102 protein-coding genes, 1 other RNA gene, 2 pseudogenes and 1 riboswitch (1 of these 106 cut by a window edge) are annotated in these 111,085 nt (G+C 65.9%); of the genes and pseudogenes, 67 read left to right on the forward strand and 38 right to left on the reverse strand.

Annotation, left to right across the window (positions count from 1 at the left end):
- Together BLQ74_RS20275 and zapE are read left to right on the forward strand one after the other, a co-directional pair.
- Positions 1–752, forward strand: partial view of a tryptophan--tRNA ligase gene (locus BLQ74_RS20275; protein ID WP_090265626.1) — the 3' portion only. Its footprint begins 595 nt before the window's first position; 752 of the gene's 1,347 nt are visible here — the last part of the coding sequence; its start codon lies off the left edge, out of view; the stop codon is at positions 750–752.
- 96 nt (positions 753–848) lie between these two features.
- The gene (zapE, locus tag BLQ74_RS20280; protein ID WP_090265628.1) at positions 849–1,943 is read left to right on the forward strand and encodes a cell division protein ZapE; all 1,095 of its coding nucleotides are present in this window, start codon (positions 849–851) and stop codon (positions 1,941–1,943) included.
- Positions 1,944–2,010: 67 nt separating this feature from the next.
- Here the strand turns inward: zapE and BLQ74_RS20285 are convergent, their stop codons facing one another.
- The gene (locus BLQ74_RS20285) at positions 2,011–2,973 is read right to left on the reverse strand and encodes a hypothetical protein (RefSeq protein WP_090265629.1); all 963 of its coding nucleotides are present in this window, start codon (positions 2,971–2,973) and stop codon (positions 2,011–2,013) included.
- A gap of 90 nt (positions 2,974–3,063) precedes the next feature.
- Positions 3,064–3,963, reverse strand: coding sequence for a GlxA family transcriptional regulator (locus tag BLQ74_RS20290; RefSeq protein WP_170842833.1), 900 nt, complete (start codon positions 3,961–3,963; stop codon positions 3,064–3,066).
- 250 nt (positions 3,964–4,213) lie between these two features.
- Between BLQ74_RS20290 and BLQ74_RS20295 the strand changes: the two genes are divergently transcribed.
- A complete protein-coding gene (locus BLQ74_RS20295; RefSeq protein ID WP_170842826.1) occupies positions 4,214–5,359 on the forward strand; it encodes an acyl-CoA dehydrogenase family protein in 1,146 nt (381 codons plus the stop codon).
- Positions 5,360–5,420: 61 nt separating this feature from the next.
- Here the strand turns inward: BLQ74_RS20295 and BLQ74_RS20300 are convergent, their stop codons facing one another.
- The gene (locus tag BLQ74_RS20300; RefSeq protein ID WP_090265634.1) at positions 5,421–6,458 is read right to left on the reverse strand and encodes an NADP(H)-dependent aldo-keto reductase; all 1,038 of its coding nucleotides are present in this window, start codon (positions 6,456–6,458) and stop codon (positions 5,421–5,423) included.
- Positions 6,459–6,703: 245 nt separating this feature from the next.
- On the opposite strand from BLQ74_RS20300, the gene rplM reads away from it, so the two are divergent.
- The 7 genes from rplM (at position 6,704) to BLQ74_RS20335 (ending at position 11,511) form a co-directional block, all read left to right on the forward strand.
- The gene (gene rplM, locus BLQ74_RS20305; RefSeq protein WP_090265635.1) at positions 6,704–7,132 is read left to right on the forward strand and encodes a 50S ribosomal protein L13; all 429 of its coding nucleotides are present in this window, start codon (positions 6,704–6,706) and stop codon (positions 7,130–7,132) included.
- 14 nt (positions 7,133–7,146) lie between these two features.
- On the forward strand, positions 7,147–7,539 hold the full coding sequence (gene rpsI, locus BLQ74_RS20310) for a 30S ribosomal protein S9 (protein WP_090265637.1): 393 nt from the start codon (positions 7,147–7,149) through the stop codon (positions 7,537–7,539).
- Positions 7,540–7,804: 265 nt separating this feature from the next.
- Positions 7,805–8,395: a ubiquinol-cytochrome c reductase iron-sulfur subunit gene (gene petA / locus BLQ74_RS20315; protein WP_090265640.1), complete on the forward strand. Its 591-nt coding sequence runs from the start codon at positions 7,805–7,807 to the stop codon at positions 8,393–8,395.
- Positions 8,395–9,606, forward strand: coding sequence for a cytochrome b (locus tag BLQ74_RS20320; protein WP_090265643.1), 1,212 nt, complete (start codon positions 8,395–8,397; stop codon positions 9,604–9,606). The genes petA and BLQ74_RS20320 overlap by 1 nt, the downstream gene beginning before the upstream one ends.
- Positions 9,606–10,388, forward strand: a complete 783-nt coding sequence (locus tag BLQ74_RS20325; RefSeq protein ID WP_090265646.1) for a cytochrome c1 — start codon at positions 9,606–9,608, stop codon at positions 10,386–10,388. Before BLQ74_RS20320 ends, BLQ74_RS20325 begins: the two co-directional genes overlap by 1 nt.
- 90 nt (positions 10,389–10,478) lie before the next feature.
- A complete protein-coding gene (locus BLQ74_RS20330; protein ID WP_090265648.1) occupies positions 10,479–11,096 on the forward strand; it encodes a glutathione S-transferase N-terminal domain-containing protein in 618 nt (205 codons plus the stop codon).
- 10 nt (positions 11,097–11,106) lie between these two features.
- The gene (locus BLQ74_RS20335) at positions 11,107–11,511 is read left to right on the forward strand and encodes a ClpXP protease specificity-enhancing factor (protein WP_090265650.1); all 405 of its coding nucleotides are present in this window, start codon (positions 11,107–11,109) and stop codon (positions 11,509–11,511) included.
- Between the two features lie 46 nt (positions 11,512–11,557).
- On the opposite strand, the gene BLQ74_RS20340 is transcribed toward BLQ74_RS20335, so the two are convergent.
- Genes BLQ74_RS20340 through BLQ74_RS20355 form a run of 4 tightly spaced genes read right to left on the reverse strand, consistent with a single transcriptional unit; the run spans position 11,558 to position 14,940 of the window.
- Positions 11,558–12,136, reverse strand: coding sequence for a BON domain-containing protein (locus BLQ74_RS20340; protein WP_090265652.1), 579 nt, complete (start codon positions 12,134–12,136; stop codon positions 11,558–11,560).
- Positions 12,133–12,726, reverse strand: coding sequence for a phosphoheptose isomerase (locus BLQ74_RS20345; RefSeq protein ID WP_009617899.1), 594 nt, complete (start codon positions 12,724–12,726; stop codon positions 12,133–12,135). Before BLQ74_RS20345 ends, BLQ74_RS20340 begins: the two co-directional genes overlap by 4 nt.
- 28 nt (positions 12,727–12,754) lie before the next feature.
- Positions 12,755–13,132 (reverse strand): YraN family protein, encoded by a 378-nt coding sequence (locus tag BLQ74_RS20350; protein WP_090265654.1) that lies wholly within the window; start codon positions 13,130–13,132, stop codon positions 12,755–12,757.
- Positions 13,129–14,940: a penicillin-binding protein activator gene (locus BLQ74_RS20355; RefSeq protein WP_170842834.1), complete on the reverse strand. Its 1,812-nt coding sequence runs from the start codon at positions 14,938–14,940 to the stop codon at positions 13,129–13,131. Before BLQ74_RS20355 ends, BLQ74_RS20350 begins: the two co-directional genes overlap by 4 nt.
- Before the next feature lie 132 nt (positions 14,941–15,072).
- On the opposite strand from BLQ74_RS20355, the gene rsmI reads away from it, so the two are divergent.
- The 18 genes from rsmI to lpxC all read left to right on the forward strand — a co-directional run bounded on the left by rsmI (position 15,073) and on the right by lpxC (position 34,386).
- Positions 15,073–15,915: a 16S rRNA (cytidine(1402)-2'-O)-methyltransferase gene (gene rsmI, locus BLQ74_RS20360; RefSeq protein WP_090265658.1), complete on the forward strand. Its 843-nt coding sequence runs from the start codon at positions 15,073–15,075 to the stop codon at positions 15,913–15,915.
- Positions 15,916–15,971: 56 nt separating this feature from the next.
- Positions 15,972–16,325: RNase P RNA component class A (gene rnpB, locus BLQ74_RS20365), an RNA gene on the forward strand.
- Positions 16,326–16,630: 305 nt separating this feature from the next.
- Positions 16,631–17,086, forward strand: a complete 456-nt coding sequence (gene mraZ / locus BLQ74_RS20370; RefSeq protein ID WP_090265660.1) for a division/cell wall cluster transcriptional repressor MraZ — start codon at positions 16,631–16,633, stop codon at positions 17,084–17,086.
- An 8-nt stretch (positions 17,087–17,094) separates the two neighbouring features.
- Positions 17,095–18,036 carry a 16S rRNA (cytosine(1402)-N(4))-methyltransferase RsmH gene (gene rsmH / locus BLQ74_RS20375; RefSeq protein ID WP_090266015.1) on the forward strand — a complete coding sequence of 314 codons (942 nt, stop codon included), beginning with the start codon at positions 17,095–17,097 and terminating at the stop codon, positions 18,034–18,036.
- Positions 18,033–18,326, forward strand: a complete 294-nt coding sequence (ftsL, locus tag BLQ74_RS20380; RefSeq protein ID WP_090265663.1) for a cell division protein FtsL — start codon at positions 18,033–18,035, stop codon at positions 18,324–18,326. Before rsmH ends, ftsL begins: the two co-directional genes overlap by 4 nt.
- A complete protein-coding gene (locus BLQ74_RS20385; protein ID WP_090265665.1) occupies positions 18,323–20,068 on the forward strand; it encodes a peptidoglycan D,D-transpeptidase FtsI family protein in 1,746 nt (581 codons plus the stop codon). Before ftsL ends, BLQ74_RS20385 begins: the two co-directional genes overlap by 4 nt.
- Positions 20,068–21,531 (forward strand): UDP-N-acetylmuramoyl-L-alanyl-D-glutamate--2,6-diaminopimelate ligase, encoded by a 1,464-nt coding sequence (locus tag BLQ74_RS20390; protein ID WP_090265668.1) that lies wholly within the window; start codon positions 20,068–20,070, stop codon positions 21,529–21,531. Before BLQ74_RS20385 ends, BLQ74_RS20390 begins: the two co-directional genes overlap by 1 nt.
- A complete protein-coding gene (locus BLQ74_RS20395; protein ID WP_090265671.1) occupies positions 21,524–22,888 on the forward strand; it encodes a UDP-N-acetylmuramoyl-tripeptide--D-alanyl-D-alanine ligase in 1,365 nt (454 codons plus the stop codon). The genes BLQ74_RS20390 and BLQ74_RS20395 overlap by 8 nt, the downstream gene beginning before the upstream one ends.
- Positions 22,888–23,970: a phospho-N-acetylmuramoyl-pentapeptide-transferase gene (mraY, locus tag BLQ74_RS20400; RefSeq protein ID WP_090265674.1), complete on the forward strand. Its 1,083-nt coding sequence runs from the start codon at positions 22,888–22,890 to the stop codon at positions 23,968–23,970. The genes BLQ74_RS20395 and mraY overlap by 1 nt, the downstream gene beginning before the upstream one ends.
- A 13-nt stretch (positions 23,971–23,983) precedes the next feature.
- Positions 23,984–25,330, forward strand: coding sequence for a UDP-N-acetylmuramoyl-L-alanine--D-glutamate ligase (murD, locus tag BLQ74_RS20405; RefSeq protein ID WP_090265677.1), 1,347 nt, complete (start codon positions 23,984–23,986; stop codon positions 25,328–25,330).
- The gene (ftsW, locus tag BLQ74_RS20410; RefSeq protein ID WP_090265681.1) at positions 25,330–26,529 is read left to right on the forward strand and encodes a putative lipid II flippase FtsW; all 1,200 of its coding nucleotides are present in this window, start codon (positions 25,330–25,332) and stop codon (positions 26,527–26,529) included. The genes murD and ftsW overlap by 1 nt, the downstream gene beginning before the upstream one ends.
- On the forward strand, positions 26,519–27,592 hold the full coding sequence (gene murG / locus BLQ74_RS20415) for an undecaprenyldiphospho-muramoylpentapeptide beta-N-acetylglucosaminyltransferase (protein ID WP_090265683.1): 1,074 nt from the start codon (positions 26,519–26,521) through the stop codon (positions 27,590–27,592). Before ftsW ends, murG begins: the two co-directional genes overlap by 11 nt.
- Entirely contained in the window at positions 27,585–29,036 is a 1,452-nt protein-coding gene (gene murC / locus BLQ74_RS20420) for a UDP-N-acetylmuramate--L-alanine ligase (RefSeq protein WP_090265685.1), read from the forward strand. Before murG ends, murC begins: the two co-directional genes overlap by 8 nt.
- A complete protein-coding gene (locus tag BLQ74_RS20425) occupies positions 29,036–29,983 on the forward strand; it encodes a D-alanine--D-alanine ligase (protein WP_090265688.1) in 948 nt (315 codons plus the stop codon). Before murC ends, BLQ74_RS20425 begins: the two co-directional genes overlap by 1 nt.
- A 4-nt stretch (positions 29,984–29,987) precedes the next feature.
- The gene (locus BLQ74_RS20430; RefSeq protein ID WP_090265692.1) at positions 29,988–30,851 is read left to right on the forward strand and encodes a cell division protein FtsQ/DivIB; all 864 of its coding nucleotides are present in this window, start codon (positions 29,988–29,990) and stop codon (positions 30,849–30,851) included.
- 21 nt (positions 30,852–30,872) lie between these two features.
- Positions 30,873–32,120, forward strand: coding sequence for a cell division protein FtsA (gene ftsA, locus BLQ74_RS20435; RefSeq protein WP_090265694.1), 1,248 nt, complete (start codon positions 30,873–30,875; stop codon positions 32,118–32,120).
- A 54-nt stretch (positions 32,121–32,174) separates the two neighbouring features.
- On the forward strand, positions 32,175–33,362 hold the full coding sequence (gene ftsZ, locus BLQ74_RS20440; RefSeq protein ID WP_090265696.1) for a cell division protein FtsZ: 1,188 nt from the start codon (positions 32,175–32,177) through the stop codon (positions 33,360–33,362).
- A 112-nt stretch (positions 33,363–33,474) separates the two neighbouring features.
- Complete coding sequence (gene lpxC / locus BLQ74_RS20445; RefSeq protein WP_090265698.1) at positions 33,475–34,386, forward strand: UDP-3-O-acyl-N-acetylglucosamine deacetylase; 912 nt, start codon at positions 33,475–33,477, stop codon at positions 34,384–34,386.
- A 146-nt stretch (positions 34,387–34,532) separates the two neighbouring features.
- On the opposite strand, the gene BLQ74_RS20450 is transcribed toward lpxC, so the two are convergent.
- Positions 34,533–34,985, reverse strand: a complete 453-nt coding sequence (locus BLQ74_RS20450) for a DciA family protein (protein ID WP_090265701.1) — start codon at positions 34,983–34,985, stop codon at positions 34,533–34,535.
- 303 nt (positions 34,986–35,288) lie between these two features.
- On the opposite strand from BLQ74_RS20450, the gene secA reads away from it, so the two are divergent.
- The 4 genes from secA (at position 35,289) to BLQ74_RS20470 (ending at position 41,248) form a co-directional block, all read left to right on the forward strand.
- On the forward strand, positions 35,289–38,045 hold the full coding sequence (gene secA / locus BLQ74_RS20455) for a preprotein translocase subunit SecA (RefSeq protein ID WP_090265704.1): 2,757 nt from the start codon (positions 35,289–35,291) through the stop codon (positions 38,043–38,045).
- A gap of 91 nt (positions 38,046–38,136) precedes the next feature.
- Positions 38,137–39,354 (forward strand): bifunctional glutamate N-acetyltransferase/amino-acid acetyltransferase ArgJ, encoded by a 1,218-nt coding sequence (gene argJ, locus BLQ74_RS20460; protein WP_090265707.1) that lies wholly within the window; start codon positions 38,137–38,139, stop codon positions 39,352–39,354.
- A 169-nt stretch (positions 39,355–39,523) separates the two neighbouring features.
- The gene (locus BLQ74_RS20465) at positions 39,524–40,153 is read left to right on the forward strand and encodes a glutathione S-transferase family protein (RefSeq protein WP_090265709.1); all 630 of its coding nucleotides are present in this window, start codon (positions 39,524–39,526) and stop codon (positions 40,151–40,153) included.
- A 144-nt stretch (positions 40,154–40,297) separates the two neighbouring features.
- Positions 40,298–41,248 carry a Nudix family hydrolase gene (locus tag BLQ74_RS20470; RefSeq protein ID WP_090265710.1) on the forward strand — a complete coding sequence of 317 codons (951 nt, stop codon included), beginning with the start codon at positions 40,298–40,300 and terminating at the stop codon, positions 41,246–41,248.
- A 122-nt stretch (positions 41,249–41,370) separates the two neighbouring features.
- Here the strand turns inward: BLQ74_RS20470 and BLQ74_RS20475 are convergent, their stop codons facing one another.
- Genes BLQ74_RS20475 through BLQ74_RS20490 form a run of 4 tightly spaced genes read right to left on the reverse strand, consistent with a single transcriptional unit; the run spans position 41,371 to position 45,978 of the window.
- Positions 41,371–41,943 carry a cob(I)yrinic acid a,c-diamide adenosyltransferase gene (locus tag BLQ74_RS20475; protein ID WP_090265711.1) on the reverse strand — a complete coding sequence of 191 codons (573 nt, stop codon included), beginning with the start codon at positions 41,941–41,943 and terminating at the stop codon, positions 41,371–41,373.
- A 3-nt stretch (positions 41,944–41,946) separates the two neighbouring features.
- Positions 41,947–44,001 (reverse strand): sensor histidine kinase, encoded by a 2,055-nt coding sequence (locus BLQ74_RS20480; RefSeq protein ID WP_090266017.1) that lies wholly within the window; start codon positions 43,999–44,001, stop codon positions 41,947–41,949.
- A 58-nt stretch (positions 44,002–44,059) separates the two neighbouring features.
- Complete coding sequence (locus tag BLQ74_RS20485) at positions 44,060–44,974, reverse strand: putative 2-dehydropantoate 2-reductase (protein ID WP_090265712.1); 915 nt, start codon at positions 44,972–44,974, stop codon at positions 44,060–44,062.
- A 38-nt stretch (positions 44,975–45,012) separates the two neighbouring features.
- A complete protein-coding gene (locus BLQ74_RS20490) occupies positions 45,013–45,978 on the reverse strand; it encodes a response regulator (RefSeq protein WP_090265713.1) in 966 nt (321 codons plus the stop codon).
- 151 nt (positions 45,979–46,129) lie between these two features.
- On the opposite strand from BLQ74_RS20490, the gene BLQ74_RS20495 reads away from it, so the two are divergent.
- Entirely contained in the window at positions 46,130–46,609 is a 480-nt protein-coding gene (locus BLQ74_RS20495; protein ID WP_090265714.1) for a YajQ family cyclic di-GMP-binding protein, read from the forward strand.
- Positions 46,610–46,733: 124 nt separating this feature from the next.
- Complete coding sequence (locus BLQ74_RS20500) at positions 46,734–47,576, forward strand: mechanosensitive ion channel family protein (protein ID WP_090265715.1); 843 nt, start codon at positions 46,734–46,736, stop codon at positions 47,574–47,576.
- Positions 47,577–47,634: 58 nt separating this feature from the next.
- Here BLQ74_RS20500 and ampG read toward each other — a convergent pair whose 3' ends face one another.
- The 3 genes from ampG to BLQ74_RS20515 all read right to left on the reverse strand — a co-directional run bounded on the left by ampG (position 47,635) and on the right by BLQ74_RS20515 (position 50,784).
- The gene (gene ampG, locus BLQ74_RS20505; protein ID WP_090265716.1) at positions 47,635–49,446 is read right to left on the reverse strand and encodes an MFS transporter AmpG; all 1,812 of its coding nucleotides are present in this window, start codon (positions 49,444–49,446) and stop codon (positions 47,635–47,637) included.
- 40 nt (positions 49,447–49,486) lie between these two features.
- Positions 49,487–49,855, reverse strand: a complete 369-nt coding sequence (locus tag BLQ74_RS20510; RefSeq protein ID WP_090265719.1) for an MGMT family protein — start codon at positions 49,853–49,855, stop codon at positions 49,487–49,489.
- A 170-nt stretch (positions 49,856–50,025) separates the two neighbouring features.
- Positions 50,026–50,784 (reverse strand): SDR family oxidoreductase, encoded by a 759-nt coding sequence (locus tag BLQ74_RS20515; protein ID WP_090265723.1) that lies wholly within the window; start codon positions 50,782–50,784, stop codon positions 50,026–50,028.
- Positions 50,785–50,889: 105 nt separating this feature from the next.
- On the opposite strand from BLQ74_RS20515, the gene BLQ74_RS20520 reads away from it, so the two are divergent.
- The 13 genes and pseudogenes from BLQ74_RS20520 (at position 50,890) to BLQ74_RS20575 (ending at position 61,377) form a co-directional block, all read left to right on the forward strand.
- Positions 50,890–51,627 (forward strand): HugZ family pyridoxamine 5'-phosphate oxidase, encoded by a 738-nt coding sequence (locus BLQ74_RS20520; RefSeq protein ID WP_090265726.1) that lies wholly within the window; start codon positions 50,890–50,892, stop codon positions 51,625–51,627.
- Positions 51,628–51,692: 65 nt separating this feature from the next.
- Positions 51,693–52,160, forward strand: a complete 468-nt coding sequence (locus BLQ74_RS20525; protein WP_090265729.1) for an FxsA family protein — start codon at positions 51,693–51,695, stop codon at positions 52,158–52,160.
- Positions 52,161–52,352: 192 nt separating this feature from the next.
- Positions 52,353–52,646, forward strand: coding sequence for a co-chaperone GroES (locus BLQ74_RS20530; protein ID WP_003094064.1), 294 nt, complete (start codon positions 52,353–52,355; stop codon positions 52,644–52,646).
- A gap of 51 nt (positions 52,647–52,697) precedes the next feature.
- Complete coding sequence (gene groL, locus BLQ74_RS20535; RefSeq protein WP_090265732.1) at positions 52,698–54,338, forward strand: chaperonin GroEL; 1,641 nt, start codon at positions 52,698–52,700, stop codon at positions 54,336–54,338.
- Positions 54,339–54,454: 116 nt separating this feature from the next.
- Positions 54,455–54,517: riboswitch (Fluoride riboswitch) on the forward strand.
- Between the two features lie 63 nt (positions 54,518–54,580).
- Entirely contained in the window at positions 54,581–54,964 is a 384-nt protein-coding gene (gene crcB / locus BLQ74_RS20540) for a fluoride efflux transporter CrcB (protein ID WP_090265734.1), read from the forward strand.
- A gap of 17 nt (positions 54,965–54,981) precedes the next feature.
- Positions 54,982–55,305: a DUF190 domain-containing protein gene (locus tag BLQ74_RS20545; RefSeq protein WP_090265737.1), complete on the forward strand. Its 324-nt coding sequence runs from the start codon at positions 54,982–54,984 to the stop codon at positions 55,303–55,305.
- 137 nt (positions 55,306–55,442) lie between these two features.
- Positions 55,443–56,126, forward strand: coding sequence for a response regulator transcription factor (locus BLQ74_RS20550; RefSeq protein WP_090265739.1), 684 nt, complete (start codon positions 55,443–55,445; stop codon positions 56,124–56,126).
- Positions 56,116–57,393, forward strand: a complete 1,278-nt coding sequence (locus BLQ74_RS20555; RefSeq protein WP_090265742.1) for a sensor histidine kinase — start codon at positions 56,116–56,118, stop codon at positions 57,391–57,393. The genes BLQ74_RS20550 and BLQ74_RS20555 overlap by 11 nt, the downstream gene beginning before the upstream one ends.
- A gap of 85 nt (positions 57,394–57,478) precedes the next feature.
- On the forward strand, positions 57,479–58,150 hold the full coding sequence (locus BLQ74_RS20560) for a class I SAM-dependent methyltransferase (protein ID WP_090265744.1): 672 nt from the start codon (positions 57,479–57,481) through the stop codon (positions 58,148–58,150).
- A gap of 38 nt (positions 58,151–58,188) precedes the next feature.
- Positions 58,189–58,290, forward strand: a pseudogene (locus tag BLQ74_RS27135) (lipopolysaccharide kinase InaA family protein); the annotation flags it as partial.
- Entirely contained in the window at positions 58,287–58,514 is a 228-nt protein-coding gene (locus BLQ74_RS20565) for a hypothetical protein (RefSeq protein WP_090265746.1), read from the forward strand. The pseudogene BLQ74_RS27135 and the gene BLQ74_RS20565, both read left to right, overlap by 4 nt.
- A 96-nt stretch (positions 58,515–58,610) precedes the next feature.
- Positions 58,611–59,819: a nicotinate phosphoribosyltransferase gene (pncB, locus tag BLQ74_RS20570; RefSeq protein ID WP_090265749.1), complete on the forward strand. Its 1,209-nt coding sequence runs from the start codon at positions 58,611–58,613 to the stop codon at positions 59,817–59,819.
- An 82-nt stretch (positions 59,820–59,901) separates the two neighbouring features.
- On the forward strand, positions 59,902–61,377 hold the full coding sequence (locus BLQ74_RS20575; protein ID WP_090265750.1) for a helicase HerA-like domain-containing protein: 1,476 nt from the start codon (positions 59,902–59,904) through the stop codon (positions 61,375–61,377).
- Positions 61,378–61,434: 57 nt separating this feature from the next.
- Here BLQ74_RS20575 and BLQ74_RS20580 read toward each other — a convergent pair whose 3' ends face one another.
- The 5 genes and pseudogenes from BLQ74_RS20580 to BLQ74_RS20595 all read right to left on the reverse strand — a co-directional run bounded on the left by BLQ74_RS20580 (position 61,435) and on the right by BLQ74_RS20595 (position 67,705).
- Entirely contained in the window at positions 61,435–63,324 is a 1,890-nt protein-coding gene (locus BLQ74_RS20580) for a methyl-accepting chemotaxis protein (RefSeq protein WP_090265754.1), read from the reverse strand.
- Between the two features lie 333 nt (positions 63,325–63,657).
- Complete coding sequence (locus BLQ74_RS28185) at positions 63,658–64,422, reverse strand: methyl-accepting chemotaxis protein (RefSeq protein ID WP_425287510.1); 765 nt, start codon at positions 64,420–64,422, stop codon at positions 63,658–63,660.
- A 90-nt stretch (positions 64,423–64,512) separates the two neighbouring features.
- Positions 64,513–65,667, reverse strand: a pseudogene (locus BLQ74_RS28190) (cache domain-containing protein); the annotation flags it as partial.
- 84 nt (positions 65,668–65,751) lie between these two features.
- Positions 65,752–67,218 (reverse strand): inorganic phosphate transporter, encoded by a 1,467-nt coding sequence (locus BLQ74_RS20590; protein WP_090265759.1) that lies wholly within the window; start codon positions 67,216–67,218, stop codon positions 65,752–65,754.
- A gap of 265 nt (positions 67,219–67,483) precedes the next feature.
- On the reverse strand, positions 67,484–67,705 hold the full coding sequence (locus tag BLQ74_RS20595; protein ID WP_090265762.1) for a hypothetical protein: 222 nt from the start codon (positions 67,703–67,705) through the stop codon (positions 67,484–67,486).
- Between the two features lie 248 nt (positions 67,706–67,953).
- Here BLQ74_RS20595 and BLQ74_RS20600 point away from each other — a divergent pair, with 248 nt between their 5' ends.
- Positions 67,954–68,265, forward strand: coding sequence for a PsiF family protein (locus tag BLQ74_RS20600; protein WP_090265765.1), 312 nt, complete (start codon positions 67,954–67,956; stop codon positions 68,263–68,265).
- A 165-nt stretch (positions 68,266–68,430) separates the two neighbouring features.
- On the opposite strand, the gene BLQ74_RS27965 is transcribed toward BLQ74_RS20600, so the two are convergent.
- The 3 genes from BLQ74_RS27965 to dmeF all read right to left on the reverse strand — a co-directional run bounded on the left by BLQ74_RS27965 (position 68,431) and on the right by dmeF (position 70,620).
- Positions 68,431–68,565: a hypothetical protein gene (locus BLQ74_RS27965; RefSeq protein WP_280139883.1), complete on the reverse strand. Its 135-nt coding sequence runs from the start codon at positions 68,563–68,565 to the stop codon at positions 68,431–68,433.
- A 125-nt stretch (positions 68,566–68,690) separates the two neighbouring features.
- Positions 68,691–69,590 carry a pseudouridine synthase gene (locus BLQ74_RS20605; RefSeq protein ID WP_090265768.1) on the reverse strand — a complete coding sequence of 300 codons (900 nt, stop codon included), beginning with the start codon at positions 69,588–69,590 and terminating at the stop codon, positions 68,691–68,693.
- A 73-nt stretch (positions 69,591–69,663) separates the two neighbouring features.
- Complete coding sequence (dmeF, locus tag BLQ74_RS20610) at positions 69,664–70,620, reverse strand: CDF family Co(II)/Ni(II) efflux transporter DmeF (RefSeq protein WP_090265771.1); 957 nt, start codon at positions 70,618–70,620, stop codon at positions 69,664–69,666.
- Between the two features lie 62 nt (positions 70,621–70,682).
- Here dmeF and BLQ74_RS20615 point away from each other — a divergent pair, with 62 nt between their 5' ends.
- The gene (locus BLQ74_RS20615) at positions 70,683–70,961 is read left to right on the forward strand and encodes a metal/formaldehyde-sensitive transcriptional repressor (protein ID WP_090265773.1); all 279 of its coding nucleotides are present in this window, start codon (positions 70,683–70,685) and stop codon (positions 70,959–70,961) included.
- Between the two features lie 4 nt (positions 70,962–70,965).
- Here BLQ74_RS20615 and BLQ74_RS20620 read toward each other — a convergent pair whose 3' ends face one another.
- Positions 70,966–71,196 carry a DUF2789 domain-containing protein gene (locus BLQ74_RS20620; RefSeq protein ID WP_090265776.1) on the reverse strand — a complete coding sequence of 77 codons (231 nt, stop codon included), beginning with the start codon at positions 71,194–71,196 and terminating at the stop codon, positions 70,966–70,968.
- Positions 71,197–71,341: 145 nt separating this feature from the next.
- On the opposite strand from BLQ74_RS20620, the gene BLQ74_RS20625 reads away from it, so the two are divergent.
- Both BLQ74_RS20625 and BLQ74_RS20630 read left to right on the forward strand, forming a co-directional pair.
- Positions 71,342–72,544, forward strand: coding sequence for an MFS transporter (locus tag BLQ74_RS20625; RefSeq protein ID WP_090265778.1), 1,203 nt, complete (start codon positions 71,342–71,344; stop codon positions 72,542–72,544).
- Between the two features lie 32 nt (positions 72,545–72,576).
- On the forward strand, positions 72,577–73,440 hold the full coding sequence (locus BLQ74_RS20630; protein WP_090265780.1) for a LysR family transcriptional regulator: 864 nt from the start codon (positions 72,577–72,579) through the stop codon (positions 73,438–73,440).
- A gap of 45 nt (positions 73,441–73,485) precedes the next feature.
- Here the strand turns inward: BLQ74_RS20630 and BLQ74_RS20635 are convergent, their stop codons facing one another.
- Both BLQ74_RS20635 and BLQ74_RS20640 read right to left on the reverse strand, forming a co-directional pair.
- Positions 73,486–74,640 carry an HPP family protein gene (locus BLQ74_RS20635; RefSeq protein WP_170842827.1) on the reverse strand — a complete coding sequence of 385 codons (1,155 nt, stop codon included), beginning with the start codon at positions 74,638–74,640 and terminating at the stop codon, positions 73,486–73,488.
- Between the two features lie 338 nt (positions 74,641–74,978).
- Complete coding sequence (locus BLQ74_RS20640) at positions 74,979–75,581, reverse strand: glutathione S-transferase (RefSeq protein WP_090265784.1); 603 nt, start codon at positions 75,579–75,581, stop codon at positions 74,979–74,981.
- 138 nt (positions 75,582–75,719) lie between these two features.
- Here BLQ74_RS20640 and BLQ74_RS20645 point away from each other — a divergent pair, with 138 nt between their 5' ends.
- From BLQ74_RS20645 to BLQ74_RS20670, 6 genes are all read left to right on the forward strand, one after another.
- Positions 75,720–76,613, forward strand: coding sequence for a LysR substrate-binding domain-containing protein (locus tag BLQ74_RS20645; RefSeq protein ID WP_090265787.1), 894 nt, complete (start codon positions 75,720–75,722; stop codon positions 76,611–76,613).
- A 185-nt stretch (positions 76,614–76,798) separates the two neighbouring features.
- Positions 76,799–80,305: an exodeoxyribonuclease V subunit gamma gene (gene recC / locus BLQ74_RS20650; RefSeq protein WP_090265789.1), complete on the forward strand. Its 3,507-nt coding sequence runs from the start codon at positions 76,799–76,801 to the stop codon at positions 80,303–80,305.
- Positions 80,302–83,988: an exodeoxyribonuclease V subunit beta gene (gene recB / locus BLQ74_RS20655; protein WP_090265791.1), complete on the forward strand. Its 3,687-nt coding sequence runs from the start codon at positions 80,302–80,304 to the stop codon at positions 83,986–83,988. The genes recC and recB overlap by 4 nt, the downstream gene beginning before the upstream one ends.
- Positions 83,985–86,033 (forward strand): exodeoxyribonuclease V subunit alpha, encoded by a 2,049-nt coding sequence (gene recD / locus BLQ74_RS20660; RefSeq protein ID WP_090265793.1) that lies wholly within the window; start codon positions 83,985–83,987, stop codon positions 86,031–86,033. The genes recB and recD overlap by 4 nt, the downstream gene beginning before the upstream one ends.
- Before the next feature lie 328 nt (positions 86,034–86,361).
- Positions 86,362–87,561 carry a response regulator cyclic di-GMP phosphodiesterase PvrR gene (gene pvrR, locus BLQ74_RS20665; protein ID WP_090265795.1) on the forward strand — a complete coding sequence of 400 codons (1,200 nt, stop codon included), beginning with the start codon at positions 86,362–86,364 and terminating at the stop codon, positions 87,559–87,561.
- A 116-nt stretch (positions 87,562–87,677) separates the two neighbouring features.
- Positions 87,678–88,328, forward strand: a complete 651-nt coding sequence (locus BLQ74_RS20670; protein WP_090265797.1) for a response regulator — start codon at positions 87,678–87,680, stop codon at positions 88,326–88,328.
- 79 nt (positions 88,329–88,407) lie between these two features.
- Here the strand turns inward: BLQ74_RS20670 and BLQ74_RS20675 are convergent, their stop codons facing one another.
- The 6 genes from BLQ74_RS20675 to BLQ74_RS20700 all read right to left on the reverse strand — a co-directional run bounded on the left by BLQ74_RS20675 (position 88,408) and on the right by BLQ74_RS20700 (position 94,701).
- On the reverse strand, positions 88,408–89,205 hold the full coding sequence (locus BLQ74_RS20675) for an IclR family transcriptional regulator (protein WP_090265799.1): 798 nt from the start codon (positions 89,203–89,205) through the stop codon (positions 88,408–88,410).
- A 221-nt stretch (positions 89,206–89,426) separates the two neighbouring features.
- Positions 89,427–90,539 carry an ABC transporter ATP-binding protein gene (locus BLQ74_RS20680; RefSeq protein WP_090265801.1) on the reverse strand — a complete coding sequence of 371 codons (1,113 nt, stop codon included), beginning with the start codon at positions 90,537–90,539 and terminating at the stop codon, positions 89,427–89,429.
- A 52-nt stretch (positions 90,540–90,591) separates the two neighbouring features.
- Complete coding sequence (locus BLQ74_RS20685; RefSeq protein WP_090265804.1) at positions 90,592–91,659, reverse strand: ABC transporter substrate-binding protein; 1,068 nt, start codon at positions 91,657–91,659, stop codon at positions 90,592–90,594.
- Positions 91,660–91,685: 26 nt separating this feature from the next.
- Positions 91,686–92,495 carry an ABC transporter permease gene (locus BLQ74_RS20690; protein WP_090265806.1) on the reverse strand — a complete coding sequence of 270 codons (810 nt, stop codon included), beginning with the start codon at positions 92,493–92,495 and terminating at the stop codon, positions 91,686–91,688.
- The gene (locus BLQ74_RS20695; protein ID WP_212633151.1) at positions 92,492–93,400 is read right to left on the reverse strand and encodes an ABC transporter permease; all 909 of its coding nucleotides are present in this window, start codon (positions 93,398–93,400) and stop codon (positions 92,492–92,494) included. The genes BLQ74_RS20690 and BLQ74_RS20695 overlap by 4 nt, the downstream gene beginning before the upstream one ends.
- On the reverse strand, positions 93,397–94,701 hold the full coding sequence (locus BLQ74_RS20700; protein ID WP_090265809.1) for an NAD(P)/FAD-dependent oxidoreductase: 1,305 nt from the start codon (positions 94,699–94,701) through the stop codon (positions 93,397–93,399). Before BLQ74_RS20700 ends, BLQ74_RS20695 begins: the two co-directional genes overlap by 4 nt.
- Positions 94,702–94,921: 220 nt before the next feature.
- Between BLQ74_RS20700 and BLQ74_RS20705 the strand changes: the two genes are divergently transcribed.
- Both BLQ74_RS20705 and copD read left to right on the forward strand, forming a co-directional pair.
- The gene (locus tag BLQ74_RS20705; protein WP_090265812.1) at positions 94,922–95,290 is read left to right on the forward strand and encodes a copper resistance protein CopC; all 369 of its coding nucleotides are present in this window, start codon (positions 94,922–94,924) and stop codon (positions 95,288–95,290) included.
- Between the two features lie 43 nt (positions 95,291–95,333).
- Positions 95,334–96,194, forward strand: a complete 861-nt coding sequence (gene copD / locus BLQ74_RS20710) for a copper homeostasis membrane protein CopD (protein WP_090265815.1) — start codon at positions 95,334–95,336, stop codon at positions 96,192–96,194.
- Between the two features lie 286 nt (positions 96,195–96,480).
- On the opposite strand, the gene fahA is transcribed toward copD, so the two are convergent.
- Positions 96,481–97,785: a fumarylacetoacetase gene (fahA, locus tag BLQ74_RS20715; protein ID WP_090265817.1), complete on the reverse strand. Its 1,305-nt coding sequence runs from the start codon at positions 97,783–97,785 to the stop codon at positions 96,481–96,483.
- Positions 97,786–97,788: 3 nt separating this feature from the next.
- Positions 97,789–99,075: a homogentisate 1,2-dioxygenase gene (gene hmgA, locus BLQ74_RS20720; protein WP_090265819.1), complete on the reverse strand. Its 1,287-nt coding sequence runs from the start codon at positions 99,073–99,075 to the stop codon at positions 97,789–97,791.
- Between the two features lie 102 nt (positions 99,076–99,177).
- Here hmgA and BLQ74_RS20725 point away from each other — a divergent pair, with 102 nt between their 5' ends.
- A complete protein-coding gene (locus BLQ74_RS20725; RefSeq protein WP_090265821.1) occupies positions 99,178–99,966 on the forward strand; it encodes an IclR family transcriptional regulator in 789 nt (262 codons plus the stop codon).
- Between the two features lie 83 nt (positions 99,967–100,049).
- Here BLQ74_RS20725 and hppD read toward each other — a convergent pair whose 3' ends face one another.
- Together hppD and maiA are read right to left on the reverse strand one after the other, a co-directional pair.
- On the reverse strand, positions 100,050–101,126 hold the full coding sequence (hppD, locus tag BLQ74_RS20730; RefSeq protein ID WP_090265823.1) for a 4-hydroxyphenylpyruvate dioxygenase: 1,077 nt from the start codon (positions 101,124–101,126) through the stop codon (positions 100,050–100,052).
- Between the two features lie 172 nt (positions 101,127–101,298).
- The gene (gene maiA, locus BLQ74_RS20735) at positions 101,299–101,925 is read right to left on the reverse strand and encodes a maleylacetoacetate isomerase (RefSeq protein ID WP_090265825.1); all 627 of its coding nucleotides are present in this window, start codon (positions 101,923–101,925) and stop codon (positions 101,299–101,301) included.
- A 460-nt stretch (positions 101,926–102,385) separates the two neighbouring features.
- On the opposite strand from maiA, the gene pcaQ reads away from it, so the two are divergent.
- The 5 genes from pcaQ (at position 102,386) to pcaC (ending at position 106,708) form a co-directional block, all read left to right on the forward strand.
- Entirely contained in the window at positions 102,386–103,315 is a 930-nt protein-coding gene (gene pcaQ / locus BLQ74_RS20745; RefSeq protein WP_090265829.1) for a pca operon transcription factor PcaQ, read from the forward strand.
- A gap of 119 nt (positions 103,316–103,434) precedes the next feature.
- On the forward strand, positions 103,435–104,154 hold the full coding sequence (pcaH, locus tag BLQ74_RS20750; RefSeq protein ID WP_090265833.1) for a protocatechuate 3,4-dioxygenase subunit beta: 720 nt from the start codon (positions 103,435–103,437) through the stop codon (positions 104,152–104,154).
- An 11-nt stretch (positions 104,155–104,165) separates the two neighbouring features.
- Positions 104,166–104,771: a protocatechuate 3,4-dioxygenase subunit alpha gene (gene pcaG / locus BLQ74_RS20755; RefSeq protein WP_090265835.1), complete on the forward strand. Its 606-nt coding sequence runs from the start codon at positions 104,166–104,168 to the stop codon at positions 104,769–104,771.
- Positions 104,772–104,889: 118 nt separating this feature from the next.
- Entirely contained in the window at positions 104,890–106,248 is a 1,359-nt protein-coding gene (locus BLQ74_RS20760; RefSeq protein ID WP_090265837.1) for a 3-carboxy-cis,cis-muconate cycloisomerase, read from the forward strand.
- 64 nt (positions 106,249–106,312) lie between these two features.
- Positions 106,313–106,708 (forward strand): 4-carboxymuconolactone decarboxylase, encoded by a 396-nt coding sequence (gene pcaC, locus BLQ74_RS20765; RefSeq protein WP_090265839.1) that lies wholly within the window; start codon positions 106,313–106,315, stop codon positions 106,706–106,708.
- A 103-nt stretch (positions 106,709–106,811) separates the two neighbouring features.
- On the opposite strand, the gene BLQ74_RS20770 is transcribed toward pcaC, so the two are convergent.
- Positions 106,812–108,221, reverse strand: coding sequence for a DUF2252 domain-containing protein (locus BLQ74_RS20770; RefSeq protein WP_090265841.1), 1,410 nt, complete (start codon positions 108,219–108,221; stop codon positions 106,812–106,814).
- Positions 108,222–108,401: 180 nt separating this feature from the next.
- On the opposite strand from BLQ74_RS20770, the gene BLQ74_RS20775 reads away from it, so the two are divergent.
- A complete protein-coding gene (locus tag BLQ74_RS20775) occupies positions 108,402–109,535 on the forward strand; it encodes a DUF1615 domain-containing protein (RefSeq protein WP_090265844.1) in 1,134 nt (377 codons plus the stop codon).
- A 91-nt stretch (positions 109,536–109,626) separates the two neighbouring features.
- Positions 109,627–110,046, forward strand: coding sequence for an MAPEG family protein (locus tag BLQ74_RS20780; RefSeq protein WP_090265846.1), 420 nt, complete (start codon positions 109,627–109,629; stop codon positions 110,044–110,046).
- Between the two features lie 52 nt (positions 110,047–110,098).
- Here the strand turns inward: BLQ74_RS20780 and BLQ74_RS20785 are convergent, their stop codons facing one another.
- Positions 110,099–111,073: a GGDEF domain-containing protein gene (locus BLQ74_RS20785; protein ID WP_090265849.1), complete on the reverse strand. Its 975-nt coding sequence runs from the start codon at positions 111,071–111,073 to the stop codon at positions 110,099–110,101.
- Between the last annotated feature and the right edge of the window lie 12 nt (positions 111,074–111,085).

The following is a 111,085-nucleotide window of genomic DNA, read 5'->3' on the forward strand; positions in this document are numbered from 1 at the left end:
GTCTCGATGGCCGCAAGATGTCGAAGAGCTACGACAACACCATCCCGTTGTTTGGCAGCAGCAAGCAGCTCAAGGACGCCATCGCCCGCATCGTCACCGACTCGCGCGCGCCGGGCGAACCGAAGGACCCGGACAACTCGCACCTGGTCACCCTGTACCAGGCGTTCGCCACGCCGGCGCAACTGGCCGAGTTCCGTGCTGAGCTGCTGCAGGGGCTGGCCTGGGGCGAGGCCAAGCAGCGCCTGTTCCTGTTGCTCGAAAACGAACTGGGCGAAGCGCGCGAGCGTTACCACGCATTGATCGGTCGTCCTGGCGACCTGGAGGACATCCTCCTGGCCGGCGCCGCCAAGGCCCGGCGCATCGCCACGCCGTTCCTCGGCGAGCTGCGCGAGGCGGTCGGCCTGCGCTCCTTCCGCGAGCAGGTGCAGGTCGCCAGCGACGCCAAGAAAAAAACCAGCAAGAGTGCGCGCATCGTCAGCTTCCGCGAAGAGGACGGCAGCTTCCGTTTCCGCCTGCTGGATGCCGCCGGCGAGCAACTGCTGTTGTCCAGCGCCTTCGCCGATGGCAAGACGGCCGGCGCGGTGAGCAAGCGACTGCAGGGCGGCGAGGCCCTGGACCTGCGGGCCGAGGGCAATGCCTTCGCGCTCTGGCTGGATGGCGCGGTCGTGGCGCAAAGCCCGGCGTTCGCAGATGGCGATGCGCGCGATGCGGCCATCGAGCGTGTGCGCGAGGCCCTGGCGCCGCAGGAGTAAGGCCTGCGGCTGGCCATCTTCGACGGATGGCCGATTGCCAAGAGACGGGGCCGTCGCTAAAGTGTCGGCCCCGTTTTCGTTGCCTTGCTACCGATCATGACGCCTCTCGAGCGCTACCAGGAAGACCTGAAACGTCCCGATTTCTTCCACGATGCAGCACAGGCCAATGCCGTGAAGCATCTGCAACGTCTCTACGATGACCTGCTGGCCGTCGACAAGGCCAAGCCAGGCCTGTTCGGCAAACTGCTCGGCAAGAAGTCCAACGAGCCCGTCAAGGGCTTGTATTTCTGGGGCGGTGTGGGTCGCGGCAAGACCTATCTGGTGGATACCTTCTTCGACGCTCTGCCGTTCAAGCAGAAGATGCGGACACACTTCCACCGCTTCATGAAACGCGTCCACGAGGAAATGAAAACCCTCAAGGGCGAGAAGAACCCGCTGACCATCATCGGCAAGCGCTTCGCCGACGAGGCACGGGTGATCTGCTTCGACGAATTCTTCGTTTCCGACATCACCGACGCCATGATCCTCGCGACCTTGCTCGAGGAGCTGTTCAAGAATGGCGTCAGCCTGGTGGCGACTTCCAACATCGTGCCGGACGGCCTGTACAAGGACGGTCTGCAGCGTGCCCGCTTCCTGCCGGCCATTGCGCTGCTCAAGCGGCACACCGAGGTGGTCAACGTCGACAGCGGTGTCGATTACCGTCTGCGTGCTCTGGAGCAGGCCGAGCTGTATCACTGGCCGCTCAGCGAGCATGCCGAACAGGCCATGGCCCGCGATTTCAACAAACTCACGCCGGAGTGCGCCGCCGCCACTCGCAATGACGTGCTGATGATCGAGAATCGCGAGATTCGTTCGCGCCTCACCTGCGATGACGTGGCCTGGTTCGAATTCCGTGAACTCTGCGATGGGCCGCGTAGCCAGAACGACTACATCGAACTGGCGAAGATCTTCCACGCGGTGCTGATCTCCAATGTCGAGCAGATGGGCGTGGCCAAGGACGACATGGCGCGACGCTTCATCAACCTGGTGGACGAGTTCTACGATCGCAACGTCAAACTGATCCTCTCCGCCGAGGTCGAGCTGAAAGACCTCTATACCGGCGGGCGTCTGGAGTTCGAATTCCAGCGCACCCTCAGTCGCCTGCTGGAAATGCAGTCCCACGAGTACCTGAGCCGTCCGCACCGGCCCTGAGTCTGGTGGTGCAATGAAAAAGGGGGTTGCCACTGGCAACCCCCTTTTTTTGTCCGGCGTGCTTGGCTCAGCGTTGCGCGGTGCGTTGCTGGGCGCTTTGCAGGAGCTTCTGCGCGTGAGCCACCTCAAGCGCTTCCATAGCGGTGCTCGGCTTGATCGCGATGGCTTGTTTGAGCTGGTCGAGAGCCTTCTGCTGCTGATCGTCGCCATAGATGTAGCCGAGGGCGTTGGCGTATTCGTAGTGACCGATCGGCAGATCGTCGCTGGCGCGGAAGGAGCGGGCAAAGAACTGCTCCATCTTGTCCGTGCTGACGCCGTAGGTCATGCGTCCGACCATCTTGCCGACCTTGCGGATCACCCCGGCCTGGTAGCCGCCATAGAGGGCGAGGGCGTAAGGCTGGTTCGGTTGCTTGGCGAGGATGGCGTCCAGCTCCTTGGGGATTTCGCTGGTGTAGCCGCGCTTGAGCACCACCGGAACCGGGAGTTCCTCGGCCAGGCGCGCCTTGGCATAGGCGCGCCCGAACTGGGCGATGGGATCGGCATTGAGCAGCGGCCCGGCCTGATCGGTGTAACTGATCACTTCTTCGAGCAGGCGCTGTTTTTCATCCTGGTTGGGCGCCAGGAACATGGCGTAGAGCACTTGGGCGAACATCGCCGGTACCTGGCCGCCGACACCGAGCGCGAGGCCGTCCTTCTTCGCCTCGGCGAAGTCGCCGTGGAATACCTTGCGCCACACTTCCTGCAGCTTGGCCGCGTAGGCTTGCGCCTCTTCGGGCTTGCCGCTGAACGCGCCGTTTGCCGCGGCCGTCTTGCTCAGGGCCTCGGGATGACTGCTGGCCATCTTGATCACCCAGTCGGCGTCCGGGAACGGGTAGCTGCCAAAGCCTCGGGTCAGCCGCGGCCAGGCGGCGCGAAGCTTGTCGCCGGAGTAGTCGAAGGCGCTCTGGTCGTAGGGGAAGGGTTTCCAATTGTCGTCCGCCACAGCCTGCAGGCTGAAGGCGGCCAGTAGGGCGAGCAGTAAGAGGCGCATGGTGGTATCCCGTGGATTTTCTTATGGAGGGCAGTCCTGATCATAGGCGGCTGCCCAGCCCCACGTTGCCTATCCTAGGGCTGGTGTGTTTCAGCTGTCTTTCCGCTGGTACTGGTTGCGATAGTGATTGGGTGACAGATTGGTGTGTTGGCGGAACAGGCGGGCGAAGAAGCTGGCGTCGTCGTAGCCGACTTCATAGCTGATGGTCTTGATGCTTTTGCGCGTGGTCGACAGCAGGCTGCGCGCGGTTTCGATACGCAAGCGTTGCAGGTAATGCAGTGGCTTGTCGCCGGTCGCTGCCTGGAAGCGCCGCATGAAGTTGCGAATGCTCATGCCGTGCTCGCGGGCGACGTCCTCGAAGCGGAACTTGTCCGAGTAGTGATCTTCCAGCCATTGCTGGATCTGCAGAATGGCCGGGTCCTGGTGCAGCTTCTGCCCGCCAAAGCCCAGCCGGCCGGGCGTGTAGCTACGCTGAACCTCATAGAGGATGTCGCGCGATACGCCCTGGGCGACGCTGACGCCGCAGAAACGCTCGATCAAGTAGAGATAGAGGTCGCGCGCCGAGGTCACGCCGCTGGCGCAGTAGAGGTCGTCGGCGTCGGTGATGTGCTTCTCGCGGTTCAGTGCGACCTTGGGATAGCGCGTGGCGAACTGGTCAAAGAAGCGCCAGTAGGTGGTCGCTTCCTTGCCATCGAGCAGGCCGGCTTCGGCCAGCCAGAAGACGCCCGTGGCCTCGCCGCAGATGACGCTGCCCGCGGCATGGCGCTGACGCAGCCAGGGGCCGATCTGGGGATGGCGCGAGATGAGGCTGTCGAAGTCGCCCCAGAAGGCCGGGATGATCACCAGATCGGGCTCGTCCAGCGTGCCATCCACCGCCAGCACGTCCCCGCTGAACGCGGTGACCGGCTTGCCGTCAGGGCTGATGATATGGATCTGGACCAGCGGGGTGAGGCCGAGTCCCTCCTGCTTGCCGAAGCGCAGGCCGGCCATGTGGAGGAAGTCCTTCGCCTGCATCAGGGTAGAGGCGAAGACCCCATCGGTCGCAAGGATGCTGACCCTTTTCAGGGGTGTTGCAGAGTAGTCGGGCATCGTTCTTATCGTTGTTGTTGAGGACCGCAACTGACGCCTAAGTGGTCAAATTGCGGCTGGATCGTCTTATTTTTTGGCGCATGTGTCCAGTGTTCGCTGGCTGGAGGGCTGCTCTACATTCGCTCCTCCTGCGGTATGAGCGCTCAATAGGGTGGTAACCATGATTCCAAGAACATTGTTCAGTTCCGACCATGAGCTTTTCCGCGACAGCGTGCGCAAATTCCTTGAACAGGAAGCCGTGCCTTTCCATGCGCAATGGGAGAAGGACGGCCACGTGGACCGTGCTCTGTGGAACAAGGCTGGCGAGGCCGGCATGCTCTGTTCTCATATTCCCGAGGCCTATGGCGGCATGGCTGCCGACTTCCTCTACAGCACGGTGGTCATCGAGGAGATCGGCCGCCTGGGCTTGACCGGCATCGGCTTCTCGCTGCATTCGGACATAGTCGCGCCCTACATCCTGCATTACGGTAGCGAGGCGCAGAAGCAACATTACTTGCCGAAGCTGATCTCCGGCGAGATGGTCAGTGCCATCGCGATGACCGAGCCGGGCGCCGGCTCCGACCTGCAGGGCGTGAAGACCACCGCGGTGCTGGATGGCGACGAATACGTCATCAATGGTTCCAAGACCTTCATCACCAACGGCTTCCTCGCCGATCTGGTGATAGTGGTTGCCAAGACCGACCCGAAGGCTGGCTCCAAGGGCATCAGCCTGTTCCTGGTCGAGGCCGGAACGCCGGGCTTCGCCAAGGGCAAGCGCCTGGAGAAGGTCGGCATGAAGGCTCAGGACACCTCCGAGCTGTTCTTCCAGGATGTGCGCGTGCCCAAGGAGAGTCTGCTGGGCAAGGAAGGGCAGGGTTTCATCTACCTGATGCAGGAATTGCCCCAGGAGCGCCTGACCGTAGCCTTGGGAGCCCTTGCATCGGCCGAGGCAGCGCTGAGTTGGACGCTGGACTACACCCGTGAACGCAAGGCCTTCGGCAAGGCCGTGGCGGACTTCCAGAATACCCGCTTCAAACTGGCCGAAATGGCGACCGAGATCCAGGTGGGGCGTGCCTTCGTCGATCGCTGCCTGGAACTGCACCTGCAGGGTAAGTTAGACGTGCCCACTGCGGCCATGGCCAAGTACTGGACCACCGATCTGCAGTGCAAGGTCCTCGACGAGTGCGTGCAGTTGCACGGTGGCTACGGTTTCATGTGGGAATATCCGATTGCCCGTGCCTGGGCTGATGCGCGAGTGCAGCGTATCTACGCCGGCACCAACGAGATCATGAAAGAAATCATCGCCCGTTCGCTGTAGCTTCAACGCGCTGACAAAAAGCCCGGCGGATGCCGGGCTTTTTGTTGCTGGTCGCCTGGATTCAGGGGGCGGGGTTGGGCTGGTCCTTGTGGATCGCCTCGATGCCTGCCAGCAGTTCGTCGGACAGTTGCAGTTGCATGCTGCCCAGGTTGCTCTGCAGTTGCTCCAACGACGTGGCGCCGATGATGTTGCTGGTGACGAAGGTTTGGCGGGTGACAAACGCCAGGGCCATTTGTGCCGGGTCTAGGCCATGTTCACGGGCCAGGGCTACATAGCGTGCGCAGGCGCGCTCGCTCTGCGGGTTGGTGTAGCGGGTGAAGCGGCTGAACAGGCTGATTCGCGCGTTCGCGGGGCGCGCGCCGTTCTCGTACTTGCCCGAGAGCATGCCGAAGGCCAGCGGCGAGTAGGCCAGCAGGCCGCATTGTTCGCGTATCGCGATTTCCGCCAGGCCGACCTCGAAGGAGCGGTTGAGCAGGTTGTAGGGATTCTGGATCGATACCGCCCGGGGCCAGCCGCGTTGCTCGGCGAGTTGGAGAAACTTCATGGCGCCCCAGGGCGTTTCGTTGGAAAGACCGACGTGGCGAATCTTGCCGGCGCGCACCTGCTCGTCGAGAACCTCCAGGGTTTCCTCCAGCGGAGTGAAGTCTTCATTCGTGTGGCGATAGCCGAGCTGGCCGAAGAAGTTGGTGCTGCGTTCCGGCCAATGCAGTTGATAGAGGTCGATCCAGTCGGTCTGCAGGCGCTTCAGGCTGGCGTCGAGCGCGGCGACGATATTCTTGCGGTCGTGCTTGAGTTGGCCGTCACGGATATGGGCGATGCCGTTGCCGGGGCCGGCGACCTTGCTGGCAAGGATCCATTGAGCGCGATCGCCGCGCTGGCGGAACCAGTTACCGATGATCTGTTCGGTGCGCGAGTAGGTTTCCGCGCGCGGCGGCACCGGGTACATCTCGGCGGTGTCGATGAAGTTGATCCCTGCCGCCTTGGCCAGGTCGATCTGGGCAAAGGCCTCGCTTTCGCTGTTCTGTTCGCCCCAGGTCATGGTGCCCAGGCAGAGAGCGCTGACTTTCAGTTCGGTGCGGCCGAGCGGGCGGTACTCCATGCGCGTTTCCTCGTGAAATTAAGTGCGTGATGCGGTTGTAAATTCTGCCGAATTCTGCATAATTCCGCAGCCTTTCATCGGCGGGGGATGCCTAGCCTGCCGATCGATATATCTAGTCGTTACGGACGCACACTGACCCGAGCCCCAAATCGTGTCTGTTTTCGGCTGTCCTTGACTTGTCAAGGCAACCACTGTCCAGTAAGATTCGCCGTCTTATTTTCAGGCGGCCCCTGAGGCTATAACGAATGAAAACTTTCACCGCGAAACCAGAAACTGTTAAGCGCGACTGGTTCGTCGTCGACGCTGCTGGCCTGACCCTGGGTCGTCTGGCTACCGAAATCGCTCGCCGTCTGCGTGGCAAGCACAAGCCGGAATACACCCCGCACGTTGACACCGGCGACTACATCGTCGTGATCAACGCTGAGCAGGTTCGTGTCACTGGCGCCAAAGCCACCGACAAGATGTACTACCATCACTCGGGCTTCCCGGGCGGTATCAAGTCGATCAACTTCGAGAAGCTGATTGCCAAGGCTCCCGAGCGTGTTATCGAGACTGCCGTCAAAGGCATGCTGCCGAAGAACCCGCTGGGTCGCGACATGTACCGCAAGCTGAAAGTGTACAAGGGTGCCAACCACCCGCACACCGCTCAGCAGCCTCAAGAACTGAAGATTTAACGGGATAGCTCATTATGTCGGCGACTCAAAATTACGGCACTGGCCGTCGTAAGACCGCTACCGCTCGCGTCTTCCTGCGTCCGGGTACTGGCAAGATTTCCATCAACAACCGTAGCCTCGACCAGTTCTTCGGTCGCGAAACCGCTCGCATGGTCGTGCGTCAGCCGCTCGAGCTGACCGAGTCCACCGAGAAGTTCGACATCTACGTCACCGTCGTCGGTGGTGGTGTCAGCGGTCAGGCCGGTGCGATCCGTCACGGTATCACCCGTGCGCTGATCGAGTATGACGAAACCCTGCGCAGCCCGCTGCGTAAGGCCGGCTACGTAACTCGCGACGCTCGCGAAGTTGAACGTAAGAAAGTCGGTCTGCGTAAAGCGCGTAAGCGTCCGCAGTACTCCAAGCGTTAATTTCAACGCTTCGAAAAAACGCCCAGTTCCAGCAGGACTGGGCGTTTTTTTATGTCTAGGATTTAAGGACTTGCAAGTTTGTGCGCGGCAAGGTGTCGCATGGCTGGGAGGCCCGTCATACGTGGGCTCCAAGGTTTGTGTGATGGCTTATTACCTTGTCAGTTACAGGGCTTTTCTTTACCATTTGGCGAATTTTTCTGCGGCACGAATTTTTACTCAAAAAGCCCGACGCAATAACGGGCTAAAGCTGATGGGAGACGACTGAATGAGTAATGACGGCGTGAATGCAGGCCGGCGTCGCTTCCTCGTCGCGGCCACTTCGGTGGTCGGCGCCGCGGGAGCAGTCGGTGCTGCGGTTCCGTTCGTGGGGTCATGGTTCCCCAGTGCCAAGGCTAAGGCAGCTGGTGCGCCCGTGAAGGTCAATGTCGGCAAGATCGAGCCAGGTCAGCAGGTCATCGCTGAATGGCGCGGCAAGCCGGTGTTCCTTGTCCATCGCACCAAGGAAATGCTGGACGCTCTGCCCACACTCGAAGGACAGTTGGCCGACCCGGAGTCGAAAAGCTCCGAGCAGCCGACCTACGTCGATCCCAAACTGCGCTCGATCAAGCCTGAGCTGGCCGTCATCGTCGGTATCTGCACCCATCTGGGTTGCTCGCCGACGTTCCGTCCTGAAGTCGCTCCCGCTGACCTCGGCCCGGACTGGAAGGGCGGCTACTTCTGCCCCTGCCATGGTTCTCACTACGACCTTGCTGGGCGTGTCTACAAGGGGCAGCCCGCGCCCCTCAATCTGCCGATTCCGCCTTATGCGCTCGATGGTGATGTGCTGACCATCGGTGTGGACCAGGAGAAAGCCTGATGAACAAGTTCATGGCTTGGGTCGATGCCCGCTTCCCCGCGACCAAGATGTGGGAAGACCATCTGAGCAAGTATTACGCGCCGAAGAACTTCAACTTCTGGTACTTCTTCGGTTCCCTGGCGCTGCTGGTGCTGGTCAACCAGATCCTCACCGGTGTCTGGCTGACCATGAGTTTCACCCCGTCGGCGGAAGAAGCCTTCGCCTCCGTCGAATACATCATGCGCGATGTGGACTACGGGTGGATCATCCGCTACATGCACTCCACCGGTGCCTCGGCGTTCTTCATCGTTGTCTACCTGCACATGTTCCGCGGCCTGCTCTATGGTTCCTACCAGAAGCCGCGCGAGCTGGTCTGGCTGTTCGGCATGCTGATCTACCTGGCGCTGATGGCCGAGGCCTTCATGGGCTATCTGCTGCCTTGGGGGCAGATGTCCTACTGGGGCGCCCAGGTGATCATCTCGCTGTTCGGTGCCATTCCGGTGGTCGGTAACGACCTGGCGCAATGGATCCGTGGCGACTTCCTGATCTCCGGCATCACCCTGAACCGCTTCTTCGCCCTGCACGTCATTGCGTTGCCGATCGTGCTGCTGGGCCTGGTCGTGCTGCACATCCTGGCGCTGCACGAAGTCGGTTCGAACAACCCTGATGGCGTGGACATCAAGAAGAAGAAGGACGAGAACGGCAAGCCGCTGGATGGAATTCCTTTCCACCCTTACTACACCGTCAAGGACATCGTCGGCGTGGTGGTCTTCCTGTTCGTCTTCTGCACCGTCATCTTCTTCTTCCCGGAGATGGGTGGGTTCTTCCTCGAGAAGCCCAACTTCGAGATGGCCAACCAGTTCAAGACGCCTCCGCACATTGCTCCCGTGTGGTACTTCACACCCTTCTACGCGATCCTGCGTGCCGTTCCGGACAAGCTCATGGGTGTGGTCGCCATGGGTGCAGCCATCGCGGTGCTGTTCGTCCTGCCGTGGCTGGACCGTAGCCCGGTTCGCTCGATGCGCTACAAGGGCTGGCTGAGCAAGATCTGGCTGGTGATCTTCGCCGTGTCCTTCGTGGTTCTCGGTTACTACGGCGCTCAGGCTCCGTCGCCGCTGGGCACTACGTTGTCCCGTCTGTGCACCATTCTGTATTTCGCTTACTTCATCCTGATGCCGTTCTACACCCGGATGGAGAAGACCAAACCGGTTCCGGAAAGGGTGACTGGCTGATGAAAAAGCAATTCGCAGCATTGATTCTGGCGGTTCTGCCGATATTCGCGTTCGCCAATACTGCCGCTGAGCCTGTACTTGATCGGGTCGATATCGACTTGACCGACAAGGCGGCCATGCAGGATGGCGCTCGTACCTTCGCCAACTATTGCATGGGTTGCCACAGCGCCAAGTTCCAGCGTTATGAGCGTGTAGCCAAGGATCTCGGTATTCCCGAGGACCTCGTGCTGAGCCGTCTGGCATTCACCGGTGCGAAGATCGGTGACCACATGGATATCGGTATGCGGCCGGCCGATGCCAAGGTGTGGTTCGGCGCCCCGCCGCCGGACCTGACCCTGGTCGCTCGCGTGCGTGGCACCGACTGGGTGTATACATACCTGCGTTCCTTCTACGAAGACCCCAAGCGTCCGTGGGGTGTGAACAACGTGGTGTTCCCGAACGTTGGCATGCCTAACGTCCTCGGCAGCCTCCAGGGGCGCCAGGTTATCGGTTGCAAGCAGGTGCAGGTCGTCGAGCATGGCAAGAAGCAGTTCGATCCGCTGACCGGTACTCCGCTGACTCACGAAGCCTGCGATCAGCTGACCGTTCTGCCCAAGACCGGCACGCTGAACGAAGCGCAGTTCGATGAGAAAGTGAAGAACCTGGTAACCTTCCTGGCTTATTCGGCTGACCCGAACAAACTGGAATCCCAGCGTATCGGTGCTTACGTTCTGCTCTATCTGGCCTTCTTCTTCGTGTTCGCCTATCTGCTCAAGCGCGAATACTGGAAGGACGTGCACTAAAGCACTCACAGCTATAGCGTCGAAGCGCGCGCCCTACGGGGCGCGCGCGTTTTTTTACCTCCCTGAAGTCGCGTTGCGAGGAGGCCCGGCATGGCCGCAGTCAATAAGCTTTCCTGTTACTCCGACCCTGCCGATCATTACTGCCACCGGGTGCGCCTGGTTCTGGCGGAAAAGAGCGTGACAGCCGATATCCTCGAAGTCGAAGCGGGACGTTGCCCGCCCAGGCTTGCCGAGGTGAATCCCTACGGCAGTGTGCCGACCCTGGTCGACCGTGATCTGGCGCTGTACGAGTCGACGGTGATCATGGAGTACCTCGACGAGCGTTATCCGCATCCGCCGTTGATGCCGGTATACCCGGTAGCGCGTGCCAATACGCGGTTGCTGATTCATCGTATTCAGCGTGACTGGTGTGTTCTGGTCGATCGTATCCTCGACAGTCGTCAGAAGGATGCTGATCGTGCCTTGGCGCGAAAGGAGTTGCGTGAGAGTCTTACAGGGGTGTCGCCGCTGTTCGCCGAGAAATCCTTCTTTCTCAGCGATGAGCTGAGCCTGGTCGATTGCTGCCTGTTGCCGATTCTTTGGCGCCTGCCCGTGCTGGGCATTGAGCTGCCGCGGCAGGCCAAGCCGTTGCTTGACTACATGGAGAGGCAGTTCGCCCGCGACAGCTTCCAGGCTAGTCTGTCCTCCATTGAACGTGATATGCGCTAAGGAACCCATGATGAACTCCAGTCGACCCTATCTCGTGCGAGCCCTCTATGAGTGGATCGTCGACAACGGCTGTACGCCGCATATCCTGGTGAATTCCGACTATCCGGGGGTGAGGGTGCCGCCGGGCTATGCCAGCGACGGTCAGATCGTGCTCAATGTTTCGCCCTCGGCTGTGCGCCATCTGCAGATGGACAACGAGGCGGTGAGTTTCGAGGGGCGTTTTGGCGGCGTCGCGCAGAGCCTGTACATCCCGTCCCAGGCGGTGATGGCGGTTTACGCTCGGGAGAACGGCCAGGGCATGGTCTTCGATCTGGAGCCGCCGGTGCCGGCGGATGACGAGGAGTTGCAGGAGGACGGTCCGTCCGATGAGCCGCCACGCCCGACCGGGCGGCCCAGCCTGAAAGTGGTCAAATAAAGAAAAAGGCGATCCGAGGATCGCCTTTTTCATGCCTGACGAATACTCAGTCGATGTATTCGAACAAGCGGACGATCCTCTGTACGCCGTCTACGCTCTGCACCACCTGGGTGGCCAGGTCGCCTTCGCGCTTGGTGACCAGGCCCAGCATGTAGACGATGCCATTCTCGGTAACCACCTTGATGCGCGACGAGGGAACGTTGGCGTCGGTGAGCATCTGGGTCTTGATCTTGGTGGTCAACCAGGTGTCATTGCTACGCGCGGCGACGGACGAGGGCTGCAGGATCTGCAGCTCGTTGTGCACGGTTTTTACCTTCTGCACCGTGCGCGCGGCTTGCTCGGCCTTGTTCTTCAGGTCGGCCCGGGGTGTCTGCCCGGCAAGCAGGACGACGCCGTTATAGCTGACGACCACGACGTGCGAATTGCGATCGAGATCCGGGTCGGCCTTGGCGATGTTGACAGCGACTTTGGTCTCGATCAGCGAGTCGTCGATCTTGCTGCCGATGGTTCGCGTGCCGCGGTCATCATCAATGGGTTTTTCGCGGGTTGCGCTGAGGAAGCTACTGCAGCCACCCAGCGCCAGGCTGAGGGTGAGGGTCGCAAGGATCAGCGGGGAACGGGTCATTCTTCACTCCCGAACAGTTGACGGTCGATGAGGTCGCACAGGCAGTGGATCACCAGCAGGTGGACTTCCTGGATGCGCGCGGTGACCTTGGCCGGTACGCGGATCTCGACATCCTCCGGCAGCAGCAGGGATGCCATGCCGCCGCCGTCGCGACCGGTCAGAGCCACCACGACCATTTCGCGGTCATGGGCGGCCTGGATCGCCTGGATGACGTTGGCCGAATTGCCGCTGGTGGAAATGGCCAGCAGCACGTCGCCGGGCTGGCCCAGGGCGCGAATCTGCTTGGAAAAGACTTCGTTGTAGCTGTAGTCGTTGGCGATCGAGGTGATGGTCGAGCTGTCGGTGGTCAGGGCGACGGCCGGCAGGCTCGGGCGCTCGCGCTCGAAGCGGTTGAGCAGTTCGGAGGAGAAGTGCTGGGCATCGCCGGCGGACCCGCCATTACCGCAGCTGAGGATCTTCCCTTCGTTGAGCAGGGCATTGACCATCACCATGCTGGCCTGTTCGATATGCGGAATCAGCACCTCGGTGGCCTGCTGCTTGGTCTCGATGCTGGCATGGAAAAGCTGGCGGATACGGGATTGCATGTCCATCAGGTGTGACCTTTCGTCGGGCGTCTGATCAGGTGTCAAAGGCGTTGGGGATCCAGTTCAATTGCGCGGGCGATTGGCCCGCGGAGGGCTGCACCGCTACTACGTCGAAGCGGCATGGGTGCCGGGACCAGCGGGCTTCCTGTTGCAGAAAATGTTCGGCGGCAGAGATCAGGCGTTGGCGCTTGCGCGCGTCGATGCTTTCCAGGGCTCCGCCCCAGTTCTGATGCCGACGGCAGCGAACTTCGACGAATACTACTGTATCGCCGTCCAGCATGACCAGATCGAGCTCGCCGCGGCGGCAGCGCCAGTTCTGTGTCAGCAGGCGCAACCCTTGGCCTTGCAGATGCTCGAGCGCGAGGAGCTCGGCGCTACGTCCGAGCTCCTGTGCGTCACTGTGCCGGCTCAAATACCGCTGTTCTCCAGCGGCTGAACCTGCCCGTTGCGGAATTCGGCCCAGGGCAGGTGGCGCTCGATGCGCTGGTTCGGCGCCAGGCTCAGGCTGCCGGTGAGGCCGTCCAGTTGCATGCTGGGTACGGCCTTGAGCTCTGGCAGGCGCGGCGCCAGGCGATAGGCGTCGGCACCCATGGCGTAGAGGCGGCCAAGGCTACTGGCGGCTTGCGGCCATTGTGCGACGACCTGCTGGCGCAGGGGGTTGTTGGTTTGCAGCAGCCAGGGCGTTTCGCAGAAGCGAATGCCGTTGAGATCCTGGTCCTGGCCTGGGTTATTGACCCCGGTGTACAGGTTCGAGGTGGCGTAGACCGGCAGGTCGCCGGCGTACTGGAAGGCCAGGGTCGGTTTGATCTGGCGAGCCTGCTGCGGGGTGGCGGCGAGGAAGATGAAGTCGATGTCCTGGCGGCGCGACGGCTGAGTGTCGACATTGCTGTCGAGTACGTTCTGCAGGCGCTTGGCGCGGCCTTCGCTTTGGCGCAGTTGCAGCAGGTCGGCGATCTGTTGCGCCAGTTCTACCGGTTGGTCGACGTGTTCGGCGGCGATCAGGGTGCCACCCTTGGCTTGCCAGTCACGGCTGAACGAGGCCAGAACGCGGTCGCCCCAGTCGCCACGCGGCACCAGCGCTACGGCGCGACGCATGCCGTCACCCCAGGCGCGGCGGGCCACTTCGCGGGCTTCGTCCTCGGCCGACAGGCCGAACTGGAAGAGTTGCGCGGGGCCGGGCTGGCTGCTGTCGCTATAGTTCAGCGCCAGGGTAGTGATCGGCAGTTGCGGGCGGTCGCCGAGTTGTTTTACCAGCGGTTTCTCCAGTGGGCCGACGACCAGTTGCACGCCGTCGGCCTGGGCTTGGCGATAGAAGTCATCCAGCGAGCGCACTTGGCTGCTGTCGTAGAGTTGGATCGCAGGCTGCTGGCCACCCTGCTGGGCTTGGTAATAGGCGGCCATGAAACCGTCCTGGAGGGCACGGGCCACCGACGCCAACTGCCCTTGCTGCGGCAGCAGCAGAGCGATCTTGGTCAGCGGCTGGCCGGCCAGCGACTTGAGCTTCTGCAGGGATTCCGGCAGTTGCTTGGCGGCCGGGTGCTCCGGGTTCTTTTGCCGCCAGCTATCGATATTGGCCTGCTGTTCGTTGAGGGTCGAGGAGGTCTTGACGATGCGCGCCAGTTCCAGCCAGCCGTTCAGGTCGCCTTCGTTGGGGCTGGCTTGCAGTTGCTGGATCGGCAGGCTGGATACCAGGTTCCAGATGGCGTCATGGTTGTTCTTGCTGGCGTCGGCATTGAGCAGCGGGTCGATGAATACGCGCTCGCGGGCGGCGGCAAGGTTCTGGCCGTCGGCGGCCAGCGCCTGGGCCTTGACCAGGCCGCTACGCGCCTGCTGCTCCACGGGGAGTTCACCGAGGTGGCTGAAGCTGGGGTGTTCGAAGGCCTTCAGCGCGGCTTTCGGCTTGTTGCGTGCCAGTGCCAGCTGCGCGGTGAGGGTGTTGGCGAAAATCTGCTGGGCGGGTTTAAGGCTGTCCAGCGGTAGCTGATCGAGGATCTGGCTGGAACGCGCGATGTCCTTTTGCTGGTAGGCCAGGTCTGCCGCCGAGAGTTTCAGCAGAACGGCATCTTCGGGTTTGGCGGTGGAGGCCTGCTCCAGTAGCTGCTCGATGCTGGCGTTAGGGGTGCGCGGCAGTTCGCCGAGATTGGAAGAGGGCGAGCTGGCGCAGGCGGCGAGTAGGCCGGCCAGGCACAGAGCGGAAAGCGGACGCAGTCGAGCGATCATCATCGGGCTTCTCGTGGCGCATTCAAAAAATGAGGCGGCAATTGTACCCAAGCCAGCTTGGAGAGGCGATGGCGGCCGGTTGAAACGGGATACAATGCGGGTTTTTCTGAATCCGGCGATGAGGAGCGACGCGTGTCCCTTGGCACTTTGTATGTGGTGGCGACTCCGATCGGCAACCTTGACGATATCAGCGTCAGGGCGCAGCGCACGCTGCGTGAGGTGGCACTGATCGCCGCCGAGGACACCCGGCACTCGCTGCGCCTGCTGCAGCATTTCGGCATCGAGACACCTCTGGCGGCCTGCCATGAGCACAATGAGCGTGAGCAGGGAGGGCGATTCCTTGCTCGCTTGCAGGCTGGCGAGGACGTCGCGCTGATTTCCGATGCCGGCACACCGTTGATTTCCGATCCGGGCTACCACCTTGTGCGACAGGCGCGTGCCGCTGGGGTTCGAGTGGTGCCGGTTCCCGGTGCGTGCGCGCTGATCGCCGGGCTGTCGGCGGCGGGGCTGCCTTCCGATCGTTTCGTTTTCGAGGGTTTTCTGCCGGCCAAGGTCGCCGGGCGTCGGGCGCGTCTCGAAGCATTGGGCGAGGAGCCGCGGACGCTGATTTTCTACGAGGCGCCGCATCGTTTGCTGGAATGTATCGAGGACATGGCGCTGGTCTTCGGCGAGGGGCGGCAGGCGGTTCTTGCCCGGGAACTGACCAAGACGTTCGAGACAATCAAGGGGCTGCCTCTGGGGGAGCTGCGCGACTGGGTGGCGGCTGACGCCAATCAGCAGCGGGGCGAGTGCGTGCTGCTGCTGGCCGGCTGGCAAGCGCCCGAGGGGGAGGCCGTCAGCGCTGAGGCGCTGCGGGTGCTCGATCTTCTGCTCGCCGAGCTGCCGGTGAAACGCGCGGCGGCCCTGGCGGCGGAAATCACTGGTGTGCGCAAGAACCTGCTCTATCAGGTCGCTTTGGAGCGTAAGGCGGAGTGATGCCGGGAACCCTTGTGCTTGCAGCTTGCAGGCGCTGTCGTTAACCTTGGCGGCGGAGAGTCGATTGGACAGTCGCTGTCGTGTGGTTTTCCACGCGGTGGAGGAAAGTCCGGGCTCCATAGGGCAGAGTGCCAGGTAACGCCTGGGAGGCGCGAGCCTACGGAAAGTGCCACAGAAAATAACCGCCTAAGCGCAACAGCGCCGGTAAGGGTGAAAAGGTGCGGTAAGAGCGCACCGCACGGCTGGCAACAGTGCGTGGCTAGGTAAACCCCACTCGGAGCAAGACCAAATAGGAATCCATTGGCGTGGCCCGCGCTGGATTCGGGTAGGTCGCTTGAGGCGTTCAGTGATGAACGTCCCAGAGGAATGGCTGTCCTCGACAGAACCCGGCTTATAGATCGACTCTCCCCGTTTTCCCCACTTCTTCCCACGATGACCATTTGTCGCGCGACGGAAGAAGGGCAGAACTTAATAAATTGCTTTAAGTAGAAAGCCCAGTGTTTTGAAAACACTGGGCTTTTGCCGTTCTAAGGGGCGTCAAAAACGCTCCGCACCCCTTCAAAGTTGCGCTAAATCTCGGTCCCGTAAGGATTTTTCCCTCTGGCCTCGCCTTGACGGTGGGGAGCGCGCATTTCTATAGTGTACGCAAGTGGTACAAAGTGGGTAAAAGTGGGATCAATTGGCATGGAAAGCCAGCCACAGGGGAAGCGCTGACGTGTTTCGCGGAGCTAACGCCATCAGTCTCGACGCCAAAGGGCGCCTCGCGATGCCGAGTCGGTATCGTGACGAGCTCATGACGCGCTGCGATGGCCAGCTCATTGTCACCATCGATGCTGTCGACCCCTGTCTTACCGTTTATCCCTTGCCCGAGTGGGAAATCATCGAAGCCAAGCTGCGCGAGCTGCCTTCGCTGCGTGAAGAAACGCGGCGCCTGCAGCGTTTGCTGATCGGCAACGCGGTTGATCTGGAGCTGGATGGCAGTGGACGTTTCCTGATCCCGCCGCGCCTTCGCGAGTACGCCAGGCTGGACAAGCGGGCGATGCTCGTCGGCCAGCTGAATAAGTTCCAGTTGTGGGATGAAGATGCATGGAATGCGGTTGCCGAGGCTGACCTCGCAGCCATCAAACAACCCGGCGGTCTGCCGGATGAATTACGCGACCTGATCCTGTGAGCCTGCCTGTGAATGCCACCTACCAACACATCACCGTATTGCTCGAGGAGGCCGTCGAAGCGCTGGCCCCCAAAGCGGGTGGCTGCTATGTGGATGGTACCTTCGGCAGGGGAGGGCACAGCCGGGCCTTGCTCGGCAGGCTGGACCCGGGCGGGCGGCTGCTCGGGTTCGACAAGGATCCCCAGGCGATAGCCACGGGACAAGCACTGGCGGCCGAAGACGGCCGCTTCGTCGTTGTACAACGGTCCTTTGCCGAACTCGGCGACGAGTTGGTCGCTCGCGGTCTGCAAGGCAAGGTGGACGGTGTCCTGCTGGACCTCGGCGTCTCCTCGCCGCAACTGGACGATCCGCAGCGCGGTTTCAGCTTCCTCAATGACGGTCCGCTGGACATGCGCATGGACCCGAGCCGTGGCGTCAGTGCCGCCGAGTGGATCGCCAGCGCCAGCGAAGACGAGATCGCCCGTGTCTTCAAGGATTACGGCGAAGAGCGTTTCGCCAAGCGCATGGCCCGGGCCATCGTGCAGCGCCGCGCGGAGAAGCCGTTCGAGCGCACCGCCGATCTCGCTGCGGTGATCACCGAGGCCAATCCGGCCTGGGAAAAAGGCAAGAACCCGGCGACCCGCGCCTTCCAAGGGTTGCGCATCCACGTCAACAACGAACTGGGCGACCTTGAGGCTGGCCTTGACGCTGCCCTGGAAGGTTTGGCCGTTGGCGGTCGACTGGTGGTGATCAGCTTCCATTCCCTGGAAGACCGCATCGTCAAACAATTCATGCGCAAGCACGCCAAGGGCGAAGCGGACAACCTGCCGCGTGACCTGCCGATCCGTGCCAAGGTCTTCGAGCCGCGTCTGAAACTCATGGGCAAGCCGCAGTACGCCTCCGAGACCGAACTCAAGGCCAACCCGCGCTCGCGCAGCGCGGTCATGCGCGTGGCGGAGAAGCTGCGATGAGCCGCCTGTTCGCCAAGCGCCTGCCCACCGGCAGCTTCTTCATGCTGCTGTTGTTCATCGGCGTGCTGCTCTCAGCCATTTCCGTGGCCTACAGCGCCTACTGGAATCGCCAACTGCTGAACACCCTGTACACCGAGCTGAACGTGCGCGACAAGGCGCAGGCGGAGTACGGCCGGCTGGTTCTCGAACAAAGCACCTGGACCGCCTATAACCGCATCGAGACCCTGGCCACCGACCAGTTGAAGATGCGCGTGCCGGACCCGGCGGAAATCATCATGGTGGCGCCATGAAACACCTGCCCGGCGCTCTCTACCCCTGGCGGTTCCGCGTTGCCATCGGCCTCCTGATGGTGATGGTGGCCGCCATCGTCTGGCGGATCGTCGACCTGCATGTCATTGACCATGACTTCCTGCAGGAGCAGGGCGACGCGCGCAGCGTGCGTTTCATCTCCATTCCCGCTCACCGGGGGCAGATCACCGATCGCAATGGCGAGCCGCTGGCGGTGAGTACGCCGGTTGCCACCCTCTGGGCCAACCCCAAGGAACTGGTGCTCGAACGCGAGAAGTGGCCGATCCTGGCCCATGCCCTGGGGCAGACTAAGGAAGCGCTGAGCGCGCGCCTGGAGCAGGCCGCCGATAAGGAGTTCATCTACCTCATGCGCGGTCTCACCCCGGAGCAGGGCGAGGCAGTGATGGCCGAGGTCAAGGCCAACAAGATTCCCGGCGTCTACTCGATCGAGGAGTTCCGCCGTTTCTACCCGGCGGGCGAGGTCGCCGCCCAAGTGGTTGGCTTCACCGATGTCGACGACCGCGGCCGCGAGGGTGTCGAGCTGTCCTACGACAGTTGGTTGGCCGGTGTGCCGGGCAAGCGCCAGGTGCTCAAGGATCGCCGTGGCCACCTGATCCGTGATCTGCAAGTCACCCGCAACGCCAAGGCCGGCAAGACCCTGGCGCTGTCCATCGACCTACGCCTGCAATACCTGGCCAACCGCGAGCTGCGCAACGCCATCGTCGAGAACGGCGCCAAGGCCGGCAGCCTGGTGATCCTCGATGTGAAGAGTGGCGAAGTGCTGGCGATGGCCAACCAGCCAACCTACAACCCGAACAACCGCCGCGACATGCAGCCGGAGATGATGCGCAACCGCGCCATGATTGACGTCTTCGAGCCGGGTTCGACCATGAAGCCGTTTTCCATGAGCGCCGCGCTGGAAAGCGGGCGCTGGAAGCCCAGCGATACCGTCGAAGTCTATCCCGGCACCCTGCAGATCGGCCGCTACACCATCCGCGACGTGTCCAAGACCGAAGGCCCGGTGCTCGACCTGACGGGCATTCTGATCCGCTCCAGTAACGTCGGCATGAGCAAGGTCGCCTTCGATATCGGCGGCGAAGTCATCTACCAGGTCATGCAGAAGGTCGGCCTGGGCCAGGATACCGGGCTGGGCTTCCCTGGCGAGCGGGTCGGCAACCTGCCGAACTATCGCGAATGGCGCAAGGCCGAAACCGCCACCCTGTCTTATGGCTATGGCCTGTCGGTGACTGCCATCCAGCTGGCCCATGCCTATGCCGCGCTGGCCAACAATGGCCAGACCGTGCCCTTGACCATGGTTCGCGCCGATCGCCTGCCGGCCTCTACCCAGGTGATCCCGGCGCAGGTGGCCAAGACCATGCAGGGCATGCTGCAACAGGTGGTGGAAGCGCCCAACGGCGTTTACCGCGCTCAGGTTCCCGGTTACCACGTCGCTGGCAAATCCGGTACTGCGCGTAAGGCCCAGGTGGGAACCAAGGGCTATGCCGAGAACTCCTATCGCTCGCTGTTCGCCGGCTTCGGTCCGCTGAGCAACCCGCGCTTCGTCATCGTCGTGGTCATCGACGAGCCGAGCAAGGCCGGCTACTTCGGTGGCCTGGTATCGGCGCCGGTGTTCAGCAAGGTCATGTCCGGCACGCTGCGACTGATGAATATTCCGCCGGACAACCTGCAGGCAACCCCGCAGCAACAAGCCGAAGCCGGAGCTGTAAAAGGAGGGCGTGGCTGATGCCGATGAGCCTGAGTCAACTTCTGCCGCGGGCCGAGCAAGGCGTGCTGATCCGCGAGCTGACCCTGGATAGCCGCGCAGTCAAGGCGGGCGATCTGTTCCTGGCGATTCCCGGCGCTCGACACGACGGTCGCGCGCACATCGCCGATGCGCTGGCGCGTGGCGCCGCCGCCGTGGCCTATGAAGCCGAAGGCGCCGGCGCCATGCCGGTCACCGAGGTGCCGCTGGTGCCGATCAAGGGGCTGGCCGGACAGTTGTCGGCGATCGCCGGACGCTTCTATGGCGAGCCGAGCCGTGGCATCGATCTGATTGGCGTGACCGGCACCAATGGCAAGACCAGCGTCAGCCAACTGGTGGCCCAGGCCCTGGATCTGCTCGGCCAGCGTTGCGGCATCGTCGGCACCCTCGGCAGCGGCTTCCATGGCGCACTCGAGAGTGGCCGTCATACCACCCCGGATGCACTGGCACTGCAAGGCACCCTGGCCCATCTGAAACAGTCCGGCGCCCGCGCGGTGGCCATGGAAGTGTCTTCCCATGGCCTGGAGCAGGGGCGGGTGGCGGCGCTGGAGTTCGACGTGGCGGTGTTCACCAACCTGTCGCGCGACCACCTCGACTACCACGGCACCATGGAAGCCTATGGCGCGGCCAAGGCCAAACTGTTCGCCTGGCCGGGGCTGTCCTGCCGGGTCATCAACCTGGACGACGCGTTCGGCCGCCAGTTGGCTGCCGACGCACAGGATTCGCGGCTGTTGAGCTACAGCCTGGAAGACCCGAGCGCCTACCTCTTCTGCCGTGAGGCGCGTTTCAGCGACGCTGGTGTCGAGGCGCAACTGGTCACCCCGCACGGCGAGGGACTGCTGCGTAGCTCGCTGCTCGGCCGTTTCAACCTGAGCAACCTGCTGGCGGTGGTCGGCGCGTTGCTCGGCCTGGACTACCCGCTGGGCGAAATTCTCCGCGTGTTGCCGCAACTGCAAGGGCCGGTCGGCCGCGTGCAGCGCCTGGGTGGCGGCGCCAAACCGCTGGTGGTGGTGGATTACGCGCATACCCCGGATGCCCTGGAGAAGGTGCTGCTGGCACTGCGCCCGCACGTGCACGGCCAACTGCTCTGCCTGTTCGGCTGCGGCGGCGATCGGGACAGTGGCAAGCGTCCGCTGATGGCCCAGGTTGCCGAGCGTTTCGCCGACCGCGTGCTGGTCACCGATGACAACCCGCGCAGCGAAGACAGTGCGCGAATCATCGACGACATTCGTGCCGGTTTCGCCAAGCCCGAGGCCGTGAGCTTCGTTTCCGGACGTGGCGAAGCCATCGCCCGTCTGATCGCCTCTGCCGCGGCCGCCGATGTGGTGCTGCTGGCCGGTAAGGGACACGAGGATTATCAGGAGATCGCCGGCGTTCGCCATCCGTTCTCCGATCTGCAGGAAGCCGCCAAGGCGCTGGCTGCCTGGGGGGAAAAACATGCTTAAGCCGTTGCTGCTCAGTGAAGTCGCCGCACCGCTGAATGGCCGTGTGCTGGGCAAGGACGTTGCCTTCGCCGCGGTCAGTACCGATAGCCGCGCCATCGAGCCGGGACAACTGTTCGTCGCCCTCAGCGGGCCGCGTTTCGATGGGCATGACTATCTGGCCGACGTGGCCGCCAAGGGCGCCGTTGCGGCGCTGGTGCAGCGCGAAGTGGTCGGTGCGCCGCTGCCGCAGCTGCTGGTCAGCGACACGCGCATTGCCCTGGGCCAACTGGGTGCGCTGAACCGCGATGCCTTCGCTGGCAAGGTCGCGGCCGTGACCGGCTCCAGCGGCAAGACCACGGTCAAGGAGATGCTCGCGAGCATTCTGCGCACTCAGGGCGAAGTCCTGGCGACCCGTGGCAACCTGAACAACGACCTGGGCGCTCCGCTGACCCTGCTGCAGATCGGCGCGCAACACCAGAGCGCGGTCATCGAGCTGGGGGCCTCGCGAGTCGGTGAGATCGCCTACACCGTGGGGCTGACGCGTCCGCAGGTGGCGATCATCACCAATGCCGGCACCGCCCACGTCGGCGAGTTCGGTGGCCAGGACAAGATCGTCGAAGCCAAGGGCGAAATCCTCGAAGGGCTGGACCAGGACGGTGTCGCGGTACTCAACCTCGACGACCGCGCCTTCGCCACCTGGAAAGCCCGTGCCGGCGAACGCCGGGTGCTCAGCTTCGGCCTGAAGCAGCCCGGCGCCGATTTCCACGCCCGCGACCTGCAACGCGACCCGCGCGGCTGCGTCGGTTTCAGCCTGGCGGGCGTTGCCGGTGAGGCGCGCATCCAGCTCAACCTGCTGGGCGAGCACAACGTGGCCAATGCGTTGGCCGCCACCGCCGCCGCATATGCCCTGGGCGTGCCGCTGGTCGGTATCGTCGAAGGTCTGCAGAAACTGCAACCGGTCAAAGGCCGCGCCGTAGCCCAACTGGCGACGAACGGCATGCGTGTGATCGATGACAGCTACAACGCCAACCCGGCGTCAATCTGCGCGGCGGTTGATATACTCGCCGGCTTTTCCGGCCGGACCGTCCTGGTCCTCGGGGACATGGGGGAGCTGGGCGCCTGGGCCGAGGCCGCGCACCGTGAGGTGGGCGCCTACGCCGCTGGCAAGGTCAGCGCGCTCTACGCCGTCGGCCCGCTGATGCTCAACGCGGTTCAGGCGTTCGGCGCCGCGGGTCGGCATTTCGCCGACCAGGCCAGCCTGATCGATGCCCTGGCCGGCGAACAACCGACTACCACCATTCTGATCAAGGGTTCCCGCAGCGCGGCGATGGACAAGGTCGTCGCGGCGCTGTGCGCGTCCCCCGAGGAGAAACATTAATGCTGCTGCTGCTCGCCGAGTACCTGCAACAGTTCTATAAGGGCTTCGGCGTCTTCCAGTACCTGACCCTGCGCGGCATTCTCAGCGTGCTGACCGCGCTCGCCCTGTCGCTGTGGCTGGGGCCGTGGATGATTCGTACCCTGCAGATTCGCCAGATCGGCCAGGCCGTGCGCAACGACGGTCCGCAATCGCACCTGTCGAAGAAGGGCACCCCGACCATGGGTGGCGCGCTGATCCTCACCGCCATCGCCATCAGCACGCTGCTGTGGTCCGACTGGTCGAACCGTTACGTCTGGGTGGTGCTGGTGGTGACCCTGCTGTTCGGCGCCATCGGCTGGGTCGACGACTACCGCAAGGTGATCGAGAAGAACTCCCGTGGCCTGCCGAGTCGCTGGAAGTATTTCTGGCAATCGGTGTTCGGCCTGGGCGCCGCGATCTTCCTTTACATGACCGCCGAGACGCCGGTCGAGACCACCCTGATCGTGCCGCTGCTGAAGAACATCGAGATTCCCTTGGGAATCTTCTTCGTGGTGCTGACCTACTTCGTCATCGTCGGTTCGAGCAACGCGGTGAACCTGACCGACGGCCTCGATGGTCTGGCGATCATGCCGACGGTGATGGTCGGCGGCGCGCTGGGCATCTTCTGCTACCTGTCGGGTAACGTGAAGTTCGCCGAATACCTGCTGATCCCCAGCGTTCCGGGGGCCGGCGAACTGATCATCTTCTGCGCCGCCATCGTCGGCGCCGGGCTCGGTTTCCTCTGGTTCAACACCTACCCGGCACAGGTCTTCATGGGCGACGTCGGCGCCCTGGCGCTGGGCGCCGCCCTGGGCACCCTGGCGGTGATCGTCCGCCAGGAGATCGTGCTGTTCATCATGGGTGGCGTGTTCGTCATGGAAACCCTGTCGGTGGTGATCCAGGTCGCCTCCTTCAAGCTGACCGGCAAACGGGTCTTCCGCATGGCGCCGATCCACCACCACTTCGAACTCAAAGGCTGGCCGGAGCCGCGCGTGATCGTGCGCTTCTGGATCATCACGGTGATTCTCGTGCTGATCGGCCTGGCCACGTTGAAACTGCGTTGAGGGCAGAGCGAGCATGAGCCTGATCGCTTCCGATCACTTCCGCATCGTTGTCGGTCTCGGCAAGAGCGGCATGTCCCTGGTGCGCTTCCTGGCGCGCCAGGGCGTGCCTTTCGCCGTTGCCGACACCCGCGAGAACCCGCCGGAACTGGCCACCTTGCGTGCCCAGTACCCGCAGGTGGAAGTGCGTTGCGGTGCGCTCGATGCCGACTTCCTCAGCCGCGCCAGCGAACTCTACGTCAGCCCCGGCCTGTCGTTGCGCACTCCGGCGCTGGCCGAGGCCGCCGCGCGCGGCGTGCGCCTGTCCGGCGATGTCGACCTGTTCGCCCGCCACGCCAAGGCGCCGATCGTCGCCATCACCGGCTCCAACGCCAAGAGCACCGTCACCACCCTGGTTGGCGAGATGGCGGCGGCCGCTGGCAGGCGCGTTGCGGTCGGCGGCAACCTGGGCACCCCGGCGCTGGACCTGCTGGCAGATGACGTCGAGCTGTATGTCCTCGAACTGTCGAGCTTCCAGTTGGAAACCTGCGAGCGCTTGAACGCTGCGGTCGCCACCTGCCTGAACGTCAGCGAAGACCACATGGATCGCTACGACGGCATGGCCGACTACCACCTGGCCAAGCACCGCATCTTCCGCGGCGCCCAGCAAGTGGTGGTGAACCGTGCCGATGCCCTGAGCCGCCCGCTGATCGCGGACTCCGTGCCCTGCTGGACCTTCGGCACCGACAAGCCTGACTTCAAGACCTTCGGCCTGCTCGACGAGGGCGGTGAGAAGTGGCTGGCCTTCCAGTTCGAGCCGCTGATGCCGGTCCGCGAGCTGAAAATCCGCGGCGCGCACAACCAGTCCAATGCGCTGGCGGCGCTGGCCCTGGGGCATGCCGCGGGCCTGCCGTTTGCGCCCATGCTGCAGACCCTGCGCGAATTCGCCGGTCTGGCGCACCGTTGCCAGTGGGTCGGTGAGCGCAACGGCGTGAGCTATTACGACGACTCCAAGGCCACCAACGTCGGCGCCGCTCTGGCCGCCATCGAAGGCCTTGGCGCAGACATCGACGGCAAGCTGGTGCTGCTCGCCGGCGGTGATGGCAAGGGCGCCGATTTCAGTGCCCTGCGCGCGCCGGTGGCGAACTTCTGCCGCGCGGTAGTCTTGCTCGGCCGCGATGCCGAGCTGGTCGCTGCCGCCTTGGGCGATAGCGTGCCCCAGGTACGCGTCAAGACCCTGGACGAGGCCGTGGCCCGGGCCTCCGAACTGGCCCAGCCGGGCGACGCCGTCCTGCTCTCGCCGGCCTGCGCCAGCCTCGACATGTTCAAGAACTTCGAAGAACGCGGTCGCCTGTTCGCCAAGGCCGTGGAGGAGCTCGCCTGATGTTCTCCTTCCTGCGCCCATACCCGTCCCCGCTGATCAGCCGCAACGGCATCGATCTGGACTTCCCCTTGCTCGCCGGTTGCCTGGCGCTGCTCGGCCTGGGTCTGGTGATGGTGACGTCGGCGTCTTCGGAAGTGGCGGCGGCGCAGTCGGGCAACCCGCTGTACTTCTCGGTTCGCCACCTGATCTACCTGGCCATCGGCTTCGTTGCCTGTGGCATGACCATGATGATCCCCATGGAAACGTGGCAGCGCCTGAGCTGGAAACTGCTTGGCGTGGCCTTCGTGATGCTGGTGCTGGTGATCACCCCCGGCCTCGGTCGCGAGGTCAACGGTTCCATGCGCTGGATCGGTTTCGGCCTGTTCAACATCCAGCCTTCGGAAATTGCCAAGGTCTTCGTGGTGATCTTCATGGCCGGCTACCTGGTGCGGCGCCAGCACGAGGTGCGGGAGAGCTGGCTGGGCTTCTTCAAACCCTTCGCCGTGCTCCTGCCTTTCGCCGGCCTGCTGTTGCGCGAGCCGGACTTCGGCGCCACGGTGGTGATGATGGGCGCCGCCGCCGCCATGCTGTTCCTTGGCGGCGTCGGCCTGTTCCGCTTCGGCCTGATGGTGGCCCTGGCCGTCGGGGCTGTGGCCCTGCTGATCTGGACCCAACCGTACCGGATGGCGCGCCTGACCAACTTCAGCGATCCCTGGGCCGACCAGTTTGGCGCCGGCTACCAGTTGAGCCAGGCGCTGATCGCCTTCGGCCGCGGCGGCTGGCTCGGCATGGGACTGGGCAACAGCATCCAGAAGCAGTTCTACCTACCGGAAGCGCACACCGACTTCGTGTTCGCCGTGCTCGCCGAAGAGCTGGGCATCATCGGTGCGCTGGCGACCGTTGGGCTGTTCGTCTTCGTCACCCTGCGCGCGCTGTACATCGGTATCTGGGCCGAGCAGGCCAAGCAGTATTTTTCCGCGTATGTGGCCTATGGCCTGGCCTTCCTCTGGATCGGCCAATTCCTGATCAACGTCGGGGTGAACATCGGCCTGCTGCCGACCAAGGGCCTGACCCTGCCATTCCTCAGCTACGGCGGTTCCTCGCTGGTGATCTGCTGTGGCTGCCTGGGCATGCTGCTGCGCATCGAATGGGAGCGTCGTACTGCCGTGGGCAGCGAAGAATTCGAATTCAGCGAAGAGGACTTTGCCGATGAAAGGTAATGTCCTGATCATGGCTGGCGGCACTGGCGGACATGTCTTCCCGGCGCTGGCCTGCGCCCGCGAGTTCCAGGCGCGCGGCTACAGCGTGCACTGGCTGGGCACGCCGCGCGGCATCGAAAACGACCTGGTGCCCAAGGCCGGTCTGCCGCTGCACCTGATCAACGTCAGCGGTTTGCGCGGCAAGGGCCTGAAGTCGCTGCTGCGTGCGCCTTTCGATCTGTTCAAGTCGCTGCTCCAGGCTCTGCGCGTGATGCGCGAGCTGAAGCCGGTCTGCGTGCTCGGCATGGGCGGCTATGTGACCGGCCCCGGCGGCCTGGCGGCGAAACTCTCCGGCGTGCCCGTGGTGATTCACGAGCAGAACGCCGTGGCCGGTACCGCCAACCGTGCCCTGGCGCCGCTGGCCAAGCGTATCTGCGAGGCCTTCCCGAATACCTTCCCGGCCAGCCGCAAGCGCCTGACCACCGGCAACCCGGTGCGCGCCGAGCTGTTCCTGGGAGAGGCAGTGCGCCAGCCGCTCGATGGGCGCAAGGTGAACCTGCTGGTGCTTGGCGGCAGCCTGGGCGCCGAGCCGTTGAACAAGCTGTTGCCCGAGGCGCTGGCGCTGGTCGACGCCAGCCTGCGTCCGGCGATTCGCCACCAGGCCGGTCGTCAGCATGACGAGGTTACCGCGGAGCGTTATCGCCAGGTGGCAGTCGAAGCCGAGGTCGCGCCTTTCATCAGCGACATGGCGGCTGCTTATGCCTGGGCCGACCTGGTGATCTGCCGCGCCGGAGCGCTGACCGTCAGCGAACTGACCGCGGCCGGCTTGCCGTCCTTCCTGGTGCCGCTGCCCCATGCGATCGACGACCACCAGACCCGCAATGCCGAATTCCTGGTACGGGAGGGCGCTGCCCGCCTGCTGCCGCAAAAGTCTACCGGCGCCGCCGAACTGGCCGCGCAGTTGTCCGAGGTACTGATGCATCCCCAAACCCTGAAGCAGATGGCCGCCGGCGCTCGCCGCCAGGCCATGCCCGAGGCTACCCGCGTGGTGGTCGACGCCTGCCTGGAGGTGGCCCGTGGTTAAAGAGCCCAATGGCATGACCCGTACCATGCGCCGCATCCGCCGCATTCATTTCGTCGGCATCGGCGGCGCCGGCATGTGCGGCATCGCCGAGGTGCTGCTGAACCTCGGATACGAGGTTTCCGGCTCCGACCTGAAAGCCTCCGCCGTGACCGAGCGCCTGGAGAGTTTCGGTGCCCAGATATTCATCGGCCACCGCGCGGAAAACGCCGACGGTGCCGATGTGCTGGTGGTGTCCAGTGCGGTCAACAAGGCCAACCCGGAAGTCGCCGCCGCCCTCGATCGCCGCGTGCCGGTGGTGCCGCGCGCAGAGATGCTCGCCGAACTGATGCGCTACCGCCATGGCATCGCCGTCGCCGGTACCCATGGCAAGACCACCACCACCAGCCTGATCGCTTCGGTATTCGCCGCCGGCGGCCTGGACCCGACCTTCGTCATCGGCGGTCGCCTGAACGCTGCCGGGACCAACGCGCAGTTGGGCACCAGCCGCTACCTGGTGGCCGAGGCCGACGAGAGCGATGCCAGCTTCCTGCACCTGCAGCCGATGGTCGCCGTGGTCACCAACATCGACGCCGACCACATGGGCACCTACGGCGGCGACTTCAACCGCCTCAAGCGCACCTTCGTCGACTTCCTGCACAACCTGCCGTTCTACGGCCTGGCAGTGCTCTGCGTGGACGATCCGGTGGTCCGCGAGATTCTTCCGCAGGTTGCGCGTCCGACCGTGACCTACGGCCTGAGCGAAGACGCCGACGTGCGCGCGATCAACATCCGCCAGGAAGGCATGCGCACCTTCTTCACCGTGCTGCGTCCGGAGCGCGAGCCGCTCGACGTCTCGGTGAACATGCCCGGCCTGCACAACGTGCTGAACTCCCTGGCGACCATCGTCATCGCGACCGACGAAGGCATCTCTGACGAGGCCATCGTTCAGGGGCTGTCCGGCTTCCAGGGCGTCGGCCGGCGTTTCCAGGTCTACGGCGAACTTCAGGTCGATGGCGGCAGCGTGATGCTGGTCGACGACTACGGCCACCACCCGCGCGAAGTGGCCGCGGTGATCAAGGCTGTGCGCGGCGGCTGGCCGGAGCGGCGCCTGGTGATGGTCTACCAGCCGCACCGCTACACCCGCACCCGCGATCTCTACGAAGACTTCGTACAGGTGCTCGGCGAGGCCAACGTGCTGCTGCTGATGGAGGTCTACCCGGCTGGCGAAGAGCCGATACCCGGTGCCGACAGCCGCCAGCTGTGCCGCAGCATCCGCCAGCGTGGCCAGCTCGATCCGATTTACCTGGAGCGCGACGGTGACCTCGCCGCGCTGCTCAAGCCGTTGCTGCGGCCGGGCGACATTCTGCTCTGCCAGGGCGCCGGCGATATCGGCGGGCTGGCTCCGGCACTGATCAAGAACCCGATGTTCGGCGCCGGCGACTCCGACGCCGCGAGGAAGGCGTAATGAGCGACGCACTCAAATCCACTCTCGACCCGCGCGCCTTCGGCCGCGTCGCCGTGCTCTTCGGCGGCAAGAGCGCCGAGCGCGAAGTGTCGCTGAAATCCGGCGGCATGGTTCTGCAGGCCTTGCAGAGCGCCGGGGTGGACGCCTTCGGTATCGACGTCGGCGACGACCTGTTGCAGCGCCTGAGCGCCGAGAAGATCGATCGCGCCTTCATCATCCTCCACGGTCGTGGCGGTGAGGACGGCAGCATGCAGGGCCTGCTGGAAGTGGCGGGCATTCCCTACACCGGCAGCGGCGTGCTGGCATCGGCCCTGGCCATGGACAAGCTGCGCACCAAGCGCGTGTGGCTGAGTCTGGGCCTGCCGACTCCGGCCTACGCCGTGCTGGCCAGCGAAGCGGACTGCCGCAAGGCCGCCGCCGAGCTGGGCTTCCCGCTGATCGTCAAGCCGGCCCATGAAGGCTCCAGCATCGGCATGGCCAAGGTGGATAGCGTGGACGCGCTGATCGCCGCCTGGCGCAGTGCCGCCGAATACGATTCGCAGGTGCTCGTGGAGCAGTGGATCAGTGGTCCCGAGTTCACCGTGGCCATGCTCCGCGGGCAGGTCCTGCCGGCGATCCGCCTGGGCACGCCGCACAGCTTCTACGACTACGACGCCAAGTACCTGGCCAGCGATACCCAGTATCAGATCCCCTGCGGGCTCAGCGCCGACAAGGAGCGCGAGCTGCAGGAACTGACCGCGCGCGCCTGCGAGGCCCTGGGCATCCAGGGCTGGGGCCGCACGGACGTCATGCAGGACGCCGAAGGGCGTTTCTGGCTGCTCGAAGTCAACACCGCACCGGGCATGACCGACCACAGCCTGGTGCCCATGGCCGCGCGCGCGGCCGGCCTGGATTTCCAGCAGCTGGTGCTGGCGATCCTCGCCGACAGCGTCGAGGCAAGGGGGTAAGACCATGAACGGCGCCATGCTTCGTCACTCGCAACCGGGTATCGGCCGCGCTCCGGCGCGCAAGCCGGTGCCGCGTGGCGCCAGCCGTCTGGTGGCCAAGGAGCCGCTGAGCGTCCGTCTGCCAAAGCCGAACTTCTCCTTCATGCGCCTGCTGCTCTGGCCGGTGCTGTTGGCGGTGCTGGGCTTTGGCGCCTATCAGGGCGCTCAGTACGTGCTGCCTTATGCCGATCGTCCGATTAGCAAGATCAATGTCGAGGGCGATCTCAGCTACATCAGCCAGCAGGCGGTGCAGCAGCGTATCTCGCCCTTCGTCTCGGCGAGCTTCTTCACCATCGATCTGGTCGGCATGCGCCAGGAACTGGAACAGATGCCCTGGATCGCCCATGCCGAAGTACGCCGGGTCTGGCCGGACCAGGTGGTGATCCACCTGGAAGAGCAACTGCCGGTGGCGCGTTGGGGCGACGAGGCGCTGCTGAACAACCAGGGGCAGGCCTTCGCGCCGCACGAGGTGTCGCACTACGAGCATCTGCCACGGCTGTCCGGTCCGCAGTTCGCTCAGCAGAAGGTGATGCAGCAATACCAGATTCTCAGTCAGATGCTGCGCCCGCTGGGCTTCACCATCGCCAGCCTGGAGATGAGTTCGCGCGGCGCCTGGACCCTGAATACCGCCCAGGGCGTGGAGATCGTCCTGGGCCGCGACCATGCGGTCGAGCAGATTCGCCGTCTCGTGACCATTTATGAGAAGGCACTGAAGGATCAGATATCGAAAATCGCGCGCATCGACATGCGCTACCCCAACGGCCTGGCCGTGGCGTGGCGTGATCCGCTGCCGCAAACGGACGTGGCCCAGGCCACGCCCGCGCAGTGATTTGAGGAGACAGCAATAACCATGGCAAGCGTGCAGAGCGGCAAGATGGTCGTCGGCCTGGACATCGGCACCTCCAAGGTGGTGGCGCTGGTGGGCGAGGTAGCGGCCGACGGCAAGCTGGAGATCGTCGGTATCGGGACTCACCCCTCGCGCGGCCTGAAGAAGGGCGTGGTGGTGAACATCGAGTCCACCGTGCAATCGATTCAGCGCGCCATCGATGAAGCCCAGCAGATGGCCGGCTGCCGAATTCACTCGGCATTCGTCGGCATCGCCGGCAACCACATCCGCAGCCTGAACTCCCACGGCATCGTGGCGATCCGCGACCGCGAGGTCAGCCCGGCGGACATCGACCGAGTGCTGGACGCGGCCCAGGCTGTGGCCATTCCGGCCGACCAACGGGTCCTGCACACACTGGCGCAGGACTACGTGATCGATAACCAGGAAGGCGTTCGCGAGCCCCTGGGCATGTCCGGCGTACGCCTGGAAGCCAAGGTGCACGTGGTGACCTGCGCAGTGAACGCCGCGCAGAACATCGAGAAGTGCGTGCGCCGCTGCGGCCTGGAAGTCGACGACATCATTCTCGAGCAACTGGCGTCGGCCTATTCGGTCATCACCGAAGATGAAAAAGAGCTGGGCGTGTGCCTGGTGGACATCGGCGGCGGCACCACGGACATCGCCATCTTCACCGAAGGGGCGATTCGCCACACCGCAGTGATCCCGATCGCTGGCGACCAGGTCACAAACGACATCGCCATGGCCCTGCGCACGCCGACTCAGTATGCCGAAGAGATCAAGATTCGATATGCTTGTGCCCTAGCCAAACTGGCCGGTGCTGGCGAAACCATCAAGGTGCCCAGCGTCGGGGACCGGCCACCGCGGGAGTTGTCGCGTCAGGCCCTGGCCGAGGTTGTCGAGCCGCGTTACGACGAGCTCTTCACCCTGGTCCAGGCCGAACTGCGCCGCAGCGGCTACGAAGACCTGATTCCTGCAGGAATCGTCCTGACCGGGGGCACTTCCAAGATGGAAGGCGCCGTCGAGCTGGCCGAAGAGATCTTTCACATGCCGGTGCGCCTGGGTGTGCCGCACGGAGTCAAAGGACTGACTGACGTCGTGCGCAATCCTATCTATTCAACAGGCGTGGGTTTGCTCATGTACGGACTGCAAAAACAGTCCGACGGGCCGTCCGCGTCTGGCAGCAGCTATAGCAGCGATGAACCCAAGACACCTGTGCTGGAACGGCTGAAACGCTGGGTCCAGGGCAACTTCTGAGTTACCACCGCGGTACCCGTAGGCGACAAAACTAGAAAGGAAGGAGAGGGGAAAATGTTCGAACTCGTCGATAACGTCCCACAAACAGCAGTTATCAAAGTCATCGGTGTCGGTGGTGGCGGTGGCAACGCCGTGAACCACATGGCCAAGAACAACGTCGATGGCGTCGAATTCATCTGCGCCAACACTGACGCCCAGGCGCTGAAGAACATCGCGGCGCGCACCGTGCTGCAACTCGGCCCGGGTGTGACCAAGGGCCTGGGCGCTGGCGCCAACCCTGAAGTGGGCCGTCAGGCCGCACTGGAAGACCGTGATCGCATCGCCGAAGTACTGGAAGGCGCCGATATGGTCTTCATCACCACCGGCATGGGTGGCGGCACCGGTACCGGCGCTGCACCGATCATTGCCGAAGTCGCCAAGGAAATGGGCATCCTGACCGTCGCCGTGGTCACTCGTCCGTTCCCCTTCGAGGGCCGCAAGCGCATGCAGATCGCCGATGAAGGCATCCGCTCGCTGGCGGAAAGCGTCGACTCGCTGATCACCATCCCCAACGAGAAGCTGCTGACCATCCTCGGCAAGGACGCCAGCCTGCTCGCCGCCTTCGCCAAGGCCGACGACGTGCTGGCCGGCGCCGTGCGCGGCATTTCCGACATCATCAAGCGCCCGGGCATGATCAACGTCGACTTCGCCGACGTGAAGACCGTGATGAGCGAGATGGGCATGGCCATGATGGGTACCGGCTGCGCCAGCGGTCCGAACCGTGCCCGTGAGGCCACCGAAGCGGCGATCCGCAACCCGCTGCTGGAAGACGTCAACCTGCAGGGTGCCCGCGGCATTCTAGTGAACATCACCGCCGGTCCGGACCTGTCCCTGGGCGAGTACTCCGACGTCGGTAACATCATCGAGCAATTCGCCTCCGAGCACGCGACCGTCAAGGTCGGCACCGTGATCGATCCGGACATGCGCGATGAGCTGCACGTCACCGTGGTCGCCACTGGTCTGGGCGCGCGCCTGGAGAAGCCGGTCAAGGTCGTCGACAACACTGTGCAGACCACCCAGAGCGCCAGCAGCCAGGCTCCGGTACAGCGTGAGCAGCAGTCGGTGAACTACCGCGATCTGGATCGTCCGACCGTCATGCGCAACCAGAGCCACGGCGGCGCTGCCACCGCGGCCAAGCTGAACCCGCACGACGATCTGGATTACCTGGATATCCCGGCGTTCCTGCGTCGCCAGGCTGATTGAGTCTATTTATCAGGAGTATGGATGTGATTGGTGTTCAGCAAAGGGCGGTTCTGCTATTATCGCCGCCCATTGTTGAAAACAGTTCGCAACTTGCGCGAAAGCGGCCAAAGCCATGATCAGACAACGCACCTTGAAGAACATCATCCGGGCCACCGGTGTCGGCTTGCACTCGGGGGAGAAGGTTTACCTCACCCTGAAACCGGCTCCGGTGGACACTGGCATCGTGTTCTGCAGAATCGACCTGGACCCTGTGGTGGAAATCCCCGCGCGGGCCTCTAACGTCGGTGAGACCACTATGTCGACCACCCTGGTGAAGGGTGACGTCAAAGTGGATACGGTGGAGCATCTGCTCTCGGCCATGGCTGGCCTGGGGATCGACAACGCCTATGTCGAACTGTCCGCGTCGGAAGTCCCGATCATGGACGGCAGCGCCGGACCTTTCGTGTTCCTGATTCAATCTGCCGGCCTGCAAGAGCAGGAGGCAGCGAAGAAGTTCATCCGTATCAAGCGCGAAGTGACCGTTGAAGAGGGCGACAAGAGCGCCACCTTCATTCCCTTCGACGGCTTCAAGGTGAGCTTCGAGATCGATTTCGATCACCCGGTCTTCCGTGGTCGCACCCAGAAGGCGACGGTGGATTTCTCCAGCACTTCCTTCGTCAAGGAAGTCAGCCGTGCGCGGACCTTCGGGTTCATGCGCGACATCGAGTTCCTGCGTTCGCAGAACCTGGCGCTCGGTGGCAGTGTGGAGAATGCCATCGTGGTCGACGAGTATCGCGTGCTCAACGAAGATGGCCTTCGTTACGAGGACGAGTTCGTCAAGCACAAGATCCTGGACGCCATTGGTGACCTGTACCTGCTCGGTAACAGCCTTATCGGCGAGTTCCGCGGCTTCAAATCGGGCCATGCACTGAACAACCGCCTGCTCCGCGCTCTGATCGCGGACAAAGAGGCATGGGAAGTCGTGACCTTCGAAGACGCGAGCACCGCGCCGATTTCCTATATGCGACCCGCTGCGGCCGTATAAGGGAAACCTCCTCCTTTCAAGCTTCATCTTCAAAGGCCACCTTCGGGTGGCCTTTTTTTATTCCCGTGTCCGGACGCCGGGCGTGCCGGCTTTGCCGGTCCGGGCGGTCGGTTCAGGTGGATGCATTGAGGGGGGGAGCGGGAGGATTAATCCGATTTCCGGCTACGGCTGGCCAAACGTTCGAGCGCGGCTTTCAACAGCGGGTTGCTGATGCCTTCCGCCGCTTCCTGAATGGTCTCGGCGGCCGCGCTGGACAGGCGCGTGTTGCGCTCAGGGGGGCGGCGTTCCACCTGAGGCTGGACCTTGAAATGTATGCGTTCCAGCCCGGCGAATTCGTCGAACGCCTGGAGTTGTCGCAGCAAGCGCCGCTGCTGATAACGCAGGCGAGTGGCCCAGTGGGCGTCGTTGACCACGAGCAGCAGGCTGCCGGCGCGCCAGGAGGCGACCCGGCAGTGCGGGCGGGCGGCGGGTTGCAATTGGCTGTCCAGTAGTTGCTGCAACTGCCCCAGGCGCTGGGCTTCCTGGAACAGCGTCTGCAGGGGCTTGGCCTCGCGCAGCAGCTTCTGGGTGGCCTGGGCGGGCAGCGGGCGGAACGCCATGGTGTTTATCCCGGAATGATGAGTGCCGATGTTAGCAGAATGCTGCCGGCAGGACGCTGCAGGATGACGCTTGCCACTGACAGGCTTGAAGTTTTTTCCCGCACCACCATATACAGGTAGCGGACTGCCAGTCCTCCCGAGTCCCTGAATGGCAAGCGGGGCGGAGCGAAGTTCCCGGATATGACTTCGGCACTTCTTTCGTCCACATTTCCGAGTAGAATGCCCCCTTTGCCGCCGTTACACATAGCGCGGCCAGCCAGTCGGGCAGCCCTCCAATCCCCAAGTTCGGATGACCCAGTCGATATGTTTGCGCCTTTGTTGAAAAAACTCTTTGGAAGCAAGAACGAGCGTGAAGTGAAGCGCATGGCCAAGCAGGTCCAGGCTATCAATGCGCTCGAGCCACAAATGGTGGCGCTTTCCGATGAGCAACTGAAGGCCAAGACCGAGGAGTTCAAGGCTCGCCTGGCCAAGGGAGAGAGTCTCGACCAGATTCTTCCCGAGGCCTTCGCCGTCGCGCGTGAGGCGGGCAAGCGGGTCATGGGCATGCGCCACTTCGACGTACAGCTGATTGGCGGTATGACCCTGCACGAGGGCAAGATCGCCGAGATGCGTACCGGTGAGGGCAAGACCCTGGTGGGTACCCTGGCCGTCTATTTGAACGCCTTGTCCGGCAAGGGCGTGCACGTGGTCACGGTGAACGACTACCTGGCCCGCCGCGACGCCAACTGGATGCGTCCGCTGTATGAGTTCCTCGGCCTTTCCGTCGGCGTGGTCACTCCGTTCCAGCCGCCGGAAGAGAAGCGTGCCGCCTACGCCGCCGACATCACCTACGGCACCAACAACGAATTCGGTTTCGACTACCTGCGCGACAACATGGCCTTCAGCATGGAGGACAAGTTCCAGCGTGAGCTGAACTTCGCCGTGGTCGACGAAGTGGACTCCATCCTCATCGACGAGGCGCGGACGCCGCTGATCATTTCCGGCCAGGCCGAAGACAGCTCCGAGCTGTACATCAAGATCAACAAGCTGATCCCGCGCCTGAAACGCCATATCGAGGAAGTCGAAGGCCAGGTGACCCAGCAGGGCCACTACAGCATCGACGAGAAGACCCGTCAGGTGGAACTCAACGAGCAGGGCCACCAGTACGTCGAGGAGCTGCTGAGCCAGGCCGGCCTGCTCGGCGAGGGCGAAAGCCTGTATTCGGCGCACAACCTCAGTCTGCTGACCCACGTCTACGCAGCCCTGCGCGCCCACACGCTGTTCCACCGCAACGTCGAGTACATCGTCCAGGGCGATCAGGTCATGCTGATCGACGAGCATACCGGCCGTACCATGCCGGGCCGTCGACTCTCCGAGGGCCTGCACCAGGCCATCGAGGCAAAGGAAAACCTGCCGATCCAGGCGGAAAGCCAGACCCTGGCCTCGACCACCTTCCAGAACTACTTCCGTCTCTACAACAAGCTGTCCGGCATGACCGGTACCGCCGATACCGAGGCTTTCGAGTTCCGCCAGATCTACGGTCTCGACGTCGTGGTGATTCCGACTCACCGCGAGATCGCCCGGAAGGACTTCAATGACCTGGTCTACCTGACCCAGGAAGAGAAGTACGCGGCCATCATCACCGACATCCAGCAGAGCCAGGCGCTGGGCCGTCCGATCCTGGTCGGTACCGCCTCGATCGAGACCTCCGAATACGTCTCGCAATTGCTGCAGCAGGCCGGCATCGAGCACAAGGTGCTCAACGCCAAGTACCACGAGAAGGAAGCCGAGATCATCGCCCAGGCCGGTGCGCCGGGCGCCGTGACCATCGCCACCAACATGGCCGGCCGTGGTACCGACATCCTCCTGGGCGGCAACTGGGAAGCCGAGATCGCTCGCCTGGAGAACCCCTCCGACGAGCAGATCGCGCAGATCAAGGCCGATTGGCAGAAGCGTCACCAGCAGGTGATCGAGGCGGGCGGTCTGCATGTGATCGCTTCCGAACGTCACGAGTCGCGCCGTATCGACAACCAGTTGCGGGGCCGTGCCGGCCGCCAGGGCGACCCGGGCTCCAGCCGCTTCTACCTGTCGCTGGAAGACAACCTGATGCGCATCTTCGCCTCCGACCGGGTGAAGAACTTCATGAAAGCCCTGGGCATGCAGCCGGGCGAGGCGATCGAGCACCGCATGGTGAGCAACGCCATCGAGAAGGCGCAGCGCAAGGTCGAAGGCCGTAACTTCGACATCCGCAAGCAATTGCTCGAATACGACGACGTGGCCAACGAGCAGCGCAAGGTGATCTACCACATGCGCAACAGCCTGCTGGCGGCGGACAATATCGGCGACACCATCGCCGAGTTCCGCGAGGAAGTGCTCAGCGCCACCATCAGCCAGCACATTCCGCCGCAGTCGCTGCCGGAGCAGTGGGATATCGCCGGCCTGGAAGCCGCGCTGTACAGCGATTTCGCCCTGAAGCTGCCGGTTCAGCAGTGGCTCGACGAGGACGAGAAACTCTACGAAGAGACCCTGCGCGAGAAGATCCTCGCCGAACTGGTCGCCGCCTACCACGAGAAGGAAGACATGGCCGGTGTCGAGGCCCTGCGCACCTTCGAGAAGCAGATGCTGCTGCGGGTGCTGGACGACCTGTGGAAAGACCACCTGTCGACCATGGACCACCTGCGCCACGGCATCCACCTGCGCGGTTACGCGCAGAAGAACCCGAAGCAGGAGTACAAGCGCGAATCCTTCGCCCTGTTCCAGGAGCTGCTGGACTCCATCAAGCGCGACACCATCCGCGTGCTGTCCTTCGTCCAGGTACGCCGCGAGGACCCGGCCGAAGAAGAGGCGCGCCTGCGCCGCGAAGCCGAGGAGATGGCCAAGCGCATGCAGTTCCAGCACGCCGATGCGCCGTCCATCGAGCAGGCCGTCGCGGCGGCCGAGGAAGAGCCGCAGGACGAGCAGGAATCCGCCCAGGTCGTGCCGCTGGAGCCTGTACGCAGCGAGCCGAAGATCGGCCGCAACGAGCCGTGCCCCTGCGGTTCCGGCAAGAAATACAAGCATTGCCACGGGCAGGTGAACTGATTACCTGTCCCTGATACCGACGCCGCGACCGGCCCAGCCGCTCGCGGCGTTTTACTCATACGATCCCCCCTGTCTGTAAGGAGCACGTCCCATGGCTGTCGGTCTCGGCCCGATCCCCACCCTGCACCCGGTTCCCGGTTTCGAACTCGGTATCGCTTCCGCCGGCATCAAGCGCCCCGGTCGCAAGGACGTTGTGGTGATGCGATGCGCCGAAGGCTCCACGGTCGCCGGGGTGTTCACCACCAACGCCTTCTGTGCGGCGCCGGTGCTGCTGTGCAAGAAACGCTTCCTTGGCCCGATCCGTTACCTGGTCACCAACACCGGCAATGCCAACGCCGGCACCGGCGAGCCGGGTCTGGTCGCCGCCTCGGCGGTCTGCGCCAAGCTGGCGGAGCTGGCCGGAGTCGATGAGAGCGCGGTGCTGCCGTATTCCACCGGGGTGATCGGCGAGCCGCTGCCGGTGGCCAAGATCGAGGCCGCGCTGCCGGCCGCGCTGGCCAACCTCGGTGCGGACAACTGGGCCGAGGCCGCCGCCGGCATCATGACCACCGATACCCAGCCCAAGGGTGCCAGCCGCCAGTTCGTACAGGATGGCGTGACCATCACCGTCACCGGCATCAGCAAGGGCGCCGGCATGATCAAGCCGAACATGGCGACCATGCTCGGCTACATCGCCACTGACGCCAAGGTCGCCCAGGGCGTGCTGCAGGACCTGCTGCGCGATGCGGCGAACAAGTCGTTCAACCGCATCACCATCGATGGCGATACGTCGACCAACGACAGCTGCACTCTGATTGCCACCGGCCAGGCCGCGTTGCCGGAAATCACCCAGGCCAGCGGTCCGCTGTTCAGCGCGCTCAAGCAAGCGGTCCTGGAAGTGTCCATGGAACTGGCCCAGGCCATCGTCCGCGACGGCGAAGGCGCCACCAAGTTCGTTACCGTGCGGGTCAACGGCGGCGCGACCCACCAGGAGTGCCTGGATGTCGGCTATGCCGTGGCTCACTCGCCGCTGATCAAGACTGCGCTGTTCGCGTCCGACCCCAACTGGGGCCGCATCCTCGCCGCCGTCGGCTATGCCGGCGTGCCCAACCTGGATGTGAGCAAGATCGACGTGTTCCTCGACGAGGTGTGCATCGCCAGCCGTGGCTGCCGCGCCGCCAGCTACACCGAGGACCAGGGCGCGCGGGTCATGGCCCAGGCCGAGATCACCATCCGTATCGAGCTGGGCCGCGGCGATTGCAGCGAGACCATCTGGACCACCGACCTCTCCCACGAGTACGTCAAGATCAACGCTGAATACCGCACCTGATCGAGACTGTCGCGTTCATCGACGGCCTCGCCGGAATCGGCGAGGGCCGCCGAGATACCACGGATTCCCGGTTTTCATCCCTGCATGAAAACCGGGAATTTGTTTTACCGCCGCCGAGCCCGTATGGTCGCCTGATTCCCTTTGTTCGAGCGGATGAGGAGCGGCACAGATGTCCCTGACCCTGGTAATTGGCAGCAAGAACACCTCTTCCTGGTCGCTGCGTGGCTGGCTGGCCATGTGTCTCAGCGGCGCTGAATTCGAAGAAATCCTGATCCCCCTCGGCGGTGCCGATACCGCGCGGCGGATTCGCGAGCACTCGCCCAGCGGCAAGGTGCCGTTGCTCAAGTGCGAGGACGGGCCGATCTGGGATTCCCTGGCCATTGCCGAATACCTTGCCGAGCAGTTCCCCGAAGCCTATATGTGGCCGCGTGGCGAAGCGGCGAGGGCGCTGGCTCGTTCGGTCTGCGCGGAGATGCACAGCGGCTTCGCCGCATTGCGCGCGAACATGCCCATGGACTTGCAGCGCCAGCAGCCACTGGCCCGGGTGCCGGCCGAGGTCGAGGCGGACATCGCCCGCATCGTCGAGCTGTGGACACTCTGCCGCCAGCGTTTCGGTCAGGACGGCCCGTTCCTGTTCGGCCACGCGAGCATCGCCGACGCCTTCTATGCGCCGGTCGCCACGCGATTCCGTAGCTATGCGGTGGAGCTGCCTCCCCTGGCCAAGGCCTATGTCGACACCATCTACCAGTGGCATTTGTTCCAGCCCTGGCTGCAGGCCGCCCGCGCGGAAAAGGCCTGAGCCGGGCCTGCCGGATAAACCAAGGTCGCGAGTCAGATGGCGATGCAGGGCGTAAACTTCGCCTCCTGACGGCACCCAGCCGTGAACCGCAATCGCCTGCCCGGTAGTCGCCTGGACTGCCGGGGTGCAAGAGGAGCTTCAGCTGTGAAACGAGTACATGTCGCCGCCGCCGTGATCCGTGGCGCCGATGGCCGGGTACTGATCGCCCGCCGCCCGGACGACAAGCACCAGGGAGGGCTCTGGGAGTTTCCCGGTGGCAAGGTGGAGGAGGGCGAGCCGGTGCAGGTGGCGCTGGCCCGTGAACTGGAAGAGGAGCTTGGCATCCGTGTCGAGCGGGCGCGGCCGTTGATCCGCGTGGCCCACGATTATCCGGACAAGCAGGTGCTGCTGGATGTCTGGGAGGTCTCCGCGTTCTCCGGCGAGCCGCATGGCGCCGAAGGCCAGCCGCTGGCCTGGGTCGCCCCGCGCGATCTGCCCGACTATGAGTTTCCCGCCGCCAATGCGCCCATCGTGCATGCCGCGCGCTTGCCCGAGCGCTACCTGATCACCCCGGAGGGCCTGGAGCCGCAGGCGCTGTTGCAGGGAATCCGCGCCGCGGTGGGCGCCGGCATTCGCATGATCCAGCTGCGCGCGCCGAACATGTTCAGCCCGGAATACCGCGATATGGCGGTGGACGCCGTGGGCCTGTGCGCCGGCAAGGCGCAGTTGATGCTCAAGGGACCGCTGGAGTGGCTGGGCGACTTCCCGTCGGCTGGCTGGCACCTGACGGCCGCGCAGTTGCGCAAATACGCCGCCAACGGCCGCCCGTTCCCCAGCGAGCGCCTGCTGGCGGCGTCTTGCCACAGCGCCGAGGAATTGGCCCTGGCCAGCGCCATGGGGGTGGATTTCGTCACCCTGTCGCCGGTCCTGCCGACCGAGAGTCATCCCGGTGAGGCGGCCCTCGGTTGGGCGGCGGCCGAGCAGATGATCGCCGCTTTCAACCAGCCGGTGTTCCTGCTCGGCGGCCTCGGGCCGCAGGATGTCGAGCGCGCCTGGCAGATCGGTGCCCAGGGCGTGGCCGGGATTCGTGCGTTCTGGCCGGCGTTGGAAGGTTAGTGCCGATCCGCAGTCCGCGATCGCCCCGATCGCGGATGTCCCCCGCTAGCGCAGGCGTGGGCTAGCGAGGATTCGCGCGCATGGGCCGGACGCCCACGCCGCGCTTGTGCCGGGGCCGGCCATCAGGTCGGCTTTGCCGCCGCCTTCCACAGGACTTCCTTGACCCCCTGGCGCTTGGCGGCGATGCGCGCGGCGACGAACAGCAGGTCGGAAAGACGGTTCAGGTAGCGCATTGCGCTGCCGCCCAGCGGTTCGACGTCATTCAATTGCTGGCAGCGACGTTCCGCCTTGCGTGCCAGGCTGCGGCACACGTGAACCTGCGCGACCAACCGGGAGCCGCCGGGAAGGATGAACTCCTTTAGCGGTTCCAGCTCGTCGTTCCAGGCATCGATGGCCTGTTCCAGGCGCTCCACCTCGGCATCGTCAAGGGCGCGGTACTCCGGCATCGCCAGTTCGCCACCGAGGTCGAACAGGCGGTGCTGGATCGGCGTCAGTACCTGCAGCAACTGATCCAGCGCCGCCGTTCGCGCCTCCTGCAGATCCGCCAGCAGCAGGCCAAGCTGGCTGTTCAATTCGTCGACGCAGCCGATGGCTTCGATGCGGGGATGGTGCTTGGACACCCGCCGACCGTCGGCCAGGCCGGTCTCACCGGCGTCGCCGGTGCGCGTGTAGATCTTCGAAAGCCGATAGCCCATGGCTCATAGCTCCTTGTCCATTGGCGCCGGTGGCTGCGCTGGCAGCGGTTGCAGCTCGTCGCCGAGCGGCAGGCGCAGGGTGAAGCAGGTGCCTTGGCCGAGTTCAGACTGCACCTCCATCTGCCCCTTGTGGTTGTTGGTGATGATGAAATACGAGACGGACAGCCCCAGGCCGGTGCCCTGGCCGACTTCCTTGGTGGTGAAGAAGGGCTCGAAGATGCGTTTGCGCACGTTTTCCGGCATGCCGCTGCCGTTGTCCTCCACCTGGATTTCCGCCCAGGGCGGATTGAGGCGGGTGCGCAGGATGATGCGGCCCTGTTCGCCTTCCTCTTCGTCGTCGCGCTGGTGAATGGCCTGGGCGGCGTTCTTCAGCAGGTTGAGCAGGACCTGTTCGACCTCGTTGGCGATCACCGGAACCGGGCCCAGGTTGGGGTCGAACTCCTGGATGATCTGCAGCGACTTGAAGTCGAAACCGCCGGTGAGGTCGAAGTCATTGCCGGCGATCTCCACGGCCTGTTCGAGCAGCGCCGGTAGCTCGCAGAGTGCCATCTGCCGATGGCTGCGGCGGCTGAAGGAGAGCATGTGGGTGACGATCTTGGCGGCGCGCGAGCCGGCGTACTGGATGCCATCCATCAGCTTGGGGATTTCCCGTGCGTCCAGGTAGTGGTTGAGGTCATCCAGGCTGATACCGACCTCGGCGGCGGTTTCCAGGTTCTTCGGCAGCTCGGGCGAGAGGCGCCGGCGAATGTTCTGCACGTTGTGCAGGATGGCGCCCAGCGGGTTGTTGATCTCATGCGCCATGCCCGCGGCCAGGCCGCCCACCGAGAGCATCTTTTCCGACTGCACCATCAGTTCTTCCATGCCCAGGCGGTCGGTGATGTCGTCGATACGGATCACCGCGCCGCGCCCGGTGCCGCCCATCAGCGGGTAGAAGGTCAGCGCGTAGTGGCGTGGCGAATCGGTCAGCGCCCAGGTCACCCGCTCGACCCGCTCCACCTTGTGCTGCTCGGCGGCGCGGGTCAGTTGCAGGAGATAGGGCTTGAGCGAGGGGAAGGCGAGGAATACCGGCTGGTTCACCGCGTCGTCCAGGCTGGTGCCGGAGAGCTGGCTGGCCTCCTGGTTCCACTGGGTAACGTAGAGCTGTTCGTCCACCGCGATCAGCGCCGAGGGCATCGAGTCGATGATGCTGTTGAGGTAGTTCTGGAAGCCGGTGAGCTTCTTCTCGATCTTGCTGCGCACCTGGACTTCCAGCTCCAGTTTGCGGTTCGAGCGCCGGGTTTCCTCGGCCAGCCCCTGGGCCTGCTCGACGGCTTCCTGGGCATCGTCACGGGCCCGCTTGAGCTGCTGTTCGCGCGCCTCGATGCGCGTCAGCATGGTGTTGAAGGCATCGGAGAGGCGACCGATCTCGTCGGCATTGCCGCGTTCGGCGCGCAGCGAGTAGTTCTCCTCGCGGGTGACCTGGCGTGACAGCTCTTCCAGGTTGCGGATCGGCCGGGTGATCAGACGGCGGATCTGTTGGGCGATGAGCAGCCAGAGCAGCACGCTGACCGCCAGGATCACCAGGCTGGCGCTGAGGGTGCCGGTGTAGAAGGCGCCGGGCAGTTCGCTGCTGGCGACCAGCAGCAGGTAGCCGCTGCGCCCGCCGGGCTGGGGCAATTCGAAGAGGGCGTTGAGGCGGTATTCGTGCTCCCGCCAGCGCTCCAACTGCTCCAGGTGGGTCGGCAGCGACATGGCGCTTTCACGCGGAACCTGGGCGATGCGCGTACCGTTGCTGTCGTAGAGCGCGGCGGCGCGCAACGGCTGGTAGTCCTCGAGCTGTTCGAGCAGGGCGCTGGCCTGTTCCGGCGAACTCAGCGCCGGCTCGCTCAAGGCCGGGTTGGCGATCAGTCGGCCGATGGTCTGCAGCGCCTGCGGCGCCACGCTGTCCTGGGAAATCCAGTAGGCGGCGCTGATGAAGGCCAGGTTGGCCACCAGCAGCACCGTGGCCAGCAGGACCAGCAGGGCAGCGAGGATTTTCTGCCCGACCGGCAGGTTTTCCAGGCGCTGGCGCAGGTTGATGAAAGACGGCATAGACGGATCGATGTGCGAAAGCAGGGCGGGCAGGTTAGCCCGCCGCTCAGGCCTCCGGCAATCCGCGCTGGCGCAACAGGCCGCGCAGGCGTTCGTGCAGGGCGTTCAGGCGCGGCAAGCCGAGGCCGAGGCGCCGGCCTTCGGCACAGGCGTGGCCGAGCAGGTAGGCGATTTCCGTGCGCCGCCCGTGCGCGACATCCTGGTACATCGACGAGTAGTTCTTCGCGGTGGCGGCGATGACCCGTTCCACCTCGCTTTGCAGTTCGCGGGCGGCGTCGGTGTGGCCGCGAGCGTGGAGCAACTGGCCGAGTTCGTCGCAGAGGCCGGCGACTTCCTCGGCATGTCCGGCGAGTTCGCCATTGCGGCATTGATAGAGCACGGTCAGCGGGTTGATCGCGCAGTTCAATCCGAGCTTGCGCCATAGGCGTTCGAGGATATCGTCGCTCCAGTCCAGCGGAATCCCGGCATCGTTCAGGGTCGCCAGCCAGGCGGGTGCGGGTCCCTGGCGCTCGTCGCCGATCCAGGTGTGCCCGCGACCGGCGAAGACCACGCGGAAATCGCCGTCGCGGAATGCACCTTCGGTGCTCGATGCGTACAGGCAGCGCGCGCGCGGCAGGTGCGCGGCGACCGCCTGCTGACTGCCCAGGCCATTCTGCAGCAGGATGATTTCGGCGCCGGGGAGCAGGCGGGCGGCCACGCTGGCGGCGGCTTCTTCGGCGTCATAGGCCTTGCATGCCAGGAGCAGGCGCTGGATAGGCGCGCCAGCGTGGCCGACAGTTTCCGCGACAAGCGGGTAGAGGCTGTCCCGGCCGTCCTCGCTGAGCGTGATGCCGCCGCGCTCGCGATAGGCGTTGAGGCGCTGGCGATCACGCAGCAAGAGTTGCACCGGCTGGCCCGCGCGGGCCAGGCGGGTGGCCCAGAGGCAGCCGAGGCTGCCGGCGCCGAGGATGTACCAGGTCATGGCTGAAGACTTCGCTGAAGGTGGGCTTACCGCGAAGTCTAGCGCACCCCGGTCAGGCGACTGGCATTGATCCGCCCGCTGGCGTAGGCGTCCGGCAACAGCAAGGCTGCCTGGGCCAGCACCTCGTCGACCTGCAGCGGCAGCGAATGGCTGTCGAGGCCGACCAGGCCGATCCCCGCCTTGAGGGTGATGAAGCCTTCGCTGGTCTTGAAGGCCTTGAGATTGAGCCCTTCGTGCAGGCGCCGGAAGCTGCTTGGCGAGCACTCCTGGAGGTCGCTGAGCAGGGTGATGAGGCCGAAGTGCTGGTCGTCGATGCGCGCCAGTACGTCGAGTGGGCGCACCAGTTGCTGCAAGCGCCGGCCGATGCCGTGCAGCAATTCCTGCTGCAGGACCGGAATGCGCTGCCGGTGGGGGTCGAGCAACTCGGGGATGCCGATCAGCAGATAGCACACCGCACCGCCTCGCGACTCCACCTGGCGGATGCTGTCACCCAGCTTCTGCCGCAGGTAGCGCAGGTTGCCCAGGCCGGTGGCGCTGTCCACCAGGTTGCGTTCTTCCAGGCTGGTGATGTTCTGGGTGAGCAGGCGATTCTCGACCAGCAGCCGTTGCAGGGTGTTGCACAGGCGATCGGCGGCCAGCACCCGTGGCACCAATTGCTCGTTCATGGTCGCTTTGCTGACGAAGTCATCGACACCGCGGTCGAAGGCTTCGGCGAGGACGTTGTCGCCTTCCTTGCCGGTGAGCAGGATGACGTAGGTGTAGTGGTCGCCGCTCTCGTCGAGCTGACGCACCCGTGCCGTCAGTTCCAGGCCGTCCATCTCGGGCATCAACCAATCGGCGAGGAGCACGCTCACCGGTTCCGCTTCGAGCAATTGCAGGGCTTCGCTGGCGCTGCTGGCGAAGCGCACGTTCTGGTAGCCGGCCTGGCTCAGGGCGCGACCGATCATGGCGCTGGAGAATTTCGCGTCATCGACCACCAGGATGCTCAGATGGTTGGTTGGCATGGGGCAGGGTGCTCGGAAGGGGAGGAAGTGACGCCGGTTCTTGGCCGGGCGCGTGTTTGTAGCTCAGTTATAATGAGCGCGCATTTTTACCGTCAAGCCAGGCGCGCTCCCGACTGTGAACCCGGTCGCGCCGTCCATCAGGAGAGATGACATGCCCTCGTTCGACGTGGTGTCCGAACTGGACAAACACGAATTGACCAACGCCCTGGACAACGCTGCCAAGGAACTCGACCGCCGCTTCGACCTCAAGGGCAAGTGCAGCTTCGAGCCCAAGGACAAGTCGGTCACCCTGACTGCCGAAGCCGAATTCATGCTGGAACAGATGCTCGACATCCTGCGCGGCAGCCTGATCAAGCGCAAGATCGACAGCCAGTGCATGGAGATCAAGGATGCCTACGCCTCGGGCAAGGTGGTCAAGCAGGAAGTGAACTTCCGCGAAGGCATCGACAAGGAACTGGCGAAGAAAATCGTCGGCCTGATCAAGGACCGCAAGATGAAGGTCCAGGCCGCCATCCAGGGCGAGCAGGTGCGGGTCACCGGCAAGAAGCGCGACGATCTGCAGGAGGCCATCGCCTTGCTGCGTGGCGAGTCGCTGGGCATGCCGCTGCAATTCAACAACTTCCGCGACTGAGTCGAACGTGGAACCTCATCGGCCGGCCGACGTCGCAGTAGTGAGTCGCCCGGCGACTGTTCACCGCCATGGTTCGCCATGGCGGTTGCGTTTCTGCAATGGCAAATCAAGGGGGACATGATCCATGGATATGAATTACGACCAGATCGTGAAGAGCGCGGAAGCCTGGACGCCAGTGGTACTGAGCTACCTGGGCAACATCGTGCTGGCGCTGCTCACGCTTCTCGTCGGTTGGTGGCTGATCAATACCCTGACTCGCCGGGTGGGCGGTGTGCTCTCCAACCGGCATGTGGACAAGACGCTGCAGAGCTTCGTCGGCAGCCTGGTGAACATCGCCCTCAAGGGCATGCTGGTGATCAGCGTGGCCTCGATGATCGGCATCCAGACCACCAGCTTCGTCGCCGCCATCGGTGCCGCCGGCCTGGCCATCGGCCTGGCGCTGCAGGGCAGCCTGTCGAACTTCGCCGGCGGCGTGCTGATCCTGCTGTTCCGTCCGTTCAAGGTCGGCGACTGGATCGAGGCACAAGGCGTGGCAGGCACCGTGGACAGCATCCTGATCTTCCACACGGTGTTGCGTACCGGTGACAACAAGCGGGTGGTCGTGCCCAACGGCAGCCTTTCCAACGGCACCATCACCAACTGCTCCAGCGAACCGATGCGCAAGGTGGTCTTCGATGTCGGCGTCGACTACGAGGCCGACCTGCAGCAGGCCCGCGATGTGCTGCTGGCGCTGGCCGCGGACCCGCGCGTGATGCACGATCCGGCGCCGGTGGCGGTGGTCAGCAAACTGGGCGAAAGCGCGATTACCCTGTCCCTGCGGGTCTGGGTGAAGAACGCCGACTACTGGGACGTGCTCTTCCTGTTCAACGAGAAGGCGCGCGATGCCCTGGCCCAGCGTGGCATCGGCATTCCCTTCCCGCAGCGGGTGGTGAAAGTGGTCAAGGGCGAACTGGTCGAAGCGGACTGAATCGACTCGCCCAGACAAAGGCCGGCGCAAAGCCGGCCTTTTTGCATCGGCCTTGCGCTCAGCTGCGCTCCGCGCTGCCCTGCACCGCCGGCACCTCGTCGGCAACCGTCGAGGCGCCGTTGGGCATGCCGTTGTTGCGGCGCAGCCAGAGCCAGCCGATCAGCAGCAAGGTGGGAATACCGAGGATGGCGGTAAAGAAGAAGAACTGCTCGTAGCCCATGCTCTCGACCATGCTGCCGGAGTAGCCGCCGATGAAGCGCGGCAGCAGCAGCATGGTGGAGCTGAGCATGGCGTACTGGGTGGCGGAGAACTTCAGGTTGGTCAGGCTCGACAGGTAGGCGACGAAGGCCGAGGCGGCCAGGCCGCCACTGAAATTGTCGAGCATGATGGTCAGCACGAACATGCTGACATGCGGCTCCAGCTCCTTGAGCAGGGTGAAGACGTCCTGCCCGGCGATGCTCGGATCACTGATCGGGCCCATGTGCGCGAGCATGGAGAACAGCAGGTTGGTCGCCGCCGAGGCCGCGCCACCGAGGAAGAGAATCGGCAGGATGCTGAAGCGGGCGATCAGCAAGCCTCCCGCGGCGGCACCGAGCAGCGTCATGATCACGCCGAACAGCTTGCTGACGGTGGCGATCACGTCCTTGGAGAAGCCCATGTCGATGTAGAACACCCCGGCCATCACGCCCATCACGGTGTCCGAAAGGCGATAGGTGGAGATCAGTCCCAGCAGCAGCAATGCCTGCCAGCGATAGCGCCGCACGAATTCGGTGATGGGCGTCAGCACCGGGGCCATGAGCAGGCGGCCCGGCGCGGAAACGCAACTCAGCGCGATCAGCAGGTAGAGGCTGCCCAGCCACAGTTTTCCGGCATGGAAGGAATTGGTCATGGCGGTGCCGGTGACCAGCAGGATGATCAGCACTATCACCGAAACCGCCTGGTGCACGAAGTCGAACTGCGGCACCCCCTTGCCGTGCACCGCCAGCAGCAGGGGTCGGCGGACCTTCGACAGCAGTTCGCGGACCGGACGGATTTGCTTGCGCCCGCGCGGGGTCAGGCACATGGCGATGAAGATGGCGTAAAGCGCCGCGCGCGGCCAGGCGGAGTTGGTCAGCGCGGTGAGCATGGCCGGCAGGGAGATCAGCAGCACCAGCAGTTGCAGCACCGAGAGCAACTGGTGATTGAAGGCGAAGGTCGAGCCGCCGATGGGCTGCGCTTGCACGTTCACCGGCGGCTCGCGCATCAGCAGGCTGGTGAGCAGGCCGGGCAGGATGAGCAGGGAGAAGAGTGCATAGGTCAGGCCCCAGGCGCTCTGGCTGTAGTGAATGGCACTGGAACCGAACCACTCGGCGAAGAACAGCGCACCCGCGCTGGCCAGCAGCACTGCCGCCCGGTAGCCGGTCATGTAGCAGGCGGCGAGGGCGGCCTGGCGCGTGTCCTCGGCGATTTCCAGGCGGTAGGCATCGATGGCGATGTCCTGGGTGGCCGAGGCGAAGGCCACCACCAGGGCCAGGCCGATCAGCCAGGGCAGGTGTTGCTGCGGGTTGCACAGGGCCATGCCGAGCAGGCCGATGGCGATCAGCGTCTGGGAGAAGACCAGCCAGGAGCGGCGGCGTCCCAGCTTGCCGATCAATGGCAGGCGCCATTGGTCGAGCATCGGCGACCAGACCCATTTGAAGGCATACACCAAGCCAAGCCAGCTGGCGAAACCAATGGTCTCGCGCGCCACGCCGGCCTCTCGCAGCCATACCGAGAGCGTGGTGAAAACCAGCATCGTCGGCAGTCCGGCAGCGAAGCCGAGCAGCAAAAGCGCGAGACTGGCGGGAGATTTGTAGGCAACCAACGCCTCTCGCCAGGAATGCTCTGTCATGGATTGGTTTCCAGCACGCAAAAAATTATCGCGAACTCTACTAGGAGAGCTGGTTGCTAAGCCAGCCGTGCCGACGTATGTCCACCCGGTCGTTGTGGATTCGCACGCCCTCGGCGCGCAGGCGTGCCCGTTGCTCGTCGCCACTCGGACTGCCCAGCGGCAGGCTGATGCGTCCACCGGCGGCGATCACCCGGTGCCAGGGTAGACGCGAATCTTCCGGCAACTGGCCGAGAATGCGTCCGACCAGACGCGCGGCGCGCCCGAGTCCGGCCAGGGCGGCCAGCTCGCCATAGCTCACGACGAAGCCTTGCGGCACCTGGGACAGCGCCAGGTAGATCGCCTCGCGCCGCATCTGCTGGCTTTGCCGATCCGGGGCGCTGGGCGCAGATGGAGAGGGACGCTGGCACATGGAGGGCTCCGGCGGGACTGAGGTGTGCGGCAAGCATATCGGCTGGCGCATCGTCGGCAAGCGCCTCAAGCATCCCGGCGTTCGTTCCGGCGCTTGGCGGAAGCTAGCCTGGCCTGCCCCATAAAAAAGCCCCGCGCAGGGCGGGGCTTTTTCATGGCTGGGGCCGAGCCTTACAGGCGCAGACCGCCGTCCAGTTCCAGCACGCGGCCGGTGTAGTAATCGTTCTCGAGGATGTAGGCCACCGAGTGGGCGATCTCGTCCGGACGGCCGAGGCGCTTGAGCGGAATGCCGGAGGTCATCTTTTCCAGGGCTTCCGGTTTCATGCTGGCGACCATTTCGGTCTCGATGAAGCCGGGGGCCACGCCTGCCACGCGAATGCCGTAGCGCGCCAGTTCCTTGGCCCAGACCACGGTGTCGGCGGCGACCCCGGCCTTGGCCGCGGAATAGTTGGCCTGGCCCATGTTGCCGGCGCGCGAGATCGAGGAGATGTTGATGATCGCGCCCTGGTTGCCCAGTTCGATCATCTTCGCCGCCACTTCGCGGGTGCAGAGGAACACGCCGGTCAGGTTGACGTCGATCACCGACTGCCATTGCGCCAGGCTCATCTTGGTCATCTGGCCATCCTTGACCTTGATGGTCAGGCCGTCGCGAAGGATACCGGCATTGTTCACCAGGCCATTGATAGCGCCGAAGTCGCTGGCGACCTGGGCCACCATGTGGGTAACCTGTTCTTCGTTCGCTACGTTGCACAGATAGGCACGGGCATCGCCACCGGCGGCCTTGCAGGCGCTCACCGCGTCATCCAGCCGTTCCTGGTTGAGGTCGACCAGCGCCAGCTTCGCGCCCTTGGCGGCGAGGAACTCGCCCATCGCGCGGCCCAGGCCCTGGCCGCCACCGGTGATGATGATGACCTTGTCTTGCAGTTGCATCTTGAAACCCCTACGAGCAGTTCTGGTGAATAGCCTCGCCGGCGACTGTGAACAGATGAACAGTGCCCGTCCGTTTGCGACGGATTCTCAACGAGGAGTCATAAGGTGAGCGTGAAAGCTGCCAAGCATGCCCGAGAAATGCTGCTCAAGGAATACCGCGGTGTGCTCTCTACCCAGTCGAAGAAATGGCCGGGCTTCCCTTTCGGATCAGTGGTCCCCTACTGCCTGGACGCGCTCGGTCGGCCGCTGATCCTGATCAGCCGGATCGCCCAGCACACCCATAACCTGCAGGCCGACGCCAAGTGCTCGTTGCTGATCGGCGAGCGCAATGCCGACGACGTCCAGGCCGCCGGACGCCTGACGCTGCTGGCCGAGGCGCAGCAACTGGTCGATGTCGCCGAGATCGATGCCGCGGCGACGCGCTACTACCGTTATTTCCCAGCCTCGCGTGACTACCACAAGGCCCACGATTTCGATTTCTGGGTTCTGCAGCCGGTGCAATGGCGCTATATCGGCGGTTTCGGCGATATCCACTGGCTGGGCGCCGACAGCGTGACGCTGGACAATCCCTTCGCCGGCGAGGTGGAGGCGGGGATGGTCGCGCACATGAACAGCGACCATGCCGAGGCCATTGCGCATTATCTGGCGCTGGCCGGCCTGGCAGCGGGCGATGCGCCCGAACTGGCCGGAATCGATACAGAAGGTTTCCACCTGCGCGTCGGCGCGACTCTGCACTGGTTGCCCTTCCCGGCGCCCTGCGGCAACCCTGGCGAGGTCCGTCAGGCCCTGGTCCTGCTCGCCCGCGCCCAAGCCTGGCCGGGAACCGAGGTGATCCAGGCTTGAAATCGTCCGGCGCTGGCGCCACCTAAGGAAATATCCGGGCTGACGCCCCGCCAAGGACCCCGATAATGCGTGTTTCCCTGTTCCTCCTGCTGCTCTTCCCGTTGATCGAACTGGCCTTGCTGATCAAGGTCGGCAGCATCATCGGGGTCGGCTGGACCCTGTTCCTGATCATCGCCAGCGCCTTCATCGGCGCGGCCCTGTTGCGCGTGGCCGGTGTCGCCACCGCCTGGCGCGCCCGTGAACGCCTGGCGCGTGGCGAACTGCCCGAGCAAGAGATGCTCGAAGGCCTGCTGATCGCCGTCGGTGGCGGTCTGCTGATGCTGCCCGGCTTCATCAGTGACATCCTCGGCATCCTCTGCCTGATCCCCTTCACCCGCCGTCTGCTGCTCAGCGGCGTGCGGCGGCGTATCCAGGAGCAGGCACTGCGCCAGCGCGCCTTCGCCGACGATCCGCAGGCCCAGAGCCGCGGTCCGCAAGGGCCGAACGTGATCGAGGGCGAGTACGAGCGGCGCGACAGCGATCGCCTGCGCTGAAATTTTTTTCGTCACGGCCTTGAAATGCCCTGGGGCGACCTTATGTAGCAGGCACCGCAAGGTCCCTGTCGCTTGGACAGGCTGTCTTACGCGGCTCGCCCGTCGAGCCGCAAACCGGCGAAGCCGGATTCAACAAAACTTGCCGGACATTGATCCGGCCGTTGGAAACCACTGTTTGGGAGAGTTACGACTATGAAGCTTCGTCCTCTGCATGACCGCGTCGTTATCCGTCGCAGCGAGGAAGAAACCAAGACCGCAGGCGGCATCGTGCTGCCGGGTTCCGCAGCCGAGAAGCCGAACCGTGGCGAAGTAGTCGCTGTCGGCACCGGCCGCGTGCTGGACAACGGCGAAGTTCGCGCTCTGGCAGTGAAAGTGGGTGACAAGGTGGTATTCGGTCCGTATTCGGGCAGCAACGCCATCAAAGTCGATGGCGAAGAGCTGCTGGTGATGGGCGAGTCCGAGATCCTCGCCGTCCTGGAAGACTGATCCGTCCGCCCCTTCCCGTTTTCATCGCATTCGATTTAGAGGAAAGAGAACATGGCTGCCAAAGAAGTTAAGTTCGGCGATTCCGCTCGTAAGAAAATGCTGGTCGGCGTGAACGTGCTGGCCGATGCCGTCAAGGCCACCCTCGGCCCGAAAGGCCGTAACGTCATCCTGGACAAGAGCTTCGGTGCTCCGACCATCACCAAGGACGGCGTTTCCGTCGCCAAGGAAATCGAACTCAAAGACAAGTTCGAGAACATGGGCGCGCAACTGGTGAAAGACGTGGCCTCCAAGGCCAACGACGCTGCCGGTGACGGCACCACCACCGCTACCGTTCTGGCTCAGGCCATCGTCAACGAAGGCCTGAAGGCCGTCGCTGCCGGCATGAACCCGATGGACCTGAAGCGCGGCATCGACAAGGCCACCGTGGCCATCGTCGCCCAGCTCAAGGCCCAGGCCAAGCCGTGCGCCGACACCAAGGCCATCGCCCAGGTCGGCACCATCTCCGCCAACTCCGACGAATCCATCGGCAACATCATTGCCGAAGCCATGGACAAGGTCGGTAAAGAAGGCGTGATCACCGTTGAAGAAGGCTCGGGCCTGGAAAACGAACTGTCCGTCGTAGAAGGCATGCAGTTCGACCGTGGCTACCTGTCGCCCTACTTCATCAACAAGCCGGACACCATGGTCGCCGAACTCGACGGCCCGCTGCTGCTGCTGGTCGACAAGAAAATCTCCAACATCCGCGAAATGCTGCCGGTGCTGGAAGCTGTCGCCAAGGCCGGTCGCCCGCTGCTGATCGTCGCTGAAGACGTCGAAGGCGAAGCCCTGGCCACTCTGGTGGTCAACAACATGCGTGGCATCGTCAAGGTCGCGGCCGTCAAGGCTCCGGGCTTCGGCGACCGCCGCAAGGCCATGCTGCAGGACATCGCCATCCTGACCGGCGGCACCGTGATCTCCGAAGAAGTCGGCCTGAGCCTGGAAGGCGCCACCCTGGAGCACCTGGGTAACGCCAAGCGCGTGGTTCTGAGCAAAGAAAACACCACCATCATCGATGGCGCTGGCGCTCAAGCCGACATCGAAGCTCGCGTCCTGCAGATCCGCAAGCAGGTCGAAGAGACTTCCTCCGACTACGACCGTGAGAAGCTGCAAGAGCGCCTGGCCAAGCTGGCCGGCGGTGTTGCCGTGATCAAGGTTGGCGCTGCCACCGAAGTCGAGATGAAAGAGAAGAAAGCCCGCGTTGAAGACGCCCTGCACGCTACCCGCGCTGCTGTGGAAGAAGGCGTGGTTCCTGGCGGCGGTGTCGCCCTGGTTCGTGCTCTGCAGGCCATCGAAGGCCTGAAGGGCGACAACGAAGACCAGAACGTCGGTATCGCCCTGCTGCGTCGCGCTGTCGAAGCGCCGCTGCGCCAGATCGTCGCCAACTCCGGTGACGAGCCGAGCGTCGTAGTCGACAAGGTCAAGCAAGGTGCCGGCAACTTCGGCTACAACGCTGCCACTGGCGTCTACGGCGACATGATCGAGATGGGTATCCTCGATCCGGCCAAAGTCACCCGTTCGGCGCTGCAAGCCGCTGCCTCCATCGGCGGCCTGATGGTCACCACCGAAGCCATGGTTGCTGAAGTGGCCGACGACAAAGCCGCTCCGGCCATGCCGGACATGGGCGGCATGGGCGGCATGGGCGGCATGATGTAAGCCACCCGGCCCCTGGCTGTGGAAAAGCCCCGCTTCGGCGGGGCTTTTCTTTGCCGGTCGAGAATGCGGGCGCCCAAGCGCCGAGGCTTCATCCCGGCAGGCCTTTGTGCCAAGATTCGCCGCCAGGAGATGGCATTCCTCCTTAAACCGCCCCCGTGGCTGATGATGCCTACGCATACACCTGGAAAGGCGCGTAGGCGCTCGCCTGCGGCCTGTCCGAAGCTCCCTGGAAGGACAGGATCATGTGCAAACCCATTCTCGCCATTGCCATAGGCGCCGCGCTCGGCGCGCTGTTGCGCTGGTTCCTCGGCCTCAAGCTGAACAGCCTGCTGCCCTCGATTCCCCCCGGCACCCTGACCGCCAACCTGGTCGGTGGCTACATCATCGGTGCGGCCGTCGCCTACTTCGCCAGCGCGCCGGGAATCGCGCCAGAATGGCGGTTATTCATCATTACCGGCTTCTGCGGGGGGCTGACGACCTTCTCCACCTTCTCGGTGGAAATCGTCAGCCTGTTGCAGGAAGGGCGCTTGGTCTGGGCGATGGGGGCGATCGCCCTGCATGTGAGCGGTTCGCTGCTGATGACGTTGCTCGGGCTGCTCACCGGCAACTGGCTGATGGGCAAGTGAGCGACAGGAGCACCCGGATGAACGGCTTTCAATTGACCTTTTTCACCCAGCAGGATCGCCGCCACGCCGGCCTGCCGCTGGCCCAGTGGCTGCTCGAGGAAGCGCGCCGGCAGAAGATTCGCGGCGCCACGCTGGTCTCCGCCAGCGAAGGCTTCGGCCGCAGCGGGCGCATCCACGCCGCGCACTTCTGTGAGCTGGCCGATCAGCCCCAGGAGGTGACCATGGTCGTCAGCGCCGAGGAAGCCGAGCGCTTCTTCGAACGCCTGCGAGCTGCCCAGGTCCAGCTGTTCTACGTGAAGACGCCGATCGAGTTCGGCGTGCTCGGCGTCGATCCCGACTAGAAGGCTTTCTCCCTGTGCCGCGCCAGTCGTGGCGGCGCGGGATTCTTTTGTTTGTTGAATAAATGTGAAAAAAATGTCAAAGACGCTTAAGTTCCATTTAAGGGCGCTAGGCTACGCTGCTCGTTAAGGAGAGGCAGATGCGGATTTTGTTGGTAGAAGATAACCGGGACATTCTCGCCAATATGGCGGATTACCTGGGGCTCAAGGGCTATACGGTGGATTGCGCGCAGGATGGGTTGTCTGGCCTGCACTTGGCGGCGACCGCGCATTACGATCTGATCGTGCTCGATGTCATGCTGCCCGGGCTGGATGGCTTTACTCTCTGCCGTCGCCTGCGCGAAGACGCCCGCCGCGATACCCCGGTGATCATGCTGACTGCCCGCGACCAACTGGATGACCGCCTGCAAGGATTCCGCTCGGGCGCCGACGATTACCTGCTCAAGCCTTTTGCCCTGTCCGAGCTGGCCGCGCGCATCGAAGCGGTGCTGCGGCGTACCCAGGGGGGCGGACGCCGCGAGCTTCAGGTCGCGGACCTCAGCTATAACCTCGATACCCTTGAAGTCAATCGCGCGGGCAAGCCGCTGAAACTCAACCCCATCGGACTCAAGCTGCTGGCGGTATTGATGCAGAAGAGCCCGCATGTGGTGCGTCGCGACGTCCTCGAAGAAGCCGTATGGGGCGACGACTGCCCCGACAGCGACAGCCTGCGCAGCCATGTTCACCAGCTTCGCCAGGTGATCGACAAACCGTTCGCCATGTCTTTGCTGCACACCGTGCACGGTGTGGGCTATCGCCTGGCGGAGGACACGAATGGAGTATAAGCAGAGCCTTTCCCGTCGGATTGTCTTTGCTTTCGTGCTCATGACCGCCCTGGTCGGCGGATTGTTTTCGGTAGGCATCGTCGGCGTGGTGCATGTGGTCGAGGAGCGGCTGATCTCCCACGACCTCGGCGGGGAAATGGACCGCATCATCAATGAAGATCTGCTCAGCGGCCGGGGCCCGCGGCTCGATCCCGGCATGCGCTTCTTCATCAGCGATGGCATGGGCGTCTACGCGATGCCGCCAGCGCTGCAGCGCCTGGAAGAGGGCTTCCACGAAGTCTTCGACGGCGAGTTGTCGTTCCATGCCCTGGTCCGCGACAGCTATGGTCGGCGCTTCGTGCTGCTGCAGGATCAGAGCGATTTCGAGGCCCGCGAACAGATTCTCTACGCCGCCGTGGTCACCGGCTACGTGGTCAGCCTGGCGTTCGCCGGGCTGCTCGGCTGGCTGCTCTCGCGCAAGGTGATGGAGCCGGTGGCGCGGCTGGCGCGGCAGGTTCGTCATCGCGACCAGTTACTCGACCTCGCGCCGCCGCTGGCGCCGGACTACGCCAGTGACGAGGTGGGTGAGCTCGCCTCGGCGTTCGATTACGCGATGGGCAAGCTGCACGATGTGCTGAACCGGGAAAAACTCTTCACCAGCGACGTCAGCCATGAGTTGCGCACGCCGCTGATGGTCATCGCCAGCAGTTGCGAGCTGCTCGCCGAAGACGCCAGCCTCGGCCCGCGGGCGCGCAACCAGGTGGCACGGATCGCCGCCGCCAGCGAGGAAATGCGCGATCTGGTGCAGACCTTCCTGATGCTCGCGCGCGCGCGCACCAAGGACCTCGGGATAGCGCCCCAGGCCGGCGTGCTGAGCGTCGCCGATGATCTGGTGGCGCAATGGCGCGAGCCGATCGAAGCGAAGGGGCTGGCGCTGATCTACCAGCCCGACGCCGTACCGGCGGGGCAGTTCAACGCCGCCTTCCTGCGCTCGGTGATGAGCAACCTGCTGCGCAACGCCATGCACTACACCGATAGCGGGCATATCCGGTTGCAACTGTGCGACAGCGGATTCGTCATCGAAGACACCGGCGAAGGCATTCCGGAAGAGCACCGCGAACGCATGTTCCAGCCCTTCGTCCGCGGCGCCTCGCAGCGCGGAGAGGGGCTTGGCCTGGGGCTTTCGCTGGTGAAACGCATCTGCGCCGCGGCAGGCTGGGAGGTCAGCCTGCATCCGGCGCAACCCCACGGCTGCCGGTTCGAGGTTCGCCTGGCGTCCGTCGCCTGACGTTTTTTTCACCTGGGCTTGACCGCTGCACAACAGGCCAAGCCGTAGTTTTCCGTACAAGAAATGAGCAGGTAAAAAAACAATCATGCGCGACAAGCCAGGAGAGTTCGTGTTTTCTGAACAATACGAACGCACGCATGTTGCCCGTGATGTCTCCGCGCAGCCGGGCGGCCTTGCGCGGAAAGTGCTCGACTGGCGCTTCATCCAGGTCGCGCGTAACGCCCTCAAGCTGGCTGACCAGCCTTGTCTGGTGCTGGATCTGCCCTGTGGCGTCGGTGGCGCCTGGTCATTGCTCGCCGAGAAGGACAATCGCGTGATCATCGGCGCGGACCATTCCGCCGAGCTGATCGAACAGGTCTGCGCGGGCCAGCCCGCGGAGGTCGCCAAGCGCGTCCAACCGCTACAGACCTCGGCTCTCTCTATCGAACTGTCGGAGAACTCCGTCGACTGCATCTTCTCCATGGACCTGGTGCATCGCCTCGGCGAGGCGGATGAGCGCCTGACGATGCTGCGCGAGTTTCACCGCGTGACGCGTGACAGCGTCATCCTGTCGACCTGGGTCGATGGCAACCTGAAAGCCTGGCGGCAGCGGCGCGGCGAGTCAGCGCGGCAACCGGGCGCCAGCCAGCCGCCGCGGGTGATCCCGGCTCGTTGTCTGGAGGAGGAGTTTCGCCAGGCGGGCTTCATCGTACAGAAGCACATCGATCTCATCCCGCTGCTGCATATGTGGCGAATTTACATCTTGCGCAAAGAGTAATGGCAGAGCGCCGATCCGGCTGCTCACCCTTACCGTGCCAGGCAAAACACCGTTCGTCGTGGGCAGAAGCGCAATGGCAGGCCTTTGTCTATGGTTACCAAACGGCGTTTGGCAGCGCCATCAAAGGGTTGCAGACATGAAATTAGAAATCACGCGAAGTTTGCTCCTCCTCGGCGCCCTGGGCATCGCGACATTGGCCGCCGCGGCCTGGCACGAGCCGTCCCCCGGCGTCATCGATAGCCCATCGCATCTGGCCAACTGCCGTGTGCCGCCCAACGTGCAGGCCAAGCAGGCGGCGAGGCCGGACCACGATCTGCTGCTGTTCCTCTTCGGCCTGTCCCAAGGGGGCATCGCCCCCCGTTGATCGGCCTGTGCCGAAGCCCCGCTGCGGCGGGGTTTTTTATGTGGCCAGCGGTCGTCATCCCGTAGACTGCAGGCTGATCACGATCATGAGAAGAACATGGGCGATTCAGTCTTTTCCCCGCAGGCGGTGCAGAGTCTGCTGGATACCGACCTGTACAAGCTGAGCATGATGCAGGCGGTGCTGCACAACTACCCGAACGCCGAGGTGGAGTGGGAGTTCCGCTGCCGCAACCATGAAGACCTGCGGCCCCATCTGGCGTTGATCCGCGAACAGATCGAGGCGCTCGCCGAGCTGAGTTTCAGCGCCGAGGAACTGGCCTTCCTCGAAGGTATTCCCTTCTTCAAGGCGGACTTCATCCGTTTCCTCGGCCTGTTCCGCTTCAATCCCCGCTATGTCTTCACCGGCGTCGAAAACGGCGAGTTCTACCTGCGCCTGAAGGGCCCCTGGCTGCATGTGATTCTCTACGAGGTGCCGTTGCTGGCGTGCATCAGCGAGGTACGCAACCGCCAGCGTTATCCACAGGTGAGCCTGGCGTCGGTGCGCGAGCGCCTGCAGGCCAAGCTCGACTGGCTGCGTGGCGAGGCGTCGGCGGAAGAGCTGAGCGGTTTCAAGATGGCCGACTTCGGCACCCGGCGGCGTTTCTCCTATGCCGTGCAAGAGTCTGTGGTGGGTGAGCTGAAGGCGTCCTTTCCGGGGCAGTTCGTCGGTACCAGCAACGTGCACCTGGCGCGCATGCTCGATCTCAAGCCGCTGGGCACCATGGCCCACGAGTGGCTGATGGCGCACCAGCAGCTCGGCCCGCGGCTGATCGATAGCCAGATCGCCGCCCTGGATTGCTGGGTGCGCGAATACCGTGGCCAGCTCGGCATCGCCCTGACCGACTGCATCACCATGGATGCCTTCCTGCGCGACTTCGACCTCTACTTCGCCAAGCTCTTCGATGGCCTGCGGCATGACTCCGGCGATCCGCTGATCTGGGCCGAGAAAGCCATCGCCCATTACGAAAAGCTCGGCGTCGATCCCCGCAGCAAGACCCTGGTGTTCTCCGACGGCCTCGATCTGCCGCGGGCCTTGCACATCTACCGGGCGCTGCGCGGCCGCATCGACGTCAGCTTTGGCATCGGCACCCATTTCACCTGCGATATCCCTGGCGTCGAGCCGATGAATATCGTGCTCAAGATGACCGCCTGCAACGGCCAGCCGGTGGCGAAGATTTCCGACACGCCGGGCAAGATGCAGTGCAACGACGAGAACTTCGGGCGCTATCTCAAGCACGTTTTCCGGGTCGACGCGTCCTCCGGCTGAAAGTGCCTGGCCGAGATTGCGCTGGGCCGTCCGAGGCGCCAGTCTTGCTGCTGACGCTGTTCTTTCACCAGGGGAAGCAAGGATGTCAGCAAGCAACCAACTCATCATCGGCGCCGGCGCGGACGGCCAAGCCATCGGGCAGGCCTGGAAACTGGCCAACCGCCATGGACTGATCGCCGGCGCCACCGGCACCGGCAAGACCGTGACCTTGCAACGCCTGGCGGAGAGCTTCAGCGATGCCGGCGTGGCGGTGTTCGCCGCCGACATCAAGGGCGACCTGTGCGGCCTTGGCGCGCCGGGCAATCCCCAGGGCAAGGTGGCCGAGCGCATCGCCGGCATGCCCTGGCTGAACTACCAGGCCAAGGCCTATCCGCTGAGTCTCTGGGACGTCGCCGGCAAGACCGGCCACCCGCTGCGCACTACCCTCAGTGAAATGGGGCCGCTGCTGCTGGGCAATCTCCTGGAGCTGACCGACAGCCAGCAGGCCGCGCTCTTCGCCGCCTTCAAGGTGGCCGACCAGCAAGGCCTGCTGCTGCTCGACCTGAAGGACCTCAAGGCGTTGCTCAATCACCTCAAGGATCACCCGGAAGTGCTCGGCGAGGACCGCGCGCTGTTCACCGGCGCCTCCGCCCAGGCGCTGTTGCGGCGCCTGGCGACCCTGGAGCAGCAGGGCGCCGAGGCTTTCTTCGGCGAGCCGGCGCTGCAACTGGAAGACCTGCTGCGGGTCGATGCCGACGGTCGCGGGCGTATCCACCTGCTCGATGCCAGCAAGCTGGTGCATGAAGCGCCCAAGGTCTACGCGACCTTCCTGCTCTGGCTGCTGGCCGAGCTGTTCGAGCAGCTGCCTGAACGCGGCGATGCCGACAAACCGATCCTGGCGCTGTTCTTCGACGAGGCGCACCTGCTGTTCAACGGCACGCCCAAAGCTCTGCACGACCGCCTGGAGCAGGTGGTGCGGCTGATCCGCTCCAAGGGCGTCGGCGTCTACTTCGTCACCCAGTCGCCCAGCGACCTGCCCGACGATGTCCTGGCCCAGCTCGGCCTGCGCATCCAGCACGGCCTGCGCGCCTTCACCGCCAAGGAGCAGAAGTCCTTGCGCGCGGTGGCCGACGGCTTCCGTCCGAATCCAGCCTTCGACACCTTGCAGGTGCTCACTGAACTGGGCATTGGCGAGGCCCTGGTCGGCACCCTGGAAGAGAAGGGCACCCCGGCCGTGGTCCAGCGCGTCGCCGTGGCGCCGCCGCAGTCGCGGATCGGCCCGCTGAGCGAGGCCGAGCGCGCCGAGCTGATCCGCCGCTCACCGCTGGTCGGGCGTTACGACAAGCCGATCGACCGCGAATCGGCCTACGAAATGCTCACCGGGCGCACCGAGCAGAAAATGGCGCCGAGCGAGAACAAATCCGACCTGGGCAGCAGCCTGGGCGGCATGGCTGGGGAAATTCTCGGCAGTCTGGCCAGCCAGACCATGAAGACGGTGGTGCGCCAGGCGGCCAACCAGATCGGCCGGGAGCTGGTGCGCGGGCTCATGGGCTCGTTGCTGGGCGGCAAGCGGCGGTAGGGCGATCGGCCGTAAAAAAAGGCGCCCGAAGGGCGCCTTTTTTCGTGTTGCCGGCGCTTAGATGCGGAAGCTGTCCACCAGGTGGCGCAGGCGTCCGGCCTGGCTTTCCAGGTCGGCGCAGGCGCGCAGGGTGGCTTGCAGGTTTTCCACGCCTTCCTGGTTGAGGGTGTTGATTTCGGTGATGTCCATGTTCAGCGAATCGACCACGGCAGTCTGTTCCTCGGTGGCGGTGGCCACCGACTGGTTCATCGAGTCGATCTCGCTGATGCGTCCGGTGACGCTGGCCAGGCGCTGACCGGCGCGGTTGGCGATCTCCACGCTTTCCAGGCTGTAGCGCTGGCTCTCGGTCATGGTCGCCACGGCTTCGCGGGCGCCGACCTGCAGTTCCTCGATCATGCCCTGGATCTGCTGTGCCGATTCCTGGGCGCGATGGGCCAGGTTGCGCACCTCGTCGGCGACCACGGCGAAACCGCGTCCGGCCTCGCCGGCGCGGGCGGCTTCGATGGCGGCGTTGAGGGCGAGCAGGTTGGTCTGTTCGGAGATGCCTTTGATGACTTCAAGGATCTGCCCGATATTCACCGTGCGGCTGTTCAGCGCTTCGATGTGGGTGTTGGCGTAGCTGATCTTCTCGGACAGCTGGTTCATCGCGGCGATGGTCTGCTCCACCACCTGGCGGCCGTCGCCGGCCTGGTGGCTGGCGTCGCTGGCGTGATGCGAGGCATCGGCGGCGTTGCGCGCGATTTCCTGGGCGGCGGCGCCCAGTTCGTTGATCGCCGCGGCGACGCTGTTGGTGCGGTTGGCCTGCTCGTCGGAGTTGGCCATCGACGAGTTAGAGGCGTTGACCACCAGTTGCGAGACATCGTGCAACTGGCGCGCGGTGCCGGCGACTTCGCGGATGGATTCGTGGATGCGTTCGACGAAGCGGTTGAAGGCGTTGGCCAGGGCGCCGAATTCGTCACGGCTGGCCACCGCCAGGCGTTTGGTCAGATCACCCTCGCCCTGGGCGATGTCCTGCATGGCGCGGCCCATGGCGGTGAGCGGCTGCATCAGTACGCGGATCAGCATGCCCAGCAGCAGGATGATGGCGACGATGGCGACCAGCGCGGCGATCACCGCCGAGGTGCGGAACTTACTCAGCGCCGCATAGGCCTTGTCCTTGTCGATGGACAGGCCGATGTACCAGTTCACCGACGGCAGGCCTTTCACCTGGGTGAAGCTGAGGATGCGGGTGGCGCCGTTCAGCTCGCTTTCGCTGAAGCCACTGCCGATCCGCGGGGTGTTCCGCGGATAGATTTCGCTGAGGTTCTTCATCACCTGCTGTTTGTCCGGGGCGACCAGGACCTTGCCGTCGCCGCTGACCAGGAAGGCATAGCCCATGCCGTCGAAGTCCAGCGAGTTGATGATCTGCACGATGGCTTGCAGGCTGAGGTCGCCACCGACGACGCCGATGTTCTTGCCGGCGGATTCGGCCGGCGTGGCGATGGTGATGATCAGTTGCTGGGTGGCGGCGTCCACGTAGGGTTCGGTGAGGGTGGTGCCGCCGGCGGCCACGGCGTCCTTGTACCAGGGCCGGGTGCGCGGGTCATAACCGTCCGGCATCTTGTCGTTCGGCCGCATGGTGAAGCTGCCGTCGGCCTGGCCGAGGTAGGCGAAGGAGAAGGTGGAGGCCAGTGCCTTCTGTTCCAGCAGCGGCCCGAGGTTGGCCGCCGAGGTGTCGCGGCCGATGGTTTGCGCGGTCTGCTCGACCAGCAACAGACGGCCGCTGAGCCAGTTCTGGATGTTGCTCGCGGTGACCGCGCCCATCTCGTGCAGATAGCTCTCCAGGTTGGCGCGGATGGCATTGCGCTGGAGATAGTCGTTGTACAGGGTGAAGAGGGCGAAAGCGGCGAAAACCACCAGGGAAGCGGCCAGCAGGATCTTGTGGCTGAACTTCAGGTTTTTCATCATCTTGTGTTGCGTCCAGGAGTGGGAGCCAGTGATTGGCGGGGTCTCGGCGATGGATCCGATGTCCTTGTTATTGTCCGCGCGCGGGGTGGTGCGGCGGCTGGGGCCTGGCGCGCGGATGGCGCGTCGGCCGGGTGGCACTCCTGTGCCGGAAAGCCCTTGCCTAGGGCTGCTGGGTTTGCGGGCCGAGAAGGCTCGCAAACGTCCTAGCTAGAAGTCGGCATTTTCCTCGTTGAGCTTTAGCGAGGCAGACGAACGGTTGTGTCGGCGCCGCGAACTGCGGCAGCCGATACGCAAGAGGCGCCCGTGGGGCGCCTCTTTGCCTTCCGCCGACGCTTAGATGCGGAAGCTGTCCACCAGGTGGCGCAGGCGTCCGGCCTGGCTTTCCAGGTCGGCGCAAGCGCGCAGGGTGGCTTGCAGGTTTTCCACGCCTTCCTGGTTGAGGGTGTTGATTTCGGTGATGTCCATGTTCAGCGAATCGACCACGGCGGTCTGCTCCTCGGTGGCGGTGGCCACCGACTGGTTCATCGAGTCGATCTCACTGATGCGCCCGGTGACGCTGGCCAGGCGCTGACCGGCGCGGTTGGCGATCTCCACGCTTTCCAGGCTGTAGCGCTGGCTCTCGGTCATGGTCGTCACGGCTTCGCGGGCGCCGACCTGCAGTTCCTCGATCATGCCCTGGATCTGCTGCGCCGATTCCTGGGCGCGATGGGCCAGGTTGCGCACCTCGTCGGCGACCACGGCGAAACCGCGTCCGGCCTCGCCGGCGCGGGCGGCCTCGATGGCGGCGTTGAGGGCGAGCAGGTTGGTCTGCTCGGAGATGCCTTTGATGACTTCGAGGATCTGCCCGATGTTCACCGTGCGGCTGTTCAGCGCTTCGATGTGGGTGTTGGCGTAGCTGATCTTCTCGGACAGTTGGTTCATCGCGGCGATGGTCTGTTCCACCACCTGGCGGCCGTCGCCGGCCTGGTGGCTGGCATCGCTGGCATGGTGCGAGGCATCGGCGGCGTTGCGCGCGATTTCCTGGGCGGCGGCGCCCAGTTCGTTGATCGCCGCGGCGACGCTGTTGGTGCGGGTGGCCTGCTCGTCGGAGTTGGCCATCGACGAGTTGGAGGCGTTGACCACCAGTTGCGAGACATCGTGCAACTGGCGCGCGGTGCCGGCGACTTCGCGGATGGATTCGTGGATGCGTTCGACGAAGCGGTTGAAGGCGTTGGCCAGGGTGCCGAATTCGTCGCGGCTGTTGACCGCCAGGCGCTTGGTCAGGTCGCCTTCGCCCTGGGCGATGTCCTGCATGGCGCGGCCCATGTCGGTGAGCGGTTGCATCAGCACGCGGATCAGCATGCCCAGCAGCAGCACGATGGCAACGATGGCGATCAGGGTGGCGATCAGCGCCGAGGTGCGGAAGTCACTCAAGGCGGCGTAGGCCTTGTCCTTGTTGAGGACCAGGGCGACGTACCAGCTCACGCCCGGCAGGCCCTGAATCTGGGTCATGGAAACCAGTTGGGTCTTGCCGTTCAGCTCGACCTCCTGCACGCCGCTGCGGGTTTTCGGCGCGCCTTGCGGGTAAACCTCGCTGAGGTTCTTGAACACCAGGCCGCTGTCCGGGTGGAGGAGGATCTTGCCGGCGTCGCTGACCAGGAAGGCATAGCCTTCGCCGTCGAATTTCAGCGAGTTGATGATGGCGGTGATGGTTTCCAGCTTCATGTCGCCGGCGGCCACGCCGAGCAGTTGGCCGTTGCGCATGACCGGCATGGACATGGCGAGGATCGGCTCCTTGGTGCCGGCGTCGAGGAAGGGCTCGGTGACGATCAGCCGGCCGGCGGCCACGGCGTCCTTGTACCAGCCGCGCTGGCGCGGGTCGTAGCCATCCGGCATGGGCGCGTAGGGACGCAGGGTGAAGGCGCCGCTGGCGGCTTCGCCGAGGTACACCGAGCCGAAGTTCTTCTGCAGCACGCTCTGCTCCAGGACGTGCTGGGTATGTTCGGCGCTCGGCTCGCTCTCGGCGAGTTGCCCGGCCTGCATTTCCACCAGGTGGATGCGGCCTTCCAGCCAGCTCTGGATGTTGTTGGCGGTCAGGCTGCCGAGGTCGTGCAGAGTGGATTCGGTATTGGCCTGGATCGCCTCGCGCTGGCGGAAGTCGTTGAAGAGGATGAAGCAGGCGAAGGCGAAGATGACCACGAGGGAGGCCGCCAGAAGAATCTTCTTGGCGAAGGACAGCGAGCGAAGCATGAAGGAAGCATCCTGCGGTGAAACGAAGAGTGTGCAGGTTGTGTCGGCAACGTCTGACAGAACTTTAGGGGTGTCGGATTTGTGGCGTGGATTTTTCGACATCCACGGCGTCATCCCCTGGCCGAGGTTTTACGCGGCCCGAAACGCACGACGCCTGCACTGGGCAGGCGTCGTGGCGGCAGTGTCGTCGGTCGGCGATCAGTAGAAGCGCGAGGCCAGCCAGAACAGGCCGGCGGCCAGGCCGATGGAGACCGGCAGGGTGAGTACCCAGGCCATGACGATGTTGCGGATGGTGCCGCCCTGCAGACCGCTGCGGTTGGCGATCATGGTGCCGGCGACGCCGGAGGACAGCACGTGGGTGGTCGACACCGGCAGGCTGTAGATGTTGGCCAGGCCGATCATCGCGGTGGCGGTGAGCTGGGCGCTGATGCCCTGGGCATAGGTCATGCCCTGCTTGCCGATCTTCTCGCCGACGGTCAGCACCACGCGTTTCCAGCCGACCATGGTACCGACGCCGAGCGCCATGGCGATGGCGATGATCACCCAGAAGGGCGCGTATTCGGTGGTGGTGGTCAGGTCTTTGCGCAGCTTGTCCAGGTCGGCCTTTTCACGGGCGGGCAGGCTGTCCAGCTTGCCGACCTTCTTCGCCGTGTCGTCCAGGCACAGCAGGTAGCGGCGCACTTGCACGCGGGTCTCGTCGGACAGTTCGTTGTAGCTGGAGATGCCGTTGATATCGCTGAGCAGGCCCTTCAGCGTGGCTTCCGTCTGTTTCGCTTCGCAACGGTACAGGTCGGGCATTTCGCTGCTGTTCTTGCCCAGCGCGAGGATGTCGCCGAGCACGTCGGTGTGGCGCTGGTAGAACTGGCTCAGGTGCACTGCGGCGTCGCGGGTGCGCTCGATCTGGTAGGTGGTGCTGTTGAGGTCGAGGACGAACTTGCCCGGGACGATGCCGATCAGCACCAGCATGATCAGGCCAATGCCTTTCTGGCCGTCGTTGGAGCCGTGCACGAAGCTCACGGTCATCGCCGACAGCACCAGGACCAGGCGGTTCCAGAACGGCGGGTGCTTCTTCTCGTCGACTTCGCGGCGGGTTTCCGGCGTCTTGTGCATCTTCGACAGCGGGTACATCCACTTCAGCCCGAGCAGCAGCAGCGCCGCCACCAGGAAGCCGGCCATGGGCGAGAAGATCAGCGACATGCCGATGTCGATCGCTTTCTGCCAGTTCACCCCGTCGGCCAGCGGAACGCCGGTGATCAGCGCATTGGCCAGGCCGACGCCGAGGATCGAGCCGATCAGGGTGTGCGAGCTGGAGGCGGGGATGCCGAAGTACCAGGTGCCGAGGTTCCAGGTGATGGCCGCGGCCAGCAGCGAGAACACCATGGCCAGGCCATGTCCGCTGTTGACGTTGATCAGCAACTCCACCGGCAGCAGGTGGACGATGGCATAGGCCACGCCGACGCCGCCGAGCAGGACGCCGAGGAAGTTGAACAGGCCGGAGAGGATCACCGCCCGATACGGCGACATGGCCTTGGTGTAGATCACCGTGGCCACGGCGTTGGCAGTGTCGTGGAAACCGTTGATGAATTCGAAGGCCAGGACGAAGGTGAGCGCCATTACCAGGCTGACACCTACCCAGACATCGATTCCGCTGAAGAGATCGAACATGAAGTTTTTGTGACCGGTCAGAGACGGGGCGGCGATTATGCCAGAACCGATGAAAATCGTCCGAAAGCCAAACGGAATCTCACAAGGGCGCGACACCTGGCCGCATACCCTCTAGCGTGCGGCTGAGCCTGCCGGATTACGCCAGGGCGAGGCTCCGCTGTACCTGTCCATCTGTCGGAAGGCTTTGATTCCTGAGGATAAATCCTTCGCGGAAAGCGGCGGCGTCGCTCACGCCGAAGCGCCTGGGAGCGACGCCATGCCGTTGTCAGCGTGGGTCCTTGTCGGCCTTCTGCTGCGCCTTGAGGCGCTCTTCCTCGATTTTCTGCAGTTCCCGGTCGAAGGCCTTGTCCAGCAGGTTGCGGCGCTTGCGCCAAGGTTTCTTGTCCGGGTCGGGTTGGGCGGCGTAGAGGGTGACTTCTCCGCCGTAGACATCCTTGTAACGTTTCTCCTGGCGCTCCAGTTCTGCGCGCAGTTCGTCTTTCGTCACGGGTGGTCCTAATGGTTGGTCTGTTTTCCAGGCTGCGACTCGGGTCGAGCCGATGCGGCGCTCTGCGGCGCCTGGGCAGTGTAGCCGGTGTGGCGGCGGGCGGGAGTATAGCGGTGGCATCCGTTTCCGGGATATTCATCCGTGCCGATCGGGAGCGGTCGCACAGCGGCCGCGGAAAGCCCGCAACTCGCACAACGATGACGGCGAGCTACGCTCAGGAAGCGATCAAACCTTAGGGAGACCACTCCATGCTCAAACTTCGCGTTCCTCTGCTGATGCTGGCCCTGCTGTTCTCGGCGCAAGGCTTCGCCGCCAGCACGGCGCAACAGGCGCAGCAGGAAAAAATGAAGACCTGCAACGCCGACGCCACCGCCAAGTCGCTCAAGGGCGACGAGCGCAAGGCCTTCATGAGCACCTGCCTGAAGGCCGGCGGCGACACGTCGACGAAGAAACTCACGCCGCAACAGGAGAAGATGAAGGCTTGCAACGCCGACGCCGCGACCAAGGCACTGGCGGGCGACGCGCGCAAGAAGTTCATGAGCGACTGCCTGAAGAAGTGACCGTGGGGATCGGCCAAGGGCAGCCATGGCTGCCCTTTTTCATGCCGGGTGGCGAATGCCCTGGATGCGCTCAGACACCCGAGCAGAGCAGCCAGGCCGCTGCCAGCAGGTAGAACAGCAGCGAGGCATCCCTCCTCAGTGGCCGGCTGGCGAGTTCGCGGACGCTCATGATTTGACTTCCGCCGACCAGTAGCCCTGGGCGTTGCGGAAGGGTTGCCGGGCCATCTGTTCCGGGCGGGTGATACCGGCCGCGAGCAGGGCATTGACCAGGGCGGAAAAGGATTTCGCTGAATAGCTCATGGACAGGCTCCTTACGTTCCGTGATCGGGACATGGCGCTTATGAAAGCGCGGTGGACGCCATCAACGGAAATGGATGTTCCTGCTTTTGACTATTGACGATATCGATGAAGAACCGCCGGACGGCCTACCAGTCCAGCTGTAGCTGACTGTCGAAGGCCCGCGCTTCGCCACTGAGCGGATCGACGAAGGCCAGGTGTCGCGCCAGCAGCTGCAGGGGCCGCGAGTAGTCGTCGCTGCGCCGTTGTTCTTCCGGCAGCAGCCGGGGGTAGAGCGGGTCGTTGCGCAGGGCGGCGCCGAGGGCGGCCATGTGCACGCGCAGTTGGTGGCGCTTGCCGGTCACCGGATAGAGCGCGTAGCGCCACCAGTGCTCGCCGCGCTCCAGCACCTCGATGCGGGTTTCGCTGTTCAGCGTGCCCTCGGCCTCGCGCATCAGGATGAAGGGCTCGCCATCGACCAGACGACTGCGCCGCACGTGGGGGAACTGCAGATGCGGCAGCGGTGCGGCGATGGCTTCGTAGCGCTTGTGCATGCGCCGTTCGCGGAACAGCGCCTGATAGGCGGCGCGGCTGGCTGGGTTGGCGGAGAACAGCACCAGCCCGGCGGTGGGCCGGTCGATGCGATGCAGCGGCACCAGCAGCGGGTTGTCCAGGCGCTTGGCCAGGCGCGCCAGCAGGGTTTCCTCGACGTACTGGCCGGACGGCGTCACCGGCAGGAAGTGCGGCTTGTCGGCCACCACCAGGTGCTCGTCGACGTGCAGGATGCGCTCGACGAAGGGGACCGGGGTTTCCTGCTCCACTTCGCGGAAATAGTGCACGCGCAGGCCCTCGCGATAGGCCGCGCTGGCGTCCAGCGGCCGGCCCTGGGCGTCCAGCACGCGGCCGCGCGCCATGCGCTCCAGCCAGGTCTGCCGGGGGATCGCCGGGAAGTGCGCGCACAGGCAGTCGAGCACGCTGGTCCAGGGGCCGGCCGGCAGGTGCAGGGTGCTGGCGCGCTGTTGCGCGGCGGAGAAGGCGGGGTTGGACATGGGCGGCTGCGGGCGGTTTCGGGGCGAGCATTAGGCCGCAGCCGCGGCCCTCCGTCAAAGGCCACCGGGCGGCTCAGGCCTTGCCGGCGTTGACCTCGATGGTGATGTGCACCAGCTCTTCGTGGATGCTCAGCAGCGCCTTGAAGTCATCGGCGCTGGCGCTGGACGCGGTGCTCAGGCTGAGCAGGCAGGCGTACTGGGCCTTGCCTACGCGCCACAGGTGCAGGTCGGTGATATGCGCCGGGTGCGGCCCGTCGGCGATGGCCTCGCGGATTTCCGCGGCCACCGGGGCGTCCATCTCGGCATCGAGCAGAACCCGGCTGCTCTGCCGCAGCAGTCCGACCGCCCAGATCGCCACCAGCGCGGCGCCGACGATACCCATCAGCGGATCGAGCCAGGCCGCGCCCCACAGGCTGCCGCCGAGCAGCGCGGCGATGGCCAGTACCGAGGTGGCGGCGTCGGCGACCACATGCAGGTAGGCGGCGCGCAGGTTGAGGTCGTGGCCATGCCCGTGGCCGTGCTCGTGGTGATGGTCGTGCCCGTGGTGGTCGTGGCCATGGTGGTGGCCGTGATGGTCATGGCCGTCCTTGAGCAGCCAGGCGCAGGCGAGGTTGACCAGCAGCCCGATCACGGCGATGACGATGGCCTGGGCGTAGTGGATGGGCGAGGGCGAGATCAGCCGCGCCACCGACTCGAAGAGCATCAGGCCGGCCACGCCAATCAGCAGCAGGGCGCTGGTATAGCTGGCCAGGACTTCGATCTTCCAGGTGCCGAAGGCGAAGCGTCCGTCGTGGCGATAGTGCCGCGATGCCACATAGGCGAGGAAGGCCAGGCCCAGGGCCAGGGCATGGGAACTCATGTGCCAGCCGTCGGCCAACAGGGCCATGGAGTTGAAGTACCAGCCGCCGGCGATCTCCACCACCATCATCAGCGCGGTCAGCACCACCGCGCGCAGGGTGTTTCTTTCCGCCAGCGGATTGCTTTCGTGGAAACTGTGGTCGTGCTGGCGTTCGACGGATGGCGCGTGCATGAGAGAATGTCCTGTAAAACCGGACGCATACTATACCCCAGTATACTTTCAGGAAGACAGATATGGCCCACACCATCCAAGACAAGCGCAAGCTGCTGACCCGCATCCGCCGCATCAAGGGGCAGAGCGAGGCGCTGGAACGCGCCCTCGAAACGGAAAGCGGCGATTGCACCGCGGTGCTGCAGCAGATCGCCGCCATCCGGGGCGCGGTCAATGGGCTGATGGCCGAGGTGCTGGAAGGGCACCTGCGCGAGCACCTGGGGGCGGAGGAGCGCACGCCGCAACAGCGCCAGGACGACCTGGAGCAGGTGATGACGGTGCTGCGCTCCTACCTGAAATGAGCGCTCAGTGGGACAGCCGCGCGGCCAGCTCGTCGACGTCCTCGGCCCAGTCGGAGTCGTCTTCCAGCGCCTCGCGGAGGAATGCCGCCTGAGCCGGGCTCCAGAACGGCGCTTCCGCCAGGGACTGGTCGGCGGCCAGGCGGTGGCCGGCGAGGAAGGCGTCGATCGCCTCGCTGTCGCTGGGCAGGCCCAGTTGCTCGAAGAGGGCGGCGAAGGTGTGTTGCGAGGTGTCCATGGCGGGCCTCCTGGGTGGTCTCGGTGGTCGGTGCATCAACTATAGGCGCTCGCGCGGCGGGCGAAATCGATAGGCGGCTTTCAATTTTCCCGGGCGCGGGCAATGATGGCGCCTGCGTCCCCACCTCCCTGCGCCAGGCCCGTCCATGAGCTCTCCTGAGCAGCGTCCGTTCGCCGTCACCCTGCAGATCGTCTCGATCGTCAGCTTCACCTTCCTGTTGTTCCTCTGCATTGGTTTCCTGCTGCCGGTGTTGCCGGGGTTCGTGCACCACGAACTGGGTTTCGGCGCCACCACCGCCGGCCTGGTGATCGGCGCACAGTACCTCTCGACCCTGGCCTCGCGGCCGCTGGCCGGACGCCTGACCGATACCCGCGGGGCCAAGCGCGCGGTGCTCTACGGGCTGCTGGCGCTGGGCGCGGGCGGGCTGCTGGTGCTGCTGGCGACCAGCCTGCAGGCGCTGGTCTGGGTCAGCCTGGCGCTGCTCTTGCTCAGCCGCTTGCTGATCGGCTTCGCCCAGGGCCTGCTGGGGATCGGCACGGCGAGCTGGGGCATCGCCCGCGTCGGTGCGCAGAACACCGCCAAGGTGATCTCCTGGAACGGCATCGTCTGCTACGGCGGCATCGCCCTGGGCGCCCCGCTGGGGGTGATTCTCAGCAGCCGGCTGGGGCTCTGGAGCCTCGGCAGCGGCATCCTCCTGCTGGCCGGCATCGGCCTGTTGCTGGCGCGCGGCAAAGCGCCGGCGCCGATCGTCCAGGGCACGCGCATGGCCTTCGTCGCGGTGCTCGGCAGGGTGCTGCCCTATGGCCTCTGCGTGGCCCTGGGCTCGATCGGCTTCGGCAGCCTGGCGACCTTCATCACCCTCTACTACGGCAGCCGTGGCTGGGCCGACCCGGCCTGGTGCCTGAGCCTGTTCGGCATCAGCTTCGTCGGCGCGCGCCTGCTGTTCTCCGGCTGCATCAACCGTTTCGGTGGCTTCAATGTGGCGGTGGCCTGCCTGTTGCTGGAGAGCGTCGGTCTGCTCCTCCTGTGGCAGGCGCCGAGTCCGGCCTTCGCCCTGCTCGGCAGCGCCTTGACCGGCGCCGGCCTGTCGCTGGTCTACCCGGCCCTGGGCGTCGAGGCGGTGCTGCGCATCCCGGCCAGCAGCCGCAGTTCGGCGCTGGGCGCCTACGCGCTGTTCTTCGACCTGGCCCTGGGCATCGCCGGGCCGCTGATGGGCGCCATCGCCGCGCAAGCGGGCTATGCGGCGATTTTCCTGGTCGCGGCGCTGCTCGCCATCGCGGGCTTCGCTGTCTGCCTGTGGCTGTCGCGCCACACCCGCCAGCGCCACGAAGAACTGCACTTCGACTAGACTGCCTGCCTCTTTCGCCGCGAACCTCGCCCATGGATATCGACCTGGCGCGCACCTTCCTGGAAATCGCCCGTGGCGGCAGCTTCGTCGCCGCCGCCGAACGCCTGCACGTGACCCAGACCACGGTCACCGCGCGGGTGCACAACCTGGAGGCGCAACTGGGCTGCCGGCTGTTCCTGCGCAGCCGCAGCGGCGCGCGCCTGACCGCCGAAGGCGAGCGCTTTCTCGGTTACGCCAACCAACTGGTGCAGACCTGGGAAGCCGCGCGCCGCGACCTGCCGCTGCCGGCGGGCTATCGCGAGGTGCTCAACATCGGTGGCGAGGTCAGCCTGAGCAACCCGCTGATGCTCAACTGGACGGTGCGTCTGCGTGAGCGCATGCCGGCCCTGGCGTTGCACGCGGAGATCGGCAACGGTGAGCACCTGCAGCAGCAACTGGAGCACGGCCTGCTCGACGCCGCGCTGGTCTACCGCCCGGATTACTGGCCGGGCATGCAGGTGGAGCAACTGCTCGAAGAGAAGCTGATCATGGTGCGCTCGGCGGAGTGGCCGGAGCCCTATATCTATATCGATTGGGGCCCGGAGTTCCGCCGCCAGCACGATGCCGCGCTGCCGGACAAGACCCACGCCGCGACCAGCTTCAACCTCGGCCCGCTGGCCCTGCAGCACCTGCTGCAATGTGGCGGCAGCGGCTACTTCCGCACGCGCGTGGTGCACAGCTACCTGGCGGCCGGCGTGCTGCAACGGGTGGAGCGCGCGCCGGAATTCATCTACCCGACCTACCTGGTGTACTCCCGCGAAAAGGACTCGCCGACGCTGCAACGCGCCCTGGCGGTGCTGCGCGAAGTGGTGGCCGACGACATCGACTGGTCGCAGCGCTGGGACTACGAGACCTAGGCGCGGCACGAACCGCCAGCCGGTGCGCCAGGCTTGCGCGGGCGACTAGACCGCCAGCGGCAGGGCAGGCGCCTCGACGGTCGCGGGTTGCCGCCAGAGGTGGCGGAAGGCGGCGATCAGGTCGCTCTGGCTGAGCATGCCGACCAGCCGGCCGTGGTCGTCCAGCACCGGCAGGCAGTGCAGACCCTGGTCGGAGAGGCGTTCGATCAACTCCGCCAGCGGCGCGTCGGCGCGCAACGACTGCACGCGATGGGTCATCAGGTTGCCGACCTGCTGGCCGAACGGCGAGCGCAGGCGCCCCAGGCCGCGCGCGTGCACGCCACGGAACAGGTCGGTGAGGGTGAGAATGCCCACCAGGCGGCCATCCTCGACCACCGGCAGGGCTTTCAGGTGATGCCTGGCGAGCAATTGCCAGGCCTGTTCGACGCGGCTCCGCGGGCTTACCGAGCGAATATCGCGGGACATGATCGTCTCGGCGGTGATGCCGCCGAGCAAGCGTCCGCTGGCCTGTTTCTCCGCTTCATGCAGCAGGCGTTCGAGGTCTTCGCGGGTGACGTCGACGAAACCGCCGAAGCCCGCCAGGGCTTGCTCCAGGTCTTCGCTGCGGAAGCCCAGGCGTTGGCTTGGCAAAGGGTCGCGGGTCAGGTGCGGGTTACCCGTGCTGGCGGCCAACTGACGCGGGTAGGGGGTGCGCGTCAGGTTGTTGTAGAGCAGCGCCAGGGCCATCAGCGCCAGCGAGGCGAGCGACACCGGCAGCAGCAGGTGCAGGCCCTGCTGCTGCACCAGCGGGCCGCCCAGGCACAGGCTGAAAGCCAGCGCCGTGCTCGGCGGATGCAGGCAGCGCAGGCCGAGCATGGCCAGCACGCTGGCGCCCATGGCCAGCGTCGCCACCGGCCAGCCGTGGCCCAGCCAGAAGCCGAAGGCCAGGCCGACGAGGGCCGAGACCAGGTTGCCGGCGACCAACGACCAGGGTTGCGCCAGCGGGCTGGAGGCCACGGCGATCACCAGCAGCGCCGAGGCGGCCAGTGGTGGACCGATGCGTTGCGCGGTGTCGGCATCGAAGAGCCAGACGCAGAGCGCCAGGCTCAGGCTCAGCGACAGGCCGCAACCGACCACGGCGCGCAGCCATTCGCGGTTCGACGCGGGGCCGGCGGAGGGCGCCAGGCGACGCAGCCAGAGCGGCAGGTCGAAGGACTTCATCGCGGCTGCCCCTGGGGGCGAGGCGCATGCGCGGAGGAGAGGGCAGCAGGCAAGGCGGAATTCATCAGCTATGGCGCAGGCGTCCGTTGCCGCCGCGGGGGCGGGCATGGCGCGTGCGTCCGTTATCGTCGATCGGTGGCTCGGCGCCGTGCCGCAGGCATGGGCGCGGGCATGGGCGGAGAGTGGGACGCGCTCATGCTAGGGAGCGTGACGATGCGTATCCAATGAAAGTTATTGCTGCCAGAGTGCAATTATTTTGCACTGTGAACGCTGCCGGCCAGGTTGCGGGCAAGGCGGGCGCCCACCGGACAGCCCGCGTTCGCCCGCTGGACCGGGGCTTACAGCGGCGGGAAGGCTTTGAAAGCCTCCAGGGTCTCGGCGTACGCCGACCAATCCCGCAGCGCCGGGTAGTCGGCGGCGGCGATGCGCTCGGCGTGCATCAGTTGGATGAAGCGCCAGGCCACGGCGATGCTCAGGCCGGCCTGGTCGATCTGGCCGTTGTCTGGCAGCGGCCGTTCGCGCAGATCGCTGTCCAGCGCGGCACAAGCGGCGTGCAATTGTGCCTCGACGCGCGCCAGCCAGGCCGGATCGCGCTTGTCCTCGTCGCGCTTCTGCTCGTAGATGATCTGCACCGCCTTTTCGCAGGCCGCCAGGGCCAGGCCGAGCAGGCGCGTGGAGCGCACCCGCGCGGCCGGCTCGCTGGGCATCAGGCTGCGTCCGGCCTGGTGTTCCAGCAGATCGATGATCAGGCTGGAGTCCATCAGCGCCTGGCCATCGTCGAGCAGCAGGGTCGGCGCCTTGACCACCGGGTTGAGCCGGCGGAATTCGTCATAGGTGCTGAACACCGAGAGCGAGCGGTGGCTGAAGTCGATATCCAGCAGACGCAGGCTGATGGCCACGCGGCGCACATAGGGCGAGTCAAGCATTCCAATCAGTTGCATGGGCACTTCCTGTTATTGGCGATTACATGGATGATCCAGGGTCGAGCCCCGAATTGACGGTCAATGCCGAGAAATCTAGCGACTCTCCAGGGGCGAGAAAATCGACGATTAATAACCGCATTGGTTAGCGGAGCTAACATGAGCGCCTATCCACCGCTGTCCGCCCTGCGCAGCTTCGAGGCCGTCGCCCGGCTCGGCAGCGTGACCCTGGCGGCGGCCGAACTGCATGTCACCCACTCGGCGGTCAGCCAGCAGGTACGACAACTGGAGGAACTGCTCGGGGTGACCCTGCTGCAGCGCGAGGGCCGTGGATTACGCCTGAGCGAGGAAGGCCGGCTCTACGCGCTGCAGGTGCGCCGGGCGCTGCGCGACATCGCCGAGGCCACGCGCCTGGCGCGCGCAAGGCCCGGCGAGAGCGAACTGGTGATCGCCGTGCTGCCCTCGTTCGGCCAGCAATGGCTGCTGCCGCGCCTGCCGGATTTCCGCCAGCGTTATCCACAGTACCGCCTGCGCCTGCTCGCCAGCCTGGAGGTGATCGACCTGCGCCAGGGCCTGGCCGACGTCGCCATCCGCATCGGCCAGGGGCACTGGGAAGGGCTGGCCCAGCAACGCCTGTTCGACGATCAACTGGTGGCGGTGTGCGCGCCGCAGTTCAGCGGCGGCGACTTGCCGCGCAGCGCAGAGGCGATCCTGCGCTGCCCGCTGATCCACGGCTTCGAGTCCTGGCTGCCCTGGTGCCAGGCCGCCGGCGTGCCACTGCCGGCGGGCGAGGCGGCGTTCACGGTGAACGACTCCAACCTGGCCATCGAGGCCCTGCGCCTTGGCCAGGGCGTCGCCGTCGAGCGCCTCAGCCTGGTGGCCGGCGCGCTGGCGCGGGGCGAGCTGGTGCAGCTCGGCGACATCCGCGCGGCCTACGCCCACCCTTACTGGCTGGTGTGGCCGCAGCGCGAATCCACCCAGGCCAAGGTGGCGGCCTTCGCCGAGTGGCTGGAGGAGCAGGTCGCGGATTACCTGGCGGGGATGGCTGATTAGCGCCTGGGCGAAAGCCGTCCGCGTCCGCTGACTTTGCCTACGGCGCCCAGGCGCGGCGACAGCGCCTGTCGCCGCGCCTCGCTAGACTTCCGGCGGTGAAAAAAACCTCCCGGCCGGCGCCGGGTTTTGTTGAAATGCCCGGCATTTCCCGCGCGGCGCAGGCGCGGTCAGTTTCAGGAGAGACGATGAGCGAAGAGCAGTTGAGCCCCGGCCTGATGGTCATCCACGGCAATCACCCGGAAGCCCTGCGCGACCTGCTGGTCGGCTGGATGGCGCGCTACCCGCTGGCGCCGCTGGAGAGCGAGACCATCCTGGTGCAGAGCAACGGCATCGCCCAGTGGCTGAAGCTGGCCCTGGCCCGCGATGTCGCCGACGGCGGCTGTGGCATCACCGCGGCGCTCGACGTGCAGTTGCCGGCGCAGTTCCTCTGGCGCGCCTACCGGGGCGCCTTGGGCAAGGAGGCGGTGCCGGAGGTTTCGCTGCTGGACAAGGCGCCGCTGACCTGGCGTCTGATGCGCCTGCTGCCGGCGCTGTTGGCGCGCGAGGAGTTCCAGAGCCTGCGGCGCTTCCTCGCCGAGGATGCCGACCTGCGCAAGCGCCACCAGTTGGCCGAGCGCCTGGCCGACCTCTTCGACCAGTACCAGGTGTACCGCGCCGACTGGCTGGAGGACTGGAGCCAGGGGCGCGCGCAGGTACGCACGGCCAAGGGCCAGGTGCGGCCGCTGGAGGCCGACGAGCGCTGGCAGGCGGTGCTGTGGCGCGCGCTGCTCGACGAGGTGGGCGAGGCAGGACTGGCCGGCAGCCGCTCCGGTGTACACCTGCGCTTCCTCGAACGCCTGCGCGAAGGTCCGCCGCCGCTCGGCCTGCCGCGCCGCGTGGTGGTCTTCGGCATCTCCGCGATGCCGGCGCAGACGGTCGAGGCGCTGGCCGCCCTGGCGCGGGTCAGTCAGGTGCTGCTCTGCGTGCACAACCCCTGCCGCCACCACTGGGCCGACATCGTCGCCGACAAGGACCTGCTGCGCCACGAGTACCGTCGCCAGCAGCGCCGCCCCGGGGTGCCGGCGCAGCTCGACGCCGATCTCCAGCACCAGTACGCGCAGCCGCTGCTGGCCGCCTGGGGCAAGCAGGGGCGCGACTACATCAACCTGCTCGACCAGTACGACGACCCGGACAGCTACCGCGCGCGCGTCGGCACGGTCAGCGGCGGGCGCATCGACCTGTTCAGCGAAGACACCCCGGACAGCCTGCTCGGCCAGTTGCAGGACGACATCCTGGAGCTGCGCCCGCTGGCGGAGAGCCGCGCGCGCTGGCCGGCGGTCGATCCGGCGCGGGACCGCTCGCTGCGTTTCCACGTGGCGCACAGCGCGCAACGCGAGGTCGAGGTGCTGCACGATCAGTTGCTGGCGCGCTTCGACGCCGACCCGACGCTGCGCCCGCGCGACATCATCGTCATGCTCCCCGACGTCGATGCCTACGCGCCGCACATCCAGGCGGTGTTCGGGCAGCTCGGCCGCGACGACAAGCGCTTCATTCCCTTCACCCTGGCGGACCAGGGCCAGCGTGGCCGCGAGCCGCTGCTGGTGGCCCTGGAGCATCTGCTGCAACTGCCCGAAAGCCGTTTCGCGGTGAGCGAAATCCTCGACCTGCTGGACGTCGGCGCACTGCGCGCGCGCTTCGCCATCGCCGAGGCCGACCTGCCGCTGCTGCAACGCTGGGTCCAGGGCGCCGGGGTGCGCTGGGGCCTCGACGGCGAGCAGCGCGAGGGCCTCGGCCTGCCCGCCGCCGGCGAGGCCAACACCTGGCGCTTCGGCCTGCGGCGCATGCTCCTCGGCTTCGCCGTGGGCGAGGGCGAGGCCTTCCAGGACATCCAGCCCTACGCCGAGATCGGCGGCCTCGACGCCGCCGTGCTCGGTCCGCTGGCCGCGCTGCTGCAAGCCCTGGCCGAGGCCTGCGAGCGCCTCGCCGAGGCGGCCGCGCCGGCGCAGTGGGCGGAGCGCCTGCGACAACTGCTGGATGACTTCTTCCTCACCCGCGACGAGCACGACGAACTGCTCCGCCAGCAACTCCTGCAACTGCTCGAACGCTGGCTGGACACCTGCGCCCACGCCGACTTCGCCGAGCCGCTGCCGCTCTCGGTGGTGCGCGAGGCCTGGCTCGGCGGACTCGATGCCGGCGGCCTGAACCAGCGCTTCCTGGCCGGCGCGGTGAGCTTCTGCACGCTGATGCCGATGCGCGCGATTCCCTTCCGCCTGGTCTGCCTGCTCGGCATGAACGACGGCGACTACCCGCGCCAGCAGACCGCGCTGGACTTCGACCTGATGCGCAACGACTACCGTCCCGGCGACCGTTCGCGCCGCGAGGACGACCGCTACCTGCTGCTCGAAGCGCTGCTCTCGGCACGCGAGCAGCTCTACATCAGTTGGGTCGGGCGGAGCATCCGCGACAACAGCGAGCGTCCGCCCTCGGTGCTGATCGGCCAACTGCGCGACCACCTGGCGGCGGGCTGGTCGCTGCCCGACAAGCCCGGCGACGGCAAGGCGCTGCTCGCCGCGCTGACCGCCGAACACCCGCTGCAACCCTTCAGCCGGCGCTATTTCGAAGGCGCGGGCGCTGCCGCGGGGCAAGGCGTCGACGGCTTCTACACCTACGCCCGCGAATGGCGCGAGGTGCATCGCCAGGACGACGCCGGCGTGGCGCTGGAGGAGGCCGTGCTGGCGCCGCTGCTGCCGGACGCCGCGATCGGCCTGCGCACCCTCGGCGATTTCCTCGCCAATCCGGTCAACGCCTTCTTCCAGCAACGCCTGAAGGTGCGCTTCGGCGACGAGGACCTGACCGGCCACGACGAAGAAACCTTCGCCCTCGACGGCCTGCAGGTCTGGCAGTTGCAGTTCGAGCTGTGCGAGCGCCTGCGCCCGTGGATCGAAAACCACTGGGAAGATGGCGCGCTGCCGGCGCGCATCGAGCAGCAACTGAGCCGCCTGCGCGGCGAGGGGCGCCTGCCGCTGGCGGCCTTTGGCGCCTTCAGCGCGCGCGAACTCAGTGCGCCGCTGGGCGAGTTGCTCGGGCGCTACCGCGAACAACTGACCTACTGGAGCGAGGCCGAGGAGGGCCAGCGCGAGCTGAGCCACCTGCATGCGCCCAGCGGCGTGTCACTGAGCGACTGGCTCGGTGGCCTGCGGCGCAATGCCGACGGCCAACTGGCCAGCCTGCAACTGGTCAGCGGCAAGCTGCACGAGGGCCGTGGCTACAAATGGCACAGCCTGGTGCGCCACTGGGTGCGCCACCTCGGTTTGCAGCTCTGCGGCGCGCCGGTGCGCAGCCTGCTGGTCAGCCAGAGCGGCACCCTGGAACTGCCGCCGCTGGCCGCCGAACAGGCGCGCGCGCAGCTCGACAGCCTGATCGCGGCCTGGCTGGAAGGCCTGCGGCGGCCGCTGCCGGTGGCCTGCAAGGCAGCCTGCGCCTGGCTCGGCGCCGGCGAGGATGAGGAAAAGGCCGCGCGCGAAGCGGCCAAGCGTTACGACGGCGGCTTCGGCGTGACCGGCGAAGCGGCGGCCTCGCCGGCGCTGACGCGGGTCTACCCGGACTTCGCCAGCCTCGCCGCCAGCGGCGAGTTCGGAGCCTGGGCCGAGGCCCTCTACGGCCCGCTCTACCACCTGTTGCAACGCCGCGATGACGAGGAGCACGGCCAATGAGCGCTGCCCCGAGCAATGAACTGCGCGCCCTGGAATTCCCCCTGCACGGCAGCCGGCTGATCGAAGCCAGCGCCGGCACCGGCAAGACCTTCACCATCGCCCTGCTGTACCTGCGCCTGGTGCTCGACCACGGCGGCGAGCTGGCCTTCGGCCGGCCGCTGAGCCCGCCGGAAATCCTCGTGGTGACCTTCACCGACGCCGCCACCCAGGAATTGCGCGAACGCATCCGCGCGCGCCTGGGCGAGGCCGCGCAGTGCTTCGCCGAGCCGCAGGCGGCGCACGATGCCTTGCTGGTCGAGCTGCGCGGCAGTTATCCGGCCGAGCGCTGGCCCGGCTGCGCGCGCCTGCTGCGCCTGGCCGCCGAGTGGATGGACGAGGCGGCGGTGTCGACCATCCATAGCTGGTGCTACCGCATGCTCCGCGAGCACGCCTTCGACAGCGGCAGCCTGTTCACCCAGGAGCTGATCACCGACCAGAGCGAGTTGCTCGCCGAGGTGGTGCGCGACTACTGGCGGCGCACCTTCTATCCGCTGCCGGCGCAGGCGGCGCTGGAAGTGCTGCGCTGCTACGCCGCGCCCGACGCTCTGGCCAAGGCCCTGCAGCCCTTGCTGGCCCAGCAGGAGGCGGACTTCCGCTACGCCGACCAGTCGCTCCGCGCGCCGCCGTCGCTGCGCGAACTGCTGGAGCACAGCGCAGACTGGTACGCGCGCCTGGATGCCCTGGAGAGCGCCGCGCGCGCCGCCTGGGCCGCCGACCGCGAAGGCCTGCGGCAACTGCTGTACGCGCTGCGTGCGCAGCTCAACGGCACCAGCTACCGCGGCAAGGACGACGACGAGACCTTCGATGCCTGGCTGCAGGCGCTGGAGGCCTGGAGCGAGGGCGGCGAGACGCCGGACAACCTGGCCAAGTTCGGCCAGACGCGGATCAAGCTCAAAGCCAAGGCGGTGGTGCCGGAACATCCGGCGTTGCAGGCCATCGATGCCTGGGCGGCGCAGGGCGAGGAGCGCCCGGATATCGCCGCGCCACTGCTGCTGCATGCCCTTGGCGAGGTGCGCCGGGCGCTGGAAGCGGAGAAACAGCGGCGCGCCGAACTGGGCTTCGACGACCTGCTGGTGCGCCTCGACCGCGCCCTGGCCGGCGCCGGCGGCGAACACCTGGCCGAGCGCATCCGCCAGCAGTTCCCGGTGGCGCTGATCGACGAATTCCAGGACACCGACCCGCTGCAATACCGCATCTTCGAGCGCCTCTACCGCATCGCCGAGAGCCCACGGCAGTTGGGCCTGTTCATGATTGGCGACCCCAAGCAGGCGATCTACGCCTTCCGCGGCGCGGATATCCACACCTACCTGCGGGCCCGCGCCGCCACCGCCGGGCGCCACTACACCCTGGGGCGCAACTTCCGCTCCACCGCGGCGGTGGTGCAGGCGGTCAACCACTGCTTCGCCTTCGCCGAAGGCCATGCGCGCGGCGCCTTCCGCTTCGCCAGCGAGGGCGACAACCCGGTGCCGTTCCAGGCGGTCGACGCCAAGGGCCGCGCCGAGCGCCTGCTGATCGATGGCGCCGAAGCGCCGGCACTGACCCTCTGGCGCCTGGACAACGACGGCCAGGTGGTCGGCAGCCGGCTCTATCGCGAGCAAATGGCCGCGAGCGCGGCCAGCGCCGTCCGCGCCTGGCTGAGCCTGGCCCAGGAAGGCCGCGCCGGGCTGTACCAGGCCGATGGCAGCGGCCGTGCGCTGCGCCCGGCGGATATCGCCATCCTGGTGCGTGGGCGCAGCGAGGCCGAGGCGGTGCGTGCCGAACTGGCGGCGCGGCGTCTGGCCAGCGTCTACCTGTCCGACCGCGACTCGGTGTTCGACAGCCAGGAAGCCCGCGACCTGCTGCAATGGCTGCGGGCCTGCGCCGAGCCGGGCAACGACGCCCTGCTGCGCGCCGCCCTGGCCAGCCGCAGCCTGGCCCTGGGCTGGCAGACCCTGGAGCGGCTGAACCAGGACGAGCAGTTCTGGGAAGGCATGCTCATGCGCTTCCGCGACTACCGCAGCCAGTGGCAGCAGCAGGGCGTGCTGCCGATGCTGCGCCGCTTGCTGGCCGACTTCGAGCTGCCGGCGCGCCTGCTGCGCCAGGCCGACGGCGAGCGCAGCCTGACCAACCTGCTGCACCTGGCCGAATGGCTGCAGCGCGAGGCCGCCGAACTGGACGGCGAGCACGCCCTGTTGCGCCTGCTGGCCGAGCAACTGGCGAGCCCCAGTAGCGAGGAAATCCTCCGCCTGGAAAGCGACGCCGACCTGATCAAGGTGGTGACCATCCACAAATCCAAGGGCCTGGAATATCCGCTGGTGCTGCTGCCGTTCATCTGCAGCTGGAAGGAATTCGACGGCAAGAGCCAGACCCCGCCGAGCTTCCAGGGCGAGGCCGGGCGGGTGATCGAACTGGCGCGCGGCAAGGAGCTGGCCGACGCCGCCTACCGCCAGGCCAACGACGAACGCCTGGGCGAGGACATGCGCCTGCTCTACGTGGCCCTGACCCGCGCCCGCCATGGCGTCTGGCTGGGCGTCGCGCCCTTGGCGATGGGCAACAGCAAGAGCCCGGAGCTGCACAAGGGCGCCTTCGGCTACCTGCTCGGCGGTGGCGCGGCGATCGCCCTGGATGGCTTCGCCGAGCGCCTCGCGGCATTGGCCGAAGGCTGTCCGGCGATCGCCCTGGCGGCGGCGCCGTCGATCGACGCCACGGCCTACGACGAAAGCCGCGCCGGTATCCTCGAAGCGGCGCGCGAGCCGCGTCGGCGGGTGGCCGAGCGCTGGTGGATCGCCAGCTATTCGGCGCTGGCCAGTCTCGACCCGGAGGCCGACGCGCCGAGCGAGGCGAGCGAACCGATCAGCGCCGAGGAGGCCACCCTGCGCGAGGCCGAGACGCCCGCCGACGCCTTGCTCGCCGAAGCGGCCGTGGCCGTCCCGGCGGCCGGCAGCCTGCACGCCTTCCCGCGTGGCGCGAACCCCGGCAGCTTCCTCCACGGGTTGCTGGAATGGGCCGCCGACGAGGGCTTCGCGCGGGTCGCCGGCGACCCGGCGGCGTGCCGCGAGCTGATCGCCCGGCGCTGCCAGGTGCGTGGCTGGGAGGCTTGGATCGAGCCCTTGGTGCAGTGGCTGCCGAACTGGCTGGAGAGCGCCTTCGCGCTGCCCGGCGCCGGCCCGCTGCGCCTTGCCGCGCTGCGTACCTACCAGAAGGAAATGGAGTTCTGGTTCGCCGTGAAGGCCACCGACAGCGCGCGCCTGGACGCCGTCGTGCGCCGCCATGTGCTGCCCGGCGAGGCGCGTCCGGCGCTGCAACAGAGCCAGCTCAACGGCATGCTCAAGGGCTTCATCGACCTGGTTTTCGAACACGAGGGGCGCTACTACGTGGCCGACTACAAATCCAACTGGCTCGGCGCGGACGTGAGCGCCTACACCCCGGCGGCACTGCGCGCGGCGGTGCTCGGGCATCGCTACGACCTGCAATACGCGCTCTACCTGTTCGCCCTGCACCGCCTGCTCAAGGCGCGCCTGCCGGACTACGACTACCAGCGGCACGTCGGCGGCGCGGTCTATCTGTTCCTGCGCGGTGGCGAGCAGGGGCTGTTCTGCGAATGCCCGCCGCGCGCGCTGATGGATGAACTGGACGCGCTGTTCAGCCAGGCGGTGGCGGCATGAACCTGGCGCAGTTGCTCGACCTTCTCGGCCAGTGGGCCGCGCGCGGCTGGCTGCGCGAGCTGGACCGCGCCTTCGCCGCCTTCCTGGTGGAGCAGGCGGCGGACGCCGAGCCGCTGCTGGTGCTGGCGGCGGCCCTGGCCAGCCACCAGCTCGGGCGCGGCCACGTCTGCCTGGACCTGGCGGCGACCCTGGCCGACAGCCGTTTCGCCCTGTCCCTGCCGCCGGACGGCGAGCTGGGCGAAGCGGCCCTGACCCTGCCCGGCGAGTTGCTCGATGGCCTCGACCTGGCGGCCTGGCAAGCGGCCCTGGACGATCCGCGCCTGGTCGGCGACGGCCCCGGCGCCACGCCGCTGGTGCTGGCTGGCCAGCGTCTCTACCTGCGCCGTTACTGGCAGTACGAACGCGCGGTGCGCGCCGGCATCGAACTGCGCCTGGCGCGCGCCGCCGAGCTGCGCGCGGCGTTGCCCGAGGCGGCCCTGCGGCACGCCCTGGACAGTCTGTTCCCGGCGCGCGCGGGGGCGCCCAGCGACTGGCAGAAACTGGCCTGCGCGCTGGTCGCCGGCAACGCCTTCGGCATCGTCACCGGCGGTCCCGGCACCGGCAAGACCACCACCGTGGTCAAGCTGCTGGCGCTGTTGCAGAGCCTCGCCGTCGAGGGTGCCGCGGCGCGGCCGCTGCGCATCCGCCTGGCGGCTCCGACCGGCAAGGCCGCCGCGCGCCTCAATGAATCCATCGCCGGCGCGGTGCAGGGCTTGAAGCTGGATGGCCTGCCCGCCGGCGAAGCGCTGCGCGCGCTGATTCCCACCGAGGTCACCACCCTGCACCGGCTGCTCGGCAGCCGCCCGGACAGCCGGCAATTCCGTCACCACGCCGGCAACCCGCTGGCGCTCGACCTGCTGGTGGTGGACGAAGCCTCGATGGTCGACCTGGAAATGATGGCGGCGCTGCTCGCCGCGCTGCCGGACAAGGCTCGGCTGATCCTGCTCGGCGACAAGGACCAACTGGCCTCGGTGGAGGCCGGCGCGGTGCTCGGCGAGTTGTGCAGCCGGGCCCGCGACGGCCACTACCACGGCAGCACCCGCGACTGGCTGCAGGCGGTCACTGGCGAGCCTATCGACGAGACCTTGCTCGACGCCGACGGCCTGGCCCTCGACCAGGCGGTGGCCATGCTCCGCCACAGCCACCGCTTCAGCGCGCAGAGCGGTATCGGCCGCCTCGCCGAAGCGGTCAACGCCGGCGACCTGGCCGCCACCCGCGCGGTCTGGCAGCACGGCTACGCCGATCTCGCGCGGCTGAGCCTGGAGGCGGGCGATAACCGCGCCCTGCGCGAGCTGGTGGTGGAGGGCGGTGGGCGGAATTTCCCCGGGCAGGGCGGCGGCCGCGAGGGCATCGATCCGCCGCAGGGCTACCGGCATTACCTGAGTGTGCTGCGCGACGGCCAGCCGGCCTTGTCGGCGCCGCCGGCCGCGTTCGACGCCTGGGCGCTGCGCGTGCTCGCCGCCCACGGCCGGTTCCAGGTGCTCTGCGCCCTGCGCCGCGGCCCCTGGGGCGTGGAAGGACTGAACCTGCGCATCGCCGAACTGCTCGAAAGCGAGGGGCTGATCCAGCCGGGGCAGGCCTGGTATCTCGGCCGGCCCCTGCTGGTGACGCGCAACGACTACGGTCTGGGGCTGATGAACGGCGACATCGGCCTGACCCTGGCGCTGCCCCGCGAGCAGGACGGCGAGCGTCACTGGGCCTTGCGCGTGGCCTTCGCCGACGGCCAGGGCGGCATCAAGTGGGTGCTGCCCAGCCGCTTGCAGGCGGTGGAAACGGTCTACGCCATGACCGTGCACAAGTCCCAGGGCTCGGAGTTCACCCATGCCGCCCTGGTGCTGCCGGACGCGCTCAACCCGATCCTCACCCGCGAGCTGGTCTACACCGGCATCACCCGCGCCCGCCACTGGTTCAGCCTGGCCAGCGCCGGGCGCGGTCCCTGGGTGCTGGAGGCGGCCATCGAGCGCCGCGTGCTGCGCGCCAGCGGCCTGCTCGACGCCCGGGACTGAGCCGCACCGCGGCATCCGCTGGCGCCGTTCTGCGACGTGGCGGCGCCAGCGCCGGGCGAGGAAGCCCGGATAATTAGATTTGTCTGATAGTGGACCTGGCTCGCGCTCTTCACACTGGGCGCCATCGAGTCCAAAGGGTTGCCGCTGCCGCTCGGCAGCGGGCCGAGCGTGAGCGCCGGCTTCCCTTGGCGCTCGTTCCGGGCGCGCGGTGCTTTCCCGTCGCCTTCGCCGGACGCCGCCGGCGCCTGCACAGGCAGGCCGGCCCGCCCAGTCACCGCCACCTGCGCGCACCCTCGCGCCGTCCGACGGTGCCCTGTCAGGAGGTTTCATGAAGACCTTGCCTTACCGCGTGCTGATCGTCGAAGACCATCCGTTCCAGCGCGAATACCTGCTGCAGTTGTTCCGCGGCCAGGGCGTCGAGCACATCGAGACCGCCGAGGATGGTGCCGAGGCGATCCTGTGTCTCGAACGGCAGCCGTTCGACCTGGTGGTCAGCGATCTGCTGATGCCCGGCATGGACGGCGTGCAATTGATCCAGCGCCTGGGCGCGCTGGCGCACCGGCCGCAACTGGCGCTGCTCAGCACGGCCTCGCGGCGGATCATGGGCGGTGCCTGCCAGGCGGCCCAGGCGCTCGGCCTGTCGGTGATCGGCACGATCGCCAAGCCGGCCGTGCCGACGGCCATCGCCGGGCTGCTGGAAACCCTCGGCACCCGCCTCAGCCAGAACCTGCCAAGGCCGACGCAACACGCACGCTTCAGTCGCGGGCGCCTGCTGCTGGCCCTGGCGCGCGGCGAAATGCAGGCCTGGTTCCAGCCGAAGAAATCGTTGCACAACGGCCGCATCGTCGCCGCCGAGGCACTGGTGCGCTGGCTGCATCCGCAGAAGGGCACCCTGCTGCCCGGGCGTTTCATCGCCGATCTGGTCGAGCATGGCCTGGAGGAAGCGCTGCTCTGGACGGTGATCCAGCAGACCCTGCAGGCCCAGGCCGACTGGCGCCGCTGCGGCTTCCGCATCCCGGTGTCGGTGAACCTGCCGACGCGGCTGCTGGACAACCCCAGCCTGCCGGACCAGCTCGCGGATTTCGTCGAGCACCAGGGCGGCAACCCGTCGCTGCTTTGTTTCGAGTTGACCGAGAACAGCGTCACGACGCTGCCGGGCAGCTACCACGCCGGCGCCTGCCGCCTGCGCATGAAGGGCTTCGGCCTGGCCCAGGACGATTTCGGCCAGGGCTACAGCTCGCTGTACAACCTGGTGTCGACGCCCTTCACCGAGCTGAAGATCGATCGCGCGCTGGTCCATGGCAGCGTCGATGACGAGGCCCTGGCCGTGGCCCTGGCGAGCACCGTGGCGCTGGGCCGTCGGCTTGGCCTGGAGGTGGTCGCCGAAGGCGTCGAGCGGCAGGAGGAACTCAACCTGCTGCGGCGTTTCCAGTGCGACCGGGTGCAGGGCTTCCTGATCTCCGAGGCGGTCAGTCCCGCGGCCTTCGAGGGGCTGCTGCGCAAGGACATGCCGGTGCTGGTTCACTGAGTGCCGGTTTCGGCGTGTGTCCCGCTCCGGCGTGGCGCTCGTCGATCCCACCGCTATGCTGATGGCAGGGCGCGCATCGTTCAGGCGCGGCCGTGAATCAGGATTCGGGGGCGTCTATGGACAAGGTCAAGGTCGTGGTTGCGGACGATCACTCGATCGTGCGTCTGGGAATCCGCGAGGTGGTCCAGCGCGATCCGCGTTTCGCCGTGGTGGGGGTGGCGGCCAGTCCGAGCGAGCTGGTGCAACTGTGCCGGGAGCAGGCGCCGGACATCGTCATCACCGACTACAACATGCCGGGCGATGACGTCTACGGCGATGGCCTGAAGCTGATCGGCTACCTGCTGCGGCAATTCCCGCAGACCCGCGTGCTGATCTACACCATGCTCAGCAACAACCTGATCCTCTCCAGCCTCTACGACCTCGGGGTCTCCGGCGTGGTGCTGAAGAGCGGCGACATCGACGAGATCCGCGTGGCCGTGGATACCCTCCAGCACGGCCGTATCTATCGCGGCGCGCACATGCAGGCGGCGAACAGCGTGCTGGCCAGCGGCGACGATATCCAGGGACGCATCGCCAGCCTGTCGGCCAAGGAGTTCGAGGTGCTGCGTCACTTCGTCTCCGGGCTCAGCGTGGGCGATATCGCCCAGCAGCTCAACCGCAGCGTGAAGACCGTCAGCGCGCAGAAGATCGCCGCCATGCGCAAGCTGGAAGTGGACAGCGACCAGGCGCTGCTGACCTTCTGCGTCAAGGCCAATCTGTTCCAGTGAACTGGCCCGCGTCCGGGCCATGCAGAGGCGTCGCTTGCCGCGCGCCTGCCGCCGAAGCGGCGTCGGCGCGAGCGCGGAGTCAAAGCAGGCCGTTACCGGCGCGCTGGCTCTGTCCGGCGCTGGAGATCGCGCGAGCGGTTTCGATCAGCAGGGGGGCCAGTTCGCGCTGGGCGTCAACGAGGCTCCAGCGGCTGGCCGGCACCCCGACGTTGATGGCCCCCAATGGATGCCCGCTGGCGTCGACGACCGGCGCCGCCAGGCTGATATCGCCTGGGAAGTACTCGCTGTCGATCCAGGCATAGCCGGCGTCACGGGCGGTCTCGACGGCCTCATTGAGGCGCTCCAGGTCGACCAGGGTGCTGGGGGTGTGTGCCGACCTGGGCATTTCTTCGAGCAGCCGCCGGCTTTCCTCCGGGGCCAGCCGGGAAAGGTAGGCACGCCCGGAGGCCGTGCAGTACATCGGCAGGCGCAGACCCAGGGGCATGGGGATCATCACCCGGTTGTGGCTGGGGAAACGGGCGACGAAGACCATGTCGTAGGCGTCGGGCTCGGACAGGTTGCAGCTCTCGTGGCACTGCTGGTTGAACTCGTGCAGGTAAGGCGTGGCGCGTTCGATCAGGCTGTCGGTCTGCAGGAAGCCGAACCCCAGGGTCAGCGCGCGCGGCGTCAGGCGGTAGCGTTTCTGCGCATCCTTGCGCAAGTAGCCGAGGGTTTCCAAGGTGTAGGTGAAGCGCTGCACGGCGCTCTTGGTCATGCCGGTGGCGGCAGCCAGCTCCGGCAGGTTCATGCTTGGGTAGCCGGCGCGGAAGGCGGTGAGGACTTCCAGGCCGCGGGCCAGGGTGCTGGCGAACAGGGGGGATTTTTCGGCAGTGCTCATGCGCAGGTCTCTGCTGTGGTGCGGGTGGTGCTTCGGCACCGGCCCGCGAGTGCGTCCATTCTAAACGGGGCGTCGCGTGGAAGTCCGCCTCGGCACCGAGGCGGCTCGGCGGCCGAGGTAGATCCCCAGCGATTGGCCAGGCGTGTAGCGGGGCAGTGCTTCCTGGTCGTCGGCGCTGCGCCGGGCGGGATCGCTCATCGGGGACTCTCCTTGAACGGGTTTCAGGCCGCGTGGGTAGCGGGTTTGGCATAGGCGCGGGCGCTTCCCGGCGGGATGCACAGCTCGACGCTGGCGCCGTCGCCGGCGGCCAGGCGGTCGAAGGCCTCGCGTGGCACGTCCAGGGTCAGCTCGTCGATGCCCGGCAACTCCAGGTGCAGGCGTAGCGAGCGGCCATGGAAGATGCTTTGGGCAATGCGTGCGCGGACCCGCGACAAGCCGCTCTGCGGCGTGTCGCCGGGGTGTGCCAGGCGCATGTCTTCGGGACGCAGTGAGATGATCACCGGGCTGCCCAGTGGTAACGGCTGCTGGCTGCTGGCGAGGATTTCCAGGGAGCCGACGCGGACCCCGAGAGCCCCCAGGTGCTGGCTGACCACCTGGCCTTCGAGCAGGTTGGTGGCGCCGATGAAGCCGGCGACGAAGGGCGAGGCCGGGCTGTCGTACAGCTCCGCCGGGCCGGCGACCTGTTCCAGGCGGCCACTGCGCATCACCGCGATGCGGTCGGAGATGGCCAGGGCTTCGGTCTGGTCGTGGGTGACCATGATGAAGGTGGTGCCCAGGCGCGTCTGCAGTTTCTTCAGTTCCACCTGCATTTGCTGGCGCAGGTGCGCATCGAGGGCCGAGAGCGGTTCGTCGAGCAGCAGCACGCGCGGCTCGCAGACCAGCGCGCGGGCCATGGCCACGCGCTGCTGCTGACCGCCGGAGAGTGCCTGCACGCGGGATTCGGCCTTGGCGGTCAGGCCGACCAGCTCCAGGGTCGAGTCTATCCGCCGCCGCGCCTCGGCCGCCGGCACCTTGGCGACGCTCAGGCCGAAGCCGATGTTGTCGCGCACGCTCAGGTGCGGGAACAGGGCGTAGTCCTGGAACACCGTGTTCACCGGCCGGCCATAGGGCGGCACGCTGGTGACGTCACAGCCGTCCAGGTAGATGTGCCCGGCGCTGGGTTCTTCGAAGCCGGCGATGATCCGCAGGGTGGTGGTCTTGCCGCAACCGGAGGGGCCGAGCAGGCAGAGGAACTCACCCTGGCGCACCTCCAGGTCGATGTTGTCGACGCTGAGCACGCCGCCATGGAATTGCTTGCTGACGCCTTCCAGGCGCACAACCGTATCGCTGTTCATCTCGATTCCTCGTTGGGGCGGCGTGCCGCGCGGCGCGGCACGCCGGCCTTCGCTAGCCGCCGGCCTTGACCCGCTCGAAGAGCTTGGACAGCTCGTCGTTGCTGGGAATGTTGCGGGTCATCACGGTGGACTTGAGCACGACGTTGGGATCGTCCGGCAATTCCAGTTCCTCCAGCCTGGCTTTCGGCACCCGGGCGAACGCGGCGCTGCTGGCGCTACCGTAGCCGTACTCCTGGATCAGCTTCTCGCCGGATTCCGGCTTCAGCCGCGCGTTGATGAAGTCGTAGGCCAGGTCGACGTGCTTGGAGTCCTTGAGCAGGACCATGCCGCAGACCCAGGTGAGCATGCCTTCCTTGGGCTTCATGAAGGTCACCGGCACGTGCTGTTTCTTCAGCGCGGTGGCCGAGGCGTTCCAGGTCATCGCGGCGACCAGTTCGCCACTGGCCAGCGACTGTTCCACCGAGGTCATGTCGTTGGTGTAGCTGCGGATCAGCGGGCGCTGCGCGCGCAGGGTCTGGCCGATCTTGTCGAGCTGCGCCTGGTCGAGCTTGGCGAAGGCATCGACGCCGGACATCAGGGCCGCCACCAGCGCGGTGTCGTGAACCGCGTCGATGGTCGCCATGCGCCCGGAGTACTGCGGATTCCACAGCATCTTCCAGCTGTTCTCGGGGTTCTTCACCAGGTCGGTGCGGTAGAGGATCGAGGTGTTGCCCCAGTCCCACGGCACCATCCATACCTTGCCGTCGGCATCGACCATCCCCGGCAGGTCCTTGATCACCGGATAGATGCTCTCCCAGTTCTTCAGCCGCGAAGCGTCCAGGGGTTGCAGCAGGCCGGCCTGCTTCCAGCGCTCGAGCTTGTCGTAGCAGGGGTGGACGAGGTCCGGGCGGTAGCCGGCGCGCACCTTCGACAGGGCATCGTCATCGTCGCCGAACACCGAGATGTCGACCTTGTCGGCCGGGTAGCCGGGGTGGAACTCGGGCAACTCGTAGCCTGACCAGGTCATGTAAGTCAGTTTGTCGGCGTCGGCGGCGTGACTGGCGCCGATCAGGCTCAGCGACAGGCTGAACGCGGAAATGCCGGCAGCCAGCAGCCGGAACGATTTTGCAGCGGTCTTCATGGTGCACCTCCAATGGGTTGGCATTCTCAACGGGGACTACGCAGTGCTCGGTTACTGGCTCGCCGCAAGGTTTCGGCGAGCGTGGCGATGACGATGGACGTCAACAGGATCAGGCTGCCCAGGGCCATCACGCTGGGCAGTCGGGTGGGGAAGCGCAATTGGGTCCAGATGTAGATCGGCAGGGTGGGTTCGTTGCCGACCAGGAAGAAGGCGACGATGAATTCGTCGAACGAGGTGAGGAAGGACAGCATGAAGCTGGACAGCAGCCCCGGCAGCGCCAGGGGCAGGGCGATACGCCGCAGGGTGACCCACTCGTTGGCGCCCAGGTCCATGGCCGCTTCCTCGAAGCTGCGCGGGAAGGCGGCGAAGCGGCTGCGCATCACCACCACCGCGGTGGGCAGGCAGAAGCAGGTGTGGCCGACGATGATCGCCCCCAGCGACGGCTGCAAGCCGGCCAGGTTCACCACGATCAGCAGGGCGATGCCGAGCACCACCCCGGGCACCAGGATCGGTAGCCGCGCGAGCAACGATACGACCCGCGCCAGGGGCCCGCCGCGGCGTTGGTCGGCATAGGCGATCAGTGCGCCGCAGACGGTCGCCAGGGCGCCGGACGACGTCGCCACCAGCAGGCTGTTGAAGGTCGCCTGGCTGAGGCTGGGGTTGCCGAACAGGCTGCGGTACCAGTCCAGGGTGAAGCCCCGCAGCGGGAAGGCTGCCAGGGTCGAGTCGTTGAACGAGAACAGCGGGATCAGCAGCATCGGCAGGTAGAGGAAGACCAGGTAGCCGATGACGTACAGGCCCAGCCCGCGCTTGGTCTTGGCAAGGTGCTTGTTCATGTGCGGCTTCCCCAGCGCTTGTTGAGCAGGCGGACCACGAGGATCACCAGGCCGATGGCGAGCATGCTCACCACCGCCATGGCCGAGCCGGCGGGCCAGTCGTCGGCCTTGCCGAACTGCGACTGGATCAGGCTGCCGATCAGGGTGCTGCTCGGTCCGCCGACCAGCGCCGGGGTCACGTAGTCGCCCACCGTGGGCACGAAGACCACCAGCGCGGCGGACAGCACGCCGGGCATCGACAGCGGCAGGATCACCCGTATGAAACGCTGGCTGGGGCGGGCACCGAGGTCGGCGGCGGCCTCGAAGAGGTTGCCCGGCACGCTGCTCAGGCTGACGTAGATGGGCAGTACGGCGAAGGCGGCGTAGGCGTGGGCCAGGGTGATCACCACGGCGCTGGGGGTGTTCAGCAGCGCGGTGATCGGCTCGTGGATCAGACCCAGTTCGAGCAGGGCCGAGTTCAGCACGCCGTTGTAGGCGAGGACGATCTTCCAGGAGAACACCCGCAGCAGGTAGCTGGTCCAGAACGGCAGGCTGACCAGGAACAGCAGCAGGTTGCGGTGTCGCCCGGCGTAGAAGGCCAGGTAGTAGGCCACCGGGTAGGCCAGCAGCACCGTCGCCAGGGTCACCAGCCCGGCCAGCACCAGCGAGCGCAATAGCACCAGGCGGGTCAGCGGATCGAGCAGGGCGTCGCTCAGATTGCTCAGGGTGAAGGCGCTGCCGAGTACCTGCCCGTCGTTGACCCGCAGGCTGAGGAACAGCACCAGACCCAGGGCGAACAGCACCAGGGTGCAGGTGACCAGGGTTCCGGGCAGGTTGAGCAGGGCGTCGAACAGCTTGCGGCCGTTGCGAGGCGATCGCTTGGCCATGGACGGCGTGCCCGGCTGCGGTTTCAGGGAGGCGTTCATGGCGTGGTGTCCAGCAGGCGGCGTTCGATGATGTCGCGCAGACGCAGGGCGTTGGCCGTGACTCGCGCCACCGTGCGGTGCAGCGCGGCACCCGGCAGCGGACGGTAGGGGGTGACCGGATAGATGCTTTCCTGTTCCGGCAGGCCGTCGATCAAGTCGGCGACGAAGCTGCCCATCAGCGTCGCCATGGCCACGCCGCGGCCGTAGTAGCCGAGGGCGACGGTCAAGCCTGGTTGCGGCCGGTGCAGCATGGGGATCTGGCTGGCCGGCACGGCGATGCGGCCGCTCCAGCAATGGCTGAGGGCGGTACCGGCGAGCGCCGGGAATATGCTCAGCATTTCCCGCGCCACGCGTTGCGCATCGCCGGCGCCGACGCGATCGGTGAAGGCGCCGCGGGTGCCAAGCAGCAGCCGGCCGTCGTCGCTGCGGCGGAAGTAGCGCAGTACCCGGAAGCTGTCGGAAACCGGCAGGTCGCCGGGAAGGATCCGCTCGAGCAGAGCGGCCGGCAGCGGCTCGGTCGCGGCTTGCAGGCTCCACAATGGCACGTGGGTCTGCCGCAGCCCTGGCAACAGGTTGTCGGAGTAGGCATTGGTGGCGATCAGCACCTGTTCGGCCTGGATCTCCCCGGCGCTGGTGACTACCGTCCATCGCCCGCCACTGCGGCTCAGCGACAGGGCGCGGACCTTCTCGTGGATGCTCACGCCGAGCGCCTGGGCGGCGCCGGCCAATCCGTGCAGGTAGCGCAGGGGCTGCAGCATGCCGCCGCGAGGGTCGAAGACGCCGCCGACATAGGCCGCACTGCCAATCAGACGGCGCACCTCGACGGCGTCGAGCAGGTGCATGTCTGCCCCGACTTCACGGCGTTCCGCCGCGCGCTGCGCCTGGGTCGCCAGCGCCGCCGGGCTGTGCGTGGCGAGCAGCCAGCCGTTTTGCCGCGCGGAACAGTCGATCGCGTGTTCGCGGATCAGCTCGAAAACCCGGTCGGCGGCGCCATAGGCCGCGCGTATGAGCGGCTCGGCGCGGCGCTCGCCGAAACGCTCGCGCAGTGCCTGCGGGCCGAGCTTGAGACCGGGGATGACCTGGCCGCCGTTGCGTCCCGAGGCGCCTTCGCCGAGCTGCTGCGCCTCGATCACCACTATCCCTTGTTGCCGTGGCGCCAGGTGCAGCGCGCTGGATAGCCCGGTGTAGCCGCCGCCGATCACCAGGCAGCGCGCCTGGCGCGGGAGCGCGGCGGCATACGCGGGGAAGGGGCCGGCTTCCGATTGCCAATAATTGGTGAAAGACGTTTTCGTTATTTTCATAATTGGCGTATCGAATATCGATTCATGAATATTGTTATTGCGTTAGTTAAGGCTGGCTAACCAAATGTGTCAAAGTATTTCTATCGAGGCCCTGCGCGAGGCCGCTGGGTATCTGCGGCTCGTATCGATGCGCATGCGGTAAACCCATGGCGGGGAGCTGCGGTGTCTCGACGAACTCCTGTTAAGCTCGCCCGACTCACCACGCCTTCCGGAGGATTGCATGCCCCGTTCCCGCCTGTTCGCCGCTCTTGCCCTGCTGGTCGCCTTGGCCAACATCCCGGCGGTTTTCGCCAATGTCCGCCTGAAAGACACGGTGCCGGGGGCCGAGAGCACGGTGCGGCCGCCCATGGAGCTGCGCCTGCGCTTTTCCGAGCGGGTCAAGGCGAGCAACGCGCGGGTGCGCATCAGCGCGGACAACGGCCTGGTGGTGAAGATCGGCGAGATCAGGAAGGCGGCGGATGATTCCAAGGTGCTGATCGTCACCCTCGAACAGCCGCTGCCCGCCGGCCATTACCGGGTGAAGTGGCGGGTCAGCTCGACGGATGCGCAGCACAGCGAGGGTCGCTACGGGTTCACGGTGGCGCACTGAGTCCTGACGGATATGCCTGCTATGTGTCGCGGGGGCTTCCGCTTTGGATAGCGCCCTGGTGTTCTGCCGCTTCCTGCATTTCTCCCTGGCCCTGACGCTGTTCGGCGTGGCGCTGTTCCGTGCCGTGCTGCGCCGTCAGGAGCCCCGGGTGCTGGCCGAGCTTGACCGGCCATTGCTGCGTTGCCAACGCGCCGGCGCCGCCGTGGCGCTGCTTGCCGGGCTGGCCTGGCTGGGCCTGGTGGCGGCGAGCATGGCCAGTGACTGGTCCGCTGCCGTCGATGCGCCGACCTTGCGCCTGGTGCTTGGGGACTCCTTCTTCGGCAAGGTCTGGGCCTGGCATCTGTTGGCCAATCTCGGCCTGTTGCTGACCCTGTGCCTGCCGCTGGCAGCGGACAACCCGTTGCGCCTGTTGCTCGCCGGCGCGCTGCTGGCGAGCCTGGCGCCGGTCGGCCATGGCGCCATGCTCGACGGTTGGGCGGGGCTCGGGCTGATGCTCAACCAGGGCCTGCACCTGCTCTGCGCGGGCGCTTGGCTCGGAGGCCTGCTGCTGCTGGCAGCCTTGCTCTACCGCGCCCCGGATGCGACCCATGGCGAGGCGTTGCGGCGTTTCAGCGGGGTCGGCTATCTGCTGGTGGGCGGGGTGATGGCCAGCGGCCTGGCGAATGTCTGGGCCCTGGTCGGGCAATGGCCGGACCCGCGCCATTCGGTCTTTGGCCTGGTGCTGACATTCAAGCTGCTGCTGGTCGCCGGCATGCTCGGCCTGGCCTTGCTCAACCGCCTGGCCCTGGCCTTCCGCGAACGCCGCCTGCTGGCGCTACGGCGCAGCGTGTTGCTGGAGTGGCTGTGCGGACTGGCGGCGGTGGCGCTGGTGTCGCTGCTGGGAACCCTGTCGCCGGCGGGGTAGACGCGGTCAACGCCGATGGGTATCGCTGCGCTCAACGCCATCCTACGGTGCGTGGGCAGGGGGACGGGGGCGTAGGATGGGTTGAGGAACGAAACCCATGCGGTCCTTGCCGGCGATGGGTATCGCTGCGCTCAACGCCATCCTACGGTGCGTGGGCAGGGGGACGGGGTGCGTAGGATGGGTTGAGGAACGAAACCCATGCGGTCCCTGCCGATCGATGAACGCCATCCCATGGTTGTCCGGGATGGGGCGGCGGATACGGGGTGCTATCCGCCGCCGTGGTCGGTCAGTGGGCGGGCAGGATGACGCCGCGGCATTCGCCGAAGCCGATCTGTGGATAACCGTCACGCTGGCAGTGGGCTCGGAAGATCACTTCGTCGTCGTCCTGCAGGAAGGTGCGTTCCTCGCCGCTCGGCAGGCGTAGCGGCTGTTTGCCGCCGAAGGTGCTCTCCAGCAGGCTGCCGAAGGCGTCGGCGCTGGGTCCGGAGAGGGTGCCGGAGCCGAACAGGTCGCCCGGTTGCAGCTTGCAGCCGCCGACGCTGTGGTGGGCGACCATCTGCGCCACCGTCCAGTACATGTTCAGGGTGTTGCTCAGAGCCAGGCGCAGCGGCGCCATGCCTTGTGCCTTCATGGCCGGGGTCTGCAGCAGCACTTCCAGTTGGATATCGAAGGCCCCGGCGGCCTGGTCGGCGGCGTCCAGCAGGTAGGGCAGTGGCTGCGGGTCGCCTTCGGGGCGCGCCGGTTGGGCCTTGCGGAACGGCGCCAGGGCTTCGGCGGTGACCACCCAGGGCGACACGCTGGTGGCGAAGTTCTTCGCCAGGAAGGGGCCGAGCGGCTGGTATTCCCAGGCTTGCACGTCGCGCGCCGACCAGTCGTTGAGCAGGCCGTAGCCGGCCACGTGCTCCTGGGCCTGGCCGATGCCGATGGCCTCGCCCATGGCATTGCCCTGGCCGATCCAGATCCCCAGTTCCAGTTCGTAGTCCAGGCGCTTGCTTGGGCCGAAGCTCGGTGCCTCGGCGCCCGGCGCCAGGGTCTGGCCGTTGGGCCGGCGCACGTCGCTGCCGGAGACCACCACGGTGGACGCGCGGCCGTGGTAGCCGATGGGCACGTGCTTGTAGTTGGGCAGCAACGGGTTGTCCGGACGGAACAGGCGGCCGACGTTGTTGGCGTGGTGAATGCCGACATAGAAGTCGGTGTAGTCGCCGACCCTGGCCGGCAGGTGCATCTGGCAGTCGGCCTGGGCCGGCAGCAGGTCGGCGCCCAGCGCTTGCAGCCTCGCCTGCGCCGCGCTGCCTTCGGCGAGCAGCGTCTGGAGCTGTTCACGCAGGGCGCGGCGCGGACCGGCGCCGAGGGCGAAGAAGGCGTTCAGGCTGTCGGCGCTGGCGGCTTCAGCGGCTGTCGCGGCCGCGCCGTCGAACAGGCCGGCGGCCGTGGCCAGCTTGAGGTCGAAGATCTGTTCGCCGATGGCGACGCCACCGCGCGGCGTGCCGCCGGCCGGGCTGAAGATGCCCAGCGGCAGGTTCTGCAGGGGGAAGTCGGGGTGGCCGTTGGCGGAGGCGATCCAGCTGCGGCGGGTGTCTGCGTGGCTCATGGGTCAGTTCCTGTGGAAAGTCTTGGCCATGCCGCTCCAGCAGGCGTCGTAGTCGCGCTGCAGCTGCGGGCATTCGAGAGCGTAGCGGCTCGGGCGGAGGACGCGGCCGGTCTCGAACATGAAGGCCATGGTGTGATCGATCTTCTGCGGTTTCAGCTCGGCGGCGATGGCCTGCACGGTGCTGGCGTTGTCCGGGCCGTGGGCGCTCATGCAGTTGTGCAGCGAGGCGCCACCCGGGGCGAAACCTTCGGCCTTGGCGTCGTAGGCGCCGTGGATCAGGCCCATGAATTCGTTCATCAGGTTGCGGTGGAACCACGGCGGGCGGAAGGTGCTTTCGGCCACCATCCAGCGTGGCGGGAAGATCACGAAGTCGACGTTGGCCATGCCCTGGGTGTCGCTGGGCGAGGTCAGCACGGTGAAGATCGACGGGTCCGGGTGGTCGTAGCTGACCGTGCCGAGGGTGTTGAACAGGCGCAGGTCGTACTTGTAGGGCACGTGGTTGCCGTGCCAGGCGACCACGTCCAGCGGCGAGTGGTCGAGTTCGCAGGCCCACAGCTCGCCAAGGAATTTCTGCACCAGTTGCACCGGCTCGTCACGCTCCTCGTAGTGCGCCAGCGGCACCAGGAAGTCTCGCGGGTTGGCCAGGCCGTTGCTGCCGATCGGGCCGAGGTCGGGCAGGCGCAGGGCGGCGCCGTGGTTCTCGCAGATATAGCCGCGCGCACTGCTGTCGAGCAGTTCGACGCGGAATTTCATGCCGCGCGGGATCACCGCGATTTCCTGCGGTTCGATGTCCAGCAGGCCGAGTTCGGTGGCCAGGCGTAGGCGGCCTTGCTGCGGCACGATCAGCCATTCGCCGTCGGCGTTGAAGAACACCCGCTGCATCGAGGCGTTGGCGCAGTACAGGTGCACGCTGATGCCGCTGGCCTGCTCGGCATCGGCGGTGGCGGCGACGGTCAGCAGGCCGTCGAGGAAGTCGGTGGCTTCGGCGGGAATCGGCTGTGGGTCCCAGCGCAGGCGGTTGGGGGTCACCGGACCGGTGTCGCGCCCGCGAATCTGCCGTTCGAGGCGCTGGAACGCCGGGTGGTTGGCCGACGGCTTGATGCGGTACAGCCAGGTGCGCCGGGCTTCGCTGCGCGGCACGGTGAAGGCCGTGCCGGAGAGTTGTTCGGCATACAGGCCATAGGGCGCCTGCTGCGGCGAGTTGCGGCCGCTCGGCAGGGCGCCGGGCAGGACTTCGCTGCTGAACTGGTTATTGAAGCCGGATTGGTAGGCGAGGGATTCGACGGGCATGGCGACCTCTTTATTTTTGTAATCGAATTACGGATAACGTAATTTGAAAGGCGTAGGGGGTCAAGCTATAACAGCGCCTCCATTGCCAATCCGAGTCAGTACATGGCCAACGAAAGGGACACCGGCGCCGCGCCGAAACGCCAGAAGGTGCAGGCCGCCGAAGTCGGCACGGACATCCTCAAGGGCCTCGCCGACCTGGCCCCGGCGACCTCGCTGTCGCGCCTGGCCGAGCACGTCGGCATGCCCGCGGCCAAGGTCCACCGCTACCTGCAAGCGCTGATCGCCAGTGGCTTCGCCGAACAGGATGCGGCCACCAACCATTACGCCCTGGGTCCGGAGGCGTTGTTCGTCGGCCTGGCCGCCATCGGCCGCCTCGACGTGGTGCGCGCCGCCAGTGCGCAGCTGGCGGCGCTGCGCGATGAACTCAACGAAACTTGTTTCCTCGCCGTGTGGGGCAACAAGGGGCCGACGGTGGTGCAGGTGGAACAGCCGCTGCGCGCGGTGACCCTGGTGACCCGTGTCGGTTCGGTGCTGCCGTTGCTCGGTTCGTCCACCGGCCTGGTGTTCAACACCTACCTGCCCGACGGCGAAACCGCGCCGTTGCGCGCCGAGGAGGCGGGCATGCCCGGGGTGCTGGACGCCGAGGAGCTGCGCAAGCAGACCGCGGAAATCCGCGCCACGGGCCTGCACCATGTGCACGGCCTGCTGATGCCGGGGGTCAATGCGTTGTCGGCGCCGGTGTTCGCCGTGGGCGAACAGCTCGCCGGCGTAGTCACCGTGGTTGGCGCGGCCAGCGCCTTCCGTGCCGAGACCCAGGGCCGCGCGGCGGAGCTATTGAAGGAGGCCGCCGCGGCCATCACCGCACGCATGGCCGGGCATCGGCCCGAGTAGGGCGCATGGGCGTTCGCGGTCATGCGCCGTTGTCGATGTGGCGCAGGGGTGGCGGATAACGGCTGGCGTTATCCGCCGACGGGCTACTTGGCTTCGAGCACGCCGCGACGGATCTGGTCGCGCTCGATGGATTCGAACAGCGCCTTGAAGTTGCCCTCGCCGAAGCCGCTGTCGCCCTTGCGCTGGATGAACTCGAAGAACACCGGCCCCATCAGGGTTTCCGAGAATATCTGCAGCAGCAGCCGGCGTTCGCCGCCTTCCGAGGTGCCGTCGAGGAGGATGCCGCGGCTGCGCAGTTCCTCCACCGGCTCGCCATGGTTCGGCAGGCGTCCTTCGAGCATCTCGTAGTAGGTGGCCGGCGGCGCCGTCATGAAGCGCATCCCCAGCGCCTTGAGCGCGTCCCAGGTGTCGATCAGGTCGTCGGTGAGGAAGGCTACGTGCTGGATGCCCTCGCCGTTGAACTGCATGAGGAATTCCTCGATCTGCCCGGCGCCCTTGGAGGATTCCTCGTTGAGCGGGATGCGGATCATGCCGTCCGGCGCGGTCATGGCCTTGGAGGTCAGGCCGGTGTACTCGCCCTTGATGTCGAAGTAGCGGATCTCGCGGAAGTTGAACAGCTTCTCGTAGAAGTCCGCCCAGTAGGCCATGCGCCCGCGGTACACGTTGTGGGTCAGGTGGTCGATGATCTTCAGGCCGGCGCCCCGTGGGTGGCGATCCACGCCCTCGATGAACTCGAAGTCGATGTCGTAGATCGACGAGCCTTCGCCGAAACGGTCGATCAGGTACAGCGGCGCGCCGCCGATGCCCTTGATCGCCGGCAGCCGCAGTTCCATCGGCCCGGTGGGAATCTCCACCGGCTGGGCGCCCAGTTCCAGGGCGCGGGCGTAGGCCTGGTGCGAGTTGCGCACGCGGAAGGCCATGCCGCACACCGAGGGACCGTGCTCGGCGGCGAAGTAGGCGGCCTGGCTCTTCGGCTCGTTGTTGAGGATCAGGTTAATCTCGCCCTGGCGATACAGGTGCACGTCCTTGGAGCGGTGCTTGGCCACCAGGGTGAAGCCCATGCTGGCGAAGATCGGCTCCAGCAGACCGGGGGTGGGCGAGGCGAACTCGATGAACTCGAAGCCCATCAGGCCCATGGGATTGTCGAAGATGTCAGCCATGTCGTGGCTCCTCGGTGTGGCGGCGCGCGGCGGCGCCGCCGGGATTCGGAAAGTCGGGGGAAATCAGCGGCGGACGCGGCGCGGCGGGGCGCAGGAGACGCCGCGCACGCTGCGGGCGAGGTGGTCGCCGATGGTGACTTTGAAACCGAGGCTGTGCATGACGCTGCGCTCCTCAGGCCGGCTTGTCGGCCTGGGCGTCGGGATGAGCCTGGCGGAAGGCGGGATGCTCCAGGGCCAGGCGTTCTACCCTGAGTATGCGCGGGAAGGCCGAAAGGTCCACCGTGAAACGGCGGGCGGCGTAGAGCTGCGGCAGCAGGTAGACGTCGGCCAGGCCCGGCGCACCGAAGCAGAAACCCTGGTCGCCGATCAGCGCTTCGACGGCCGTCAGACCCTCGCCGATCCAGTGGCCGATCCAGGCGTTGACGCCATCCTCATCGACGCCGAGCTGGCGCAGGCGGTTGAGCACCGAGACGTTGTGCAACGGGTGGATATCGCAGCCGATCAGCGCGGCGACGCCGCGCTGCCGCGCGCGCGCCAGCGGCTCGGCGGGCAGCAGCGGCGGTTGCGGGTAGCGTTCTTCCAGGTATTCGATGATGGCGGGCGACTGGATCAGCAGTTCGCCTTCGTCGCTGCGCAGCGTCGGCACCCGGCCTTGCGGGTTGAGCGCGCGGTAGGCGGGCTGGTTCTGCTCGCCCTGCAGCAGGTTTACCGGCAACTGCTGGACGTCCAGGCCTTTCAGCGCCAGGGCGATGCGCACCCGGTAGGAGGAAGTGGAACGGTAGTAGGTGTAGAGGTCCATGAACCGTCGCTCGCAGGCTGCGCGCCCGTCGTGGCGGGCGCTGTTGTTGTCGTAATCTTTTTACACTCTGCGTAATTTTTTTCGGGACGGCAAGCCCCGCGCACGTATTCGGTGCCGCGCCGTTGTGATTGGCGCCTGTATTTCTTGTGGATGGAATCGGCCGTTGAAGGCAATATCCGTCAGATTATCTGGCCTTTTCGCGGATACCTGGGGCGGGCATATAGATGCAGAACAGTGCGCAGAACCCGCTTCCGGGGTTCCAGCTGTATGGCGAAACCTTCGCCTGGCCGTCCCCAGGCCAGCTCCACCGCGAGCCGGCTGCGACGTGCGCCGCGATGAGCGGAAGATCCGCCGGCTCCGGCAGGTCGGCCTGGCGCAATGGCTCGCCCTGCATTGGCGAGCGTGCCTGTATCGGGCGGGAGGGCAGCGGGCAGTCGTCCAGGGCCTTCCGGGGTAATCGATGAACATCGACTCGCGTATCAAGTTCCGCCACCTGCTGTGTTTCCTCGAAGTCGCCAACCAGGGCAGCCTGGCGCGCGCCGCCGACAAGCTGGCGGTGAGCCAGCCAGCGATCTCCAAGACCCTCAAGGAACTGGAGGAGCTGCTCGGCGCCAGCCTCTTCGAGCGCGGCAAGGGTGGCGCCGCGCTGACCGAGGCCGGGCTTGCCTTCCTGCGCTACGCCGGGCCCTGCGTGCAGGCCCTGCGCGACGGGGTGAACAGCCTGCGGGTCGGTGAGTACGCCGCCAGCAGCGCGCGCCTGGGCGTGCTGTCCACCGTCGAGGGCGCGCTGCTGCCGGAAGTGGTGCGGCGCCTGCACCAACGCCATTCGGCGCTGGTCCTCAGCGTGGTCACCGGGCCCAGCGCGCACCTGTTGTCGCAACTGCGGGTCGGCGAGTTGGACCTGGTGGTCGGGCGCATGACCGACAGCCCGCAGATCCAGGGCCTGACCTTCGAGCACCTGTACAACGAACCGCTGACCCTGGTGGTGCGCCCCGGCCATCCGTTGCTCGGCCGTCCGCTCGATGCCGACGAGCTGGAGCGCTACCCGCTGGTGCTGCCGAGCGCCGGCACCACCATCCGCAAACTCGCCGACAGCCTGTTCGTCCAGCACGGCCTGCGACAGTCGCGGCTGCGCCTGGAAACCCTGTCGCTGACCCTCAGCCGGCGCTATGTCGATAGCAGCGAGGCGGTCTGGATGGCGCCGATGGATGCCGTTCGCGCCGACCTGCGCAAGGGCCTGCTGGCCGAGCTGGCGCCGCAACTGCTGGAGGCCGGCGGCTCGGTGGGCATCTGCAGCAACGCGTCGCTGCCGTTATCGCTGGGGGCGCACTGGTGCCAGGAAGTGCTGCGCGAGGTGGGGCAGGAGTATCGCCAGGGGATTTATCCATAACCATTAGGTTATGGATGTGACGCGTCTTTTCAATGTTCATGGCGGCCAAGGTGCCGGAAACTGTAGGTCAGCTGCCTGATCTACCCAGGCTCCTATAACTTCAACAAGAGGAGACCGCCATGTCCAACGCGGACAACAGCCGTTTCGTCATTCGTGACCGCAACTGGCACCCCAAAGCCTTGACCCCCGACTACAAGACCTCCGTCCCGCGCTCTCCGCGCCAGGCGCTGGTGAGCATTCCGCAATCGATCTCGGAAGCCAGCGGTCCGGACTTCTCGCACCTGAAGTTCGGCGAGCACGACAACGATCTGCTGCTCAACTTCAACAACGGCGGTCTGCCGATCGGCGAGCGCATCATCGTCGCCGGTCGTGTCATGGACCAGTACGGCAAGCCGATCCCGCACACCCTGGTGGAAATGTGGCAAGCCAACGCCGGCGGCCGCTACCGGCACAAGAACGACCGCTACCTGGCCCCGCTGGACCCGAACTTCGGCGGTGTCGGCCGTGCCCTCACCGATGCCGACGGCAACTACATGTTCCGCACCATCAAGCCCGGCCCCTACCCGTGGCGCAACGGCCCGAACGACTGGCGCCCGGCGCACATCCACTTCTCCATCAGCGGTCCGTCGATCTCCACCCGCCTGATCACCCAGTTGTACTTCGAGGGCGACCCGCTCATTCCGATGTGCCCGATCGTCAAGTCGATCGCCAACCCGGACGCGGTACAGACGCTGATCGCCAAGCTCGACATGAGCATGGCCAATCCGATGGATTGCCTGGCCTACCGCTTCGACATCGTCCTGCGCGGTCAGCGCAAGACCCATTTCGAGAACAAGTGAGGAGTTTCGTCATGCCTGTTCAACTGCTTCCCGAAACCCCCTCGCAGACCGCCGGTCCCTACGTTCACATCGGCCTGGCCCTGGCCGCCGCCGGTAACCCGCCGCGTCCCCAGGAAATCTGGAACGAGATGGCCAAGCCGGGCGCTCCGGGCGAGCACATCCTGCTCCTCGGCAACGTCTACGACGGCAACGGCCACCTGGTGCGCGACTCCTTCCTGGAGTTCTGGCAGGCCAACCACGAGGGCGTCTATGACAGCGCCTTCGACCTGGAAAAGCCGTTCAACAGCTTCGGCCGCACCGCCACCACCTTCGATGCCGGCGAGTGGACCTTGAAGACCGTCAAGCCGGGCGTGGTGAAGAACGCCGCCGGCGTGCCCATGGCGCCGCACATCAACGTGTCGCTGTTCGCCCGTGGCATCAACATCCACCTGCAGACGCGTCTGTACTTCGAAGACGAAGCCGAGGCCAACGCCAAGGACCCGGTGCTCAACCTGATCGAGCAGGCGCCGCGCCGCGAGACGCTGGTGGCGCGCCGTTGCGAAGTGAACGGGCAACTGGCCTACCGCTTCGACATCCGCATCCAGGGCGAAGGGGAGACGGTGTTCTTCGACTTCTGATCCAGGCGTGATTCCCGGAAATGGATCGATGGGCGACCGGCGCAAGCCGTGTCGCCCATTGGCGCGTCTGGGGCGCCATACTCAATGCCAACAATGACCTGACAGCCAGGAGTCTTGCGTGAACGCTCCGAGCAACCAACTTTTCGATGCCTACTTCACCCAGCCGGCAATGCGCGAGCAGTTCTGCGACCGCGCGCGGGTGCAGGGCATGCTCGATTTCGAAGCCGCGCTGGCGCGTGCCGAGGCCCGCGTCGGGGTGATCCCGACGAGCGCGGTGGCGCCCATCGAAGCGGCCTGCCGCGCCGAGTACTACGATTTCGCCGCGCTGGCCCAGGCCATCTGCAGCGCCGGCAACTCCGCGATCCCGCTGGCCAAGGCACTGGGCAAGCGGATCGCCGCGCGCGACGCCGAAGCCGAGCGCTATGTGCACCTCGGCGCCACCAGCCAGGACGCCATGGACAGCGGCTTGATCCTGCAATTGCGCGGCGCCGTGGCGTTGCTCGAAGCGGATCTGCAGCGCCTGACCGAGGCCCTGGCGCGGCAAGCCTGGAACCATATCGATACGCCCATGGCCGGACGCACCTGGCTGCAACATGCGACCCCGGTGACCCTGGGCATGAAGATCGCCGGCTGGCTCGGTGCGCTGACTCGCCACCGCCAGCGCCTGGCCGAACTCAAGCCGCGCCTGCTGGTGCTGCAGTTCGGCGGCGCCTCGGGCAGCCTCGCGGCCCTCGGCGATCAGGGCCTGGCCGTGGCCGAGGCGCTGGCCGGGGAGCTTCAGTTGCATCTGCCGGAGCAGCCCTGGCACACCCAGCGCGACCGTCTGGCCGAGTTCGCCGCCTGGCTCGGCCTGCTCGCCGGCAGCCTCGGCAAATTCGGCCGTGACCTCAGCCTGCTGATGCAGACCGAGGCCGGTGAAGTCTTCGAGCCCGCCGCGCCGGGCAAGGGCGGCTCCTCGACCATGCCGCACAAGCGCAACCCGGTCGGCGCCGCGGTGCTGATCGGTGCCGCCACGCGGGCGCCGGGGCTGGTCTCGACCATGCTCAGCGCCATGCCCCAGGAGCACGAGCGCAGCCTCGGCCTCTGGCACGCCGAGTGGGACACCCTGCCGGAACTCTGCTGCCTGGTCTCCGGCGCCTTGCAACAGGCCCTGGCGATCGTGCCCGAGCTGGAAGTGGATGCCGCGCGCATGCGCCAGAACCTCGAACTGACTCAGGGCCTGGTGCTCGCCGAGGCGGTGAGCATCGCCCTGGCCCAGCGCATCGGCCGCGACGCTGCGCACCACCTGGTCGAGCAGTGCTGCCGCCAGGCGGTGAAAGAGCGTGCGCACCTGCGCAAGGTGCTCGGCGACAACGCCGAGGTGCGCGCGCAGCTCAGCGATACCGACCTCGACCGCCTGCTCGACCCGGCCCAATACCTGGGCCAGGCCCAGCACTGGGTCGAGCGCGCCCTGGCCGAACACCAGCGCCTGGGTTGATTCCAGGCCTTCCATTGATCCGCGCCGGCGCACCGTGCCGGCGGCACAAACGAGAGAAGTCACGATGGACGAGAAACAACGTTACGAAGCTGGCATGCAGGTACGTCGCGCGGTGCTGGGCGATGCCCACGTCGACCGCAGCCTGCAGAACCGCACGGCATTCAACGAAGAGTTCCAGGAAATGATCACTCGCCATGCTTGGGGCGATATCTGGACCCGTCCCGGCCTGCCGCGCCACACCCGCAGCCTGATCACCATCGCCATGCTCATCGGCATGAACCGCGAGGGCGAACTGAAGCTGCACCTGCGCGCCGCGCGCAACAATGGGGTGAGCCGCGAAGAGATCAAGGAAGTGCTGCTGCAGAGCGCCATCTACTGCGGAATCCCCGCCGCCAACGCGACCTTCCACCTGGCCGAGGAGGTGTGGAACGAGCTGGGCGTGGAGTCGCTGGAGGGCTGAGTCCCGCCGTGCGGCCCGCGGCGGGTAACGCCGGGGTGTCTTCCGCCGCGGATTGCCTCGGCGCTGAGCGCCGCGTGCAGCGAAGCCCGTCGGGCTGGCGCGCTCAGGGCAAGCGGTCAGCGCTGAAATCCGCCTCCGAGCGGGCCTGCAACTGACCCTTGCGGCAGGCCCGCTGGAAGCGCTCGAAGTCACGCTCGTTCTGCGTCGCATAGGCTTTGGCGTAGAGCAGCAGGGCATCGGCCAGGGCGTCGCTCTTGCCGATGTAGCCGGCGATTTCCGTCGCCCGCCCGGAGGCCTTGGCGTGGGCACGCGCCAGGGCCTGGCCGCAGACCCGCGCATAGGCGGCGAAGACTTCGTCGTCGAAGGTTTCCACCTCTGCCGAGACCTTCATGTCACGCAGTTGCCGCACGTAGAAGTGGCGGCCATGGGAGCCGGTGGTCCAGCCGAGGAACAGGTCGCTGGCCGATTGCATCAGGCGTTGCCCTTCCACCACCCGCTGGCCCTCATGGCGGGTGCGCAGTTTGGCCTTCACGTAATCCGCCAGCACCGAGCGTCGCGCTTCCTTGAACTGCAGGAACAGCGGCTGCTCCTGATCGTCGGTGAGCAGTGCCACCAGGCAGCGGGTGCCGACACTGCCGACGCCGACCACCTTGAACACCAGGTCCTGGACCTTGAAGCGCGCCAGCAGGTCGCGGCGATCGGCATTCAGGGTGCCGCGATAGTCGCGCATGAACGCCTCGTAGAGGTCCTGCCAGTGTTCCAGGCGCGCCCAGTCATCGTCCTTGTCGAGCAGGCTGGTGCTGGCATGCAGGTGGAAGATTTCCGGCAGGTCGTCGCGGATCAGCAGGCGGCCCTGCTTGTCGCGTTCGCTGATCTTCGGCAGCAGCCCGGCATGGGTGCGCCGCGAAGCCTTGTCGATGGCTTTCTGCACATGCTGGCGCAGGCTGGCGTTACCTTTCACCCGCTCCAGCGCCACTTCGTAGTCGATGCGCCCGTACCAGAGTTCGAGGGCGCCCTGCTCGGCGCACTCGGCCATGGTGTTGCGGTAGGCAGCGACCGTCTCGCGGCAGACGTTCTCTTCGACGGTCTCGCCGTGGCGCAGGTCGCGGGCAGCGATCAGGAAGCTCGCCACCAGGCGCTTGAGGTCCCACTCCCAGGGGCCGGGGTGGGTCTCGTCGAAGTCGTTGACGTTGAACAGCAGGTTGCGCTCGGGCGAGGCGAAGCCGCCGAAGTTCATCAGGTGGCAGTCGCCGCAGATCGGCAGGTTCAGGCCCATGCTCGCCGTGCTGGCCAGGTCGTAGGCCTGCAACAGCGCGTTGCCGCGATAGAAGGCGTAGGGCGAGACCAGCATACGTCCGTAGCGCAACGGCACCAGCGACTGCACGCGCCCGGCGCTGGAGGCCTCGATCAGCGGCAGCGGATCGCGGCCGATGCGTCCGGGGTCGGAGTGCGTGCTGCGCGGGCAGTCGATGCGAGCGGACTTGCCCCGCCGACGAAGTTCCTGGATGTCCATGGCTGGTCTCTTCGCGGGGGAGATCATTCGAGCTTAGAGGCTGCGCGGACGCCTGCAAGGCGGGGCGAGGTCGGCGGACGGCTTCGGGGGCGGCATGAAAAGCCACCGAGCGCAGGTAGTATCCGTAGGATGAGCCAGGCGTCCTCGCCGTCCTCTTTGCGCCACGAGACCTGCGAATCCATGAAACCGCTCGTTCTGTCATCGCCTTTTCCCGCTTCCTCGGCTGCGCGCCTGCTGGGGCTCTCGCTGCTGTTGCTGGTACTTGTCGGCTGTGGCTCGCAGGCCAGGCGCCCGGCCCCCGAGGCGACCCCGGCGCAGGTGCGTGGCACGCTGCTCCGGCTGCTGCCGGACAGCCTCGCCGACCGCCAGGGCTGGGCCGCCGACATCCAGGCTGCCTTTGCCGCGCAGAAGCTGGCGCCGACCCGTGAGAATCTCTGTTCGGTGCTGGCGGTCGCCGAGCAGGAGTCCAACTTCCAGGCCGACCCGCAGGTGCCCGGCCTGGGACGCATTGCCCGTGGCGAAATGCAGCGACGCGCCGAGCGCCTGCATGTTCCCGGCTTCGTCCTGGACGCCGCGCTGGCGCTGAAGTCACCCGGCGGCAAGAGTTACAGCCAGCGTCTCGACGCGGTGCACAGCGAGCGTGAGCTGAGCGCCATCTTCGATGACTTCATCGGCATGGTGCCGCTCGGTGAGCAACTCTTCGGGCGTTTCAACCCGGTGCACACCGGCGGCCCCATGCAGGTCAGCGTGGCCTTCGCCGAAGCGCACGCGCAGGGCTATCCCTACCCGATCCTGGGCAGCATCCGTCATGAAGTCTTCAGTCGTCGCGGCGGCCTGTATTTCGGCATCGCCCACTTGCTCGGCTACCCGGTGGCCTACGACAAACCGCTGTACCGCTTCGCCGACTACAACGCCGGCTGGTACGCCAGCCGCAATGCCGCCTTCCAGCGCGCCCTGAGTCTGGCCTCGGGGAAACCCCTGGCGCTGGATGGCGACCTGATCCGTTACGACAGCGGCGGCGCCGGCGCCACCGAACTCGCGGTACGCAGCCTGGGCAAGCGCCTGGACATGAGCGACAGCGACATTCGTCGTGCCCTGGAGCAGGGCGAACAGCCTGGGTTCGGCGACACCCGGCTGTACAGCCGGGTCTTCGCCCTGGCCGAAAAGGCCGAAGGCAGGCCGCTGGCCCGCGCGATATTGCCGGGCATCACCCTGAAGAGCCCGAAGATCACCCGCCAACTGACCACCGCCTGGTTCTCCCAGCGGGTCGATGAGCGTTACCAGCGTTGTCTGGAGCGGGCAGGGAAGGGCTGAGCGAGAAGCGATGCAGGACTGGAGCCCTTGCCGTGGATTCTCTAAAGTCGCGCCGTTTCTACCCACACAATGACAACAAGGAGTGTTCCCCATGTCCCTCAGCGCCAGCGCTGTCACTTTGCTCGGGTTGGTCGCCTGGAGCCTGTTGCTGCTTTTCATCATGGTCAATCAACGGGGGCTGCTGGTGCTCGGTGGACGCATGAAGGTCAATGCCTTCAGCGCCGACGGCAGCAATACGCCCAGTGCGTTCGGCCAGCGCTTGGTCCGTGCCCATGCCAATAGCGTGGAGAATCTACCGCTGTACGCCGCCGCGCTGCTCTACGCCATGGTCAGCGGGCAGACCCAGCTCACCGACCCGCTGGCGCCGCTGCTGCTGGGCGCGCGCCTGTTCCAGTCGCTGATGCACCTGATCAGCACCTCGGCGTTGTTCGTCTGGCTGCGCTTCGCCGGCTTCCTGGTGCAGATGCTGATTCTCGCCTGGTGGCTGCTGCGCCTGGCTGGGCTGGCCTGAGAACGGCAATGGCGCTCGCGGCGGCCCTGGCGCGGGCCGTCGGTGTCGTGAATCAGTCAGCGACGGCTCTCGCGCCGTCCGCTGGCTGGCCTTGCCAGTGGGCCGCCTCCAGGCGATTGCGGCCGTTCTGTTTGGCCTGGTAGAGCAGCCGGTCCACGGCCTCGATGAAGGGCAGCGGTGTGTCATCCAGGGTCGGGATCAGGCTTCCGACGCCGAGACTGATGGTCAGCAGCGTGGCGACGGCGGATTTCTCGTGGGGGATGCATTGCTCGCGCACCCGCCGGCGGCAGCGTTCGGCGACCTGTACGGCGGCCTCCAGATCGGTTTCCGGGAGGATCAGAACGAACTCTTCGCCACCAAAGCGGGCGACGAAGTCCCGTGGCCGGCTCAGCGCGCCTTGCAGGATCTGGCCGACGCTCTTCAGGCAGTCGTCGCCCTGGATGTGCCCGTAGTGGTCGTTGTATTGCTTGAAACAGTCGATATCCAGCAGCACCAGCGACAACGGCTGGCCACTGCGCTGGGCGCTGGCCCATTCGCTGGCCAGAACGCGGTCGAACATGCGCCGGTTGGCGACGCCGGTAAGGCCATCCTTGTAGGAGTACTCTTCGAGTTGTTTCTGCAGGCTCAGCAGTTGCTCCTCGGTCTTCTTCCGTTCGCTGATATCGAACATGAAGCCGACCAGCGCTTCCACCTCACCCTCGGCGTTGCGCAGCACATGCACCACATCGCGAATCCAGACGTACTCGCCGCTCGCGGTCAGCGCCCGGTAGTCGGCCTCGTGGTCGGTGCCGGCCTGGGATTGAGAGACGCAGAAAGCCACCACGGCATCGCGGTCCTCCGGGTGCATGCGCTGCGCCCAGTCCTCCACGCTGATCCAACTGGATGGACTCCAGCCCAGCAGCTTCTCGATCTGCGGGCCGATATAGGCGAAGGTCATACTCTTCCAGTCGATTTTCCAGGGAATCGCTTTGGTTGATTCCAGCAACGCCTTGTAGACCTCATGGGTAGTTCCGACTTCGTCGTTCATGGCTGGCTCATG

The organism is Pseudomonas panipatensis (assembly GCF_900099785.1).
GTDB lineage: Bacteria > Pseudomonadota > Gammaproteobacteria > Pseudomonadales > Pseudomonadaceae > Pseudomonas > Pseudomonas panipatensis.

Excerpts from the sequence above, each read along its gene's own strand:
- zapE (WP_090265628.1), top strand. The coding sequence starts at position 849 with ATGACGCCTCTCGAGCGCTACCAGGAAGACCTGAAACGTCCCGATTTC.
- BLQ74_RS20285 (WP_090265629.1), bottom strand. The coding sequence starts at position 2,973 with ATGCGCCTCTTACTGCTCGCCCTACTGGCCGCCTTCAGCCTGCAGGCT.
- BLQ74_RS20290 (WP_170842833.1), bottom strand. The coding sequence starts at position 3,963 with ATGGCCGGCCTGCGCTTCGGCAAGCAGGAGGGACTCGGCCTCACCCCG.
- BLQ74_RS20300 (WP_090265634.1), bottom strand. The coding sequence starts at position 6,458 with ATGGAGTACCGCCCGCTCGGCCGCACCGAACTGAAAGTCAGCGCTCTC.
- rplM (WP_090265635.1), top strand. The coding sequence starts at position 6,704 with ATGAAAACTTTCACCGCGAAACCAGAAACTGTTAAGCGCGACTGGTTC.
- rpsI (WP_090265637.1), top strand. The coding sequence starts at position 7,147 with ATGTCGGCGACTCAAAATTACGGCACTGGCCGTCGTAAGACCGCTACC.
- petA (WP_090265640.1), top strand. The coding sequence starts at position 7,805 with ATGAGTAATGACGGCGTGAATGCAGGCCGGCGTCGCTTCCTCGTCGCG.
- BLQ74_RS20320 (WP_090265643.1), top strand. The coding sequence starts at position 8,395 with ATGAACAAGTTCATGGCTTGGGTCGATGCCCGCTTCCCCGCGACCAAG.
- BLQ74_RS20325 (WP_090265646.1), top strand. The coding sequence starts at position 9,606 with ATGAAAAAGCAATTCGCAGCATTGATTCTGGCGGTTCTGCCGATATTC.
- BLQ74_RS20330 (WP_090265648.1), top strand. The coding sequence starts at position 10,479 with ATGGCCGCAGTCAATAAGCTTTCCTGTTACTCCGACCCTGCCGATCAT.
- BLQ74_RS20335 (WP_090265650.1), top strand. The coding sequence starts at position 11,107 with ATGAACTCCAGTCGACCCTATCTCGTGCGAGCCCTCTATGAGTGGATC.
- BLQ74_RS20340 (WP_090265652.1), bottom strand. The coding sequence starts at position 12,136 with ATGACCCGTTCCCCGCTGATCCTTGCGACCCTCACCCTCAGCCTGGCG.
- BLQ74_RS20345 (WP_009617899.1), bottom strand. The coding sequence starts at position 12,726 with ATGGACATGCAATCCCGTATCCGCCAGCTTTTCCATGCCAGCATCGAG.
- BLQ74_RS20355 (WP_170842834.1), bottom strand. The coding sequence starts at position 14,940 with ATGATCGCTCGACTGCGTCCGCTTTCCGCTCTGTGCCTGGCCGGCCTA.
- ftsL (WP_090265663.1), top strand. The coding sequence starts at position 18,033 with ATGAGCCGCCTGTTCGCCAAGCGCCTGCCCACCGGCAGCTTCTTCATG.
- BLQ74_RS20385 (WP_090265665.1), top strand. The coding sequence starts at position 18,323 with ATGAAACACCTGCCCGGCGCTCTCTACCCCTGGCGGTTCCGCGTTGCC.
- BLQ74_RS20390 (WP_090265668.1), top strand. The coding sequence starts at position 20,068 with ATGCCGATGAGCCTGAGTCAACTTCTGCCGCGGGCCGAGCAAGGCGTG.
- BLQ74_RS20395 (WP_090265671.1), top strand. The coding sequence starts at position 21,524 with ATGCTTAAGCCGTTGCTGCTCAGTGAAGTCGCCGCACCGCTGAATGGC.
- mraY (WP_090265674.1), top strand. The coding sequence starts at position 22,888 with ATGCTGCTGCTGCTCGCCGAGTACCTGCAACAGTTCTATAAGGGCTTC.
- murD (WP_090265677.1), top strand. The coding sequence starts at position 23,984 with ATGAGCCTGATCGCTTCCGATCACTTCCGCATCGTTGTCGGTCTCGGC.
- ftsW (WP_090265681.1), top strand. The coding sequence starts at position 25,330 with ATGTTCTCCTTCCTGCGCCCATACCCGTCCCCGCTGATCAGCCGCAAC.
- murG (WP_090265683.1), top strand. The coding sequence starts at position 26,519 with ATGAAAGGTAATGTCCTGATCATGGCTGGCGGCACTGGCGGACATGTC.
- BLQ74_RS20425 (WP_090265688.1), top strand. The coding sequence starts at position 29,036 with ATGAGCGACGCACTCAAATCCACTCTCGACCCGCGCGCCTTCGGCCGC.
- BLQ74_RS20430 (WP_090265692.1), top strand. The coding sequence starts at position 29,988 with ATGAACGGCGCCATGCTTCGTCACTCGCAACCGGGTATCGGCCGCGCT.
- ftsA (WP_090265694.1), top strand. The coding sequence starts at position 30,873 with ATGGCAAGCGTGCAGAGCGGCAAGATGGTCGTCGGCCTGGACATCGGC.
- ftsZ (WP_090265696.1), top strand. The coding sequence starts at position 32,175 with ATGTTCGAACTCGTCGATAACGTCCCACAAACAGCAGTTATCAAAGTC.
- lpxC (WP_090265698.1), top strand. The coding sequence starts at position 33,475 with ATGATCAGACAACGCACCTTGAAGAACATCATCCGGGCCACCGGTGTC.
- BLQ74_RS20450 (WP_090265701.1), bottom strand. The coding sequence starts at position 34,985 with ATGGCGTTCCGCCCGCTGCCCGCCCAGGCCACCCAGAAGCTGCTGCGC.
- secA (WP_090265704.1), top strand. The coding sequence starts at position 35,289 with ATGTTTGCGCCTTTGTTGAAAAAACTCTTTGGAAGCAAGAACGAGCGT.
- argJ (WP_090265707.1), top strand. The coding sequence starts at position 38,137 with ATGGCTGTCGGTCTCGGCCCGATCCCCACCCTGCACCCGGTTCCCGGT.
- BLQ74_RS20465 (WP_090265709.1), top strand. The coding sequence starts at position 39,524 with ATGTCCCTGACCCTGGTAATTGGCAGCAAGAACACCTCTTCCTGGTCG.
- BLQ74_RS20475 (WP_090265711.1), bottom strand. The coding sequence starts at position 41,943 with ATGGGCTATCGGCTTTCGAAGATCTACACGCGCACCGGCGACGCCGGT.
- BLQ74_RS20485 (WP_090265712.1), bottom strand. The coding sequence starts at position 44,974 with ATGACCTGGTACATCCTCGGCGCCGGCAGCCTCGGCTGCCTCTGGGCC.
- BLQ74_RS20490 (WP_090265713.1), bottom strand. The coding sequence starts at position 45,978 with ATGCCAACCAACCATCTGAGCATCCTGGTGGTCGATGACGCGAAATTC.
- BLQ74_RS20495 (WP_090265714.1), top strand. The coding sequence starts at position 46,130 with ATGCCCTCGTTCGACGTGGTGTCCGAACTGGACAAACACGAATTGACC.
- BLQ74_RS20500 (WP_090265715.1), top strand. The coding sequence starts at position 46,734 with ATGGATATGAATTACGACCAGATCGTGAAGAGCGCGGAAGCCTGGACG.
- ampG (WP_090265716.1), bottom strand. The coding sequence starts at position 49,446 with ATGACAGAGCATTCCTGGCGAGAGGCGTTGGTTGCCTACAAATCTCCC.
- BLQ74_RS20510 (WP_090265719.1), bottom strand. The coding sequence starts at position 49,855 with ATGTGCCAGCGTCCCTCTCCATCTGCGCCCAGCGCCCCGGATCGGCAA.
- BLQ74_RS20515 (WP_090265723.1), bottom strand. The coding sequence starts at position 50,784 with ATGCAACTGCAAGACAAGGTCATCATCATCACCGGTGGCGGCCAGGGC.
- BLQ74_RS20525 (WP_090265729.1), top strand. The coding sequence starts at position 51,693 with ATGCGTGTTTCCCTGTTCCTCCTGCTGCTCTTCCCGTTGATCGAACTG.
- BLQ74_RS20530 (WP_003094064.1), top strand. The coding sequence starts at position 52,353 with ATGAAGCTTCGTCCTCTGCATGACCGCGTCGTTATCCGTCGCAGCGAG.
- groL (WP_090265732.1), top strand. The coding sequence starts at position 52,698 with ATGGCTGCCAAAGAAGTTAAGTTCGGCGATTCCGCTCGTAAGAAAATG.
- crcB (WP_090265734.1), top strand. The coding sequence starts at position 54,581 with ATGTGCAAACCCATTCTCGCCATTGCCATAGGCGCCGCGCTCGGCGCG.
- BLQ74_RS20545 (WP_090265737.1), top strand. The coding sequence starts at position 54,982 with ATGAACGGCTTTCAATTGACCTTTTTCACCCAGCAGGATCGCCGCCAC.
- BLQ74_RS20550 (WP_090265739.1), top strand. The coding sequence starts at position 55,443 with ATGCGGATTTTGTTGGTAGAAGATAACCGGGACATTCTCGCCAATATG.
- BLQ74_RS20555 (WP_090265742.1), top strand. The coding sequence starts at position 56,116 with ATGGAGTATAAGCAGAGCCTTTCCCGTCGGATTGTCTTTGCTTTCGTG.
- BLQ74_RS20560 (WP_090265744.1), top strand. The coding sequence starts at position 57,479 with ATGCGCGACAAGCCAGGAGAGTTCGTGTTTTCTGAACAATACGAACGC.
- BLQ74_RS20565 (WP_090265746.1), top strand. The coding sequence starts at position 58,287 with ATGAAATTAGAAATCACGCGAAGTTTGCTCCTCCTCGGCGCCCTGGGC.
- pncB (WP_090265749.1), top strand. The coding sequence starts at position 58,611 with ATGGGCGATTCAGTCTTTTCCCCGCAGGCGGTGCAGAGTCTGCTGGAT.
- BLQ74_RS20575 (WP_090265750.1), top strand. The coding sequence starts at position 59,902 with ATGTCAGCAAGCAACCAACTCATCATCGGCGCCGGCGCGGACGGCCAA.
- BLQ74_RS20580 (WP_090265754.1), bottom strand. The coding sequence starts at position 63,324 with ATGATGAAAAACCTGAAGTTCAGCCACAAGATCCTGCTGGCCGCTTCC.
- BLQ74_RS28185 (WP_425287510.1), bottom strand. The coding sequence starts at position 64,422 with ATGGCCAACTCCGACGAGCAGGCCACCCGCACCAACAGCGTCGCCGCG.
- BLQ74_RS20590 (WP_090265759.1), bottom strand. The coding sequence starts at position 67,218 with ATGTTCGATCTCTTCAGCGGAATCGATGTCTGGGTAGGTGTCAGCCTG.
- BLQ74_RS20600 (WP_090265765.1), top strand. The coding sequence starts at position 67,954 with ATGCTCAAACTTCGCGTTCCTCTGCTGATGCTGGCCCTGCTGTTCTCG.
- BLQ74_RS27965 (WP_280139883.1), bottom strand. The coding sequence starts at position 68,565 with ATGAGCTATTCAGCGAAATCCTTTTCCGCCCTGGTCAATGCCCTGCTC.
- BLQ74_RS20605 (WP_090265768.1), bottom strand. The coding sequence starts at position 69,590 with ATGTCCAACCCCGCCTTCTCCGCCGCGCAACAGCGCGCCAGCACCCTG.
- dmeF (WP_090265771.1), bottom strand. The coding sequence starts at position 70,620 with ATGCACGCGCCATCCGTCGAACGCCAGCACGACCACAGTTTCCACGAA.
- BLQ74_RS20615 (WP_090265773.1), top strand. The coding sequence starts at position 70,683 with ATGGCCCACACCATCCAAGACAAGCGCAAGCTGCTGACCCGCATCCGC.
- BLQ74_RS20620 (WP_090265776.1), bottom strand. The coding sequence starts at position 71,196 with ATGGACACCTCGCAACACACCTTCGCCGCCCTCTTCGAGCAACTGGGC.
- BLQ74_RS20625 (WP_090265778.1), top strand. The coding sequence starts at position 71,342 with ATGAGCTCTCCTGAGCAGCGTCCGTTCGCCGTCACCCTGCAGATCGTC.
- BLQ74_RS20630 (WP_090265780.1), top strand. The coding sequence starts at position 72,577 with ATGGATATCGACCTGGCGCGCACCTTCCTGGAAATCGCCCGTGGCGGC.
- BLQ74_RS20635 (WP_170842827.1), bottom strand. The coding sequence starts at position 74,640 with ATGAAGTCCTTCGACCTGCCGCTCTGGCTGCGTCGCCTGGCGCCCTCC.
- BLQ74_RS20640 (WP_090265784.1), bottom strand. The coding sequence starts at position 75,581 with ATGCAACTGATTGGAATGCTTGACTCGCCCTATGTGCGCCGCGTGGCC.
- BLQ74_RS20645 (WP_090265787.1), top strand. The coding sequence starts at position 75,720 with ATGAGCGCCTATCCACCGCTGTCCGCCCTGCGCAGCTTCGAGGCCGTC.
- recC (WP_090265789.1), top strand. The coding sequence starts at position 76,799 with ATGAGCGAAGAGCAGTTGAGCCCCGGCCTGATGGTCATCCACGGCAAT.
- recB (WP_090265791.1), top strand. The coding sequence starts at position 80,302 with ATGAGCGCTGCCCCGAGCAATGAACTGCGCGCCCTGGAATTCCCCCTG.
- recD (WP_090265793.1), top strand. The coding sequence starts at position 83,985 with ATGAACCTGGCGCAGTTGCTCGACCTTCTCGGCCAGTGGGCCGCGCGC.
- pvrR (WP_090265795.1), top strand. The coding sequence starts at position 86,362 with ATGAAGACCTTGCCTTACCGCGTGCTGATCGTCGAAGACCATCCGTTC.
- BLQ74_RS20670 (WP_090265797.1), top strand. The coding sequence starts at position 87,678 with ATGGACAAGGTCAAGGTCGTGGTTGCGGACGATCACTCGATCGTGCGT.
- BLQ74_RS20675 (WP_090265799.1), bottom strand. The coding sequence starts at position 89,205 with ATGAGCACTGCCGAAAAATCCCCCCTGTTCGCCAGCACCCTGGCCCGC.
- BLQ74_RS20680 (WP_090265801.1), bottom strand. The coding sequence starts at position 90,539 with ATGAACAGCGATACGGTTGTGCGCCTGGAAGGCGTCAGCAAGCAATTC.
- BLQ74_RS20685 (WP_090265804.1), bottom strand. The coding sequence starts at position 91,659 with ATGAAGACCGCTGCAAAATCGTTCCGGCTGCTGGCTGCCGGCATTTCC.
- BLQ74_RS20690 (WP_090265806.1), bottom strand. The coding sequence starts at position 92,495 with ATGAACAAGCACCTTGCCAAGACCAAGCGCGGGCTGGGCCTGTACGTC.
- BLQ74_RS20695 (WP_212633151.1), bottom strand. The coding sequence starts at position 93,400 with ATGAACGCCTCCCTGAAACCGCAGCCGGGCACGCCGTCCATGGCCAAG.
- BLQ74_RS20700 (WP_090265809.1), bottom strand. The coding sequence starts at position 94,701 with ATGAAAATAACGAAAACGTCTTTCACCAATTATTGGCAATCGGAAGCC.
- BLQ74_RS20705 (WP_090265812.1), top strand. The coding sequence starts at position 94,922 with ATGCCCCGTTCCCGCCTGTTCGCCGCTCTTGCCCTGCTGGTCGCCTTG.
- fahA (WP_090265817.1), bottom strand. The coding sequence starts at position 97,785 with ATGAGCCACGCAGACACCCGCCGCAGCTGGATCGCCTCCGCCAACGGC.
- hmgA (WP_090265819.1), bottom strand. The coding sequence starts at position 99,075 with ATGCCCGTCGAATCCCTCGCCTACCAATCCGGCTTCAATAACCAGTTC.
- BLQ74_RS20725 (WP_090265821.1), top strand. The coding sequence starts at position 99,178 with ATGGCCAACGAAAGGGACACCGGCGCCGCGCCGAAACGCCAGAAGGTG.
- hppD (WP_090265823.1), bottom strand. The coding sequence starts at position 101,126 with ATGGCTGACATCTTCGACAATCCCATGGGCCTGATGGGCTTCGAGTTC.
- maiA (WP_090265825.1), bottom strand. The coding sequence starts at position 101,925 with ATGGACCTCTACACCTACTACCGTTCCACTTCCTCCTACCGGGTGCGC.
- pcaQ (WP_090265829.1), top strand. The coding sequence starts at position 102,386 with ATGAACATCGACTCGCGTATCAAGTTCCGCCACCTGCTGTGTTTCCTC.
- pcaH (WP_090265833.1), top strand. The coding sequence starts at position 103,435 with ATGTCCAACGCGGACAACAGCCGTTTCGTCATTCGTGACCGCAACTGG.
- pcaG (WP_090265835.1), top strand. The coding sequence starts at position 104,166 with ATGCCTGTTCAACTGCTTCCCGAAACCCCCTCGCAGACCGCCGGTCCC.
- pcaC (WP_090265839.1), top strand. The coding sequence starts at position 106,313 with ATGGACGAGAAACAACGTTACGAAGCTGGCATGCAGGTACGTCGCGCG.
- BLQ74_RS20770 (WP_090265841.1), bottom strand. The coding sequence starts at position 108,221 with ATGGACATCCAGGAACTTCGTCGGCGGGGCAAGTCCGCTCGCATCGAC.
- BLQ74_RS20775 (WP_090265844.1), top strand. The coding sequence starts at position 108,402 with ATGAAACCGCTCGTTCTGTCATCGCCTTTTCCCGCTTCCTCGGCTGCG.
- BLQ74_RS20780 (WP_090265846.1), top strand. The coding sequence starts at position 109,627 with ATGTCCCTCAGCGCCAGCGCTGTCACTTTGCTCGGGTTGGTCGCCTGG.
- BLQ74_RS20785 (WP_090265849.1), bottom strand. The coding sequence starts at position 111,073 with ATGAACGACGAAGTCGGAACTACCCATGAGGTCTACAAGGCGTTGCTG.